Origin of the sequence: Cylindrospermum stagnale PCC 7417 (assembly GCF_000317535.1) — a bacterium.
GTDB lineage: Bacteria > Cyanobacteriota > Cyanobacteriia > Cyanobacteriales > Nostocaceae > Cylindrospermum > Cylindrospermum stagnale.
In genome coordinates this window covers 5532785-5648127 of sequence record NC_019757.1, presented here as the reverse complement: position 1 = coordinate 5648127, position 115343 = coordinate 5532785, and the positions used below count along the sequence as shown (strand labels likewise).

The following is a 115343-nucleotide window of genomic DNA, read 5'->3' as shown; positions in this document are numbered from 1 at the left end:
GTGTAATGTAAAATTGTGGCGTAAAGCTCCTCAGCAGTTATGGCTCAAATATTAGATCCTCTACCACCGGAGCAATCGGGGAAAGTTCTCTGCTGCTACGTCAATGCCACGAGCAAAATACAGGTGGCTCGCATTTCCAATATTCCTAACTGGTACTTTGAAAGGGTTGTTTTTCCTGGGCAACGCTTAGTCTTTGAAGCCCCGAAAGAAGCTCATATGGAGATTCATACGGGTATGATGGCAAGTGCAATTTTATCGGATAATATTCCGTGCGATCGCCTGGCGCTCAACGAACCTAGTACTGATGAGTTTGATACAGACTCATCAGCAGGAATAGACCCTATAAATACCAAGGCTATGATGTCCTCAATTAATACAAAAACCGGAGAAATCACAAAACCCTTACAAGTTGCTGGATTAGCATCTGTTGATTAAAAAACACAATTTTGCTCAATTTGAGGGTTGCTGAATTCAGCAACCTTTTTTATTTAGGAAAGTGGATTAGGCGTGGCTCAATTTGAGGATAAATCGAGATTTTTGACCAAGGCGGTAAATAGATTTACCAAATTTTTTAAGTAAATATCCTTAGATACTAGAGATTCAAACCTTTGTAGAGACAAGTCAGGAAATATCTCTACAGTGTTGTCTACTCAACAATATTGCTAGAGAAATACTTCTATCGTCAGGTATCGAAAAATTTTAGGGTTGGCCTTGGATCAGTACTCTACTCAACCGATTTAGAACTAGTATCAGCCGTACAATAAATATAGTATGCTCGTGTTTATGGAATGACTCAAAACATTCTGCTACGGAACAATGTAACCGTGTTTGGACAAGGCACACAGACCATGCTGTTCGCTCATGGGTTCGGGTGTGATCAGAATATGTGGCGTTTTGTCACCCCGTCCTTCGAGAATGACTACAAGATCGTCCTATTTGACTATGTAGGGTCTGGAAAATCTGATATTAGCGCCTACAGTGCCCAAAGGTACGGCGACCTCAATGGCTATGTCCAGGATATCCTCGATATCTGTGCAACTTTAGCGTTGACGGATGTGATTTTCGTCGGGCATTCTGTCAGCAGTGTTATTGGCATCCTGTCCTGTATCCAAGCTCCTCATCTCTTTCAGAGACTGATTCTCATCTGTCCTTCACCCTGCTACATCAATGATCTACCCGATTACTTGGGAGGGTTTGAGCGAAAGGACATTGAGGATCTGCTGGATATTATGGAGAAAAATTACATTGGTTGGGCGAGCTTTCTGGCTCCTATGGTGATGAAAAACGAGGATCGGCCTGAACTAGCTCATGAGCTTGAGAGCAGCTTTTGCTCAACCGATCCTGTGATCGCCAGCCGCTTCGCCGAGGCCACTTTTTACTCTGACAACCGGAGTGATTTACCCAAGGTGACAGTACCTTCACTCATTTTGCAATGTGCGGAGGATGCGATCGCACCCACGGAGGTGGGACATTACCTGCATCGTCACCTGAGAGAGAGTACGTTGAAACTGATGAAGGCTACTGGACATTGTCCACACATGAGCCATCCAGAAGAGACTATCCATCTGATTAAGGAGTATATTGCCGCTCATATTACTTGAGTTCCATTGCCAACAAGATTTGTGACCAATCAGTGACTTACCAGATAGACGAGCTACTCAACACCGCGCCCTGTGGCTTTCTCTCGTTTACTGACGATGGCACGATTGTGATGGTCAATGCCACGCTGTTAGAATTACTCGGACATGAACTCGATGGACTGCGGGGACGAAAGATCGAATCAATTCTACCAATTGCCAGCCGGATCTTTTATCAAACCCATTTCTTCCCGCTGCTGAAGCTGCATGGTAAGGCGGAGGAGATCTACTTTTCATTGAGGCCAAGGCAGGGGAGTGATATACCCATGCTTGTCAACGCGGTGCGTCGGGAGAATGCAGGCAGCTTTGTCAACAACTGTATCTTCGTACCCATCCGCCAACGTATCCAGTACGAAGACGAAATTCTCAAGGCAAAGAAAGAAGCGGAGGTAGCTATCCTTGCCCAAAAGCAAGCGGAAATAGCTCTGCGGCAGCAGTATGAACGAGCTATATTACTTCGAGACATTACCCAACGGATCAATCAATCCCTCGATTTATCTAACATTTTTGAGATTGCTTCTCAGAAAATCCGCGAGTTAATTCACGCTGATCGGGTAGGGATCTTTAAATTCTATTCTGACGCTCACTATAACGATGGCGAATTTGTCGCCGAATCTGTACTTCAGGGATTTAATTCTCACTTAGCGAGAAAAATTCACGATCATTGCTTTGGCAAACAGTACGCCAGCTACTATCAGCAAGGCAGAATCCAAGCCTTAGATGATATCGACAATGCTGGACTTGCAGACTGCCATCGCCGGATTCTAGCAAAATTGCAGATTCGAGCGAATCTCGTTGTGCCTTTGCTGAATGCTGGAGAAGATTTGTGGGGCTTGTTATGTATTCATCAATGTTCTGCTCCCCGACATTGGCAAGAGCTTGAGATTGACTTTATTAAACAAATTGCTATCCAGTTAACGATCGCCATTCAGCAATCAGATCTTTTTCAAAAGTCACAGAAGGAATTAGCAGAACGGGAACAGGCAGAAGCCAGACTGAGAGAGAGCAACCAACAACTTGCATTCTCTAACGAGGAACTGGCTTGTGCTACTCGCCTCCTAGAAAAGCTAGTTAACATTGATGGGCTGACTCAAATTGCCAATCGCCGCTGCTTTAATGATCGCTTATTGCAAGAATGGCTGCGGCTATGCCGGGAACAGCAACCTCTGTCTCTGCTGTTGTTTGATGTCGATTATTTTAAACGTTATAACGATTTCTACGGTCATCAACTGGGGGATGATTGCCTGACCAAACTTGCTCAAGCCGCGCAACAGGTGGTGTGGCGTCCGGCGGATTTAGTGGCTCGTTACGGTGGGGAAGAATTTGTGATCATTTTGCCCAATACCGATGCTGAAGGGGCAGGAGCGGTTGCGGAAAGAGTTCACGCTGCTATGCAAGCATTAAACATTCCTCACCAAGCCTCTGAAGTGAGCAATACGGTCACCATTAGTCTTGGCATCGCCACTTTGATTCCTAGTTCCGAAATATCACCAGCCATCCTGATTGCTCAAGCAGATCAGGCACTCTACTGTGCCAAGCAACAGGGGCGTAATCAGTCTGTGATCTTCTCCTTCTAGAGATAAAATCAGCAGTGTGATGTTGAAGTTTACAACTAGACAAAACCGACAAAACCACGATTTTTCCTGAGGAAAAACCTGGACAAAATTGGCGGTTCCAACGCTATGCAGGCGGCTTTTAGAACTCGTTTTCACCCCTGTGAGCCGCAAAAGATCACTTTCCTGAACAAAACTGTTTTATGCATCTACCTTCTTTTATTTGGTTATGGAAAATAGCCGCTTGGTCTATGGGGTTGTCGCTGCTGGCATATTTGCTGTTAGCAGTCACAGGTGTTTGGATGTTTCGGATGAGAACTTCGGGACAACCTCCTGTCATCGCCTCACTGACGGGTGTTGATCGGGGAGTGCGATCGCTCCATTATACAATCGGACTGAGCATGGTCAGTTTAGTGCTGCTGCTGTTGGCTATTGGCATCATTGGTACTTTGGGACACTTCGGTTCTTTAGGGCACTCGTCACATTTAGTTGCTGGGTTAATAGTGGTAGTCATGGTTTTGCTGTCTGCTGTCAGTGCAACGCAAATTAGCGCTAGAAGACCCTGGGCCAGACCTTTACACATTGGTACGAATATTCTGCTGTTTATCGGTTTTGCCTGGGTGTCCCTGACTGGTTGGATTGTGGTGCAAAAGTATTTGCCGTAATCAGGCATCAAGCCTGACAAAATAATGCAGCAAAAACCAAGCGAGTTATTTAAAAGTGCGATCAAGTTTTTCTTGCTGGCATCTGTTGATACAGCATGTTTGCTAGTTTTAGCATGTTTGACATTTTTTTAAATAATGGCAATCTTCGATTATTAGCAATTTTTAGCGTCAAAGTATCGATTTTTAGATATGTTGTTGGTGCAAGAATTTTTAAGATGACACAGCATTTATAACCCATCTTTTGGGTATTCATGCTGGTGTTAAAAAGTTTCATTCAACTTTGGGATAAACTTTGTTTAATCCCAAAGCTAGACATTTAAAATTTTAATGTTCTAACTTTAGAAAAATTGAATATCTAGAAAATCTAGTTTAGAAACAAAGTATAGGTTTTCCCATATCAGGGTCAGACCTATTTACCAAAATGAGGGTAATAATTATGTCATTTCAATTGCTGCAACCTGAGTTACTTGAGGATTTAGCGACAGAGCAACAAGAGCTTCTTTCTGGAGGATACTGCTCTAAACGCGACGACGATGATGACGACGATGAAAAGAAGTCCAAAAAATCCAAGGGTAAGTACAAGAAGATTCCATTCTACGTGAAAGGTCTTGTTTACAAGCCTGAGTCTGACGACGACTAAACGGGTGATATTGTGAAGTGAGTGAAACTTAAGACCTGATTAGTCCCGTGGTTCAAACTTTACAATTAGCCAGGGAAGCAGAAGACTCAGATCAATAAACTCTGTCAGGTTCTAGCTCCAAAACTGGCTAAAATCTCAGCAAGACAAGTAAAATGCATGCATCAATAGCTTGAAATTGACACTCCCCCACCTTGAAGGTGGGGGTTTTTTCCAGTTTATTTTGAAGGAGTAACGGGATAGCAAAAAACTATTGACAGAAGGAGCGGGTATTTGAACAAAATTAAACATTACCAGGGGCTACCAATGATGGTAAAGGCTGCCCAATAAAAAGGATGTCCGAGATTACCTTGGATATTGCTTTGCAAATATTCAGCCTGTTCAGGTGTTAGTTGAGTACTACCTTGAGAGCCAATAAACTGATTTTTTTCTATTCGCACTTTGCCCCGAATCATTCCCAATTGTGCCTGTCGCAGTGCTTCGGCTTTAATGCTTGCAGTATTTAAGTTGCTATAAAATTCGGTCATTAGCCCCAAGGTGCCCGCATCTGACACATACCACAAACTGGCGACGGCTGACTTCACACCAGTTTGGATGGCTAATCCAGCAAAACCTAATTCTGCCTCACCATCCCCCAAGGCTGATTTACAAGCACTTAAGACTAGTAACTCCACTTGCGGGTTATCCCATTTCAAGTCGCGGATTTGATCTAACCCCAGTTTGCTGTTGTATAGCTGGATATATGATTTGCTGCGACCGCCACTTTGTTGATTGGGAAAGTCAGCGTGGGTTGCCAGGTGAATTATTTTATAGGATGTTTCAGTTGTTTGTTTCTTCAGATTCTCTAGGGTGAACTTTTCGTCGCGGATAGATGTCACCTTTTGTGATAGTTTTTGGCTAATGTTGGTAATCTCTAAAGGTACAGCCTGTAACTCTGATTGATTTTGGTCTGGGGTAAATTTTTCGGCTCCCATTGCCAAAATTGGCAAGTTTTTAATCCCAACATATGTGGTATCGGTCAGGCTGAAACTGGGGAGTAGTGCCAGGCTGTACTTTTCAATCAGAAATTGTTTACCATCATGGAGGGCGGCTACAGGAAGCGATCGCAAACCTTCATCCATGACGAACATCAGATTATTCACGCCCTGCTTTTGCAGTTCAGCTTCTTGGGGTGCAATTAACCAATCATACAGTTGCTTTGCTGGGGCTAAATAGGTGGTGCTACCGGCTTTACCCGGATCAGAAATTTCACTTCTAAATCGGCGAACTACTTTCAGCACTTCTGCTCTAGTTACACCCAATAGTAGCTGGCGGACGGGTTCTTTATCTGCCGTGACGTAGATCAAATCCAGTAGGTAGTTATCTTTGGCTTTGTCATCTTGATTTGCCGATTCTAGTCCGTTGAGCGGCGTAAATTTGATATAAACAATTGCTGATTTGACGCCTGTTTGTTTCTGAACTTCACCGAGCAAGGAGCGGGACTGGGAGACAGAAGTGATTGAACGGTTGCCTGCCCCAAAGTCTTTAAACTGTCCTGTCGCTTGTGCTTCTGCTTGGTCAACAGAGGCATTAGTTTCCAACCTCAAGGAGCTGTTACCTGCTAGCTGAGATATACTCTGTTGTGTTTGTCGCAGTTCGTCGCTTGCGGTTAAGAACTGTCCTTGAGTAACGATTCTAATTTTGCCTTGGGTGCGGCTATTAGGGAAAGATTCCGTGGGTAAAATGGAATTAGCAATACCAGTGGTGAGAGATCCTGCTGTGCCATTGGTTTCAGCCCGACCGACGATGAAGGGTACGGAACTGTTACCGCCATGATCGATGGTGATCGAACCAGGGGCTGTTTCCCCTTGTCCAGAGATACTGGCTTTGATCACATCGCCGAGGGAAAGACCGGTATCAACTCCCCCTGCGGTAGAGATACTGGCATTGATCCCATTCCGGTCTGTGAAAGTGCCTGTAGAGCGGAAGTAGCGTCTAGTGGTGATGTTTACCTTACCGCCAGTGCCAGTAGTGCCACCCTGGGCATCGATGGATGTCACTACAATATTATTGTTGACATCTCTAATATTGGTGGTGTTTTTTAAGGTCACATCGCCACCATTCTCAGTGCTGGAATTGGAATTGATGACTCCGGCATTGATGCCATTTTCAGCCAGAAGAGTGACTGCACCCCCAACTCCTGCAGTAGTATCAGCGAAGATATTTCCAGATGCGATCGCGCCTTCAGTGCTATTGAGCGAAACATTACCACCGTTGCCAGCATCGGTACGTGCAGAAATATTTCCTGTGGTCACGTTGCCAGGGGCATTAAGTGTAGTGTTGCCAGCATTACCTTGTCCATCAATATTGGAGTTCAAATTACCAGTGGCGATCGCCCCATTTTGACTGATAATCTCAACACTCCCGCCTTCTGTAGTGATATCGCTAGTAGTTATATTCTGATTTGCTCGCAGTGTAATTGAGCTATTATCTGTGCCTGTAATTGCCCCTACGGCACTGATTGCACCAGACCCAAAACTAGACTGAATCGTGACTGGGTCAAAGAAGCTAATAGGATTAATCGTGACTGCCCCACTGCTATCAGCACTGCCAATAGTAATGCTATTGAAGCCATTAGTTAAGGAGGCGATATCTGTTGCCGTCAAGTCTAAGGAATTTTCCCCACTATCACTAGCACCACCAACTACCAGATTTTGTGTTGCTGTTGTTGGCTGTAGCACTAAGTTAGCTGTCCCACTAACGACATTAGCTGTTAATGGCAAGTTAATTTCATTGGCAGTCAAAGTCAGATTGTTACTACCAGCGGCTAAAGTGCCTAAAATGTCAATTGTGGCAGTGCCGACATCCAGCGTCGTGTTCCCTGTGAAAGTGGTATTACCGTCGAGAGTAATGTTTTGATTTTCGGTGGTAATGTCGCCAATGCTGATGTTGTTGGCAGTTAAATTAATTGCTGCATTCCCCGCGCCTGTAATTGTGCCCGTGGCGGTGATACTACCATTGGGTGACTGAATTTTTACAGGATCGTTGAATGTATTGGGATTGATGGCGATCGCACCGCTGCCATCACTCCGCCCAATGGTGATAAAGTTAAAGCCATCTTTCAAGGTAGCTAGTTCACTTATAGTTAAGTCTAAGGAATTGCTGCCGCTGTCAGCATCGCCTGCAAGGTTAATATTTTGTCCTAGGGTTGCAGGTTGCAAAAATAAATTACCAGTACCGCTGACACTTCCTGTAGATAGCAAGTTAATTTCATCTGCGGTGAGTGTCAGGGTGTTACTACCCACTCCTATATTCCCATTGATGTTTAGAGTAGCACTGCCAGTATTTAAGCTGGAGTCAGCAATGAAGTTAACATTGCCGTTGAGGTTGACATCTTGGTTGTTAGTGATGATATTCCCAGAGGTGATATTACCGACATTTAGGGTAATTGTCGCGTTGTCAGTGCCAGTAATCGTGCCAGTTCCTTGTAGAATTCCTTTGGGAGACTGAATGATCAATGGATCTGCGAATGTTGCACCCTCACTAGGAATAGTAATTGTCCCACTGCCATCGGTGCGACCGATAGTAATTGACTGGAAACCATTTTGCAACAATCCGAGTTCTGTGCCTGTGAGATCCACAACTCCAGCAGTGGTATTACTGCTACCACCGAGGATAAATCCAGTAGTTGCTGTTCCCTGAAACAGTTGCAGATTGCCAGTACCTGTGACATTGCCTTGAAAATCAATTTCATCGCCAATTAAGTTCAGGTCGTTACTACCTAAGGTCACAGCATCGTTAAAGGCGATCGCTCCAGTTCCAGCATTAAACACTTTACTACCGCTGCCAGTCAAAGTGAAGGGAATGTTAAAGATAATATTTCCATTAGTAATGATGCTGCCTGGAATAGTTGCGCTGGTAGCGCTGTCGATTACCAAGCTACTCAGCGGTGTGGTACTACCAACATCACCACCAAGGGTAATATTACCTGTACCCGCAGAGAGAATTAAATTCCCACCGCCGTCCACTGTGCTACCCAAGCTAATATCGCCATTACCCGTACTCAGGGGCACATTGGCATCTGTACCCAAGAAGACTTTATTCGGGATGGTCAGGAATTGGTTATCGGTGCTAATGCCAGCTTTGAGGGTGGTTAAAATGGCATCCAGGGTGACTGTAGCGTTGTCTGTAGCTGTAATTAATCCATTAACGCTAATTGCGCCATTAGGAGATTGAATTGTCACCGGGTCACTGAAGGCAGCGGTGTTGATATTAACCGTCCCACTGCCATCGGTGCGACCGATAGTAATCGAATTAAAGCCATCTTCCAACGAGGCTAAATCGGTTGCAGTTAAGTCTAAAGTATTTGCCCCTGTACTGCCGAGAGTGATATTTTGGTCTGGTGTAAAAGTCTGTAGTAGTAGATTGCCGCTACCAGTCACTGAGTTAGCTGTTGCGGGCAAGTTGATGTTGTCGGCTCTCAAGGTTAAATCAAAATTACCTGCTGTTAAACCATTATTAAATGCGATCGTCTCCGACGTGCCGAAGGCAATCGCCCCAGTTCCAGCGTTAAAAATAGTATTGTCAGTCAAGATGACTTGACTAGAAAAACTGATATCACCATTAGCTGTAGTGATGCTGCCGGGAACGGTAGTGGTTTTAGCACTGGCGATATTCAATTTCCCAAATGGTGCGATCGCCCCAATATTATCGCTAAAGCTAATATTCCCCGCACCAGCAAACAAAGTTAAATTCCCAGTTCCATCCAATGTGCTGCCAAAACTAATGTCGTTATCGTTAGTGGTGAAGACTTTGGCACCAGTGCCGATTAAGGTAACCGGGTTATCGAAGTTGAGATTACTTGTGGTGGTGATATTTGACCCGATTTTAGTCTCAGCAGCGTTGCTAATTAAACCACTCAGCACTGTTGTGTCACCCACAGCACCATTTAAAGTAACAATCCCCGTACCCGCAGAGAGAGTTAATTCACTGTTGCCATCAATAGCATTGCTAAAACTGATGTCATTATTGCCAGAGTCGAAGACTTTGGCATTAGTACCAGTGAGAGTAACAGCACCATTGAAATTGATTTTGCCTGTGGTGGTAATGCTTGCCCCCACTTTGGTTTCCGCAGCATTGCTAGTTAAACCACTCAGCGCTGTTTTCCCACCCACAACCTGATCAAAGGTAACAATTCCAGTCCCCGCCGAGAGAGTTAAATTACTCTTTCCATCAACTATGTTGCTAAAGCTGATATTGCCATTGCCAGAATTAAAAGTTTGTTCACCACCACCAGTCAAATTGACAATACTGTTGTTAAAGTTGATGACACCATTGGTAGTGGTGATATCCCCAGCAACAGCAGTACTCTTCGCGCTGTCAATCACCAAGCTACCGAGAGGGGTGGTGCTACCAACATTACCCCCCAAGGTGACGTTACCTGTACCAGCGGAGAGAGTTAAATTACCGCTGCCATTAATTGCATCAAAGAAGCTAATATCGCCATTGCCTGTAGTCAGAGGTATATTAGCACCCGCACCCAAAAAGATTTCTTGATTGAAGGTGATGGGTTTGTTAGCAGTGGTAATACCAGCAAAGAGAGTAGTTAACTTGGCATCAAAGGTAACGGCGGCAGTCTCTGGAACTGTGGCTAAACTAGCATCTGTAGATGTAATTAATTTATTAACGTTAATACTGCCATTTGGCGATCGCAAAATCACTGCATCTTTGAAGGTGACAGCACTGTCATCTGTGACAGCACCGACATCAATCACCCCACTGCTATTTGTCCGACCGATAGTAATCGAACTGAAACCATCTTTTAGGGCGTTTAAGTCAGTTGTAATCAAGTCTAAAGTGCTTACACCAGTGTCGTTAACACCATTAAGTTTAATCGCCAGACTGGGTGTATATGGCTGAAGTACTACCTTACCAGTGCCTGACACCGAGTCGGCTGTTGTGGGTAAGTTAATTTCATCAGCCGTCAAAATTATATTATTAATCAACTGAACGTTAGCGGGACTGTTAAAGGTGATCTCACCAGTAGCGGTAATGTTACCGCCAACAATAATATTGTTGGCGCTCTCTACAATCAGTTTACTTAGTGGAGTCTGACCACCGACATCTCCTTTAAAGCTAACATTACCTGTATCTGCAAGAAGAGATAAAATTCCATTACCATCAAGTGTTTTCTCAAAGGTGATGTTCCCACCACCAGACTCTAGGACTAGATTCGCACCTTCAAGCAAAACAACTTGGTTTCTAAAGGTAATGGGTTTGTTTTTAGTTATAATGCCAGCACTGAGAGTGGTTACGCTAGTATCAACAGAACTGGCGCTAAGGGTAACAGCACCTTCTCCTGTAATTAAGCCATCAACTTTGATACTACCTAGGGGAGATTGAATTAAAACAGGGTCATCAAAGTTGACAGTATTGACTTTAATTTCCCCACTACCATCCTCGTTACCAATAGTAATTAACTTGAAGCCAGGATTTATGGCATCTAAGTCAGTTTTGGTCAGGTCTAAAGTGCCTGTAGTATCGTTATCACCATTAACTATAATCTTTTGACTTTCTGTAAATGGCTGAAGTGTAAGATTCCCAGTACCTATTACTGTGTCAGCCGTTGTTGGCAAGTTAATTTCATTAGCCGTCAAATTTAAATTAAAACCACCCGCTGTCACACCCGAATTAACTGCAATTGTGCCGGTTCCCGCATTCACAACCGCATCACCATTCAAAATGAGTTGATTGAACGTGAGATTACCTGTAGTGGTGATGTCATTAGCCACTTTAGTGTTTGTAGCAGCGAGAGTTAAAGCACCAGTTCCCGTTACTTTGTTACCAAAGGTGATATCTCCTGTAGAGGTAAAAGTTTTGGCCCCACCAGTCAAGTTAACTTGACTATTAAATTCCAGAGTACCTGTGTTGATATTGTTAGCAACATTGGTGTTAACCGCATTTAAAGTTAAACCGCTAGTTCCCGTGACTGTGTTAGTGAAACTGATCTCGCCTGCACTTGAGTTAAAGGCTTGTGTACCACTGCCAGTTAAAGTTAATGGACTATTAAATTGAATATTGTTTGTCGTGCTGATGTCATTAGCCACCTTAGTATTAGTAGCGTTGCTGGTGAAGCTATTTAAACGAGTTGTCCCACCGACTGCACCATTCAAGATGACTTCCTTGCCAGTACCAGCAGTTAAAGTCAAATTACCCGCCCCATCAACTGTGTTACCAAGACTGACATTACCAGCATTCGATTTGAAGGTTTGTGTACCACCATTAGTCAGGGTAACAGGGTTACTTAAGGTGAGATCGTTGGTGGTGGTGATATTGCTAGCAACAGTAATGTTAGATGCGCCAGTGATCTCAAGGTTGTTCAGTGCAGATGTTCCACCCACCGCACCATCAAGACGAACAGTCCCTCCACCCGCAGTCAGAGTTAAATCTTTAGCCCCATCAGCATCAATCGTGTTAGTAAAACGGATAGCTTGGTTGTTGGTAGTGGTGACGCCAGCGCCAGCATTCAGCTTAGTTGCACCATCAAGAGTCACAGAAGCATTATTGCCTGTAATTAAACCATTAAGGTTGATACGCCCAGTAGGAGATTGAATTTTAACTGAGTCTCGGAAGGTGACAGTGTTAACATTTATCACACCACTATTACCACCGATAGTAATTAAGTTGAAGCCATCTTTGATGGCTGCTAAGTCTGTTGTGGTCAGGTCTAAAGTATCTGTAGTATCGCTAGCACCATTAACTATAATCTTTTGATTTGGTGTAAATGGCTGAAGTGTAATATTTCCAGTACCTGTTACCTTGTCAGCCGTTGTCAGCAAGTTAATTTCATCAGCCGTCAAATTTAAATCAAAACCACCCGCCGTCACACCTGAATTAACTGCAATTGTGCCTTTTCCCGCATTCACAACCGCATTACCTGTTAGGGTGAGTTGCTTGAAGGTGAGGTCTCCTGTGGTGGTGATGTCATTAGCTACATTGGTATTGTTGGCAGCGAGATTTAAAGCGCTAGTTCCCGTTACTTTGTTACCAAAGGTGATATCTCCTGTAGAGGTAAAGGTTTTTGCAGCATCACCAGTCAAGTTAACTTGACTATTAAATTCCAGAGTACCTGTGCTGATATTATTAGCAACATTGGTGTTAGCCGCAGTCAAAGTTAAACCGCTAGTTCCCGTTACCTTGTCAGTAAAAGTGATATTGCCTGTACTTGATTTAAAGGCTTGTATATCACTGCCAGTTAAGGTTAATGGACTATTAAATTGAATATCACTTGTCGCGCTGATGTTATTAGCGACCTTAGTATTAGTAGCGTTGCTGGTGAACCTAGTTAAGTTTGTTGTCTCACCAACTGCACCATTCAAGGTGACTTCCTTGCCAGTACCAGCCGTTACAGTGAAATTACTCGCCCCATTAACTGTGTTACCAAGAATGACATTACCAGCATTCGATTTGAATGTTTGTGTACCACCATTAGTCAGGTTAACAGGCTTACTCAAGGTGAGATCATTTGTGGTGGTGATATTTCTAGCAACATTGATATTGAATGCCCCGGTAATGTCAAGTTTGTTCAGTGCAGATGTCCCACCCACATCACCGTTAAAGCTAATATTCCCTGAACCTGAATTCAGCGTTAAATCTTTTGCACCATCCACCGTGTTATCAAAATTAATCTTGCCGCCATTAGAGTTGAGAGTTGCATTCTCGCCTAAGGAGACTTTGTTCAGAAAGTTAATGTTTTGATTAGCGGTAATAATGTTAGCCTTTAAAGCAGTTGATCCATTGAGGGTGACAGAGGCGTTATCTGTTCCTGTAATTGACCCATTAACGTTGATACCAGCAGGAGATTGAATTGTTACTGGGTCTTTGAAGGTGACAGCGTTAACATCAATCACACCGCTGCTATCTGTGCGTCCGATAGTAATGGAATTGAAACCATCGGCTAAAGCAGTTAGGTCTGTTGCTGTCAAGTCTAAAGTGTTGGCATCTGTATTGCTAGCACCGCCAAGGATAATTTTTTGACTGGCTGTAAATGGTCGAAGTGTGAGATTCTTCCCAGCACCTGTGATTGAGTTAGATGTGAGCAAGTCTATTTTATTTGCGGTCAAGATTAAATCAGAATCACCTGCTGCTAAAGTGGAATTAATGGCGATCGCACCCGATAGAGAACTAAATTCTTTTTGACTAGTGCCTGTAAGGGTTACAGGCTTACCCAAGGTGAGATCATTTGTGGTGGTGATGTTGCTGGCAACATTGATATTGGATGCGCCAGTAATATTAAGTTTGTTCAAGGGATTTCCCCCACCACCCACTGCACCACTAAAGGTAATGTTCCCTGCACCGGCATTGAGAGTTAAATCTTTCGCACCATCAACCGTATTCTCAAATTTGATCTCGCCACCACCAGAGTTGAGAGTTGCATTCTCGCCTAAAGAGACTGGTTTCTGGAAGGTAATAGAGTTGGTGTTGGTGATGTCAGCCTTGAGATTGGTTGAATTAGCAAGGATGACTGAGGATTTGAAGGTGACCGGGCCGTTGACATTAATTTTCCCAGTGCCATTGCTACGACCAATATTAATGGCACTGAAGCCATTTTTGAAGGCGGCTAAATCTATTGCGGTCAAGTCTAAAGTGGTTGCATCAGTATCAGCAGCACCGCCAAGTGCAATATTTTGTCCGGGTGTAACCGGCTGAAGTGTCAAGCTTCCCCCAGTACTCGTGACTGAAGAACTGGCGTTGGTCAAGTTAATTTCATTGGCGGTCAAGATTAAATCAGAATCACCTGCGGCTAAACTGGAATTAATGGCGATCGCGCCCAATTGAGAACTAAATTCTTTTTGACCAGTGCCTGTAAGGGTTACAGGCTTACTCAATGTGAGATCGTTTTTGGTGCTGATGTTGCTGGCAACATCAATCTTGGCAGCATCAGTGATATCAAGCTTGTTCAAGGGAGTTCCCCCACCACCCACTGCACCACTAAAGGTAATGTTCCCTGCACCTGCATTGAGAGTTAAATCTTTTGCACCATCTACTGTGTTGTTGAACTTGATATCACCTCCACCAGAGTTGAAGGTGTTCGTACCACTACCTGTCAGGATCAGGGCACTACCGAAAGTGATATCTCCTGTAGTCGTAATCTTGCCTGCAACACTAGTATTTTCAGCGCTTGTGATATTGAAGCTTTTCAGTGCTACGGGACTACCAACATCGCCTTGAAAGCTAATCGTACCTGCACCAGCCTTGAGGTCTAAATTACCACTGCCATCTACATTGCTTTTGAAGTTGATATCACCTCCACCAGAGTCGAAGGTATTTATACCATTATCTTTCAGGATCAGGGCACTACCGAAAGTGATATCTCCTGTAGTCGTAATCTTGCCTGCGACACTGGTATTTGTAGCGCTTGTGATATTGAAGCTTTTCAGCGCTACGGGACTACCAACATCGCCTTGAAAGCTAATCGTACCTGTACCAGCCGCGAGAGTTAAATCTTTGGCTCCATCCACATTGCTGTTGAAGTTAATCTTGCCATTACCAGAGTTGAAGGTGTTTGTACCAGTACCTGTCAGGATCAGGGCACTACCGAAAGTGATATCTCCTGTAGTCGTAATCTTGCCTGCAACACTAGTATTTTCAGCGCTTGTGATGTTGAGGCTGTTGAGAGGTGTGGGATTACCAACATCGCCTTGAAAGCTGATCTTACCTGTACCAACCTTGAGGTCTAAATCACCACTGCCATCTACATTGCTGTTGAAGTTGATATCACCTCCACCAGAGTCGAAGGTGTTTATACCATTCTCTTTCAGGATCAGGGCACTACCGAAAGTGATATTTCCTTTAGTCGTAATCTTGCCGGCGACAGTAGTATTTGTAGCGCTTGTAATGTTGAGGCTGTTGAGAGGTTTGGGATTACCAACATCGCCTTGAAAGCTGATCGTACCGGCACCAGCCTTGAGGTCTAAATCACCACTGCCATCTACATTGCTTTTGAAGTTGATATCACCTCCACCAGAGTCGAAGGTGTTTGCACCACTATCTTTCAGGATCAGGGCACTACCGAAAGTGATATCTCCTTTAGTCGTAATCTTGCCGGCGACAGTAGTATTTTCAGCGCTTGTGATGTTGAGGCTGTTGAGAGGTGTGGGATTACCAACATCGCCTTGAAAGCTGATCTTACCTGTACCAGCCGTAAGAGTTAAATCTTTTGCACCATCTACTGTGTTGTTGAACTTGATATCACCATTACCAGAGTTGAAGGTGTTTGTGCCATTATCTTTTAGGATGACGGGACTATTGAAGGTGATCTCACCTGTGGTAGTAATCTTGCCGACGACACTAGTATCAGTAGCGCTGGTGATGTTGAGGCGCTTGAGAGGTGTGGGACTACCAACGTCGCCTTGAAAGCTGATCTTACCTGTGCCAGCCGTGAGGGTTAAATCACTACTGCCGTCTACTGTGTTGTTGAAGGTGATATCACCTTTCCCAGAACCAGTTGTGATGCTAGTAGCACCACTATTAAGGACAACGGGGCCTGTGAATGTAACGTTGCCGCCGTCAACCTTACCAGAGGTAGTGATATTATTACCTGTGTTAATGTTGCCGCCTGTGGTTGTCAGGGAGATATTACCTCCCTTCGTATTGTTACCAGTGGCTGATGAGTCTAAGTCACCTGTCTTGATACCACCTGTAGCCGATAGGGTTATAGTGCCACCGTTTTCATTATTTTGTGTAGTTGAGGTGGTGATGTTCCCTACCTGAATTCCGCCTTTAGGCAATAACGGGCTTGCTGGATTTGTGAAGCTTGTGCTACCTCCAGAAGTAGGCAAAGTTGAAGGGGAAGTAACTGAACCCAAGCCAGCACGTAATACTAGATTGCGGCCACTACTCAACTCTGGGTCACTAGGATCTGCACCTGTAATTTTGATATCTCCACCCTTAATACTTCCTGTCGCCTCTACTTTCAGCGCTATTCCTTCATATTTGCCAAACTCAACATCACTATTTGCTTTAATAATCGGATCATAGAGACTGACAAAGTTACCTGCACTACCCGATAGCTTGAGAATCGAAAACTGTCCACCGCTGCTAAAGTGAGCATCACCAGAAACAATACCATCGCTGATTAAACTGAGATTTCCGCCACTGACAAAGGGGGTCTGGGGGTGGTTCAGGGCGAGAATATCAATGTTTTGATTACCCTGGATGTAGAGATTTTCCCCAGATTGGGCTAAAAATGGGTTAGCTACACTATCGCGTATCTGTACGGTGTTTTGAGCTAACAGGTTTAAATTGCCTGTTGTTTTCAGTTGACTTTCTGGCAAAGTTAAATTGTTTGCAGATGTCAGGGTTGCTGTTTGTGATGTCAACTCTTTGGCAACTACATCCCCAGGATTTACCTGGATGCCGGAACCTGTTAGTTGCACCTGTCCGTTATTAACTGTTAAGCCGCTGTTATTGCTTGTAGCTGGGCCAGTTAATAGTTTAGCTAAGGTGGGAATGGTGATATTACCGGATGTTGCGGCGCTGGTGGGTATTTCTAAACTCACCAGGTTTCCCGGTTGGCTGATGCGTAATAGATTTTCGCCGGGTACGGAGGCGATGGTGATGTTACCTCCTGGTGCTGTTAGCTTTCCGGTGCTAACTACTGTACCTGCGAGTAAATTTAAATTACCAGTAGTTACTTCTAAGTCGCCAAAGTTGAGAATGCTTCCTGGTTGAGAGGTGTTGAAACTAAAGGTAGTTGGGGTTCCTACTAAAGCTGCATAGTTGTTGTCTCCAATGGCGTTAAACCAATTGCTCCCAATACCAATGCTGTTGGCTGTGGTGGCGGTGAAGTCTGCTGGTATGTTTAAGCTGGCGTTGGGGCCAAATATGAAGCCGGCAGGGTTGATCAAAAATAGGTTGGAGTTCCCACCTGTAACTTGAATTAAACCGTTTACTAATGAGGGGTCGCCGCCAACTACCCGTCCTAAAATATTCTGGGTATTGGGATTGGAGAGAAAATTGGCAATTTGGTCGGCATTTAGACCAAATTTTTGGAAGCTGTGGAAGAGATTCGCGCCATCTCCAGAAAGAGAACCGCCACTAATGTTGAGTTGGTTGCCGTTGGGGGTGACTGTTGTATTTGTGCCGTCAGCCGCTGGGGTGATAGACTGCGCTTGGGCTGGGGCGATCGCGAACAGCACGGCGTAGCCCATCGCGAATGGCGGGGCGAAGGCGATCGCATTACTGGCAACTAATAACAGTAAATTTATTTTTGGCGCTAAAGAGGTCATAAGCGGTTCTAAATCCACAACTTAGGGTAGAAAACTCAGTTTTGGCAAACATCCCGGTAATTCGCCTTACGTCTAGCAAATGTTTGAAAGCCTACAATTTTCCTCATTAGCTGGTAAAGGCAGAGTATTCAAAGACTCTTAAAACTTACTCACAGGAACCGGGTTGCTGGCAGATGTGTGCATAAGTTATGACTCTCAAACCCAGAAAAAGTTCTAGTCTTGAGTGGTATCTAAAATACTCCTAAAAAAGAATAAAGTTTTTCTTTAACTTATACATACAACGGCTGTGAGTAAAAGATAACATACTTAGCATTTTGATAAAAGTATATCATCAAAACTTGTTTACAGAAAAGATTCTGTAGTCAAAAAGATTACCATACAAGGCTTTGTGGATTATATACAGAAAATATACTAGGATAGATTTGTGATTATTTTTGTTAGGTAAAGACCCCTTAAATTAATTAAGGCTTATGTATACTTATTAAGTATTTCTGTGGCTAAAGCTCTTCGCATGATGTATATACTTTGTTTAATCTGATAAATTATGTGCTTTACCTTACAGGGCTATTTCCGAAGGGGTGTATTTTTAATTCCTAGCATTCTCTTAGTTGCTTATACTTCCCCAAGTTATGCTGAAACTAAGTTGCCATCAGATATAGTGTCAGAAACTGTGGAGGAAGGAGAGACGACAAGAAGTTGCTCTCTAGCCCTGTCAATTTTATCTGAGTCACCAATTCGCCGTCCTGTTGATCCTGCTTGCGTCACTCAAGGCACAACTAAACCAAAACTCTTACAATTACAAAATTCTCCCAAGCCATCTACTCCAGTTACACAATCGCAAGATTTTTCTAAGCCATCTACTCCAGTTACACCAGCGCAAGATTCTCCCAAGCCATCTACTCCAGTTACACAATCGCAAGATTTTTCTAAGCCATCTACTCCAGTTACACCAGCGCAAGATTTTTCTAAGCCATCTACTCCAGTTACAGCAGCACAAGATTCACCGAAGCCATCTACTCCAGTTACAGCAGCACAAGATTCACCGAAGCCATCTACTTCAGTTACAGCAGCGCAAGATTCACCGAAGCCATCTACTTCAGTTACAGCAGCGCAAGATTCACCGAAGCCATCTACTCCAGTTACACCAGTACAAGATTCCTCACTAATATTGGTGAAGAAAATTGAGTTGATTAACAGTAGTGTTCCTAACTCTAGGGAACTTGACCCGATTATTAAGAGAGTGGAAGGAAGCACAGTATCTTTGGCAGAACTGAGAAAAGTTGCTGACCAAATTACTGGGTGGTATTTCCAGAAAGGCTACATCACCTCGATCGCGATTGTGGACGAGTCAGCAATTAAAGATGGCATCGTGCCCATTAAGGTGATTGAAGGCAGTGTAGAAGAGATTAAGATTGACCCACCAACGAGAGGTGTCAGGTCTGAATATGTGCGATCGCGGATTGCTTTGGGCATTGGCCAGCCTTTTTCCCAAACTAAACTAGAAGAACAGTTAAGGCTGCTGCAATCAGACCCTTTGTTTACAAAAATAGAAGCCAGCATTCGCCCAGGAAGTATACAGGGTAAAAGTATAGTCGTGGTGAGGGTTACAGAGGCTGACCCACTTGATATAAGACTTAGTATAGATAACTATTCTCCCCCAAGCGTCGGTTCAGAACGATTGGGTATCAATGTTATTAATCGTAACCTCACAGGTCTTGGCGATCAACTGGCAGCATCTTATTACTTTTCCACTAAGGATGGAGGTTCTAAAGTTTACGACTTGAGTTATCAGGTGCCGCTGAATCCGATGAATGGGACTGTACAGTTCAGAGGTGCACTTAGCCAAACCAAAGTTATCCAGCCACCTTTCGACATTTTAGATATTGCCGGAGAGTCACTGCTGTATGAAATTACTTATCGTCAGCCGTTAGTGCGAACTTTGAAAGAAGAATTTGCTTTATCTTTAGGCTTCACCGTCCAAGATGGTCAGACATTTACCTTTGCAGGGCCAACCCCCTTTGGTATTGGCCCTGACTTAGACGGTAACAGCCGCACCCGCACATTCAAATTTGCCCAAGATTATGTGAGACGAGATGCACAGGGGGTTTGGGGACTGCGATCGCAATTTAACTTAGGCGTTGGCTGGTTTGACGCCACCTTTAACCCAGAACCCAAGCCTGATGGACGCTTTTTCAGTTGGTTCTTGCAAGCACAAAGACAGCAACGCTTAGGTCAAGATAATATTTTAATAGTTCAAGCCGATTTACAATTCGCACCAACCGGCTTGCTACCTTCCCAACAATTTGTCACAGGTGGTGGTCAATCAGTCCGTGGCTATCGGCAGAATATCCGGGCTGGTGATAACGGATTACGATTTTCTTTAGAAGACCGCATCGTCGTGCAACGAGACTCCAACGGCAAGGATGTCATGCAAATTGCCCCATTTTTCGATATGGGATATATCTGGAACGCCGAAAGCAATCCCAATATCCTCCAAGAACAGCAGTTTATCGCCGGTCTAGGATTAGGATTTTTATGGAAACCAATACCAGAACTTAACTTGCGCTTGGATTATGCACTGCCGCTAATAGAATTAAAGGATCGGGGGCAAAATGCTCAAGATAGTGGCTTTTACTTTAATGCTAGCTATGGTCTGTGACCAGGATGTCACAATAAAGAAAAGCACTGTAATTGAGCCATGACAGCAAACTCAGCCAATACCTCAGCTTCTGTTTTTCACCTATCTCCGTTGATTCGGCTGACGCTGTTGAGTTTATATCTAGCACTCACAGTCCCATTACCTTTCTTATCCCAGGTAACAGGTGCACCCATCCCACCAACATTATTGTGGATAGGGATTAGCCTTGGCTTAGTTGCCCTTTATGCGGTGTTGACTGAACGAGTAATAGTAGATGACCAGGGAATTCAGGTTACTTACCCTGTCTGGGTGCCTCGCTTTTTTCGTAAAGGTTGGTTTTTACCTTGGTCAGATGTGAAAGAGTTAAAACCCCGCACCACTGGTCAAGGTGGTCTAGTTTATTATTTTCTCAGCCAGGGAGGTCAAGCTTATTTATTACCCATGCGTGTCGCTGGATTTGCCCGTTTGGTGCAATTTGTGCAAGCAAAAACGGGTATTGATACTACAGATGTTCGCCCTTTAGCGCAGCCGTGGATGTATATAATTCTATTGGGATTCACCCTGCTGTTATTGTTGGTGGACGGTTGGACGATCACCACAGCATTAACTATTGGTCATTAGTCATTGGTCATTAGTCATTAGTTATTACTCTCCCCAGTCCCCATTCCCCAAAGTTAGATTTGGATCATTTCACCGCCAAAACCCAACTACGGCTAGAACAAGTTAACCTGTTTACAAAGCTGAAAACTCAGCTTCAGTCTAATCAGCAGGGATACCCAATTTTACAGGATATTTCTTTTGAGGTATTTCAGGGCGATCGCCTAGCCATTGTCGGCCCTGCTGGTGCTGGTAAAACTTCGTTATTACGCCTCCTTAACCGCCTGATTACACCCACTAGCGGCAAAATTTATCTAGAAAATCAGGAATATCAGCAAATCCCTGTGATTCAGATTCGTCAAGCGGTGACACTGGTATTGCAAGAGTCAAAGCTGTTGGGGATGAGCGTCCAAGAAGCTTTAGCTTATCCCTTGGTTTTACGTGGTTTGCCCAAACAGACAATTCAGCAACGAGTCAGTCACTGGATAGAACAACTACACATTCCCAGTGAGTGGTTAGGGCGAACTGAGGTGCAACTTTCTGCTGGAGAGAGACAGCTAGTAGCGATCGCACGTGCCTTAGTCATCCAACCGCAAATTATACTATTAGACGAGCCTACCTCCGCCTTGGACGCTGGTACATCTGCCCGTTTAATGCAAGTTCTGACCCAGCTAACTCAAACCTATCCAACCACAATTCTGATGGTAAATCACCAACTAGAGTTAGCCCAGACATTTTGCACCCGGTTGTTACACCTCCAGCAAGGTCAGTTGTTAGCAAATCAACAAACGAATGAAATCAACTGGGATAGCTTAAGCACAAGCTTAATGCAAGCAGAAACTCAAGCATCTGAAGAATGGAGTTGAACAGTACTGAGTCCTGAGTCAGGAGTAAGAAGTTAAAAATGCCAAATTCATAACTACTAATTTAAAACTCAGGACTCAAAACTATGACCTTTGACTAGTCAGGGTTGAACGATGATTACTAAATCTTTCTTTCGCTAACTTTGTTTGTGATTGCGGAACATGAGCATTCAAAATTTCCATGTTAAAACGGTATCCCACATTGCGGATCGTTTGAATTAAGCTAGGCTGGCGCGGATCAAGTTCAACTTTTTTCCGCAGTGATAAAACATGGGTATCAATGGTGCGCGGGTTGTCGATAGCGTCAGGCCAAGCCCGACGTAACAATTCCGACCTACTCAAAGGCACACCTCCAGCTTGTGCCAAAACGTACAGCAAACTAAATTCCTGGGGTGTTAAGTCGATGAACTCCCCTTGAAAGCGAACGCGGCGCTGTACTAAATCTATTTGTAAAGAACCATAATCTAAATAAGCTGGTGCCGTGGGTGTCCGCTGGCGGCGAATTAACGCCTCAACCCTAGCCAAAAATTCTTGCATCCCAAAAGGTTTGCTCAAGTAGTCATCTGCCCCAGCCTTTAATCCAGCGACAATATCAGCTTCATTACTGCGGGCAGATAGCATTAACATTAAAGGCTGCTGCTGACGATGCAACCAACGGCAAAACTCAATACCATCGCCATCTGGCAAATCCGCGTCCAAAATCACCAGTGTTGGTTGATGGCTTAAAAATACTTCCCTTGCTTGATAAATACTGGCAGCTTGATGCACCCGGTATTCCAGTTGTTGCAAGTGCCAACCCAGCAACGACCTCAGATGGGGATTCCCCTCAATGATTTCAATACAAACCGATCCCACGGTGGCAAGACCCCTTAGCGTTGATAGACTCCCAAATTAACAAGCCCATGTCCAAGGTTTTGTAGCCTTTGTTACTTCAATTGCTATGATCTTTACATTTGCTCAGAGAAATACTTGCAACAAATTTAATTTGTGCTTTTCTCAAAGCCAAGTTAGTAATATTCTTAAATTTTTGTTAGACTGATCGAAACCAAACAAAATAACCATTAGCTGAGAAATATCTCAGCCTTAGGGTACAAGCGGACTCTATTTTGCCTAAAGTGACGTTCGCAGCCACCAATCATAAAATTGGTCTGCTGACAGGCAAAATCATAAAAATGGCTTACCAAATAATCATATTCCAAGTTTTCTGGAATAGCATCTAATCAATTAGATTTTTAGCTGCTGGGGGGTCTTACCCAAGGTAAAAATATTAACTTTTAGTTAATACTTGAGAGGGATGTGATACTTCACATTTCAGCGTGAATCATTTACAATTCTCATTCCGAAGAGATTAATACAGCAGTTATGCTCCAAGACACACAAACCATCCGCTACTACCAAAGACTGACCGACGCCTTCGTCGAGCTATGGAATCGCGGTTATCGCACGGCTGATATGCGGATGTATTTGGATGGATATCTAGCCGCGCTGCGACAGGGTAATGCCATTGAACCTTACCTGATTCATCGCCTAGAGGAGGAAGCCAGCCGCTACTTATACGATGGCTCAAACTTTGTGATGACGCAAACGCAAGTAGAGCCACAACATGATTACTACCGTTAAATACCGTTAACCTAGTTAATGGTAGCTAACCTGGTTAGCCGCAGATGATTATAGCATATTACCTGCATTGGTCAACGGGTAAAGCGGTATGAAATTTGGGAAAAATTTATTGTATTGATCAGACGCATCCCTTCAGTGCTATTTTGGTTTACCAAATCCGACTGAGGGGATTTTTGGTTATTGGTGTCAAGGCTTGAACGGTGATGGAAGCGTCTCCAGCTAAGGATATTTTGTCCGCTGCGTTAAGGACTTCGCGCTGCGTATTTGTGAGATCAGCTTGATTCGTGAAATAAACTTAATATAAACTGCTATGTAAGTGTGAATCCAAGCTAAATTTAAGTTAATTGAGATTATTGGCACTAGAACCCGAATAAGTCAGAAATTTAGCTATATTTTAAGTACAATGCTTTTATTAGCCCATAAATGATAGAAAGGCTAGAATTCGTCTCTAAATTAAGTTTACAATGCTTCTCCAAAAATTAGATTTTTCTTCGGACAAGGTGTCTAAAACATAATTTATGGCATATGTAAAACCAAAAAGAATCTGGGTTTATCACCTAGATTTCTTCTATGATTAATAGTAGATAGTAAGAAACCTTAGCAGTAAAAAGTGCGGCTTATATTAGCAGCGCTCATTTTTCATAGCATCGTTCTAGATGGATAAATATTATGACTTCTACCAACAGTGTAAGCTTGTGTGTCAATAGTGTGATTGCTGACTTGTGCAAACATTTTTATTTGATAAGTTGATTGTATTCATCAATAGTCCGACACAATTGATTACAGAAATTATGAGCTAAAAGTCTTGCCTAGTCAAGAACCAATATGTAATTTATTTTGTCGAATTACTGACCATTAAGTGTCACATAAAATAAATTTTGGGAAAAATACTATTAATTTTTTAGTAGGTTATTAAGCTTTTCTCTCCTAGGGGAATATTCAATAAGCCTTAATTTGAGTATGTCCAGTATTTCAAATAGCGTTTTTACGACTACGAAAGTTGAAAGTAGAAAATTTTATGCGCCACTAACATTTTATCATCTAAAGACCTGCAATTATGTCAGAATTATGGATTAATTTATTTAGCTCAAGTCCGTTTATTCCCCATGGTCACTGCTATTTATGGAAAACAGATTTAGTCTGGTTACACTTAATATCTGATTCGGTCATTGCACTAGCTTATTACTCTATTCCAGCTACACTGTTCTATTTTGTCCGCAAACGGCAGGACTTGCCCTTTAATTGGATTTTTCTACTCTTTAGTGGATTTATCTTAGCTTGCGGCACTACGCACATCATGGAGATTTGGACACTTTGGTATCCAACTTATTGGCTGTCGGGGTTAATTAAAGCAGTAACTGCAATGCTATCTATGCTTACAGCCGTAGAACTTGTGCCCTTGGTTCCCCAAGCTCTTGCACTTAAAAGTCCGGCTCAACTCAAACAAGCAAACGAAGAATTGCAAACACAAATAACAGAGCGCTTACGGGTAGAGGAAGAACTAAGAAAATACCAAAATCATCTGGAAGATTTAGTGGGTTTTCGTACCAGTGAAATTACCCGAACCAACGAGCAATTAAAGCAGGAAATCGCTGAACGCCAGCGCATCTTATCAGTTCTCCGACAAAGTGAGGAGCGCTACCGTTACTTAGCTGAGTCAATTCCCCAACTAGTATGGACTGCTGATGCCGAGGGTTATTCTGATTATTTCAACCGTAATTGGTGCGAGTACACTGGGTTAGCAGTAGAGCAGTCTGTGGGTTCTCGTTGGTTGGCGGCGTTGCATCCAGATGATGTAGAAAGCGCTGATCAAGTGTGGGTAAATGCTGTAAATAATGGCATTTCATATGAAAATGAATACCGCTTCAAACGGGCTGCTGATGGTTCTTATCGCTGGCATTTAGCGCGAGGCTTACCGCTGAAAGATGAGCAAGGCCGTGTAGTAAAGTGGTTTGGGACTTGTACAGACATCGACGAACAAAAACAAATACTACAAGAACGGGTTCACCTGCTGGAATTAGAACAAACCGCACGAGCTAAAGCAGAAACAGCCAATCGAATTAAAGATGAATTTCTTGCCGTACTTTCTCACGAGCTACGCACCCCACTTAACGCAATTCTGGGGTGGTCTCAGTTATTGCAAACCCATAGTTTTGAGCCAGAAAAGACATCACAAGCACTCGCTACAATCGAGCGCAATGCCAAATTACAGGTTCAACTAATTGAGGATTTGTTGGATACTTCCAGAATTTTACAGGGCAAATTGACGCTGAAGATTACGAATATCAATTTGGTGTCTACCGTATTGTCTGCACTAGACACCATGCGGTTAGCATTAGAAACCAAGTCAATTCAAGTGAATACAATATTTGAACCGAATGTGGGAATAATTCTGGGTGATTCTACTCGCTTGCAGCAAGTCGTCTGGAATCTCCTTTCCAATGCTGTCAAATTTACACCCAAGGGGGGAAAGGTAGAAGTGCAGCTAAGGCAGGTTGACGGCTATGCTCAAATCATAGTTAGTGATACAGGTAAGGGGATTAACCCTGAGTTTTTGCCTTATGCGTTTGATTACTTCCAACAGGCAGATAGCAGTTCTGTGAGAAAATTTGGTGGATTAGGCTTGGGGCTAGCAATTGTCCGTAATATCGTGGATATGCATGGCGGCATCGTCACAGCAGAAAGTCCTGGTGAGGGGCAAGGGTCAACATTTACTGCCAGTTTACCGCTTCGCCAAGATCAAAGCCTAAGTATGTCAGATGTAGAAAATCAGCCATTATTATTAGCACCATTATCCTTATCTCTCGCTGGGGTGCAAGTTTTAATTGTTGAGGATGATGCTGATTCGCGAGATTTTGTGGTTTTCGTATTAGAGCAAGAGGGGGCTGTGGCGATCGCAGTATCTTCGGCATTTGAAGCATTACAAGTCTTGATTCAGACCAAGCCAGCGGTTTTGGTCAGCGATATTAGTATGCCCGACATGGATGGCTATATGCTCATCCGTCAAGTGCGAACTTTGACCCCAGAAGCAGGTGGACAAATTCCGGCGATCGCTTTGACTGCCTATGCTAGAGATGATGACCAGCAACAAGCTTTACAAGCAGGGTTTCAGATTCATTTATCTAAGCCGCTGAACGCGGAAAAATTAGTCGCAGCCGTTGTCAGCCTTGTGGCGACTGAAGTGTAAAAAGTTACTTATATGATTGTTATTGTTCTTTTTCAAGCCAGTCTGTATCTGAAAAAAGCCCTTGAAACTGGGGACATCAGCATCCCCCTAGCTTTCAAGGGCAATAAAAACAGGACTTGTTGAAAATATTAAGAAGCTAGAGCAACTTCTACCAACTGCTGCAACTCACCTTTTTGGTAAAGTTCAATCAAGATGTCAGAACCACCAATGAATTGACCATCAATATAGACTTGGGGAATTGTCGGCCATTCGGAATATTCTTTGATTCCTTGGCGAATTTCGGAGTCTGCTAAAACGTCAACTGTCTCAAAAGGAACTCCCAATGTATTGAGAATTTGCACAACGTTGTTAGAGAAACCGCATTGAGGCATTAATTTGTTACCCTTCATGAAAACCATAATCTTGTTTTGTTCTAACAAGTTATCAATTTTCTCTTTGAGTTCTGGTGTCATGGTTTTTTGTTTCCTATGTGGCTGATAGTCAAGGTTCAATAGTTAATAGTCAACAAGCCAACAGTTCAGCGTTTCAATTTTGTACTTGGGACTATTGACATTACGAAGCAGTTGTGGCTTGCCAAGCTTCGGGGGTATATGTTTTTAGAGCCAAGGCATGAATCGCTTCCGTTGACATAGCTTGCCGCACCGCACCATAAACCAACTGATGCTGTTGTACCAATCCCTTACCGGCAAACTGCGATGAAACTACTGTCACCTGATAGTGGTCACCGCCTCCAGTTAGGTCCTGCACCTGAACTTGGGCGTCTGGCAGTCCCGCCTTGATCATTGCTTCAACCTGCTGCGGACTAATCATCGCAATTCCTGAAAAAACTTACTTTTCTATTAATAACAGATATATAGCGGATGACCTTGCCAACTTCAGGTTTTGGCAAGGCTGGTGGAAAATAGGTCTTTGAGAGGTATTTGTGGTTTCGGGCAAAGCGCCCACTAGGTAAACGGCAGATAGCCCCATCTTAACATTGGGCTTTCTGAAGCTGCTGCTCCGAGAAAGGGCCGAAGAACCAGCAGAAATTAATATTGCTTATTTTGGGGATGAGGAAGACGAAGTAGTACCTGTCCTGGGATAGGGAGCATCAACAAAACCTAACTCCAACAACTGTTGGTAGGCTTTCTTACCTAAATCCCGCGTCGGGTTTTGGCTTTTAATAATTTGAACTAACAAGGGTACGGCTAATTCTGGCTGATTTAGTGCCCGATGTACCAGTGCTAACCGATAAGTAGCTTCATCTCGCAGTTGGGCTGTTTCTAGGGCTTTTTTCCGCTGAGAATCGGAAACTCTGTTGTCAATTCCCGAAAAGCTAGAGTTGAGGTCTTGATAAAAATTAGATAACTGATTAAAAACCTGACGTGCTTCTTGGAGCTTCTTAGCGGCTACATCGTATTTTTGGGCAGAAACGGCGTCATCTGACTCTTTGAGGAGACGCTGTCCACCTTCGATGCTCAAAAGGCTGTTATTTTGGGTTATGGGACGGAGGTTATTCGGATCGTTGGGGTCAATAGGTTGTGGCTGGCTAGTACTACCTGGTAGCTGTGACACCTGAGCATTGACGGGTAATAGCAGGCTAAGAACTGCTATGAGTGATAAAGAAGTGAAGCGAATTAAGGGAGCAGCAGCAGCAATGTTCATGGCATCATTTAGTGGACAATTATCTAAAAAAGGTATGGAAACTTCGGGTATCTTAACTCTGTTTGTGTCTTTGACCTAGCAAAGTTACATACTAGGTTTCTCTGGTTTAGACTGAGAATCAGTTTGATAGAGTTCCCATTGACCCTGCATAGTAACTAAAATCTTCACTATGAGCGATCCAGATTTTTTAACCACAGGTGTACCAGCAAGCAGCCAGGGAGTGGTTTTACAACGCGGTGGTGAAGAGTTGATTTTAGAAAAAGCTTTATATCGTTTCACCATCCGCCCGACTTCTGACTTTCTCCTCTCGCAATTATCTCAGGTTACTTGGGGTGTTTGGCGTCGTACTATTGCCCAAGCACAACTGGAACTATTCACTGTTGAACCAGGCCAGTTAGAAGCAGCGATGTCTTTAGCACGCGCTGACAAAAATGTTGCTTTTGCCAGTCATGTTTACAAAATCAAAGATAACCCTGGCTCTTTCGTTTATCTAAGTGACCAAATTACGATTCAATTTGCCTCTGGGGTCGATATTGCCAAAATTAATGCTACGGCGACCACCTTCAGGTTACTCCAAGATAAGCCAGTATTGGGATTGCCTAATACTTTCGTGTTTTTGGTCAGTAAACAAGCAACAGACAATCCGCTGAAAATTGCCAACCAATTGCAAGGACTCCCGTTCGTATTAGCTGCTGAACCTAACATTCTCATCCAACAGGAACCACATTATAAACCCCGCGATCCCCTTTATTCTCAGCAATGGTATCTCAACCACAATGGCGGTAATCAGTTGGCGGTGGGTTCCCATATTGCTGTAGAAAAAGCTTGGGATATTACTCGCGGTGTCCGTTCTGTGGTTGTGGCGGTGGTGGATGATTCTTTCGATTTGAATCACCCAGATTTTCAAGGTTTGGGAAAAGTTGTCGCCCCCAGAGACTTTAAGGAAAAGGACTTTTTACCTTTACCCGATGAAAAGGAAAGCAGTCACGGTACAGCTTGTGCAGGGATAGCGGTTGCTGAAGAAAATGGTACGGGAATTGCTGGGGTGGCCTCTGGTTGTGCGTTGATGCCGATTCGCACTACTGGGTTTTTGGATGATGAGTCAATTGAGGAAATATTCGACTGGGCAATGAGCAAGGGAGCCAGTGTGATTTCTTGCAGTTGGGGAGCATCTGCTGTTTATTTTCCTCTATCGATGCGCCAACGTGCTGCTATTAGCCGTGCTGCTACTAATGGGCGCAATGGTAAAGGTTGTGTGATTTTGTTTGCGGCTGGTAATGCTAACCGCCCGATTGACGGTAGTGTGAATGAGCAAAATTGGCCGAAAAATATTTTACAAGGGAATACGGCTTGGTTGAGTGGTTTTACTATTCACCCAGATGTGATTACTGTGGCTGCTGCTACGAGTTTGAATAAGAAAGCTGCTTATAGCAATTGGGGCACTAACGTTTCAGTGTGCGCTCCTAGTAATAATGCCCCACCGGGCATGTGGTTTCAGGAGACGGGTTTTGTGTACACACAACCGGCGATCGCCACTTCGCTTTCTGGATTGGGAATATTCACCACTGACCAAGTGGGAGCGGCTGGCTACGACCCAAGTAATTTTACCAGTAACTTTGGCGGTACTTCTAGTGCCACTCCCGTAGTTGCAGGTGTGGCTGCGCTAGTTTTATCAGCAAATCCTGATTTGACAGCTCAACAAGTCAAACGCATCTTGCAAGAAACCGCTGATAAGATTGTTGATTCTGAACCTGACCCCCAATTGACTCTGCGTGGGGGTAGTTACGATGGTAGTGGTCATTCCCAATGGTTTGGTTATGGCAAGGTGAATGCCGTGAGGGCAGTGCAAGCAGCCCAGCAGGTGCGTACAGTGGCGTCAAGTGCCAGCAGACAAGTAAGGGCTGCGAATCACAACCAAGTAGGGATTCCTGATAATGATCAACAGGGTGTCAAGAGTACGATCACCGTAGGTGCGCCGGAGGCGAACGCTATTGCTGAGACGATCACCGTCCAAGATATTCAGATTACAGTCGACATCACTCACGATTTTTTAGGTGATTTAGAAATTTATTTAATTTCTCCTAACAATCAGCAAGTGTTGTTGCAAAGTCGCACCTTAGGCCGCAGCACCAATTTGCAAACAACCTATACGATGCGAACGACTTCGTCGCGCTTTGCTCCGCATCCCGCCCTCAAGGAGTTACTGTCCCTGTCAGCTAAAGGACGCTGGCAGTTATGGATCATCGACCACTCACCTCAAGATGTGGGGAAACTGAATACCTGGGAATTAGTCATTAGTTATTAGCTCAGAACAACTGACAACAAAATTACGAATTGGGAATTTCTGCGAAGGCGTGATTGGCGATCGCAGATTCTTGACGGCTTAATGAAAGCAACATATTTGCTAAATCTGCTGTGAGGCGTTTGGCATCACGTTTTACACAGCCATTCATATAATCTTTTGCTATTAGGGCTTCGCCAATGTGAACACTAGCATCTGCACCCCAACTGGGAAAAGGTTGGCTGTAATTGATACCGACAGGTACAATTTTCACCCCCAGTCCTGGGTGAGTCAACTCAGCACTCAAAGCCAGACGAGCAATTCCCGGCTTTAACGGATGAACTGCCCCATCACGATAAATCCCACCTTCCGGAAAAATGACTAACATCTCTTGATCTAGCAGTAATTCCACAGAATGACGCAGAGTAGTGATCGCTGGGTGCTGAGGATCTACAGGAAACCCCCCCATGCGTCGAACAAACCAACCTTGCAGCCCTTGGCATTCAGTAATTGTCACCATAAATCGCAAGTCTCGACCTGTGACGCCACGACCGGCCGCATAGGGCAACAGCAATGAATCCCAACGCGCCCGATGGGTAGGAGCAAAAATCACAGGGCCACTTTTGGGAATATTTTCTTGTCCAGTAATTTTAATTCGTCGAAAGAAAAATGGTAGAACAATGTGACGCCCCAATAAATACAGCAGAGGACTTAACCAAGGCGAAACCTGCGAGGTAGTAGAAGCCACCTGAGCATTTGCTGGCAGATCCGTTGGTGATGCTTGGCAGGTAGTAGAAGCAGAGTAAAGTTCCATCATGACGGTGGCTGCTGATTGTCGAGATAAATAGAACGAAAGCTTGATTATCTACACCGTAGAATTTCTTGCGTCACTTGTGTCCTACCAACTGGACAGTTTCACCTCTGTCCGTTAATTTCGCTGACGCCGTCTAGTAGCAAACCAGGCTTGTAATTGCTGACGACAGGCTGATTCTAGAATACCACCGACTACTTGCAGGCGGTGATTAGAAGCTGGGCTAGCTGGTATGTTGATAACAGTACGAATTGCGCCAGTTTTTGTATCGTCCACCCCATAGACAAGTGTTCCCAAACGTGCTTGGACGATCGCACCAGCACACATCGGGCAAGGTTCTAAAGTTACATAGAGGGTGCATTGATGAAGACGCCAACTTTGCAAGCTTTTAGCAGCAGCCCTGAGAGCGATCACTTCTGCATGGGCCGTGGGGTCTGTGTCGCGTTCTTTTCTATTTTCACCTTCGGCAAGTAAATTTCCGTTTGAGTCAATTATCACAGCCCCCACAGGAACTTCCCCCGCATCACCTGCTATTTTCGCCAATTCTAGGGCATGATGCATCCATTGTCTATGTATCAGATATTTTGGATATTCAGTAAACATCTTCTTATATTTGGGCAAATAAATAACCCTCAGACTATTCGTCTGGGGCTACAAAACAGAGCATACCTGCGTGAGTTATTTTATGCAGCTTGAGCTAGAAGGGGGTCAAGTTGACCTTGTGTATCTAGCTGATAAAGGTCATCGCAGCCGCCAAGGTGCTGATTATTAACGAAAATCTGCGGAACACTACGGCGTCCGTTTGCACGTTCTGCCATTTTTGCTCTAGCTGCTTCATCGCCATCAATTTTGTATTCGGTGAATTTGACACCTTTCCACCACAGCAGCAACTTAGCACGGATGCAATAAGGGCAGGTTTGCCAGGTATAGATTTCTACATTAGCTTGGATGCGTTCTGGATGGCGATTTAAAAGGGGGTTGAGAAAGTCCAGCATATTGTTAATCGGGAGATTTTTGAATTACACGACACGCGCACTAAACAATCAGAAACTTTGATACTTTCAAAATTAAAAGCTTGCCTATCTAATATTTTAACGATTAGTTTTGCATAACAGCTACTTAAAGACCAGATTTTTTTCTGTAACAAATAAGTCGGAGAAGTAAATCTCCGACTTGGTTCATTAGACTCTTTAAATTAAATACATTGCTGTGCTACAAATCCACAACTTACTCAACCCAAGTTATCAAATATTCTTGAGAGAACTAATGCTAGGAGAAAAGAAGTATTCACCACCTTTAAGGTGTACCCAAAGTTGAAAGTTAAAACCTGGTTTGGTTTCTGGTTCTCCCCACTTTATCGGCCAGTTTTGATTTCTCGCATCAGGTGCAGCTTGACCAATAATCGGATCTGTCCCCACATTAACTTGAACAAAATTATTGGGATTAGACCAAGCCCATTGCATAAAATTAAATTGATTTGCAATGTCAGCTTGATAGCACAAAAACAATAATCCTGCTCTATTGCTTAATGCCTTAGTCTGGTCAGTTGCTCCATAACTAATTCCACGGCGAGCAATCCTGTGATCTCTTTCTTTCTGCAAAGCTTGCTCATAAGTTTCACCAGATGAAACTATTCGTCCTGTATCTCCTCTAGGATTAGATTTACGCACGTGAGTATGAAATGGGCATTTAAACGCCTGTTGATCATCACTAAAATCGAAATTATTCGTTTGATCTTTAGCTGCTGTACTTGAAAGCGTTAATGGCGTGCCATCGCGGAAGCGTCCCATTATTAACGCTCCAGCTAATTCTTGATCTATATCCCCTAACTCCTTAGCGAGGAACGCTTGAGCGTCAACGAAGGCGCTCACATCTTGTTCAAGCTTACGATAAACCAAATAACTGCCATAACTATCTTCTAACTTACCGTTAGGATCTTTAGCCAAAACAAGACTGAGAGGAGCGCGAGGATTCCATTTAGAATCCCATTCCTTAATCAACTCCTCAATCGCCTCCTCACTCAAGTTAGGATGAGAATCCCTAATTTTTTGGATTTCGATATTTCTGACTCTTTCGATATCTCTTTTCAGAAACAGAGGTTGACTAATACCATCGATAAAACCAAAGTGTTCGATGATATCTCCGTTGTCATTTCTGAGAATAAAACCATTTTCTCTGTGGACAACTTCAGCCATTAGCTCCAGTTGTCTAGTAAGATCATCAACTGCTAGTTGTAGGTTGTCTAAATTATCATCTGCTATCTGCACTAAAGCATGAATTTCTCCTTGTAGTCCTGTATCCCATTCTTCAATAACTGGATCGCCTAACAAGTTCCTGATAGTATCATTTTTCATGCCAAATCGAAAAGGTTGATCACCAGGGATTCGGAAAGCTGGGAATTCCAAAGCTTCATAACCCTTACGTGAGAGAAAGAAATTGATAAAGATATCCCCGGCGATTTTTGTGGTTCTAAATCTTACGGCATCTTCTGCCTGCTTCTGAGCAGATGTTACTTTTTCAGCAAAAGTTTTAATCCATTCTTTTAATGGCTGGACTTGATTGGGTTTGAACTGTAAAAACAAATGTACAGAATAATCTCGTCCATGTCCTCTGAGAATGTTGCCCTGTAAATCACTGAGCAACTCTGCATATTTACCAGGATTGAGAGTGTCAATACCTTCTTCAGGGAGTACTTGCAAATCTTCTTCTGTTAGTGCCATTGTCTTGAATTCCTATTTGTAAGTTTGTAGTTACACTGTTACTGTGTTTAATCACAGCAACAGTGGATTTAAAGCGTAATCTGCCTATGCACCTAGTTTCACAATTTTGGCTTGGGAAGGTTTGCCAATATCGTTGACGTAAAACAGCATATAATAGCCAGTTGGATACAGATTGGCATTTGTTGGAGCGGTGAAATTGATTGTAGAATTATCTGCTGATATATTCTCAATCTTTAAATCTGCCAACCGTTGTCCATAATCAAAAGAGTGAGTACCTGAACTCAATTTAATCAGAACAAGAGAGCCTGTGCTAGTAGCATTTTTGAGTGAAACTGTGCTTGGTTTTCCGTATTGAAGACTTTCAGAAGCTGTGACAATTTCCGGACGCAGTCCAGATGTGAGTAGATAAGGTGGAGTAAAAATTTCTGCTTGCCAAATTTCTGCGGGGACGAATGGCTCTGGATCACCATCTACAAAGTAAAAATCAGGATCTTGATAATACTTGTCTAGATCGAAGGCTTGAACGTTCCCTAATTTATCTTTCAGTTGGGGTATTGTGTAGTAATTTTGAGGATCTGGTAAAACGTCAACATGAACTGTTCCGTTTTCTTCTCTAGCTGCACGACTAGGATTACCACCAATGACTAATACACGAGCATCAGGTAATAAGACAGCATTGTTATGATAGAGCCTGGGGAATTTGCCAGGATTCAAGGATTCAGATTTATAACCACCTGGTGAAAACTTATCAGCCGTTAGTAACAGTGGCTCTTGAATAGCTTTGTATTCTCCATATTCACCACCATTAATTGCCAAGATTTGTTTAGTTGGGAGAATTACAGCCTGATTCATAGCACGAGGCTTATCAAAAAACTCAGGATATATTTTCCATTCTCCATTTGGCTCACCGCTAATTTTTGGTGAAGACCAACGTTCTAAACTTTGGGAAATTCTTACTCCTTTGGCTTTTAAACCATCATTGTAGCTACCCAAATAAGGACGACCATAATTAATGTCATTGGTACCAATGAGACCTCCCATTAGCAAGACATCTCCTTCGTTATTTGGATCTAGCAGTGCCGTTCCATAAACTTTGGATATCTCTCCTCTGTCGGGGCCAACTTCAAAACTGACACTAAATTTCCCCAGACTATCCTGCTTAATTGACATTAAATAGGTTTTGTTGCTTTCGTGTATTTCCAACGGGAATTTACCTGCACCATCACCTGTAATTAACAACCGACCATCAGTAGTGGGAAAAACACGGGGATACAGGTCGATGCTATCGAAAGCATCTATGGTTCTAGAAACTGGTTGCCCGTTGTAGATGTAATTATCTTGGTAGGTAAATTTGGTGTTGAAGGGGCTATTCTCTACGTAGGTCAGATCAATATATTGAAACTTCTTAGTTGCGGGATCGTAAATTTCAATTGAAGGTGTGATCTGATTTGGTTTGTTAAATTTCAAACCCGAAAAAATTACAAGTTTTCCATCTGCTAAAGTTATTGGGCTAGGATACCAACGTCCTTCTGTTAACGAACCAACAGTAGTCCAGGTTTTGTTTTGCCAGTTATATAAGTTGGTTTGTTTTGAGCCTTCAAACTTTTCTCCTGGGTAGTAGCGATTAGAGCCACTAATAAAAAGAACGTTGCCATCTGATAAATGCACATTTGCTGAACAAAAAGGATCATTACTTTGTCCATTTTGTAGAGCAGGAGGTGATGCGATTCGTTCAAATGTACTGGTTTCAGGGTCAAATAAGGCTGAATGATTGACTACTGCATAATCAGTTCCTTTGACCCCATCTATAAATCTGTTACCAGTTGCGTTTTGCTCTAAAGTGTTACGATTACTGCTGCCATTGACAATTAATACCTTGCCATTAGGTAACAGTGAAGTATGAACACCTTGCATCCAATCTGCTTTATCTGCGGGTAAAGGTACTGTTTGCCATTCCCCTTTGCTTGCACTAACCGTATCAGCACTGACAAAATCTGGATTGATAATTAATCCTAAACAAGCCAGTAGAATTATGACAAATGTAATTTTTTTCTTCATTGACTCTCAAGGTTGAAGTAATTTTGCAAAAAATGATGGCAGATATAATAGAAGTACTAGAAATCAAGCCTTAATACTCTTACAAAGCAGTATTCATGCTTCTCAAATACTCCTCTTATAGCGTTAGATCATCTGCTGTGTATCTAGTTGCCTATCTAGTATGGCAAGAGATGATGCCAGAAATTCAGAAATCCAGTAGTTGGCTTCTATAAGCTAAGCAGATGTGCTTTTCCAGTAGACATGACTAATTAGAAAATGTCTTAACTTGGTGCATATTATTCAATTAATTGATAACTTTGATGCTGACCTCAGTAACTTAATTATTTGCCACTTAATCACTTAAGGTTTTCAGTGACAAGGTAGGCAAGTTTGGATGGGATTAATTCGCTACAAATGCGTCTCTTCTGATTTATTTTACGTAATATTTTTTTATTGGCATTAAATAAATTAGCAAGATGCAACAGTGTTGATCAATCACCGTATTGAGATATACGACACCTTGTCAAACAAAGGTGGTAATTTTATGTTTTTTTAATATTCTCTTCTGGCTGCGACACTGTGCTGTAAATTGTGTTGTTAAAAATGCCACTTTATGAGTTTTTTACAAAAAATAAGTTTATTTTTCTCTAGCCATAAAAAATTTAAAACCCTTGGCTAAAGGCAACTTTAACCTTTTTTGAAAAAATAAAATTTATTTATAATATGCTGTTTTAAGTTTTTAATAAGTATTGCAAAGTTTTTATTATTTTTTCTTGAGAAAAAAATAAAGTGTGCGTAAGAGTAGTTGCTCTATGTAGTAAAGGTATTGCTTGTATATTTAATTATTTTCAAGTTTTGCTAATATCAGAAACAGACTATTATGCGATTGCCAAAGAAAGTTACATTTTTTATAAAAACCATAACCTATGTAATTAATCAATCAATTAATTAGTGCTATAAATCTGAGATTTTAAGCAATCAGAAAATAGTCAGAATTATTTAGTAATTTAGGCTTTAATTTATACATAATTATTGATTGGGGAACTACTTAGTTTCTCAACTTATCTTATATAGTTGAATAGCGTTAAATTATTCTTGTGTGACCATCTTGCCCTTGTTGAAGATGTAATTTATGAATAACGTTATGACCTTACAGCAGATTGCAGGTAAATGAGGTACAGAGATAAATAATAAAACTCTTGTGGGGTGAGCATCTTGCCTCTGTGTAGCGCACTCAGATGAAATGTGCTGTAGTTTCAGTAGTACACTAATACAAAAGTATTAAGCAACGCTGAAAGGAGTGGTTTAGCAGCAAAACTTAACACAGGTGCTAGTCAAGACTTTTTTCCATGTGTATCCGCGCTTTGGTAGACTTGAAAACTGATATGGCCAGAGAAAACGGCGGAAATTCAAGCAGTTGAGAGGGCAGACTCTGTGGAAAATACACTTGGTTTAGAGATTATTGAGGTAGTTGAGCAAGCCGCGATCGCATCCTCAAAGTGGATGGGTAAGGGCGAAAAGAACACTGCTGATGAAGTAGCAGTGGAAGCCATGCGGGAACGGATGAACAAAATCCACATGCGCGGTCGCATCGTGATTGGCGAAGGTGAACGCGACGAAGCCCCCATGCTATATATCGGGGAAGAAGTCGGTATCTGTACCCGTGAAGATGCCAAAGACTTCTGTAACCCTGATGAACTAGTTGAAATTGACATCGCTGTTGACCCCTGCGAAGGCACTAACTTGGTGGCTTACGGTCAAAATGGCTCAATGGCAGTTTTGGCAATTTCCGAAAAAGGCGGTTTATTTGCCGCACCTGACTTCTACATGAAAAAACTGGCAGCACCAGCACCAGCAAGAGGTCATGTAGACATTAACAAGTCTGCGACTGAAAACCTCAAAATCCTCTCTGAGTGTCTAAACCGTGCCATTGAAGAATTGGTAGTTGTGGTGATGGATCGTCCCCGCCACAAAGACCTGATTCAGGAAATTCGCACCGCAGGCGCGAGAGTGCGACTGATCAGTGATGGTGACGTTTCAGCCGCCATCTCTTGTGCTTTTGCTGGTACCAATATCCACGCTTTGATGGGAATTGGTGCAGCACCAGAAGGGGTAATTTCAGCTGCTGCTTTACGTTGCTTGGGTGGGCACTTCCAAGGGCAATTGATCTACGATCCAGAAGTAGTACAAACAGGCTTGATTGGCGAAAGCAGAGAAGGCAATTTGGCACGGCTGAAGGAAATGAACATCACTGACCCAGATCGGGTTTACGCTGCTGAAGAATTAGCCTCTGGTAACACTGTGCTATTTGCTGCTTGCGGTATTACCCCTGGAACCTTGATGGATGGCGTCCGCTTCTTCCACGGCGGTGCTAGAACTCAAAGCTTGGTTATTTCTAGCCAGTCCCGCACGGCGCGATTCGTCGATACAATCCATTTGTTGGACGAACCGAAGAATCTGCAATTGCGGTAGTAATTTAGTCGGTAGTCATTAGTCATTAGTCATTAGTCATTAGTTCAGTTGTGACTAATGACTAATGATCATTAACCATTAACCATTACCAATTTAAGAAATGAATATTGCAGTGGTGGGGTTAAGCCATAAAACAGCCCCAGTAGAAATCAGGGAAAAGCTGAGTATTCCAGAAACACAGACTGAAAGTGCGATCGCACAACTCGTCAGCTGCTCCCATATTGAGGAAGTCGCAGTACTTAGCACTTGTAACCGTTTGGAGATTTACATCGTTACCAGTGAAGCTAACCAAGGTGTGAGAGAAGTAATTCAGTTTCTAGCTGAATACAGCAAATTACCAGTGGTACCTTTGCGACAACACCTGTTTACATTACTCCATGATGATGCCGTGATGCACATGATGCGGGTAGCGGCTGGGTTAGATAGCCTTGTACTCGGCGAAGGTCAAATTTTGGCTCAAGTGAAAAATACTCATAAACTGGGGCAGCAATACAGCGGTATAAAAACAATCCTAAATCGATTATTTAAACAAGCGCTGACAGCTGGTAAGCGGGTTCGCACCGAAACCAGTATTGGCACCGGTGCAGTTTCCATCAGTTCGGCGGCTGTGGAATTAGCCCAGATGAAAGTCAAAAATTTAGCTGCTTACCGTGTGGCAATTCTCGGTGCGGGTAAAATGTCCCGGCTGCTGGTGCAACACCTGATTTCTAAAGGTGCTGGGCAAATTAGCATCGTCAATCGCTCTCGTGAACGAGCGGCAGAATTAACAAAATTGTTTCCAGATCAACCGATTCAAATCCATCTGCTGTCGGAAATGATGACTGTAATTGCCGAAAGTGATTTGGTGTTTACCAGTACTTCAGCTACAGAACCTATACTTGACCGCGCCAAGTTAGAAACTGTTTTAGAACCACAGCAATCTCTAATGTTATTTGATATTTCTGTGCCGCGTAATGTCGATGCAGATGTGAATGATTTGGCAAATGTGCAGGCGTTTAATGTAGATGATTTGAAGGCTGTAGTCGCGCAAAACTACGAAAGTCGTCGGAAAATGGCATTAGAAGCCGAGAAAATTTTAGATGAAGAAGTGGAAGCTTTTGATATTTGGTGGCGTAGTCTAGAAACTGTTTCTACCATCAGCTGTCTGCGAAATAAAGTCGAAACTATCCGCGAACAAGAACTAGAAAAAGCTTTGTCGCGCTTAGGTTCGGAATTTGGCGAGAAACACCAAGAAATTATCGAAGCGCTTACACGGGGTATTGTGAATAAAATTTTACATGATCCGATGGTGCAATTACGAGCGCAACAGGATGTGGAAGCGAGAAGACGCTGTATGCAGACTTTGCAAATGTTGTTTAACTTAGATGCAGAGGAACAGTTTAGCTGACTTAGTTTGAGTTACAAACAGAATTTTGCTGCTGTTAGGGGTGTGGCTATTGTTTGATTTAGCCTCATACCTAGCAGTAGAAATCCTACGGTGTGCTTAAAGTTGTCTTACGCTACAGACCCGTTTGAAAGTATGATTTATGGCTCGGTATTTATTTTTTAACTTTTAATTTTTAATTGTTTAATCAGCTTCGTATTTAACAGCAGATATTTTAGCTTTTGTTTTGATAATACTTATAACGCAAAGAGACCTGATTTCTGAAATAGGGTACGTAAATGATCATCACCTATTCCAGATTTCACTTGCGCTTTTTGTGGGCTGAAAGCCTCACAGCTATGCATATCAACGAGAAAATTAGCTCTCTAACAGCTGATTTATGCCTTATTTGCCTTAATTCAAACTTCATAAACAGCTCGTTTGTAGCAAAATGTCTTAATTAAAACTTTAACCTTAGTAATAATCCTTAGGTTGTCACGCATCGTATTTAGCTGCTAAAGTGTTGTCTAATCAACGAATTCAGATTATTCTTTTGCAGCAATAAAATATATGAAACTTTTAAAGACTGTTGTATTTGTTGGCGTAGCTTCAGTGATTGCTACTTCTATTGGCATCGAAACTAAACCCGCCTTAGCAGAATGTAATCCTTTCGGATGTTCGCAATCTAGTGTTGCAGAATGTAATCCATTTGGTTGCCCTAAAGCACCAATGGGGGCTGCATGTACGCCGTTTGGCTGTCCGCAATCGCCACAGCAACAACAGCCACAACAGGTTCAACCGTACTACCCGCCACAACAGGTTCAACCGTACTACCCGCCACAACAGGTTCAACCGTACTACCCGCCACAACAGGTTCAACCATACTACCCACCACAACAGGTTCAACAGCAACCAGGAACTCAGGTTCCTGTTAACCAGGGTTATAACTTAGTGGGTGGTGTTTGGTTTGGCCCTGATGGCAAGCCTGTTTCTTCGGACCGTCGTCCAGGGGAAGACCAAGCTAGTTGCATTGCCAGAGTAAGCTATTTGACTCTTCAGGCATATTCTCGTTCGGAAACACATGGTAACTATCGCTATCAGCGTCCGGCTGGTGCGACACCAGAGCAAATGGCAGCTGTGGGACTAGAAAATAAAGGAGGTGTGTTTAATGGAGAACAGTGGCGTGGTTTGCAACCACAAGTAACGCTGCGAGTTATGGATTCCCAAGAGGCAACGATTCGTTGTCGGTAAAGATTTATTAGTAGGATGCGTCCCCCGACGCATCAAAGATCATCAAATATGATTAATATTGCTTGAAAAGAATTTATTCATAATTAATAAATATTCGTGCGTTAGGGAACGCACGCTACTTAATGAAGTTTATTGTCCCAAATAGGCTTCTAAAACTTTGGCATTTTTTTGGATTTCTGCGGGAGTACCTACAGCCAAATTTTGTCCTTCGGCCAGGACCCAAACGCGATCGCACAATGACATGATCAAATCCATGTTGTGTTCGATAATCAGAAAGGTCATGCCGTCGCGGCGGTTCCAAGTGATAATGCGATCGCATATATCGTCAATTAATTTGGGATTCACCCCCGCCGCAGGTTCATCTAGCAAAATCAACTTCGGGTTAGTCATCAGCGCCCGCCCCATTTCCAGCAGCTTGCGTTGTCCACCAGACAAGCTACCGGCATAATCTTGGGCTTTTTTCTCCAAACCCACAGACTCCAACAAAAACATCGCCCGTTCTTTTAATTCCCTTTCTTCCTTGGCGACGATGTGTGGTTGCAACTGCACTAACCAAAAATTTTCACCAGTTTGTTTTTGCGCCGCCAGCAGCATATTTTCTAACACCGACAACCGCGACAGCGTCCGGGCTACCTGAAAGGTGCGGATTAATCCCTGCTGGGCGATTTGGTATGGTTGCAACTGGTGAATCGGTTCGCCATCAAAAATCACTCTTCCTTTATCTGGGCGAATGAAATTGGAGAGTAAGTTAAATAAAGTGGTTTTACCGGCACCATTGGGGCCAATCAAGCCGGTAATGCTGCCTTTAGCCACTTCAATGTTAGCGTCATTCACTGCTTTGATGCCACCAAAGCCTTTACAAAGTCCAGTAGCGGCTAATAGGGGAAGTTGGTTATTTACCAAGGGTGAGTTCCTCCTTTTTCCCTAAGATACCTTGAGGACGCCAAATCATCAGTACCATCAAAATCAGACCGATGACCATCACGCGAAATGCACCGAGACGGGCTTCATCAAGGGGGACGATTTTTGGTAACACTTCCCGCGTGATGGCATCATAAGCAAAGTAAATCACTGCACCTAAGAGAGTGCCGATATTATTCCCCGAACCGCCTAAAATCACCATAATCCAAGCGTCGAAGGTGAGTTGCGGTTGAAAATTATCTGGGTAAATGGCGCTGAGTTGCCAAGCAAAGAAAGCACCAGCAACACCAGCGATCGCACCGCCAAGCATCAGCGATTGCACTTTGTACCAAAAAACGTTTTTACCCATAGCCTTGGGGATTTCTTCATCTTCACGGATGGCTTTGAGGACTCGACCCCAAGGCGATCGCACTAAAATTTGCAACCGCCAAAAAACAAAAGCTAATACCAACAGCACCAACAGCATCAAACCTGCTTTGGGGTTGTAGTTATACAGTCCGATTACCCCAGAAACATAAATCGCCGTTGCTAAAATTCCGAAAATCAACCCCACGATCAAGCGTGAAGTAGATTCTATCTTGTAACGGATTTTAGCCTCTGCATTTGGGGATAATCGGCTAGGGCCAACCCAGCGCCACAAACAAAAGCAAGTGATCAGCATCAGCAGCGTTAACAGCCCAATCATCACCAGTCTGACAAATAAATTAGGCGTTGTGGATAGAGGGATAGTATAACTTTGGACGCCAAAAGCCCCAGCTATCCAGGTATCACCCACAGGTAATTCCTGGTTATTCACCACCAAACGAATCAGTTCCCCCACACCAACAGTGACAATTGACAGATAATCTTCTCGTAAGCGCAGAGTTGCCAAACCAATTACCAAGCCCAAAATGGCGGCGACGATCGCTCCAATCATGGCTGAAAGCAATAGGGGGACTCCCTTTAAACTTAACAAGACTGTGGTATAAGCGCCCAAAGTCATGAAAGCAATATGACCAAAGTTAATTAACCCTGTAAAGCCCCACTGGAGATTGAGTCCCAGTCCGAACAAAGCAAAAATTGCTGTAGAAATTGCCAGAAAAATCAGATAATCAACCATACTTAAGTTAGAGCGTATAATTACTTAAAAAATCAACATTTAGGGGGTAGAGACGGGGAAATTACGTAAATAGTTTTTTCTGTCTGATTTAACACCCAACAGGGGGAATAAATTTGTAGTGTAGCTTGGGGATAGTGGGGTCATCCCATGATCTGGCGCTAATTTTTTGGGAAAACTATTGTTGTTGAGTTAGGGATAATCAACTATATGAATTTGCTGCGGATTAGAATGCATCACTTAATCGAGCAGTTAGCCGATGAGGATCTGCAAAGCGTTTGGGGAGTGGTTCAAGGCTTGCATTTTGATTTTTATATGCTGAAAGCTATTGAACAAGTCAGGCGATCGCAACAACCGTGGGACATCTTAACCCATGAAGAGGCGCTACGACTGTTAATGTTTTTATGAATCAGATCCACTGTTGATTTGGCGCTTGTAGCACTTAAGTATTGGTTAAGGTAAGCAAAAGTGAATCTGGAAGTGCGCTATGCAAGGTCTTTTTTGCTAGACCTGAAGAGTTTAGAACCTGCTGCTTATGAGCGGGTGTATCGTTTTGTGTTTGTGGAGTTAGGTGAAAAGTGGCAACCTCATTACCTCCCAGAATTGCGACAGTTAGATCATGAGGGGATTTTTTATCGCTTTACCATCGATAATTATCTTATAGGCATAGAAATTAGGGGTGAAATCGTCAAGTTTTTGCGTGTCATCCCTATGCCAGATGTCTAGGGTGAGGAGTTTTCCAACACTTAAAACTGTATAAGACAAAGCAGGGATCGCCAGAGCCTTACATTAAACTGGTTTTTGACAAACACTTTAGTTGAGATATCCCTATGGATGCTAGGGCACTTTGGCAACGGTACCAAGACTGGTTATATTTTCACGAGGGATTGGGACTGTACCTAGACGTAAGTCGAATGCGGTTTGATGATGCCTTAGTGGAATCGTTGCGGCCGAAGTTTGACAAGGCGTTTGCCGATATGGCGGAACTGGAGAAAGGTGCGATCGCCAATCCGGATGAAAACCGCATGGTAGGACACTACTGGTTACGGAATCCAGATTTAGCCCCCACTCCCGAACTAACACAAGAAATTGTCCAAACCATAGAGCAAATCGAATCCTTTGCCGAAAAAGTCCAAACAGGTGCTATTCATCCACCTAGAGCAAGTCGCTTCACCGATGTCATCTCCATAGGTATTGGTGGTTCCGCCCTCGGCCCCCAATTCGTCGCTGAAGCCCTATCTCCTGACTTCCCGCCCCTGAAAATCCACTTTATCGACAACACCGATCCCGCCGGTATCGATCGGATTCTCACCCACCTGCGAAATAGCCTTTCCAGCACATTGGTATTGGTGATTTCCAAATCTGGGGGGACTCCCGAACCCCGCAACGCCATGATTGAAGTCAAAAAAGCCTATGCTGGACAAAATTTAGACTTTGCCAAATATGCGATCGCTATTACCGGCGTAGATAGCAACCTGGATAAAGTGGCAAAATCTGAAGGCTGGCTAGCCAGGTTCTTCATGTATGACTGGGTGGGAGGACGCACCTCAGAAATGTCCTCTGTGGGGCTAGTACCAGCAGCATTACAAGGCGTTGATATTCGCGCCATGCTAGAAGGTGCAAAAGAAATGGATGACGCCACCCGCATTCCAGATGTGAAAAATAACCCAGCCGCTTTATTAGCCTTAGCTTGGTATTATTCTGGCAATGGTCGAGGCGAAAAAGACATGGTTGTCCTACCTTATAAGGACAGCTTATTGTTATTCAGCCGCTATTTGCAACAGCTGGTCATGGAATCTTTGGGCAAAGAAAAAGACCTAGACGGCAATATTGTCTATCAAGGCATCGCCGTTTATGGCAACAAAGGCTCAACAGATCAACACGCCTACGTCCAGCAACTGCGGGAAGGTGTGCCGAATTTCTTTGCAACCTTAATTGAAGTTTTGGAAGATCGTCAAGGGCCATCCCCAGAAATCGATCCAGGTGTGACAGCAGGTGATTATCTTTCCGGTTTCCTCTTGGGTACCCGCCAAGCGCTGTACGAAAATCACCGCGATTCGATTACAGTCACCATTCCCCAAGTTAATTCCCGCACTGTTGGCGCGTTAATTGCTCTGTATGAGCGGGCTGTTGGTCTATACGCTAGTTTAATCAACGTCAACGCCTACCATCAACCAGGGGTAGAAGCTGGTAAAAAAGCTGCCGCTGTCATTCTCGACTTGCAAAAACGCGTCGTCGATGTGCTGCAAAAAGAAAAATCAGCCCTTTCTCTAGCTGAAGTTGCAGAAAAAGCTGGCTCACCTGATGAAGTTGAGGCAATTTACAAAATTCTGCGACATCTGCATTCCAATCAGCGCGGTGTAGTGCTAAAAGGTGATTTAGCACAACCCAGCAGTTTGACAGTTTCTATTAATTAATAGAGCAATCCTATTTGATTTGTGAAAATCGAAAGGCTTCAGATCCCCGACTTCTTAAACAAGTCGGGGATCTTGTTTTTTACTTGTTTTGTATGTTGGCTTGAGGGCTGAAACCCAACAACTCAAAATGTCGCTATATCCTAATTAATCCCGAAGAACCCCACCCCGGTTTTGCTGGCGCCAAACCTCCCCTCCCCTCATGAGGGGAGGGGATTGAGGGGTGGGGTCAAACGTATGTGGGAAAACAGTTTAAGATTAAGTTGATACTCATGAGCAACGCTGTGCTCCACCGCATATTGTACGCAACCGAGAAGCGCTAAAAGTTAAACTAATAGTTACAGTTAGGTTAATAGTTATGAATCAGCTAACACCAAAGTCACCAAGTCGTAGAGGTCAAATTTTCCCAGAACACACTTTATCACCGGAATAATTGGCTAGACACAAAGCTGAAAATGAAGCACAATATCAACGTTATCGGGCAATTTTTGAGCGTGTACGTCCTGAGTTAATTCAAAAACATTATGGTTGGTATATTGCGATTGAGCTAAATAGTGGTAATTATTTGATTGATGAGGATAAAGAAGTTGCACATAAAAAAGCCCATGAGAAATATCCAAATAGCGATCACTGTGTTTTTTGCTTGAATGAAACTGGAGCCACTGGCAGAATATAAAAGATTATTTTAAGTTAAACTAATAGTTACAGTTAGGTTAATAGTTATGACTCAGCTAACACCAAAGTCACCAAGTCGTAGAGGTCGAATTTTCCCAGAACACACTTTATCACCAGAAGAACTAGCTAGACGCAAAGCGGAAGATGAAGCATTTGATCAGCGTTGTTGGGCAATTTTTGAACGTGTGCGTCCTGAATATATCGAAAATCACTATGGCTGGTATATCGCTATTGAGCCTGATAGTGGTGATTATTTCGTTGATAAAGATAAGGAAGTTGCTAGTAAGAAGGCAAGGGATAAACACCCTAATGTTATACACTTTCTATTTTGCCTAAATGAAACTGGAGCAACAGGCAGAATATGATACAGGGTTATTTTGGTGATGGGGGGCAGCTTTTTTTTGAACTTGAATTAATTACTGCTGATGGCTTAAATCTGTCTGTAGATTGTTTATTCGATACAGGTTTCACAGGCTTTATGGCTATTAATAAACAAGATTTAGAAGGTTTGAGTTGGTCATTTATCCGCAAGGAACGTTTACGAACTGCACAGGGAGAGTCAAGATTTAATCTTTATTTAGGTAAAGTACTATTAAATGAACAAGAGTATGAAATTCCTGTTCATGCTGGGGACGAGTTGACTGAGGTTTTGTTGGGTTCGGAATGGTTGAAGTTTTTGCCTTTGGTGGTGAATTTCCAAGCGGGTATTTTGACTTTGGGGTAGGTTTTGGGTAACGAACCGCAGAGACGCAGAGAACGCAGAGAGAAGAAAAGAAGAGAGAATTAGTTATTTTTAGTTTATTGGTAAGTCTCGCAGGTAGTAAAAGCGATCGCGTCTCCAATCCTCTCCTTTTATTCGTCCGACATAACCTGTCAAGGGTGAGGAAAGTTCTATCAGAATTTCGCGCAGTTCTATAGAGTTTAAGGGTTGCGGGGGATGAGAAGTGAGATATGTTGCATGAAGTGCTTCAACTCCAGCACGTTCACGTTTTGCAAGTTCAAGGTAATTTTTTAAAACTTGGATAATGTGCGATCGCAATTTAATCTGTATCTCTACTTTATCAATATATTCATCAATTTTATGGTCGATTTGTCCAGGTTGTAGATATTTCTGCAATTCAACTAAGTTTATTGCACCTGGATATTTGGCTTTGAGTTCAACTAATTTTTGTAATGTCATTGCGTTAATAATACTTACTTTCCATTGTTGTGCTGCTTTTTGGGTATCTGGAGATGGCTTACCGGGGCCAATTATTAATTTTACTGAGTTGAAAAATAGCTCAGAACCTAAATGCATTCCACCAAGTTTAATTAATTCCTCAACTGTACCGCTGGGAATTAATCTACCGGCTTTACATTCGCAAACAATCGGGTAAGGTTTTGAACAAAATAAATCTAAGCCTCCTGCACCACCTTTATAAGCGGTTTCAACTTTGAATCCTAAAAAATTAAGGCTTTTGCGTGCGATATTTTCAAAGTCTGTACCTGCTTGATAGGTACTTTTTTTCTCTTCTAGTTCTATGCTTCTATCTCCTAAAGTTTCAATTGTTTTAATCCAATCTAAATCAGAATCTAGTCTATTTGCAGTTTGCTCACTACTCCAACCTAAAAATATTTTAATATCATTTTCTAATTGCTGTGCGGCTAAGTTGGTGTTAGCTATTTGCGATAATGCACTTTGCAATTCTTCTAATTCACGATTTTGGGGAGGTTCAAGTTTTTCTAATTGGTGTTTGCGTTGGGAAAATATCTGATCGTCTAATATCGGCTTGGCTTCAAAAGCAGCAATATTAGGTAAACCCACAAATTTACCTAATTTATCTTGAATATTTGCACTAACTGGAACTTCACAGAACTGAGGTAAATGATAAACGCGCAAGTAAGCAAGAAAAATATTTTGTTGTTTCTGTATTATTGCCTCAAATACTTCTGGTGTCCATATTGTTAATTGAGACAAAATATCTAACGGTTTAGATTTATCTAGAATTTGGCAAAGTTCACATTTAGCCCAAGCTTTAATTGAAACCGTCTTAGAATTAACTTGTTTGATAGCAGTTTGAGCATTAGGTAAAAAATTTGAGCGGTAGTATTTCTCAATTGAAAGCTGATTTGCTGAAACATCAACAGGATAAAGTGCAAATCTCTGTCCTGGACGAAGAAACATCCTCGGTAACGCTGCAACTGTTCGTCCCTGTATTAAGGCTTCAATATCAGGGACGGGTAGACACAGCGCTGTTGGAAGTGAAAACTGCTGATTCATTTCTATTTAGTTATTGGTTCACTCATTTGGATGTTATCAGCATTTGCAGCGGTTTGAGGAATTCTCATTGGCAAATCATCATCAGTTAAATTGGTCGGTTCTTGTCCAGAAGGATCACTTAAAATCTCTCGAATCAGAGGGTTGTTAATAGCGATTTGTTTCTGTTTTATAAATTCAAAAATCTGCTCCTCTGTCAATTCATAACTTTCACGGTTATCCCAAACGTAAAAGATAGCTAAAAGAGGTTTAATATCTTGGCTTTGCAAGCTTACCCACTCTCCACCTTTTTCTTGCAAAAGTTTTCTCAAGTTTTTTCTAGCTTCTGTAGCATTAGGAGAAATTATCTTTGAACGCACCAAGCAACCACGAGTTAAATCATACCTTTGATAATCAATTAATCTACTCAATGCTGCCGTGACACCAACACCAACTGACTGTTGTACAACATCCACTCCTATTTTGATCTTTTGTTGATTCCCAATAATTTTAAAATCAATATGTTGTTGATTAGGTACTTCTTCAATTTTTTCAATTGTCACTCCTTCTATGGTTTCACCTATTAACCTATCAAAAGAAAATTTAAGAGCCTTAGCAATTAATACTTCATCATCTAAAAGTAAATTCATAGAAACTCTTAGGTGTACTAATTCACTCTGAAAATACGGCTTAACTAGATGGGGATGGATGTGTTTTTCTGGTGGAATATCTTTCTCTGGTAGGGTTTTACCATTAAAATTATCTGCACACCACTTTAAAATTGACCTAACAGTAGGTTTACGTTTACCACGTTCCCTAAGTTCGTTTTCATCAAATGGGTAGAGAGGGTGAGGAGGGGTTTTTTGATGTTTCTCGTAAAAATCTTGTAGCCTTTTTTGGACGAGAGCAATAATATCGTCGGAATTGAGATATTTTAATTCAATTGGTTGTCTATCGGCTTGCTCACTTACTAATCTATCAATGACTGCTTCAGCTTGTGGCAAAAATCTGATTTGATCATTCCAAGTTTCAGGATACATTGCCAGCAGAAAAACACCTCCTCTGAGATTGTTATATAGATCCTTAACTAAGCTTCCAATAACCTGTGCTGTTGTCAAACCATTTTCTGCAACATCTGCGTTATCTAATTCATCAAAACAAAGCACCGGAATTCTATAATGACTAGTGATATCTAGAATCTGGCGAACATTCCGCAAAGATTCAGTCTCTCTATCTTCCTTTTTTGAATTTGGCAACCCCATTGCTTCAGCTTCTTCTTGTGTTAGTTCTAAACCGGATAGCCAGCGATTTGCATAATTAATATGGGCTGGAGAAAGTGTCCACAAAATTGCCTGAACTATGTAAGGGTTACTAATTTCAGGTTTGCTTAACATAAGCAGTTTTGTCAACTGCTCAATAAACTTATTTGAGTATTGATTTAACCAAATTGGATATTGACTGATATATTGCTGTGGTGTGTAGTTCCATTCCTTTGCTTCGTTAATTAAAGCAGCCGCAATTTCTTGCCACTGCATTACCTTTTTATTACCAAAAGCTCTGAGGCTAGAAGTAACACTTTGCAAAAATTCATATTTGATTTGATTTAAGTTGTCATATTTACTCATGTAAATAAATAAGCTACTATTTTCAGTCTGTAGCCGATGACGAATCCGACTAATAAGATGGCTTTTACCTAACCCTTTTTCAGCGGTAATCGTCATACCTACAGTTGTCCGCTGTCCTTTACGGATTTTTTCAACCGCATCAAATACCGCATCAGAAGCATGAGAATTAATTGAGGGAACATCTGGAAAACTTTTACCCCATATTTGCTGCGGTCTGACGACAATATGTCCCGCAAATGGATTTTCATTTTTTATCAAATCATCAACATTAGATGTGTTAGTACTCATAGTATTGTGAAGTTAAGGTGTGAAGAATCAAAGGGAGTTTAGGGTTTTAGAAGCTTGGCGTAGCAGCGTAGTCCATCTAGTTCTGTAGTCATAGAATCTTCTATTTTGTCGCGTGCATTATCTTCTATAGTTCCCCCTTGCAGTTGCAAAATATCGTCAGCTTGCATTTCTAGCAAAAAATCATTGAATTCTGTACGACTGACGCGATCGCCAATTTCTCTCCTAATGCGGTAAATTGGCACTAGATGATTAAAGTTGTATTCATAGTTCAGCTTGTCGTAGACTTCTAGCGCTACAGACTTAAACTCGTCGTAGGATGCGATCGCACTTTTCACCCCATCCCCAGACGCAACCACCGCAATATCAATCTGACTAATCCACTTCAGCAACGCATTCGCAACCCAAGTACCGACGAGAGTTCCCTCAAACTTCAACTCGCTATCTCGCAAACCCGCACCCAACACCTCTAAACCCTTGGGTGATTTGAGAGTGTATCCTTTTTTGGAAATAGCGATCGCACCCTGATTCTCTAACTCTGCAAAAATCTCCTGAAAATCTGCAACCTTCTTACCCTTCGAGATAATTCGCTTAGTGAGTTGACCTTTAGCTACTTCCTTCTCTATCCCTCCCAAATCCCACAAAGCAAGCAGCAAGCGAGTTGTAGCTTGATTAGCCAGTAAAATATTTTGTTCAGTAACCATACTATGTGCCTTATTTGACGATTAATAATTATAATGGGTTTATTTTTTACCTTAGCCAGAGAAAAAACTTTTGTTATTTTCTATATATTTCATCGATAAATTCAGAAATTTCTGTAAAGCATAAATTACGAAATTACACTTAATCGTTTTGTTTTTAATTTACAAAAACAGCAACTAGAGCGATTCTCCTTTGCAGACAACACACTTTCACCCCACCCCGCAAGCCTAAGGTCTACACACAAGTTATCCAATTACCTAAAAAAACTGACTCAACTCCCTCTCCTTACGAAGGAGAGGGACAGGTTTTGCGATAGCAAAACCAGGGTGAGGTTTATCTTGTGTCTTATTCCCCAAGACTTAAGCAAGCGATGCAAGTTCTATCATCAGCAGGATGGAAAACTTGAGAAATTGATTCATCATCCAAAAAGAAACGCTTTATCTGTGCTGTTGTGAATGAGCGGCAAAGTAAATCTTTATTCAGTTCCCAGAAAAATAACAGGAATTCCAACCCTGTTTTTCCAACAGTACGGTTTTCAGTAAACGCAGGGTGAGGAAGAAACCTGATGAACACAATATACAGAGAACGTAAAACAGTTTCCCGTCTGCTGGCGGTGCTACTTTCGGCATTGCTGATGGTGCCTTTACTAAGTAGCTGCGGCGGCGGAAACCGAACCGCAACACCACCGCCACCTGTTGACGATAGCGTCGGGAGAACAGTCAGTAATAATAACCCCGCAACCCGACCTGAAGCTAAAAAGGGGTTAGGTACTGGGCAAAAAGTAGCGCTTTTGGCGGGTGCAGCAGCACTTTACTACCTCTACAACCAGCATAAGAATTCTCAAGCAGAAGGAGCGCAGGGCAAGTATTACCTCTCCAAAAATGGGCGTGTATATTACCGCGACGATAAAGGGCAAGCTCACTGGGTAACTCCACCACCAGAAGGAATTCAAGTTCCCGAATCTGAAGCGCAAAAGTACCGGGACTTTCAAGGCTATAACAACCGTCCCACCGGTCGCGATCTAACTAACTTAACCTCCAGCGCCGCCCCAGCACTTGAGAAAAGTGTAGCCAGTGTGTAGACCCAAAGTCTGACATTCGCGCAAAGCTGGCGGTCGGCGATCGCACAGATGAAACATGAAACCATACTTCTCGGTTAAAAGGCGATCCCCCCGCCTGTGGCAACCCCCTTAAAAAGGGGGTTGAAGAAATTAAACTTTAGCCCGCCTTTTTAAGGTAGTGGGGAAACTAAAAGGCGATCCCCCCGCCTGTGGCGACCCCCTTAAAAAGGGGGTTGAAGAAATTAAACTTCAGCCCGCCTTTTTAAGGTAGTGGGGAAACTAAGCTTAAGCCTCCCTTTTTAAGGGGGGTTGGGGGAATCAAGCTTAAGCCCCCCTTTTTAAGGGGGGTTGGGGGGATCTTCTTCCGAAAAGTATTGGCATACAGGTAACAAGAATCAGGAGATAAATGATGGTAGATGACTTTTTGCGAAAGGCGAAGGATTTGTTCTTAGGGACAAACAACTCTGAAGCTGACCGAGATGCCGAATATCGGCGTAACGCTCGCCCAGCCAGCGAAGACCCCTATGGCGACCCCGCAGACCCCGCATCTTACGGTGATGCCCGCCCAGCCAGCGAAGACCCTTATGGCGACCCCGCAGACCAAGGGTATTACGGCAACGCAGCAGATTTAACAGCTTACGGTAACGTCCGCCCAGCCAGCGAAGATCCTTACGGCGACCCCGCAGACCCCGCATCCTACGGTGACGTCCGCCCAGCCAGCGAAGACCCCTATGGCGACCCCGCAGATGAGGAATATCGCCGCTAACGCCAAAAGCATTCCCCTCCTCGCCAGCGGGGAGGGGTTAGGGGTAATTCCGGTTAATTGAGGTGACAAAATGCTACCCCTGAACATCAGCCAAAATTTCCTGCGCCCGGTGAATATTTTGACGCACAGATTGCGCCGAAGCCTGCAAAGCCGCTTTTTCCCCGTCGCTGAGAGTCAATTCCAACACCGACTCAATACCGCCGCATCCTAAGCGACAGGGGACACCAATCACAACATTTTCTAAACCATATTCACCTTGCAGATATGTCGCCACTGGCAATAACCGCGACTGATTCAGCAAGATTGATTCGACCATCACAGAAGCGGCTGAAGCCGGCGCAAAAAAAGCACCACCGGTCTGCATTAATTCAACAATTTCCGCGCCACCGTTGCGGGTTCTGGCAAGCATTCGTTCAATGGTCGCCTGATCTAGCAATTCTGTGACGGGAATGCCGTTAACAGTGGCATAACGGGGTAAAGGTACCATCAAATCCCCGTGGCTACCGAGTACGATCGCCTTGACATCAGCAGGTAAAACCCCTAATTCTAAGGCGACGAAGGTTTCAAAGCGGGCGGAATCTAACACCCCAGCCATACCCATGACGCGATCGCGTGGTAAATTTGTAGCTTGTTTCGCTAAATAGGTCATCACATCCAAAGGATTAGTGACGACAATTAAAATAGCATTGGGAGAAAAGGCGATCGCATTCTTCGCCGCTGCCACCACAATCTTGGCATTAACTTTCAGCAAATCATCCCGACTCATCCCCGGTTTGCGGGGAAATCCTGCCGTAATCACCACAATTGCCGAATTAGATGTATCAGCATAGTTATTTGTGCCGATAATCTGCCGATTATGTAATTCAATTCCCCGCGCCTCCATCAAATCCAACGCCAGTCCTTGAGGCATACCCGCAACAATATCCAACAACACCACATCTGCCAGGTTTTTCTCAGCAATACGTTGGGCTAAAGTGCTACCAACTCTACCCGCACCGACAATGGTCACACGGGGGGAATTACATAAAATTGGGGAAGATGGCGAAGAAACCATAATTCACGGCTAAGAGGTGATGGGTGATGGGTGATGGGTAATGGGTGATGGGTGATGGGTGATGGGTAATGGGTAAGAAAATCACCTCTTCCCAATTCCCAATTCCCAATTATTTAAATTCTTCCAGTTGTTCGATATTTAACCAAATATTTGGTGTTGCTACTTTCCCAAACTTAACCAGGGCGTAATCACCTTTGATATCTACAATTTCGCCCTTAGTTTCAAACAAATAAGACGGAAAGCGAGAATCACTTGCTTTTGCTTCTAAACTATTCTCCAACTTCTCGCGAACAGCGCGAACCATATCGCCCTTTTTAACTGCCATGACTTCCCCTCTCAAGTTTATAAACGCTTTTAATCAGGATTTTAACGTAGAACAGGCGTCACGAGAGTTTCATAACCCGGTTATCGTTGAGCATTTTAGACCACGCGGTAGGGGCACAGCATTGCTGTGCCCCTAAGATAGATGTGGTTCAAATAGATGAAAACTGCTGTAATACCAAACGTATTGTTTCATAACCCAAGCCGGGGAAACGCCCATCCTAGAAACTCAAAGTCGATTCCGAGAATCTATTTCTGACATTGGGTGCAAAAGTGGCTAGATCGCCCACCAAGCCTAATCCGCTGAATCAAATTCCCGCAAACTCGACAAGGTTCACCGGCACGGTTGTAAACCCACGCCTCACCGCCATAGTTACCGTTGACACCCTTAACATTAAGAAAATTACTAAAAGTCGTGCCACCAGCCGCAATACTAGCTGATAACACTTGAATAATCGCAGCTTGCAAACGTTGAATTTGTTGGCGCTGCAAATCTGTACAGAGGGTTTGGGGTAGCACACCACTCTTAAACAGCGCTTCATCTGCGTAAATATTACCCAATCCCGCTACCACTGACTGATCTAGTAGGGCTGTTTTGATCGGACGGCGGCGATGAAGCAGTTTATCTGCTAAATAATCTACGGTGAATTCTGGTGAAAATGGGTCAATTGCCAGTTTCGCTAAACCAGTAATAATGCTTTCTACCGCCACATCAGGGGGAACCCACCACATTTGCCCAAAAGTGCGCTGATCTACAAACCGCAATTCTAGGCGATCGCCAAAAAATAATCTTACCCGCGTGTGCTTGTGTAATGGTTCATCTTGGTCTAGCCACAGCAATTGACCAGTCATTCGCAGGTGAACCCCTAACCAAGTGGGGGGAGATGAAGAAAGGGGGGAGAGTTCCGCTAGGAGATATTTGCCGCGACGATGCCAAGTAGCGATCGCACTTCCTGTGATGTTCTCCACAAACTCACCGACAGAAAACGGGTAGGCGATGGTGCGATCGCGCAACACATCTCCACCCGTGATTTTTTGGCTGAGGGTCAATTGATTTAGACCCCGCCGCACTGTTTCAACTTCAGGCAATTCAGGCATTCAAGCTGATTAAGAGAGCAATTTAATGTTTTTGGGAATATAAAATTTAGACATGGGGAAGCATCAAGCATGAAAGCACGGAAAAATTTAGACTTCAGACTTCACGCTTCACCTTTGTTTTATCATCCCATCAAACTAGCCCCTTGTAGCTCAACTGCTTACTTTTTCGCCTTCACTGCTGGAGGTGCAACCTCTACTAATTCATCCAAAGCAAAGTTATTGGTGTTGATACCGGCGTAATTGACCTTGTCAAACCGGACAATTACTGGGTACTTGATGCCGCTTTGGTCAATAGTAGCCACGGTTCCTAAATCCTGAAACCAGTAGGATTCAGGGCGGAGAATACGGACTTTAGAACCACGTTGAACCATGAGTCTCTTCCCTTTTAATAATCAATCGTCAAGGAATAGGGCTAATTGATTTCACTTTACAACCTGTAGGTCGCAGCTAGAAGCTTTATTAAGTTATTTGTCTACTTAGTCAGTGTCAATTGTCCGTTGTCCGTTGTCAGGTTGGATTTCTCACCATAGACCGTCCCTCTTGACAAAGTCCACACTATATAGTGTCATATAACTATTGACAAAGACCACACAATAGAGTAAGGTCGTTCGCAAACACTTCTAAAAATCTTATGCCTTGCTCAAAACAAACACGCTCCCCTCATTACCCCTACCAATACGTAGATTGTTATCTATATAAGTAATGTCTAACCAGCCTTGTTGTTGGTCACTTTTAATCAGAAAATCAATCGCCGTAAATTTTTTACCCAATTCAATTTGTTGGATAAATTCTGCTGGTGAATTGTAGCCGATTAACCGTTGTAAACCAATAATAGAACGCTGAAATTTTACGAGTAGACGACGCTCTGAGACAGGCTCAAATTTAGCAGCAACGCTAACTAATCCTTCTAGAGTTGGTAAGCCATAAATCTCGGCTATGTTGTAAACAGTGCCACTCTGTACCCGGATACATTGGTAAATTTGACCAAGTTTATTCAGGGGTACTCGATCCAGGTTTAATAAAGCTTTACTGGTGGTGTATAGTAGTCGCCAATTACCATCCAGCAAGTTACTCGCTTCGAGTGGACGTGGTGTAGGATTGAAGTCTTCCAAATTGGTGATCGCTGCTAAAATAGCCTGTTTCTGTGGCTCAGTGGCCAACAAACCGCGATTTGTACCAGCGATTACATCTAAGAGAGCCGCTTTTCCCATCATTGCCTGTCACCTCAAAAAGTATTTGCACGAAATCGGCATTAATAAAACATTAATGTCCAATGTATATAGCCGTACAACTGGCTGAGAACGTCTTCCGGTATGCCATACTGCTATTAAATAAAAAAATTTGTTTGATTCGGATTTGGCAATCAAAGACTTGAATGAATAACTAAATTATCTCGTATCAAATGATAGACTCTTAATGTCTAGTTACATAAACCTCTTCCTGTTTTCGTGGATATGTTGAATTCTCCCCTACGTGAAGAACCCCGTAACCAGCGAGCTGCTGTAATTCCCTTAAAGCAAGAGACCTCTCTCTTGGATTGGTTAGAGACTAGCGGTCGTGTCATAGCGCGTAACGTTCACGAACCAGATTTTTCAGATGAGGAAGCAGAAATATCTGAGTTTCTGGGTGGAGATGACGGAATTGCCGACCTTGATTATGATGATGACGACGATATCAAGATCGGTGAAGATTAGGCTTATGCAGTCTTAGGCACTGGGTTTCATCCCTCCTAATAGGCTGCTGTTCAGTTTTGTAAGTGTGGAGTGAAGGGAAGTTTTCTGTGGACGCTAAATTATCTCCTGACCAAGAATTAAACGTTTCTGGGATCGGTCTAGCCTCTTTGTTGGCTTTAGGGCTAAGTGTGGCAGCCTTGATTTTGGATTGGATGGGGAATAGGTTACCCTGGCACACTACGTCGCTAACCATGCCCCTTTTATTGTGTGCTATGGGTTCAGCGGTCGTGGGACACTGGGTAATACCCCTGCTGCAAGCACTCAAAACTGGGCAAATAATCCGCGAAGATGGGCCTCAAGCCCATCTCAAGAAAGCGGGTACACCGACGATGGGTGGTATATTTTTTATCCCTGTTGCCGTATTAGTTGCCTGTATTTGCTCTAATTTTGCAACAAATGTACTAGCAGTTTCCGCCTTAACACTAAGCTACGGTTTGATTGGCTGGATTGACGATTGGCAAATTCTCCGCCGTAAGTCCAACAAAGGTATCTCTCCCCGGATGAAACTGGCTTTGCAGATTATTTTTGCGGCAGTATTTTGTCTGTGGTTGATGTTTAGCCAAGAATCAAGTATAACAAATATCGCCATACCTTGGGTGAGTTTTTCTCTACCTTTAGGATTACTATTTTGGCCTGTGGCTGGCTTTGTCTTAGTGGCTGAAAGTAATGCTACTAATTTAACAGATGGTATTGATGGCTTGGCAGCAGGAACGGTAGCGATCGCAATTTTTGCATTAGGTGCTCTGATTGCACCCACCTCACCAGAATTGATGGTTTTCTGTACGGCTTTAAGTGGCAGTTGCTTAGGCTTTTTAGCCCATAACCGCAACCCAGCCCGTGTTTTTATGGGAGATACTGGTTCCCTAGCGCTGGGAGGAGCTTTAGCTGCTGTAGCACTGCTGGCTAACAGCTTAGTAGCACTGTTCATTCTCAGCGGTATCTTCTTCGTAGAAACACTTTCTGTCATGGCGCAGGTGAGCTATTACAAAGCCACTAAAGGCCCCGATGGTAAAGGCAAACGCCTATTTAAAATGGCTCCCCTACACCATCACCTAGAACTAACTGGTTGGTCTGAATTGCAAGTTGTTGCCGTATTTTATTTAATCGCCGCTATTTTGGCTACCATCTGTTTGACGGGTAGTAAATTCTAAACTTTTGAACAAATAGTCGAAAAACAATGAGCAACCCCCACATCTACAGGGGGTTTTTTTATTAATGTTTGTAGTGAGCAGCTCTCAGTCCTCTATCGGCTTGAGGAAATAAGATTTAGGACTAAAGTCCTGACTACGAGCTAACTTTGTTTTATTTATTCTCGCCTACTTACCGATTGCCTTGGATACGCCGCCAACGGTTCAAGCCATAGATACCAGCAGCCAAAATCAAAAAATATGGACTGTAAACAATTAACCAAATCCCAAATTTGAGCAAACCAAGAGTAAAGGCTGCAAAGGAGTTGGTGGAATTGTTCCAAGTTTCCTGAATTTGCGAACCTAAGTTACGCTGTGGACTGGTGCTAGATACTGCGGCTTCTAACTTCAGTGTGATCGTAGAATAAGCGACTTGATTTTGTAAGTTTTTCAGTTGGGCATTAATTTGCTCTATGGATTGTCGGACATTGCTCAGTTCTTGGGCAACACTTAGCACATCTCTGACAGAACCAGCGCGATCCATAATTTTTTGGAAATTAACTTCAGTTTTTTGAAGGTTGGTTAATCTGGCTTGGAAATCCACTAAGCGATCGCCGACATCTTCCGCAGTGATATTGCGGTTTTCTACTGTGCCCAATTTAGCTAGTTCTTCCAAGGTAGGTTCCAGCAAGTTCTGCGGTACTCGTAACTGTATGGATGCAGTATGCAGCGCGGTTTCCTTTGTGGGCTGTTGTTCATTTAACCCAATCAAATCCCCTTGCTGTTTATTGATAATTTGCGAGACAGCATCGATACTCTGATCCACAGAGTTGACAATCACAGTCATTGCTGCTTTTTTGATTAGTTGGGGAAGCTGACGGGGCGTTGGGGAAGCTGATGCTGCTTGAGAGTCAATCTTAGTAGCTGGTGCTTCTGCTGCTTGATTTGCACCTTGTGTGGCTTCAAGCTGTTTAAATGACTGAGGATTAGTTGCACAACTGGTGAATATTACTCCTCCCAATAATAGACTCGCAAATAAAGTTGATTTGCGTGGTAATTTCGTTAAGGCTTGCATAATCAACCCCTAGATAGATGAAGTTACCTTCAGTATCGCTGGGGGAAAAAATGAAAGCTGACATTGTTGCGAATTATGTAACAGGAACGCTATTCACGATGAATCTTTTCTCATCTGGCTGACTAAGTGCGGGAGTTCTGGCAAAATTAGCTTATTCATGGCTAGTCGCACAGCGTTACTAGAACCAGGAAGGGAGAAAATTAATTTATTTTGATAAACGCCAGCAACAGCGCGAGATGCGATCGCTCTTGAACCAATTTCTTGATAACTTAAAAAGCGAAACAACTCGCCAAATCCCGGCAAAGTCTTTTCTAGTAACTTTTCAATGGCATCATAGGTGGTATCTCTTGGTGCAATTCCTGTACCACCATTGAAAATCACAGCATCTAAATTCGCGCTTTTACCCAAGAGTTCTATTTGCTCTTGAATCTGCGCTGGTTCATCTTTGATAATGGTATAGGTGGCGATGGCGAAACGCCCGCTGTTCGCCATGGGCTGCGCCCCGCCAAAGGCGATGGGCTGCGCCCCGCTGGAAGCGATCGCATGGTTAGCGCCGAGAAGTAATTGCTGAATCAGTTGACCACTTTTATCTGTATCCGGGGAACGGGTATCGCTGACGGTAACAACAGCACAAGTTACCGTCATTCCTGGTGTATCTGGGTGGGGTTGTAGCGTCATAGGCAAGTTATTAAGCTGCTACAGAGAGGTCTTTAGTCTTTAGTCTTTAGCTAATGACTAATGACTAATGACTAATGACTAATGACTAATGACTAATGACGAATTAAGATTTGCTCAATCCGAGACCGTTGTCCTTAGCATACCGCTCCATAAAGCGCATAAAACGCTCCCATTCTTCAGGGGTTTTCATGAGGACAAGTGCTTCTAATGCTTCCGGTTTACCGTTGACAAATTTACCCTTAACTTCGCGGGTGATGATTTCGCCTTCTTCGTCAATCATGTACATCCCGGTAACTTCTTCGGTGCTGCTTTGCCCCAAAATGGTTGGGTTGGTAAAAATGAACGTTGCTGTGCCTTGGTCACCACTGCGCGATCGCGTTAGGCGCACGTCTGGAACTACTTCTTCGTCAATACCTCTTGAAAACTGAATTTTTGCCATGATGAGAAAATTTAAAGTTTTGTAATGGTTAATTTAACATTCTCTCATCAATTAGAACTCCACTGTACTAAAGGCGATGGATATTTATTTTTAAGGGATAATATTTAGCTTGCTTCTCTTTCCAGTATCAAAGTCACTGGACCATCATTTTCAATCATTACTTCCATCATTGCCCCAAATTCGCCCGTTTCTACCAGCAAACCGCGATCGCGTAACTTGGCAACAAAGCGATTGTACAAATCCGCTGCTAATTTGGGTTCGGCTGAACGGTCAAAGGAAGGACGGCGACCTTTGCGACAGTCTCCATAAAGAGTGAACTGACTAATTACTAGTAACTGCCCACCAATTTCTTGCACAGACTTTTGCCAACGCTCACCCCCATCATCATCAGGAAATAGCCGCAATTCCAAACACTTCCGCACCATCCAGTCGAGTTCAGCATCAGTATCAGTATCCGCAATGCCGACGAGCAAGTTTAACCCCCGCCCAATTTTGCCAACAATTTCCCCATTAACGGTAACTTGAGATGATTTAACTCGCTGAATGATCACGCGCATAATCTTTATTAGTCATTAGTCCTTCGCCATTTTAATAACTAATGACCAATGACTAATGACTAATGACCAATGACTAATGACTAATGACCAATGACTAATGACTAATGACTATTTCCCAAAGCCTTTACCGCGACTGACTGAAGGTAAACAAACGCAATTTTCGATCTGCGCTAGTAAAGTCTCACTATCCAGATTTTGGCCAATCAAGACTAGCTGGTTTTTTGGTGTACCTTTCCAATCATCATTATCCATAGTGAAGCGTTTGCCGCACAGGTGAAAAATATGACGATTGGGACTTTCATCAAACCACATAATCCCTTTAGCTCGGAAGATACTAGAGGGTAGCTGATTATCTAAGAAATATTGAAATTTCTTAATAGCAAAAGGCTTGTCACTCTGGAAAGATATCGAGGTAAAACCATCATTTTCTAAATGGTTGGAATGATCATGGTCATGGTGATCATGATGATCGTGAGCATGATCGTGGTGGTCGTGACCGCAGGTAGAATGGTCGTGATCGTCGTGGTCGTGATGATCATGATGGTCATGATGGTCATGATGGTCATGGTCATCCGCCGCCGTCTCAAAATACTTATCAGACTCAAACAGACCCACACTGAGAATTAAAGGTAGTGGCACTTGCGATCGCGTAGAGCGGATAATTCGCGAATCTTCCTTAACTTCGCCAATTTTTCTTTCTATCTCCTTCAGAGTGGCTTCATCAACCAAATCTGCCTTGTTAAGAATAATCACATCACCGTAGGCAATTTGACTGAATGCTGCCTGAGAGTTGAATAAATCCAGGCTGTAATTTGCCGCATCTACCACGGTGATAATCGAATCTAGACGGGTTAAGTCCCGCAATTCTGAGCCAAGAAATGTCATGGCTACTGGTAGGGGATCTGCAAGTCCAGTTGTTTCTACAACTAGATAATCTAGCTTTTCTTCCCGTTCTAAAACTTTGTAAACGGCATCGACCAAATCATTATTAATGGTGCAGCAGATACAACCGTTACTCAGTTCCACCATGTTCTCGCCGGTGGAAACGATTAACTCGTTATCGATGCCTATTTCGCCAAATTCATTCACTAGAACAGCGGTTTTTAGACCTTGCTGATTTGTCAGAATATGATTAAGTAAAGTTGTCTTGCCGCTACCAAGAAAACCAGTAATGATTGTTACTGGTAAGCCTTGTTTTGGCGCGTCCATTGCTTGAGATTCGGAAGTGACTACTGATTGCATAGCGCAGTTATGAAAAAAAGTCAAATAAGATGATAAAACTCTGAGCGGCTGCTGGAACCAAATCAGAAGTGGCAAAATGTAGCGCAGATAGTCCAGAAAACACTAGCACAGCGATTGCGGAAATCAAAATTCTCTCATTCAAAATTCAAAAAGCTGATGACACAAGCTTTGCGGTAAGTTTGAATAATTGGTTTATTTTCGCCCTGCTGTACTAGCATAGGGATGCTGGACTGTCATCCCAGTTGCTTTACCCTATTATTGCGTATCTTCTTCGGCATTACTTCTGTTAAGCTGTTCGATATTTAATTTGCTGACAGTCAAGAGCCAGGATACTTGCCAATACTGGGTTTTTCTTTGTGAATTTTGAATTCGTGAATTTTGAATTGCTATGACCCTAACCCTTTACAATACTCTCACCCGTCGTCAGGAACCGTTTGCAACCGTCGAACCAGGAAAGGTTAAGATGTATTACTGCGGCGTGACGGTGTACGATTACTGCCATTTGGGTCATGCTAGAGCTTGTATTGTCTGGGATGTTGTGCGTCGATATCTCCAGTTTATCGGCTATGAAGTCCGCTATATCCAAAATTTTACCGATATTGATGACAAGATTCTCAACCGCGCCCGCGAAGAACACTCGACGATGGAAGCTGTAGCCGATCGCTATATTCAAGCATATTTTGAGGATATGGGGCGTTTGGGAATTAAAGAAGCTGATGAATATCCCCGCGCTACCCATACGATGAATGGCATTCAGCGGTTAATTCATGAGTTGGAACACAAAGGTTTTGCTTACCCGGCTGACGGCGATGTTTATTATGCAGTGCGGCATTTTGATGGATATGGCAAGCTTTCAGGACGCAAGCTAGATGATTTACAAGCCGGTGCTAGCGATCGCGTCAATGTCCAAGATTTAGAATATCAAAAAAAGAAAGATCCCTTTGATTTTGCCCTGTGGAAGGCAGCAAAACCAGGAGAACCCGCTTGGGAATCCCCTTGGGGAAAAGGCCGTCCCGGATGGCATATCGAATGCTCGGCAATGGTGCGCGATCGCTTGGGTGAGACAATTGACATTCACGCTGGTGGTGCTGACTTAATTTTTCCTCACCATGAAAATGAAATTGCCCAATCGGAAGCGGTGACGGGTAAACCCTTAGCTAATTACTGGCTGCACAACGGCATGGTGAAGGTAGATGGTGAAAAAATGTCCAAGTCTTTGGGCAACTTTATCACTATTCGCGAATTGCTAGATCGGGGTGTTGAACCGATGGCGGTACGGCTGTTTGTGTTGACGGCCCAATATCGCAAGCCGATTGATTTTACCAATGATGCGATCGCCGCCGCAACCAACGGCTGGCATACCCTCAGAGAAGGATTACTCTTCGGCTATCAGCACAGTCAGGTAATAGGAACAGGGAATCAGCCAATTTCTAATTCCTACTTTGAACGCTTTACAGAAGCTGTGAATGATGACTTTAATTTCCCTGGTGGGTTAGCAGTCATATTTGAACTAGCTAAGGAACTCATCCGCGAGGGAAATATCATTGTGCATCAAGGCAAAACCGAAACACCAACAGATGAGTTACTCAAAACGTGGCAAACACTTGTAACTTTGGCTGGAGTTTTAGGTTTAGAAGCCAAGCCAGAAGCCGAAACGCCTGTAAATGATGGTTTAGGTGATGGGGAAATTGAGGATTTGATTCAAAAACGGCAAGCAGCGAGAAAAGCCAAGAATTTTTCAGAAGGCGATCGCATTCGTGACGAACTTTTAGCCAAAGGCGTTACCTTAATTGATAGCCGTGAAGGAACCCGCTGGCACAGGAGTTAATAATTTTGAATTTTGAATTGTAATCATGTTTTCTGAATTAACAAACGCGATCGCTCATTTTAATATTCCCGCTGATTGGATTGGGATTAGAGCCGTCAAAGAAACCAACTCAACCCGTTATGTTCGTGACGGCTTACCCAAAGCTAATGGTAAATCTTCCACAGTGGGAGCGATGCTAGAAGTTTTGGTAAATGGCTGTTTAGGTTATGCCGCTACCAACTCCCTAGAACTTTCAGCCCTGCAAGTTGCTGCTCAAACAGCCTACAACCAAGCATTAGCAGCCAGCGAATGGTGGATTTATCCCTTCAGTGAAAGTACACGTCCGAAAGTCGTCGGGGAATATAACTCGCCATTTCTACAACCATTAGATGCCATCAGTCCAGGGGAAATCAACGATTTACTCGTTCGCATTTGCCAAAAGCTGAAAGTTGACGACAAGATTGTGCAAACCACAGCCAGCGCTAGCACCAGCGAGAAAGAGACTTGGTTTGTCAGCAGCAACGGCTCACAGGTATATCAAAAATTTATCTCCTTGGGAACTCATTATGGTGCGATCGCGCAAGATGGTGCAACAGTCCAGCAACGCACCAACAACGGACCCCATGCAAACTGTTACCAAGGCGGATGGGAACTATTAAAACAAGAGCACTTATGGCATCGGGTGCAGCAAGTAGGCGAACAAGCAATAGAACTATTAACAGCCGACGAATGCCCAACCACCCGCACCAACTTAGTTTTAGCCCCAGACCAAATGATGCTGCAAATTCACGAAAGCATCGGACATCCCCTAGAAATTGACCGGATTTTAGGAGATGAGCGCAACTACGCCGGCGGCAGCTTTGTGAATAAAAGTGATTTTGGCAACCTAGTATATGGCTCTGAAAAACTAAACATTACCTTCGATCCCACCGTATCCGGCGAATTTGCCAGCTACGGATTTGATGATACAGGCGCTGTAGCCACACGGGAGTATGTCATCAAAGCCGGCGTACTCCAAAGAGGTTTAGGGAGCCTTGAAAGTCAAGCCAGAGCAGGTATACCAGGCGTTGCCTGTGCCCGTGCTTCCTCCTGGAATCGACCAGCAATTGATCGCATTGCCAACTTGAATTTAGAGCCAGGAAACGCCACCTTTAACGAAATCATCGCCGACATACAACATGGCGTTTACATGGAATCTAACCGGTCTTGGTCAATTGACGATCGCCGTTATAAATTTCAGTTTGGTTGCGAATACGCCAAATTAATTGAAAACGGTAAACTCACCAAAACCCTCCGCAATCCCAACTATCGCGCCACCACACCAGAATTTTGGCACAGCTTAACCAAAGTCGGAAATGCCTCCAACTGGGAAATGTACGGCACACCTTTCTGTGGCAAAGGAGAACCAAATCAAGCGATTTCTGTAGGACATGGTTCACCCGTTTGTCTATTTGCTAATGTCGAAGTTTTCGGCGGCGGATGAAATCGTAGGACAGGCATCTTGCCTGTCATCAATGTAGAACAGGCATCTTGCCTGTCATTCAGCAGCAGGCGAGACGCCTGCTCTACATTTAACGTTATATTTATCCCACTTTCAATATTTGACACGTAAGATAATCATGAAGATTGAGGAATTATCTGCTTTAGAAATTAGTTTTAATCAACTAATTGAAACTCTACTGATCAAAAAATCAGAAAGCGAACAATTCACCGTCAGACTCAGCAGTGAAAAAAGTCAATTTACCCGGTTCAATCATGCCAAAGTCCGCCAAACTGGTTGCGTCGCTGACGGTTGGATTAAACTGACTTTAATGCAAGATCAGCGCAGCGCTTATCAGGAGTTTCCCTTTACCGGCAATTGGCATCTAGATTGGCAAGCAGCATACACAGCTTTGCAAGAACTACGGGCAGAAATTAGCTTATTACCCGTTGATCCTTATTTAGTTTTACCCACAGGAAACAATACCAGTCGAGAAGTTCATCCAGGGAAATTATTAGCAGCAGAATCAGTAGTTCCCACCTTGCTAGAACTGGTGACAGAATTAGATTTTACTGGCATATATGCAGGCGGAGTAGTAGTTAAAGCTTACGGTGATTCCAGCGGACAAAAACACTGGTTTGCTACCGATTGTTTCACCTTAGATTATTCTCTATTTACCAATTCTGGGCAAGCTGTTAAAGGTACATTTGCCGGCAGTGATTGGAATGAACCTGCTTATATAGCCAAAATCAACGAAGCAAAAAAGCAATTAGAACTGCTTTCTCGTACTCCTAAACAATTGCCAAGAGGTCAATACAAAACCTACTTTGCACCTGCCGCAGTTGCCGATTTATTAACTATGCTTTCTTGGGGTGCTATCAGCCAGGCAGATATCCAACAAGGAAATAGTGCTTTAGCTGCTTTATGGCGTCAAGAAAAACAGCTTTCACCAAAATTCTGTTTAAAAGAAAACTTTCAGCGGGGTTTAGTACCGCGATTTAATGAATTGGGAGAAATGGCTGCACCAGAGTTACCTTTAATAGATCAAGGAATTTTGGTAAATACCTTGGTGAATTCTCGCACCGCTAAGGAATATGGAAAAACGGCTAATGGCGCTAATGGTTCGGAAACTTTACGTGCGCCAGAAGTGAGTTTGGGTAATTTAGCCTTTGAGCAGATTTTGCCAAGTTTAGATACAGGTTTATATCTCTCAAATTTGCATTATTTGAATTGGAGCGATCGCCCCAGTGGTAGAATTACAGGTATGACCCGCTATGCCTGTTTTTGGGTAGAAAATGGCGAAATCATCGCCCCCATCGAAAACCTGCGTTTTGACGAAAGTCTCTACCGCTTCTGGGGTGAAAATCTAATTGATTTAACCAACTTTCAAGAATTTATTCCCGAAGTCGGAACTTACGAAAGTCGCCAATTAGGCGGTTCTTTAGTTCCCGGTATGTTGGTAAACGATTTCACCTACACTTTGTAATCATCTCGCGCAAAGATGCCAATAAGCTTTTTTATCTTTGCGACGGCAGTCGACTCAAGTCGGGCCTTGCCCACCCAACGCGCTGCCTTGCCTTTGAGCGAGATTACAGCAGGTTTCAGCGATCGCGCACCGACTACACCAACTTAATATTTCCCCCAGCCTGAAATACCTGTTGAGCCGTCAAATTCAAATCTGGGAACGTTGGTGATTCAATGCGGTCAGAACCCTTAAAATGGTTAACCTCATACTCACCATCCACCAAAAAGTAGACACAGATAGTCGGTTCTATCGAGTTCCCGATATACCGCCTACCTCCCAAACTGAGATAATCAACAACCCAGTATTCAGGAATGCTAATTTTTTCATAGTCCCTGACCTTATCCAGGTAATCAACTCGCCATTTAATACTGATAACTTCAATTACCAAGGGAATTGATGTCCCTTGAGTCACGGTTGAAGATTTTTCCCATAAATCTTCTGCCGTCAAGGCAGGACGATTTAAGATCATGACATCTGGTGAATAGCCTGTTTCTCTGCTTGGTGGTTTCACCAAAGCTTGCTGGGGGATAAAGTAAGGGAGATTTAGCCGCTCAAACTCTACAGCCAGTTCTGTAGTCAAAAAAAGAGTAATTTTTTCATGTATCTTGTCTGGCTGCATCTCAATAATTTCGCCGTCGTGCAGTTCATAACGTTCACCCTCTGGCTTCCAGTTCAGAAATTTGGCAAACGTGATATTTTTCGGTAAAGCTTGCACCATAAAACCTCATTGTGTAGTTATTTGTTGTGGCGATTCAAAATAAGTAAATTCCCGAACTAAACTCCTGCAAATTAAATTTGCATACATTCATCAGCCAGAAGACTCTGCAATCCTGGCTTGGATGCTGGTCGAATTTTGTGCCTCTTACAGAGGTTCTGCACTAACGCGTAGGAGCGGTTGGCTCTATTTTGAATTTTGAATTTTGAATTTTGAATTTTTTACAGCCTATCTCTTCTTATAATTAGTTGAATTTTTCGGCGGCGGAGTATCTACTTGTCGCAGTTGTTGCCGTCCGTTGGTGATAATTCGTAGCATTTCCTGGAGATCCTGCTCGATATTTTCCAGGACGCCATCAGCATATTCATCAGCACCATCTTCAATTTGTTCAGCTTGTGCGATCGCAGTTTGTCGCATTTCCTCCAATTCTTGCTGACAGGCACGCTGCTTGCGTTCAATTTCCGCCAGGGTGTCTTGCATCATCGCATCACACTCTTGCTTCACCTGTCGCCGCAGTTGTTCAGCTTCCCGTTCTGCCTGTCTGATAATATCGCTTTCAGCCAAAATTTGCGCTCTTTTTGCTTGAGCGGCATCAACCACTTGCTGCCCATACTCTTCTGCTTCTAAGAGAATTTCCTCCTTTTGTTCTACGATCACTGCTGCTTCCTGAAAAACCGATGGCAAAGAAAGCCGGATAAAATCTAGCTGTTCCAACAGCTTTTCTTCATCTACCAATGTGCGTCCTGTCAGCGGAATTCGCAAACTAGAGAGAACAATTTCTTCTAGGCGGTTGAGTTCCTGCTGGATGTCTACGCCTCCCGTTCGCAAAGCTTCTCCGGGGGAGTTGCCATTGGCATAGTCTTCAGGGGGGAGATTGTTTCCGTGATGATTGGATTCGACTTGGGAGAGTTGTGGTCGTAGCATTGGTATATCTCTAGGGCAATGTGTGGGGGAACGAGATGATCGACAGAGCCACCAAACCTTGCAATCTCTCTTACCACACTACTACTTAAAAAACTATACTCATTCGAGGTAGCCAAAAAAACTGTCTCTATTTGAGTTGAAAGTGTTTTATTAGTGTGCGCCATTTGTAGCTCTATTTCAAAGTCAGAAACCGCTCGTAAACCCCTGATTAAAACTTGTGCCTCTCGCATTTGGGCATAATTGACAGTCAGACCGTCAAAGCTGTCTACCTCTACATTTGGTAGATGTTTTGTAGTTAGGCGAATCTGTTCTAGCCGTTGCTGGACTGTAAACAGTGGCATTTTGTGAGGATTTCGCAGTACGGCAACTATCACAAAGTCAAACAGCCGACAGCCGCGCTGAATGATGTCAAGGTGTCCCAAGGTAATGGGGTCGAAGCTACCGGGATAAATAGCAATCACAATTGTATATAGTTCAAAGTTATTTCGGTGATTATATCCAAAGTATTTATTTAACTTACTTAAATTTAACATCTCCTGCTCCTGTGCAAGGCTGCTAAATTCAATTGTTGTGGTGGTATAAGTTATGCTCAACTGGGCATTAGGAACTAGCATTGACATTGGAGATGTCTTATCTCTAATGGGGCGTTGCTTCCTTCAGTTCTTCTAGGTAATTTTGCATGGCACTGGATTTTCCCGCCTTGCCCTTGGCGTTTCAATTTACTTCTCCAGGACCGATTCTGGTGAAAATAGGGCCAATAATTATCCGCTGGTATGGCTTGTTAATTGCCTCAGCCGTGTTAATTGGCGTCAGCCTTTCCCAGTACTTGGCAAAGCGTCGTCACGTTAACCCGGAGTTGCTGAGTGATTTGTCAATTTGGCTGGTGATTGGGGCGATTCCCGCAGCACGGCTATATTACGTTTTGTTTCAGTGGTCAGAATACGCCCAGCATCCAGAGCGGATTATTGCCATTTGGCAAGGAGGCATTGCCATTCACGGAGCGATTATCGGTGGCGTTGTGGCGGCGTTAATCTTTGCCAAACGCCAGCAAATTTCTTTTTGGCAACTCACAGATTTAGTCGCTCCTTCGCTGATTTTAGGACAAGCGATCGGACGTTGGGGGAATTTCTTCAATTCTGAAGCTTTTGGCGGCCCCACCAATTTACCGTGGAAGCTTTATATTCCCTGGGAACGTCGTCCCCCTAACTTGGCTAATTTTGAGTATTTCCATCCCACCTTCCTCTACGAATCTCTGTGGGATTTAATGGTGTTTGCTCTGTTAATCACGTTGTTTTTTCGTGCTTTATCTGGTAACCCACGCCTGAAGGTAGGGACGCTATTTTTGGTGTATTGGGTAGCCTACAGCTTAGGACGCTTTTGGGTCGAAGGCTTTCGCACGGATAGCTTGATGCTGGGGCCACTGCGGATGGCACAAGTAGTGAGTTTAATGGGAATTAGCTTGGGATTAGCTGGGTTGGCTTGGCTGTACTTACTAAGACGCCCTTTGCCTGATGTGGTGTCTCCCTTAAAAGGGGATGGGGCGATGGAGTGATGATGTGATGAGGATTGGGGAAGAGGTGATTAATTTCCATGACCGATTTCCAATTACCGATTACCAATTACCAATTACCAATTACCAATTACCAAAAATAAAAAATGCCCCAGAGTTTTCTCTAGGGCTTAACCAGGGTGCATCTACCATTTCTCTCTACTGGGCAAAGGAGGTAAATCCGGAAAGATACTGAGAAAATGCCAAAAACTTTTTTTTTGCCGAGTTGCTGTATGTGCGTCTAAGAGTAAATATACGATGAAGTTGTGTGATAATAGCCATCTAGATCCCGTCAGTCCAGGGGTGTACATTGTGGGCGCAGGCCCCGGAGATCCAGATTTATTAACAGTCAAGGCGCAGAAACTGCTGGCTGTTGCCGATGTGATTTTGTTTGCTGATTCTTTAGTACCAGAACAGATTTTGGCTCTCTGTCGGCAAGACGCCCAGATCATTCGGACTGCGAATAAGACTTTAGAAGAGATTTTGCCGATGATGATCGAAGGGGTGCGATCGCATAAATCTGTGATTCGTCTCCATTCCGGCGATCCTAGTCTTTACAGCGCCATCCACGAGCAAATGCACCTCTTGGCAGAGGCAAACATCCCCTTTGAAGTCATACCCGGTATTAGTGCCTTTCAAGCTGCCGCAGCAAAACTCAAAATAGAACTGACTGTTCCTGGTTTAGTCCAAACTATTATTTTGACGCGGATCAGTGGCCGCACAGAAGTGCCCCCAGGGGAAGAATTAGCTTCTTTGGCAGCACATCAGGCTAGTCTTTGCTTATATCTGAGTGCGCGTCACGTCGAAGAGGCCCAAGCCAAATTACTAGAACACTATCCAGTCGAAACCCAAGTGGCGATTTGCTTTCGCATCGGTTGGCCTGATGAAAAAATTCGGGTTGTTCCTCTCAACCAAATGGCAGAGTGTACTCATGAAGAACAACTGCATCGGACTACACTTTATGTAATTAGTCCAGCACTCTTGCCAGCAAAAGGGCGATCGCGTTTATATCATCCCGAACATAGTCATCTGTTTCGTTCATCTCCAGGGTAACCCTTGTCGAAGTGGGAGATAAATATTTAATTTTTAAGGCTTCATCTCCCCCACTGTAAGTAGTGCAACGTCAATAATTAAAAGTTTGTAGTAAGGACTTTAGTCCTGTCTTGAGGACTGTAGTCCTCACTACGAGCTAATTGATTTTTATTTATTCTCGCCTACTTACCGCCGTAATTCGATAAACTTAACGAAGTGATTGCCACCATCAAAGTTAGCAATTTTAAATTTTGAACTGTTTATTATGCCATTAATTAAAGTACAAACTTCTGTATCTGCTCCTGAAAAAGCTGATGTTGAGGCTATGCTCAAAAGCCTATCAGCCAAGTTAGCCAAGCATACAGGCAAACCAGAATCCTACGTGATGACAGCTTTTGAACCGGAAATTCCGATGACCTTTGCTGGCACTACTGACCCAGTTTGCTATATAGAAATTAAGAGCGTCGGTACAATGAAGCCAGAGCAAACTGAGGCTATGAGTCAAGAATTTTGCCAGCAAATTAACCAGTCCCTAGGTGTGCCTAAAAATCGTATTTACATCGAGTTTGCAGATGCTAAAGGTGCGATGTGGGGCTGGAACGGCACAACCTTTGGTTAATTTATCTGCAAAAAAGCCTCACACAAAGGCAAGTGTTTCAAATTGTTACACAAATTACTGGCGGCTTAAGAACATGGTAGATAAATGCATCATCTTGGAAAATAACAATCATGTGAAGGTATTGTGATTAATTTATTTCAAAATAATAATTATGTGAAGGTATTGTGATTAATATTTTCATCAGGTGCATATCTGGCTTACAACTTAATTTAAGTAGCCCGATTTTTACTTAGTTGAGTTGTAGTTTAGTTGGCTGAGACATCGCCGATGAATAGGAATACCTCAGAGCATCGTCAGTTTAGTTTGGGTGAGCTTCCTCCTCAGCAGCCATTAAGGCTAGAGCGAACTTTAACAGCGCTGGAGACTGGAGGCTTTAGTTTAAGTGGCTTGCTGTTGTGGTTGGGAGTTGCACCCAGTATCCACCTAGCCCTTGGGCCTCAAGCTATGCTTGTTTGGTTGCCAGCAGCAATAGTGTCTATGCTGCTAAACCTACAGGTATCTCGCTTGGGAAAACATTATCCAGACACGGCTGGAGGTACGCCCAACTATACTACTAAATTACTCAAAGACTATCCATATCTAGCTACTTATGGAGCGGTCGGCTATCTGATGGGTTGGGTCTCTGTTCCACCAATCAACGCGATCATCTTAACCAACTTAATCAAGACTCAGCTAACATCTATAAATATTGCTTGTCCAGAGACTTTACTAAAAATTGGATTTACGTTAATCCCCTTTATTTTAGCTTTTAGCAGTATCCGCGCCTCAAGCATCCTGCACTTATTTTTTGTTCTACCAGCGATCGGCTTTTTAGTTGTTTTTTGCGTTCAAGGTATGGGCTGGTTAGCATTTTCTCCAGCTAGTCCTGGTTTTTTTCCATCCCTAGAAACGTGGCAACCAACATCTCTGCATTTTGTAGATTGGGCGAAATGGTTTTTCATTGCTATCTATTGCACATACGCTGGTGAAAGTGCTTCTTCATTTGTCGCCGACAGCAAACGTCCTGGGGAAACTTTGCGATTTCTGAAGTTGACAGCAAGTCTGATTCCCATCGTTTATTTGGGTGGCTCTTGGGTGCTGATGCGTTTAAATACGGGTTCACATCATGGGAACGATACTTTCTCGAACCTGTTAGCAGCAGCTTTGCCATTTTGGGGTGAGTCGGCTTCAGTTTTGGTGACTTTTCTGATCGTCTGCGGCGCATTTCTGAGTTCAGCGACAGCCGTTTCTAACTGTCCGCGAATATTTTACCAATTGGCGATTGACGGCTACTTGTCCCCTGTGTTTGCAGTGTTGTCTCGCCGTGGTGTACTTGTACCCGGTCTGGTATTTACCCTTTTACTCAGCCTGATCTGTTTAGCTTGGGGCGATGTATCCCGCATAGTGATGGTGGCTGGTACTAGCTATGTGGTAGCAATGATGGCAATCCATTTAGGAATATGGCTGCGCCGCCAGCACCCAGAAGCACTAGCTCCCTGGTGGTCACTGGGTATTTTCTTGATGGAGGCTGTTGTATTAGTTGTGGGTGGCTGGGCTTGGGGTTGGCAAGATTGGACTGTAGGGATGTTTTTGCCGATAGCGATTGTATTTGTGGATGTGGCGATTCGGCGGATTTCCTGGGCGCCATTCCATCGTCATTGGTGGATAGAACGCGATCGCACACAAGCCTATAATCCGAAAAAAGATTTTGTCGCCACTCAGGTAGTAGTCCTACTGCTGTTGGTTTGTGCTGCTGTGACTGTCACTTGGGTAGTCAAGGGTCTGTTAGATGACACCCTCAGTAGTGCCAGCAAGGATCTGTTTGTGGTTTTGCTGATCGCGATCGCTTTTGTGAGTGTGGCGGTTGCTTGCTGGACTAGCTTGCCACAAGTTGCTGCTATTGATGAAGCTCGCCAAAACGCGGAAAATCTCTTTATCACAGCCCTTGACACCGTTTTGGATACTATTTTGGTAGTTGATCAAGATGGAGTAATTAATCAAGCAAATCCAGCAGCAGAGCCACTTCTGGGCATCAACAACTACAATTTACTGGGGCAAAAGCTGAACAATTTTCTGCCAGGACTACCGTCCAATCCTGCTATTTGGCAAAACCGCAGTGAACAAACATTAGAACGGCGTCAAAGCTTACGCGTCATTGAAGCGACAATTTCACAACGCCGCCAGAAGTTTAACAAACAATATATTGTCATTCTGCGAGACGTGACTGAGCGCAAGCAGGCAGAGGCACAACTCCAGCAAGCCTTGCGAAATCAAGAAGAACTCGCTGTCACTGCTACTGCACAAGCACAGCAACTAAAAATCGCTTTGAAGAATTTACAAACTACCCAATTACAATTAATTCAAACTGAAAAAATGTCCTCATTGGGTCAATTAGTCGCTGGTGTTGCTCATGAAATTAATAACCCAGTTAGTTTTATTTATGGTAACCTCAGCCACGTTGATCAGTATACTCAAGATTTACTGACTTTAGTCAACCTGTACCAGCAAAACTATCCCCAGACCAATAGAGAAATTCAAGACTGGATTGAAGATATTCAACTTAACTTTCTCATAGATGATTTACCTAAAACCTTAACATCTATGAAGGTAGGTGCTAATCGGATTCGCGAAATTGTCCTAACTTTGCGAAACTTCTCACGGCTCGATGAAGCAGATATGAAACTTGTTGATATTCATCAGGGCATTGATAGCACACTGTTGATTTTAAATCATCGTCTCCTAAAGAAACCTGATTCATCATCAATTCAAATCATCAAAAAATATGGCAATTTACCCGTGGTCGAATGTTATGTGGGACAACTAAATCAGGTATTTATGAATATCATCGGCAATGCAATTGATGCTTTGCAACAACAATATCAGCACCGCTCACAAGCAGAAATACAAAATAAAATCAGTGCCATTACTATCAGCACCCAAGTAGAAAATGAGCAGTGGGTAAAAATTAGCATTAAAGATCATGGACCCGGAATGACAGAGGAGGTCAGGGCGAGATTGTTTGATCCATTTTTCACCACTAAGCCTGTAGGCAAAGGCACAGGTTTGGGATTATCTATCAGCTATCAGATCGTGGTGAATAAGCATGGCGGAAAAATCAAGTGTGTTTCGAGCCTAGGACAAGGAACAGAGTTTGTGATTGAGATTCCAATTCAGCAAAACCAACCAACAAAAATAAATATGGGTTAAGTGAGTAAGACTTACGCACTGACAGAAAATAATCAAAGTCCATAGTCGAGATTATTAGATATTTCAAACATTTTAGGTTTGATTTTTTAGTGAGGCAAATCTCTCTGTGGGTAGTTGATTTTTATTTTATGGTTAATTTGGCATAATTTATCAAATATAAAGTGTTTATTGAATAGACCGACAGGGTACTATGAAATCAAAGCTACATAAATTATAGGATACACAGATGTACGGCTTAATCAACAAGGCTATTCAGGATATGGTATGCGAACGCTTTGGTAAAGAAGCTTGGCAGGCAATTAAACAAAAGGCTGAAGTGAAAGTAGATTCCTTTTTAAGGATGGAAAAATATCCTGATGACCTGACTCACAGATTAGTAAAGGTCACAAGTGAAATTGTGGGTTTATCGACAGTGGAAGTTATGGAAGCCTTTGGAGAGTATTGGATACAGTATACTGGCAAGGCGGGGTATGGTGAAATCATGGACATGGGCGGTGATACGCTGCCCGAGTTTTTGGACAATTTAGATGATATTCATACTCGTTTGGGTGTAATTTTTCCCCAATATAATCCCCCTTCTTTTGAGTGTGATCAAGTAGAGGATAACTCCTTGAAATTGCACTACCATTCACAGCGTGAAGGACTAGCTCCAATGGTTACGGGACTGATTAAGGGTTTAGGGACAAGGTTTAATACAGCAGTTAATATTACTCAGACTCAATATCGAGAAGAGGGTGCCGAACATGATGCTTTTATGATCGAATATAAACCTAACTGACCACCTCATGACTTCCTCGCAGTTTAATCTTTCACCACAGTCCTTTATCAAAGCCTTTCCATTTCATGTTGTGTTTAATCGAGACAGGAGTATTGTCCAAGTTGGAGAGGTTTTACAACGCATTCACCCATATCCTTTAGTAGGTAGTTTAATTGAGCAACACTTCCAGATTCTCCGTCCCAAGATTCAGATTGAATTTATAGCTATCACTAAACGGATAAACTCTTTGTTTCTGTTTAAATGCCTGCATAATGGGATGATTTTTAAAGGACAAATGATCTATCAACAGGAGCAAGACATGATGTTTTTTCTTTGCTCTGTTTGGCTAAATGATACAAATAGTCTAACTTCCTATGGTTTGAAACTAAACGACTTTGCAATTCACGACCAGACTGTTGACTTAATTTTTTTACAACAAGGCAAAAATACAGCTTTGGAGGATATTCAAAATTTAACAAATGAACTGACTCAGCAACAGGCACAGCTACAAGAGGCCTTAGCCGTTCAAAAAAATCTCGCTCACACTGCTGAAACACAAGCCAAAAAGTTAGAACATACTCTCAAGGAGTTGCAGCATACCCAATCTCAATTAATTCAAACTGAAAAAATGTCTAGTCTAGGTCAATTAGTTGCTGGTGTCGCTCACGAAATTAATAACCCCATTAGCTTCATTTATGGCAACATCAAATATATTAGAGAATACGCTGAGTATTTACTGAGGTTAATCGACTTTTACCAGAAGCATAATTCTCAAGCTCACCCAGAAATTGAAGAACTACTCAAGGAGAATGACCTAGAATTTATCATCAAGGATTTACCAAAAATATTATCTTCGATAGAAGTTGGTTCTAATCGCATTCGTGAAATTGTCCTAACTTTGCAGAGTTTTTCACGCAATGATAAAACAGCAATACAATCTGTTGATATTCATGAAGGCATTGATAGCACACTGTTGATTTTACAGCATCGTCTCCAGGAAAAACTTAATACTCCGTCAATTAAAATTATCAAAGAATATGGCAATTTGCCTTTGATTAAATGTTATATGGGGCAATTGAATCAGGTATTTATGAATATCCTTAGCAATGCAATTGAGGCTTTGCACAAGCATAACAAGGAATTATCGCCAGCCGAAAGAAAAGATTATTTGAGTACAATTATAATTCATACCCAAGTTATCAATAGTGATTGGGTAAGAATTTCTATTAAAGATAATGGTTCGGGGATGACTGAAGCGGTTAAGCAACGAATATTTGATCCTTTTTTTACTACTAAACCTGTGGGAGAAGGCGCTGGGTTAGGATTATCTATCAGCTATCAAATTATTGTGGATAAACATCAAGGTAGGATAGATTGCATTTCTAAACCTGGACAGGGGGCAGAGTTTGTGATCGAAATTCCGATGAAATACAGCCCCACGGCCAAGACAAGTTGATCTGGCGGGTGTAGGATAGAGATCCAGCATCAACTCGTGATTTTTTATGTCTGCTACGCCGCTTGTTTCCCTGGTTAATTCGCCCATCCCCAAAACATCAGAACTCATTCCTCCCCTACTTGGTGCTTCTGTTGCGGAGTTAACCGCTTGGGTGCAGCAGCAGGGACAACCAGCTTATAGAGGTAAGCAGTTGCATGAGTGGATTTATCAAAAGGGGGTGCGATCGCTTGCTGATATTTCTGTTTTCTCTAAAAATTGGCGGGCAGAAGTGGCAGCAGTCCCCATCGGGCGCTCTACTCTACATTACCGCTCTGTTGCCCCCGATGGCACTGTTAAGTATCTCCTGCAACTTGCAGACGGGCTAATTGTGGAAACTGTTGGCATCCCCAGCGATAAGCGTTTAACTGTCTGCGTCTCTACTCAGGTGGGTTGCCCAATGGCGTGTGATTTCTGCGCTACTGGTAAGGGAGGCTACAAGCGCAATCTGACTCGCTCGGAAATTGTCGATCAGGTGTTGACTGTTCAAGAAGATTTTCAGCAACGGGTGAGTCATGTGGTATTTATGGGCATGGGCGAACCGTTGTTAAATACGGAGAATGTCCTGGCAGCTCTGAGATCTTTAAATCAAGATGTGGGCATAGGAGCGCGATCGCTAACTCTTTCTACTGTGGGTATTCCCTCGCGCATTCGTCAGTTAGCACAACACCAATTGCAAGTCACTCTCGCTGTTAGTCTGCACGCACCTAACCAAGCATTACGAGAAAAACTTATCCCCAGCGCTAAACCCTATCCGTTAGAAGATTTGCTGGCTGAATGTCGGGAATATGTGGAAATTACTGGACGTCGCGTTAGCTTTGAGTACGTCCTCCTCGCTGGGGTGAACGATTTGCCAGAACACGCATTACAATTGGCAAAATGTCTGCGGGGATTCCAAAGTCACGTAAATTTGATTCCCTACAATCCCATCCAGGAAGTTGATTATAAACGCCCAAGTCGCGATCGCATTGACGCCTTTGTTAATGTCCTCAAGCAACAAAACACTGCTGTTAGTGTTCGTTACTCTCGCGGTTTAGAAGCTGATGCCGCTTGTGGACAACTAAGAACAAGTAAAAGTAATGGGTAATTGGTAATGGGTAATTGGTAATGGGTAATTGGTAATTGGTAATTGGTAATTGGTAATTGGTAATTGGTAATTGGTAATTGGTAATTGGTAATAAGTATTCAAGCGGCAATGAAATAACTTTTACCTTTTGGCGTAAATACCTGGGGCATAAGCCTCAATCACTTTGCCAGTGCGCGTGCAGGTGATCATTAAGTAGTCACAAGTTGGGCATTGTGTCCGCGTTAATTGACTATCAGAAATATAGTGACGTTCGGCTGCACTGCCGCAGTTTGGACAGCAAACTTTTTGTATTATCTGCATTTTAGAGCACCCAGATTTAATGATTTTTTTGGAAAAAAAACTTTAAATTAAACAAGTGAAAATTCTAGGTTGAAAATTTTAACAACGAGCCACAAGATGAAGAGATTAGGTTCTAAAAAACTTCAGCATTGAAAACACTTTGATATTTATACTTATCATAATAGCTTATAGGGTAAATAAATATCATACTTTAGATATATAAATATAATTTACCCATGAATTCTGCTTAGATTTAGACTGATCCCTGTCAATAACCCTTTGAGATAACCTTGTTTATAGTTATCGACAAAAAAAATACTTGTTTTTTCATTCAATAGCTAAATTTACAGAAAAACTGTAGTCAAAGTCACAAAATATTTTTCTTAAGATTTAATTAATATTCCTAGAGGCTTGATCAGCTAGTTCAGGTTTAATTGACACACAACGGATCAGGGTTGATGGGGATTGAGGAAATACCCTCTTTAGATGGAGGGAAAAAGTTGGGAGAAAAGATAAATTTTCACCAGATAGATATCCCCGTGTGAATAGTGTAATCACACTTCCACTAGGAGATAAATCAGCTAACTAAACCACATTGACTATAAACGCGCCATTCCCAACTCGACACCGAAACCCTAGGCAGAGATAGTAAATTTTTTCTTAGCTAGAAAGTTAGCTATTGCTAGCTTGATGATGAATAATGATTAATTTGCCAGAATTTGTCCCAGAAGTTCCAGAAGTTCCAGAAGTTCCAGAAGATGGTGATATCTATTCAAAACTGATGGCAATTAGCCAAGAGGCTATTGAGAAAGCACATTACGAAACGGCATACCATGCGTTGTGTGCCGCTATGCACTACGCTCAAAATATTGGTGACAAGCATCGTCTAAAAGCTGTGGAAGCAGCGGCGAAACAACAGCGCGATTGGATTGACGCCCACGCCCCAGGACACCGGATGTCAACTCAGTCTGCTATTTTACGCAAAGGTATAAATCTATATGATACATTAGGCAGACAGGCAGCTACGCAGGCGTTGCTCGTCATAAAAAAGCAAGATCAGCTGCTTCCATAGCCCACCGCTGACTCTTTGTGCCTCAAGCGGGATGAAAATAATCATAAATCTCTTGGGCTAAATGTGGACCAATTCCCGCTACTTCAGCTAGCTGTGTGGGTGTGGCTTGGCGAATATAATCGACTGAGCGAAAATGCCCTAAAAGTTGCTTTTGGCGATGGTGTCCCAAACCGGGAATTTCATCTAAACGCGATCGCTTTAACTTGTCACTGCGTTGCTGACGATGAAAACTCACAGCAAATCGGTGTGCTTCATCCCGCAACCGCCGCAGCAACTGCACTCCTGGTTGTTCGGCATCTGTCTCTAGAGGTTGAGATTCTCCTGGTAAAAAAATCTCTTCTCGCTGTTTCGCTAAACTGACAACTCGCAAGTCTTCTAATAAATTCATCTCTTGCAAAACACCAACAACCGAGGATAACTGACCTTTACCGCCATCAATCATAATTAAATCAGGCCAGTCAGAATTACCCACCCTTGTTAATTGTGGATCTTCTGCATACTTGCGAAACCGCCGCCCAATTACTTCAGCCAAGCTAGCAAAATCATCTGAGTGTCCGGCTGTAACTGTGGGATTTTTGATTTTGTAATGACGGTAATATTGTTTAGCGGGTAAACCATCGATAAACACGACTTGAGAAGCGACTGCATTTGCACCTTGAATATGGGAAATGTCGTAACCTTCGATGCGGTGGGGTGAGTCGGGTAAATCGAGAATGGCGGTTAAATCTTGGGTTGCTTGGAGATTGCGATCGCTTAATTTTTGCATTCTCTGCAATTCATACTCGGCATTTCGCTCCACCATCTCAATTAATTCTGCCTTAGTTTGGCGTTGGGGAGCTAAAATCGTCACTTTTTTGCCTTTACGTTGAGTTAAGACATCCGCCAATATTTCCCCATCTGGTAACTCGTGCTGCACCAAAATCTCTGTGGGAATTTCCACCGCGTCGGCGGTTTGGTAATGTTCCTCTAAAACTCGTTGTAAAATAGCACCTTCCTCTTTTCCCCCTGTTGACGGGGGGGATGAAAGGGGGGGTACTTCCGCCACAAATGCCAAGCGTCCAACTAATTGCCCAGCCCGAATCTGGAATAATTGAATATAGGCGTGTTGTTCGTTGGCAGCAAGTGCTACTGTATCCCGTGAAACTGTGTCATCTGGTAGGGAGACTTTTTGATCTGCTGTCAGGGACTTTAACCCAGAAATTTGATCACGAATTCGCGCCGCTGACTCAAAGTTAAGTCCTGCTGCGGCTGTTTGCATTTGTTCTGTCAAAATATCAATTAGTTCCTGAGTCCTGCCTTGGAACACCATCGCCACTTTTTGGACGATTTTTCGGTATTCTGCTGGAGAAATCAGTTTTTGACAGACACCAGGACACCGCCCTAAGTCATAATTTAGGCAAGGACGGTCTTTAAATAGGGGTTGAGGTCTTTGTCGCAGGGGAAAGATGCGTTTGCAAATATGTACTATTTCTCGCAATAGTCCAGAATCGGTATAAGGTCCGTAAAATTTGTCCTTTTCTTTGCCTAATTGGCGTTTACGGGTGATGAAAATTCGCGGATAATCTTCTGACCAACTGATGCAGAGATAGGGATATTTTTTATCATCCTTGAGTAGGACGTTGAAATGTGGCTGGTGCTGTTTGATTAAATTGGCTTCTAGGGCTAAGGCTTCGGCTTCAGTGTCGGTGACGATGAATTCAATCTCACACACCAGCTTGACCATTGTGTTGATGCGTTCGGTTTTATTGTGCGCGTCTCGGAAATAGGAACGAACGCGCGATCGCAATTTTCGCGATTTCCCGATATACATGATGCGATCGCTTTTGTCCCGCATCAAATACACCCCCGGTTCCGGTGGAATTTCGGCGAGGCGATTTTCCAGTCGTTCTGGATCTTTCACCAGTGGTAGCGTTTGAGCAGATAAGGTCACGTCGCTTTGCTCCGAATTAAAAATTCAAAATTTAAAATTAAGAATTTCTCTAAATCTAGGGAATTTTACAAACTTGCCCTTTTCTATTATGAACTATCCACCTGTTAGCCTAGATGAGCTTTCATTTTATTTTGCCAACTGTGCGTATTTCTTTTTCAACACCAAGAAACCACCGACCAAAAGCACCGCACTAGGAATAGTAGACGGTTCGGGCACCTCATCCGGTACGGTTATAGATACATTCGCCAGGTCGATATTAGCTCGTGCAGATGTAGTATCATCTCCCAGAAAAATGAAGTTAGGAGTGTTGTAAACTTGGCTACCCAATCCAGTAGCAGCCGTGTAATCCCTTAGTGAACCAGTTAAAAGACTGTTAGCACCGTTACTCAATGTATAGGAACTGCCAAAAACATTCAAATCATAAGTGGTTAGGCTTCCAAGCAAAGCTGAAACTCCAGTGTTTTGTTCACCACCACCATTAAAAGAGGAATTATTCTGAGCAAAAATATCATCATTTATAAAACCTACATTATTTCTAAAACCTAATTCTATGCCTTGTTTATCACTACTGAGAACTATGACGCTGAAGCCTGCACGATTAGCTCCGTTAGTGCCATCGTTGACTTGGGAGTTAATCCTGACTGTAAAACTGAGTGTGTACCCAGCATTTCTATCCAGTCCAGGAAATAATGGGTTGACTGGGGTAGTAGGGGCATTAACACTGTAGTTACTGTAGCCAGCATATGTAATGTTATTTGTGCTAGTATCCAAATTTGTCACACCCCCACTAGCGCCTTGTGTGCCCCCAAAAAGAGAGGTAAATGTCAGCCATGGCGATGGCGAATTGTATTGATCAGGGGTGACATTTGATGCGCCATCATAAAGAGTGATTGATACAGCTTCGCTGCGGTTGGCTGTCATCAACAGGGTCAATCCAACGGTAAGAGCAGCTATTATTTTTTTCATGTTGATTTGGATATTTTTAGAATTTGGATATTGAAAAGAAAAAGGAGTAAATGTAAGATATCATCTGCACAGATACGCTTTTTCTAATTTAAGACTTGGCATAGCTGATTATACTTTAAATATTGAATTGAATACTTATTGACCAGTATTAAAAACTCGTTCCGCAGTCAAATTTAACTCAGGGAAAGTAGGAGATACAATGCGTTCTCTACCCCGAAACTGACTGACTTGATATTCTTCATCGATGAGTTGATAAACTGAAATAGTGGGTTGTTTAGGATTACCGATAAACTTCCTAGCTCCTAATGCTGCATAGTCAACAATCCAATATTCAGGAATGCCCATCTCTTCATAGTCGGCAAGTTTTAGATAGTAATCATCGCGCCAATTGGTACTAACAACCTCAATAACTAAAGGAATTGATGCACCATTAGTAACAGTAGAAAAATTTTCCCAAAGAGGTTCGTCAGCTAAAGCTGCATCATTGATTATCAATACATCTGGAAAATAACCAGATTCTCTTTCCGGTGGTTTTACTATTGCTTGATTGGGGATAAAGTAAGAAAGATTTAATCGTCTAAACTCTAAAGTCAATTCAGCAGCCGCAAATCCTTTGATCTTTTCATGTTTCCCTTTGGGCTGTGATATTTCGATAATTTCACCATTGTGCAGTTCATAACGTACCCCAGTATTTTCTGGATACCGGGCGATAAATTCCTCAAAGGTGATTATTTTTGGTAAGGCTAGGGTCATATTACTGTTAGTCTGCACTCCAGTAAATAAACATCATACTGACTGACAACACCTTCTAGGCTAAAATCTAGTAAAAGGTGTTGATGATAGTTAACTAAGAAACTCAGCAATTCGCTCTACAGCGGTTTCTAACACAGATGGCTCGTGTACCAAAGCAAAGCGAACATACCCTTCTCCAGATTTACCAAATCCTGCACCGGGGGAAGCGGCTACACCGGTTTTTTTGACTAGCTGTTGACAAAATTCTATAGAGTTTTGGTGCCAAGGTTCGGGCAATTTTGCCCAAATGTACATTGTGGCTTCGGGTTTGGGGACTTTCCAGCCAATGCGGTGTAAAGCGGTAATGAAAACATCGCGGCGTTGGCGGAAGGTAGCGACAGCAGCGGTTACGCCAGCTTGGGGTCCGGTGAGTGCGGCGATCGCACCATTCAAAATTCCCTGATATTGATTAAAATCAACGGCGGCTTTTACTTGACGTAAAGCGTGAATCAATTGAGCATTGCCGATCGCATAACCAATGCGAAAACCGCCCATATTATAAGACTTGGACAGGGTAAAAAATTCAATTGAGACGCTTTTTTCTGGATCAGCTTGCAAAATTGAGGGAACGAGGGTATTGGTAATTGGTAATTGGTAATTGGTAATTGGTAATTGGTCAGAATTTTTCCCCTGCTCCAGCAATGAGTCCCCAGTCGCTGCGAACACTAAATCTACGTAGGGGAAATCGTGAACCAAAACGAGATGATGTTGCTGACAAAAGGCTACGGCTTCTTGGAAGAAAGATAAAGGAGCGATCGCGGATGTGGGATTGTGCGGGTAGCTTAACACCATCAGCCGCGATTGAGCCAAGACAGCGGTTGGAATATCACTTAACACTGGTAAAAAATCATTTTCTGCCAGTATCGGCATTGCGTAGATTTGACCACTAGCTAAATGTACGCCCCCGGCGTGGGAGGGGTAGCCTGGATCTAGCAGCAGGGCAAAATCTCCTGGATTAAGGACTGCTAGGGGTAAATGGGCTGTACCTTCTTGGGAACCAATCAGGGGTAAAACTTCGGTTTCTGGATTGACTTTGATGCCGAATTTTTGCTCGTACCAGTCGGCTGCGGCTTGGCGGAAGCCTTTAGTCCCGTTAAATAACAAATAGCCGTGGGTACTGGGGTCATGGAGAGATTTGGCGATCGCCTCAATTACATGAGCCTCCGCTGGCAAATCAGAAGACCCCAGGGACAAATCAATTAACTGCCTTCCATTGGCCAAAGCCACTGCCTTGGCTCTGTCCATATCAGCAAAGACATTAGATTGCAGGGGTTGTAAACGTTTCGCAAACTGCATATTAGTCATTAGTCATTGGTCATTAGTCATTAGTTAGACTAATTACTGTTTAAGTGTTGATCTAGGAGACTGAGTAATTTGTCTTTGCTAATGACGCCCTCAATGGATTCTAAAATTAAGTTATTTTTAATTAGCCTGAGAGCCGGGACACCTTCCACTTGGTACTGTTTTACAGTCAGTGGGTTAGGGTCGATTTCCATTTTGACGATTTTGAGGCGATCGCTATATTTAGTAGCAGCTAAGTTAATCGCTGGCGACATCAATTGACAAGGGCCACACCAAGAAGCCCAAAAGTAAACCAATACTGGCAGATCGGCTGTCAACACTTCGGTTTCAAACTCAGCATCAGTTATGGTGATTGCACCCTTACTCATTACACTCTCCATGAGGTGGCATCGCTCTTTCTTTGGCACACACAATACTCTATCCCAATCTGGGAGCTAGTGGTCATTAGTCATTGGTCATTAGTCATTGGTCATTGGTCATTGGTCATTAGTCATTGGCAAGAACAGACAAAAGACAAAAAGATGCGAAATCCCACAACCGAGAGGCGTGGGATCAGCAGTTTCTTATTTGTCTGCAAAGGTTAAAGTTGATCCAATTCTCTCTTGAGCTTCTCCAAGTCAGAATCAACTGGTTCAGACGGTTTAGCCGTAGCTGTTGGTGGCGACGGTGGCAGTTGTCCTTGATTTATGGGAGTTGCTGGGGGTAGCATACTTGCCTTTAAAGCTGCCAATTCATCATCTACATCGCTGCCAGATTCCAAACGAGCAAATTGGGTTTCTAAATCTGCACCCGCTAACTCTCCTGCCGCCTGGGCCCGGGATTCTTGGATCAAGACTTTTTCTTCCATCCGCTCAAAAGCAGACATAGCGCTGCTGGTATTCATCCCCTTCACCATGCCTTGGAGTTGCTCTTGAGCTTTGGCAGTAGTAATCCGGGCTTTGAGCATTTCTTTCTTGGTCTTGGCCTCAGAAATCTTGCTCTCCAGCTGGATTAAGTTGCGCTTGAGGGTTTCTACCTGAGTAATTTGCTGATCTAGGCTGGCTTTGAGTGCTGTGCCGGTTTCTGTAAAAGTCTTCTTGCGCTCCAAGGCTTGCCGTGCTAGGTTTTCATCACCTTTTTGGATGGCTAGTTGAGCATTACGTTGCCATTTATTGATTTCGTTTTGGGCATCGTTGTACTGTTTCTCGGTGCGTTTTTGGGCAGCAATGGTCTGGGCAACTCCCTGACGCAGCTGAACCAAGTCTTCCTGCATTTCCAGGACGGCTTGATCTAGCATTTTTTCCGGGTCTTCTGCTTTATTGACCAGGTCGTTGAGGTTAGCACTAACTACACGCTTAATACGATCAAATAATCCCATAACTGTGTTATTCCTTTGGTGGTTTACGCGCTTTGCTGGGCAATTAACTTTTTTACTGTTTAATAACTACCTATTTTTCTGCCATCTTTCCAGTTTAGATCGTTATCTCCTGCTGATTTTGAATTGTGAAGATCTGACCAAGCTACTGTAATTACGCCAACCTCAAAGCTATTGAGTATTGGGTAACTGCTTTTGGCTACTTTGGTTACCTTCTTGGAGAAGACTGTCCTGGTTGATAACTTGAGTCTTCATTGTTGCCAGTTCAGCATCAATATTATTAGTAGATTCTAGGGAGGTAAATCGTTGTTCCAGATCATCGCTCCCAAGTTGAGAAATTGCTTCTGATTTCGCTTCTATTTGCAAAACCTTTTCTTCCATCCGCTCAAAAGCGCCCAAGCTAGTGGTGGCAGAAACGCCACTTAGCATTTCCTGGAGTCGATAAGACGCCTCGGCAGAACGAGCACGAGCGATGTACATATCTTTTTTGGTTCTCACCTCGGTAATTTTCAATTCTAGCGATCGCATATCCTGTTTTAGCTTAACCACCACATCATTTTGCTGTTCTATCTGGTTCGAGAGCGCTGAAGCGGTTTCTTTGTAAGCTTGGCGTTTGGTGAGAGCAACCCGTGCGAGAACCTCGTTACCTTGTTGCAGTGCCAATTGGGCGCGGCGATACCATTCCTCAGCTTGTCCCTGTGCCGCCGCTGCCTGCCGTTCTGTGCGTTTTTGGGTAGCGATCGCCCCGGCTACACCCGAACGCAATTGCAGCAAATTTTCCTGCATTTCCATAAAGGCTTTTTCCAGAATCTTTTCTGGATCTTCTGCACTGGCTACCAAACTATTGAGGTTAGCGCGAATCACCCGCAGGATACGCTTGATCAATTCCATATCTGCTCTCCATTCACTTTGTGCCAGTCAATAGGCAGAGGCTCGTTATCGATATTTACCTCATGGTATCTTAAATTTTTGCCCCTCACGGCTGCTGGATGCGTGCTTTAACTCCCTTTGCCTGTAACTGTTGTAACCTTTGTTCAACTTCCGCTTTAGTCTTCATCGCCGCCAAATAAATATATTTTTGGTTGCGTGATAAATAAGCATCGGGAACTACTTGCCGTGCAGCCGCTAAAGCGCGATCGCCTTGATTATCAATCACTATATGATAAAACCCATCTCCTGCCGGTTTGATTTCTGAATTCACCTGTGGTGGGTTTGCAGTTGGCGTTCCTAAGGATTCTGCTGTGGCATTGGGAACTGGATTTAAAGGCGGTAAAGGTTGGACTGTCGTCTGATTTAGAGGCGGTAAAGGTTGGACTGTCGTTGGATTTAGGGGCAGTAAAGGTTGGACTGCCGTCTGATTGATCGGTTGTGGGACAGTGAGTGATTTGGGCGTTGCTCTGGAGGTTGGTTGGATTTTCGGTTTTAAGCCCACCACATCCGACGGGTCTCTCACTTCTGGAAACTCTTTGGCTGCTAAATTGGGATACTTGGGTATAGAAGTAAGTTCTGGCTGATCTATCGGTTGAGGATTACTGGTAACTCCCTCGGTATTATCCTGAGTGGGAGAAGAACTATTGCTAAAAAAATTGGCTAGTTTCAACTGTGGCAAGTTTTTGGGATTGAACACCACGTAGCCCAGGGTAAGACTTGCCACTAACAGCAGCAATATCGAACCGATACCCAAAGGTGATAGCAGACTGTCACTAGTATTGCTTGGCTTTTTTGTTTCTGGTTGTTCTTCTGTCAAGCTTCGCAGCAGTGCTTCACTAGATTCTAAATAGTCATCTGGCTGGTTGGGGGCGTTATCTGGCTGTAGGAGATTTTCTTTTTCAGGAGTCTTAACCACCGCAGGCACTATGCTGCTGCTAGATTTTGGTCGAGGTGGAGGTGGAGGTGGGGGCGTTTGTGTTTTGGTAGAAGCGTCCAGGGATGGTACTGGGAGATGATCCAGTTTTTCAGTCTTGTTTATAGCTAGGGCAGAGTTGTCAAGACTCGCCGCAGGAGTTTGATTTTCTGCTACTGGTGACAGAATTTTGCCTGCTGTGAAACTCATGTCAGTCAACTGCTGGGGTTGACTATTAATGTAACTATCGCCACGGGATTGGTTTGCTGTCCTGAATCTACTGCGTGTGCGTCGGTATCGGGTTAATTCTTGATCTAGCTGCACTTCTAAACTCGCCAGTGCTGCCCCTAGTGCGGGCTTTAACCCTGGTGTTTTAGACGATTGAGTCCCAGAATCGATTAGGGGATTTTGACTCATTGCTTGTGTGCCTCAAACATAAATTGCTGGAAGTTGCTTTAAAGATATTTTTGGAAAAAAAGGGCGAAAATTGTCTAATAGTATAGATCCTAGAACCAAGCTTATTTTTTGCTCACTTTAGCAAGATGTCGTTTAAATCAGTTAATGATATTTTAGGCGGTCTAGAACAGCAGGCTAAATGGCAGGAGCCACCACTTCAATCTTTGCTCAAGTGTTGGGCGGAAATTGTCGGGGCAGTCGTTGCGGCTCATGCGCGACCAGTGTCGATTCAGCGCGACGTTTTGTCGGTAGCTACTTCTAGCGCTGCTTGGTCGCAAAACCTGACTTTTGGACGCCAATCTTTACTTTTAAAGTTAAATCAAAAGCTACCTACGCCTTTGGTGGATATCCGTTTTTCTACTGCTAATTGGCGACTGCCCCCAGAGACTCAAAAGCTGGAACAAACAATTTTGCCCCGTGAACATCCCAGTTACCTGGGTGATCAGAGTAGCTCTATCCCTGATGTTATCCCCACTCTGAAGAACGTAAATGCTGCATTTGAAGATTGGGCTAGGGCTATGCAAAGGCGATCGCATAATTTACCCCTTTGTCCTGGATGTCAATGTCCCACCCCACCCGGTGAACTCCAGCGCTGGCGCGTCTGTGCGCCCTGTGCAGCTAAACAATTAGCAAATAATTCTTAAGATTCATGTCAAGTCAGCCGATTTGAAATCCTTGCCTTGTCGGTGTTTCAGTACTTAGCAGCAAAAGTCAGATCACAGATCAGGTGTTAACTTCATACTTCTTTGCAATTTTTCGCAAAAGCGTGCAATTTTTTGCCAATATTTCGGATAATTGTCTGCTATATTATTCCACCTCTGCTTGGTGATGTAGATAAATTAACCTACGAGGCAGTGGCTTGAGATACCTTAAGAAGGAATTTAAAAAGTCAGTTAAATCTAAATATGGCCTTTTAACCTTGATCCCTAATAACTTTTGGCTAAGATGAAGTGCGTGAACACTTCAGCCATCATTTACATATATAACAAGAATATAAAAACATCATAAAGTTTATTTGTTACTGGGGATCGCTACAACCCAGTGAAATTAATGGCTTTTTGCCTCTTCTGGCTATTTAGATATAGAAGCAAAATATAAAGGTGAAGATTCAGCCCTCAACACCACTAAAGATCTACCCACATGAAACCCATTAAACCAGTAGCATCTGCCTGTCGTTATTGCCGTCATTATCAGCCAGAGGGTCGTCGTGGTGGAATGTGCCAGAAGTTGGGCGCACAAGTGCAAGCAGGTTGGAAAGCTTGTTCCTTAGCGCTTCCAGCCTTTGCACCTGCTTGGGAAAGTTTAGAAGATGCTTGGAGTCTGCCAGTAGCAACCCCAATTTTAGCTGCTTCTCACTCTTTAGCTTGTGATTCAGATTTAGATCATCTTCAACTGGCCCCTATTGAACAAACAGTTATCTGTAACTCGTAAGCGGAGAAGGTTAAGACCGTTCTAATTTAGCCAAGCATTATTACTGTAATCAACTTTTAGTTTGCTGAATATAAGATTAGCCGTTAATATTTCTAGTCCTGTGAATTTTGACATCTTTAAAAATCGCACCCTTAAACAAGGTGCGATTTTGGCGTTTTTAAGGTAACCAAGGGAAATCACGAAAATTTGGGGGACGCTTTTCGAGAAAGGCTTGTTTGCCTTCAGAACCCTCTTCGGTCATGTAATACAGTAGGGTGGCGTTACCAGCGAGTTCTTGTAAACCGGCTTGTCCGTCACAGTCAGCGTTAAATGCTGATTTAAGACAACGAATCGCGATCGGACTTTTTTCTAAAATTTCTTGTGCCCATTGTATCCCTTCCGCTTCTAGTTGTTCGACTGGAACGACAGTATTAACTAAACCCATTTCTAAAGCTTGTTGGGCATTGTATTGGCGACAGAGAAACCAAATTTCTCGCGCTTTTTTTTGTCCGACAATGCGGGCGAGATAGCTGGCACCAAATCCACCGTCAAAACTGCCTACTTTCGGGCCTGTTTGTCCAAAAATGGCGTTATCGGCGGCAATGGTTAAGTCACAAATCAAGTGCAGCACATGACCACCACCTATTGCATATCCGGCAACTAAAGCAATTACCACTTTAGGTAGAGAACGAATCAGGCGTTGCAAATCCAGCACGTTTAAGCGGGGTGTGCCATCATCGTCAACATAACCGGCGTGTCCCCGCACACTTTGATCACCTCCTGAACAAAAGGCATATTTTCCATCAGTGTGGGGTCCGGCGCCGGTCAGAAGGATGACACCAATTTTAGAATCTTCACGGGCATCACAAAAAGCTGCGTACAGTTCAAAGACGGTTTTGGGACGAAAGGCGTTGCGCTTATGGGGGCGGTTAATGGTGATTTTGGCGATACCGTCGGTTTTTTGATAGAGGATGTCTTCGTAGGTTTTGACGGTTTCCCAGTTGGTTTCCATGAGAATAACTGCGCGGTAGTGCTTGAGAATTTTATCGCGGTCTTGGGGAAAATGCGATCGCTTTCGCGCAAAGGCGGTTATCGCATTTCTCTTTTGTATTCAATACATTTTGACCTCACGAACATTCCTCTCTCCTACTTTTGAGAGAGGCTTTGAATCTTGCTCCCCTTCCCTTATCTACCGTGGAGATCCCCCCAACCCCCCTTTCCAAAGCAGGCAAGAAACTCTTAAAGTCCCCCTTTATAAGGGGGATTTAGGGGGATCTACGACGATTTTGGTTTTGTATAGAGATGTGTGTACACGGTAGCTTCCCTTATAGGGAAGGGGTTGGGGGTTAGGTCTGTATTAGACGCAAACCGCTATATGTGCTATCTCCAGCCTTTAAAATGCGGTAATTGTCTCGCTGTGGAGGAATGACAATGCGACGTGACACCATCTTCTACAAATTGTTCAAGCAGTTTCCGGGATTGCTATTTGAATTGGTAGATGAACCACCCCCAGAAGCAGCAGGATACCAGTTTGAATCGGTTGAAGTGAAAGAAACGGCGTTTCGGATTGATGGGGTGTTTCTACCTCCTGATAATGCAGTTTCTCAGGTGGTATTTTTTGCTGAGGTGCAGTTTCAGAAGGATGAGGATCTGTATCATCGCTTCTTTTCTGAGTTGTTTTTGTTTCTCTACCGCCACTCTATCCGTTACGATGACTGGTTTGGGGTGATAATTTTTGGTTCTCGGAGTCTTGAACCCTCAAATACAAGGATTCATCGGGGTTCGCTGGAAAGTGGACAAGTGCGGCGGGTATATCTGGATGAGTTGGGGGATTTGCGACAACAACCTTTGGGATTGGGTTTGATGTTGCTGACAAATATTACCGCTGAAACTGAAGCAATGGAAGCGGCGCGGTTTTTGCTGGCACAAGCACAGCAACAATCAGAACAAGCAATAATAGATTTAGTGACGACGATTATCTTCTACAAGTTTTCTAATCTGAGTCGAGAGGAGATTGCAGCGATGTTGGGACTGATAACGGAAGAACCACGGGCTATTCGAGAAGCGAAGGAAGAAGGAGAAAGAAAGGTCATTTTACGACTGTTAAGCCGACGAGTGGGTGCAATTCCTGACGCGCTTCTGTCTCAAATTCAGGCTTTGTCGGTGGAACGGTTGGAAGCTTTAGGTGATGCTTTGTTGGATTTCTCTACTCTTGCTGATTTGGAAGGGTGGTTACGAGGGGAAGTAAGGGGGTAAGTTTCGCGCAAAGGCGCAAAGGCGCTGAGGAGAGGAGCGATCGCTTATCTTACTTTTATCTCAGAAGCTTGATCATCTAGTTCTCCTAGTGCAGAAATAATCACAGGAGGTCTATCAGGAAATTCTGCCACAAGTTTTAGCTCTCCTCCCATAGCTTTTACGTAACTACGCAATGTAGAAAGCAGTAAGTCTGCACGTTTTTCCATCCGAGAGACACTATCTTGGCGAATTCCTAATATTTCCGCCATAGACTCCTGAGTTAACTTTTTTGCTTTTCTAATATCTTGAAGCGTCATGTTTTCAGCAATAAGCTCCTGAGTCCGAGCTTCAATTTTTGCTCGACGTGCTGGTGGGAGTTTTGCCATAATATCACTCAGCTTTGTTACCATACCTTCATTTTCCTTTTTCCTTAAATTCCTGAAGATGAGAGTCAAATCATGCATCTGCTAAAAATTTATTTTAGTCGTCTTTAGACGACTTTCGCTATTAGACTCAGAATTCATTCTAAGGCGGGCTAGAAGTCGCGGATACTGGAACAAAGTCCGCCTGCGCGGACTACATACCTAAAAATTATTATAGACTGTAGATCCTTGAACGCGAATAGCGTCTCGCAGATAAAGGAAAGCCCCCTACTTTATAAGGGAAGAGTTAGCTTTGACATTGTTGGATTTTTCTACTCTTGCTGATTTGGAAGGGTAGTTACAAGGTGAACTAAGGGGGTAAGTTTCACGCAGAGGCGCAGATGAGAGGAAAAAAGGATGTTTATGTTTTAAATAAAAACTGCTGTAAATATCTTGTGCAAAGCTTTTTGTGCCGACAATCTAATATTTTTTTTTAAGCGGTAATAAATTTATTAATTAAATATGGAATGATCTATATAGAATTGAAGGAAAATAACTAATGAACAATTCTATTAATATTGGGTCATATGAAGTTTCAGTAAAATTCTTAGGTATAAGGCAACAAATTGGTATTGTAACACAAGCACTAGCTGAAGATATGCCGACAGATTGGACTTTTCCCTGGACAGATTTGTGGAGAACATGTAATTCAGAAAAGATGAATATAGTCAAACTTAGTACAGGGAAAGAACTTTGGGGCTTAGTAAGATTTGCCATACATCCAAATCTTGACAAACCAAGCCTTGTCTTAATTGATACTTTAGAAGCCAATCCAGTTAGCCGTGGTTCAAACGCTGATAGATTACTGGAACCAATTGGCAAATGGTTACTTTGGTACTGTGCTGACCTAGCTTTACAACGTTGCTCAGGAGATGAGGAAAAATTATTATATCTGTTCTCTAAGGCAAAAACTTTTGTATACTATAAGGATAAGGCCCGAATGGAGTACGTTAATACTGTAGAGCTAGGGCCTGGAGAAAAAGTACATGCTTTTAAATTTTCGCGCCAGTCTGCTACAGCATTTTCAAGAAATCTTGAAAATCTTTGGGGAACCCCAAGGCCAATTAACCCATGAAGAAATTAGGGTTGGTACGGGGATAGTTAGAACCTACGAAGATTGGCAAGTTTTGCTGAAAGATCCCAAGGTAGGGGGAGTACTTGGCGTTGACCATCTTTTTACGGAAATTGAGAAAGATTAATTAATCCCTTGTATTAAATATAAAAATAGTCACTGGTATTAACAGTGGCTATTTTAGTTTGCTATATTAGTTTGGATTGTCTCACGATTTTTGGTGTGTCAGCTTGCTAGCATTACTGTGAAAGCCTTTCCTTTTAATGCTTATCAGAGAATACTTAAATCACAATATCCACCGAAAAGTTACCTAAATTCTCCTTTCTCCACTTGGCATCTAACTTGCGATTTGTCCTTATCTCTAAAACCCGAATACCTGTTTTTGGTAGCGGGTTTAATCTTTCCTGTAAATGCTCCCAAGAAATTATCAATTCATGCTGCACATTGTAAGTAGCGCATAACAGAGCAAAATCAATATCTTGGGGAGTGGCAAAAAACTCTTCAAAAGGTGGTTCAAAATTGGCGATGGGTAACATTTCAAAAATTCCCCCGCCATTGTTGTTAATTAAGATAATCGTCAGATGTCCAACAAATTTATTTCTAATTAAAAAACCGTTGGTATCGTGCAATAAAGCTAAATCTCCTGTTAACATAACACTGCTTTGCTGACGATGTGCTATTCCTAAAGCGGTGGATAATGTGCCATCAATGCCATTTGCACCCCGGTTAAAATAAGATTTCACTTTTAAATTATTCGGTTTCCAGAAAAATTCTACATCCCGCACCGGCATACTATTGGAAATAAACAGCGGTGTTTCTGGTGGGAGATTTTGAGAAATTAACCAAGCTGCTTTACATTCAATTAATTTATCTATATTTTCAAAAGTATCATCAATATTTTTTCTGACTTTCGTTTCAGCATCACACCATTTTTGCAAATATTCCCAGTTTCTAGTTATTTCCAGTTTCTCAGTCTCTAGATTTTCTACAGATATCCGTAAATGGGTAGTTCTCCCGTGGAGAGGATCGAGATTTTGATCGCTGTTGTCGATTATCCAGCGTCGGGGTTGTGTGGCATTTATCCAAGTACGCAGTTCTTTACTTGTGGGCATTTCCCCGATTTGAATTACCATTTCTGGTGTTAGCTGTTTTGCAAATTGCTGATTTCGCAAAATTAGATCATAGGTAGAAATTAAGTAGGGGTTGAGTTCTGCATAATTTCTCACTGGGGAAAGTCCCTCGGCTAAAACCGGCCAGTTGAGAGATTGGGAAAGTTTAGCGATCGCACTACAATATTCCTGTGGTCGTTGCGGTTGGGCAACTCCAGCGATAATCAAACCGCGTTTACAATCTTTCCATTCTTTCGGTAATCGGTAATCGGTAATCGGTAATCGGTAATCGGTAATTGGTACACCAGCAAAAAACTCTTCAGGCTGAAACTGTGAAAGCAATAATTGTAGAGACGCTTCATTTACATCAGGTATCGGTGCAAGGGGGTCACGAAAAGGAATATTTAAGTGTACAGCCCCGCCTGTAGGCGCTTGGCAACGCTCCCAGCTATAAATTATCGTTTGTCTCAAATACGCTAAAATTCCCATATCTAGGGATGGCAGAGCTAACTCAGCTTGCCAATTTGGGTAGTTACCATACAATCTCACCTGGTCGATAGTTTGCCCAGAGTGACATTCTCGCAATTCTTGTGGTCTATCGGCGGTTAAAATCAACAAAGGGACACGACTTTCTTTAGCTTCAATTACCGCTGGGTAAAAGTTCGCTCCCGCAGTCCCAGAAGTGCAAACAAGCACCACAGGACGTCCCGTGGCTTTCCCTTGTCCCAAAGCAAAAAAGGCAGCGGAACGTTCATCGAGAATCGAAATCGCCTCAATATCAGGCACAAGTTGGGCAAAAGCGACGGTTAAAGCTGTCGAACGGGAACCGGGACAGATAACGGCGCAAGTCAACCCCAAGCGCTTTAACGTCTGTGTCAAGATATAAGCCCAAACCTGATTAACATTCCTCAAAGCAATCTGCATTGAATCAAAGCGAGAAGACAATTTCTAATTGTAGATTTTGTATAGGAAAATTCGTTAAAACGCAAAATTCGCTCTCAAACTTTTATGGACTGTATTCATGTAACGGGAATTCGCGCCTATGGCTATACTGGGTTCCTACCAGAGGAACAGGTGCTAGGGCAATGGTTTGAGGTAGATGTAAAGTTATGGCTGGATCTCTCCGTCGCCGGTCAGTCAGATGCGATCGCAGATACCCTCGATTATCGCAGCATCATCAGCATGGTTCAGCATCTGATCAAAACCTCCAAATTCTCTCTGGTAGAACGTTTGGTCGCCACCATCGCCGATTCTATCCTCGAAAAATGCGATCGCCTCACCCAAGTCCAAGTCATTTTGAGTAAACCCGCAGCACCCATTCCCGACTTTAGCGGCAAAATTAGCATCGAACTGACTAGAAGCAAATCCAATATTTCGTAATTTTGTCCATTCAAAAGATGACTTGTCATAGTCCTATCTTCATCTAAGCACCATTACCAACAACAAAGATATGAATTAACGAAAATCTGTACTAAGTTCTAGAAAGAATGTAGAGACGTTGCATGCAACGTCTCTACAGGGGTTCTGCATAATACATATATGTCTAATTAGATAAAATTGCCATATATCACCAACCTCAATACTATTTGAGCATTTACTCATGAACATTAAAGATTTAAAAATAGGCAAATACCTCACACTAAATGAATTTTGTACTTGCACACAAACTTATAATAAATATGCTAATCAAATAAATCCGTTTCCACAAAATATCCAAGAAACAGTTCCCGCATTCCAAGACTTAAATAAATTTATCCTCGACCATATCATCGACTTCTTTGGAATTACCAGGTTTCACCTCACCTATGGTTTTTGCTCCCAAGATTTAAAGAAATATCTCGAAAAAACCGACCCAGCTACAGGTAAAAAGAATGGTCGTGTTGCTCCTGAATTAGACCAACACATGGCTTATGAAGTCAAAAGTAACGGTAAATACTACTGCGAAAGATTAGGTGCAGCTTGTGACTTTCTGATTACAGATTTACCCAGCAACCAGCTTGTAGATTGGATTTTGCAAACACAACTCCCCTTTGATTCCCTCTACTTTTACGGAACCCAAAGACCAATTCACATCAGCTATGGCCCACAGCATAAACGAGATATTTGGACATTCGGCAACCTTGGACAACCCACTAAAAAGGGAATTGAACAATGGGTAAAATTAGCCAAGCAGATTTAATTAAAAAAACATCTGTTGAAATTAGCTCGTAGTGAGGGCTTTAGCCCTCAAAGTAGGGCTGAAGCCCTTACTACAAAACTTTAATTATTTATGTTGCTCTACTTATTCAAATTAAGATCGCTCCTGTCTTAAGGACGCTGCCACCAGGGGCAAAGTAATCTACTTAACATTCTTCCAACTCAATATTAGTAGAAGTATCTAGCTCTGACTGCTGATTTTTAATAGCTTTACGCCTTTTGTGTTGCCGACTTTCCACAGCAGAACGCAGCACCTTAAGTTTATAAGGGTCAGCATCCTTGCGCCAATATAAATTATAGTTTTTCAGAATTGCACAATTATCTGCCAAACATTTACGCCAACCAGAACGATGACTAATACTCCGCCAATTATTTAATAATCCCCAATCTTCTTCTTGGCGAGTTAACTTAGCAAACTTCTCATACAGCCAATAGTCAGGAGTAACTAAAGCATCTTTCTGGTGTAACACTGGCGGGTCATCATCAATATCGTAATCTCGATAAGTCACGTGTAAGTCACGTAGATCAATTTCCATTCCAGTATGTAATCCTGGATGGGGGTCAGCATCAAAATCTGGGTAAAAAAGATAGGAAATCTTGGGTGTTTTGGTATGAAATTTAATTACATTAGTTTCCTCTAAACGTCCGATGGTGCGACTAGCACAACCTTCATAAAGGCGCAATAGAGGATCTAGAGATTGTAGGGCGGAAATATGAACCCAGAGAGAATTTGCTAATTTTTTGCCAACAGGGCTATTTTGGCAACGTTCCACAATGATTTCTGTATTCCCCAAGCTGTGTAACATCTGTTCAGCATTTAGCCAAGCTTGTTTGTAAGTCCCAAATAAGCCGAGGATATCGTCTTGCGCTTCTGGGGCTAAGGTTGCTAATTTCGGTCGACGGCTGAATTGACAAAGAGCTAAATAAACCATCAAGTCTTGACGGCGTTTTTCCGAAATTGCCTGCCATTCTTGGGGGTCTGTCGCCTGTAAAATTACTTGGAAAGCACGCCGTAAGCTGCCAAATTCTGCACTGATATCAGCTTCTTGTGGTAATTCGTCTTTACTGGGAAGGCGACCACGTTCAGTCATAAAAGACATCAGCGGGGCTAACAGATCCTGATACTCCTCAAATCGCTTAATGCAAGCCCTCACTCTGGGGGTAGTAGCGCGAGAACGGTAGCGAGAAGCCCGGAATGATTGTGCCTGGGCTTCATCTTTGAATACAAAATACACTCCCAAGGCTACGGGAATCGCATCCACTCCAAGCACTTGGTCGATGTAAATTTTCAGTTCTTCTTGGTCGTAATATTTCTGAAAAGTATTGCGGTTAGTGATGACGCCATCGCCATAAGCTACTACACCTCTGTTAGTGTCAGCTATCAAAACTTGGGCGGCGACTAGCAAAACTTTTTGAGTCAGTTCCCAGGCTTGAACCAAAGCATCTCGGCGTTCGCTTTGGTCTTCGATGACATTAATCACAAAGCCAATGTTAACAATATCCGCCGGCGCTGTCCGAGTATCGGGTGAGTAATAAGGGTCCCATCCACAACTATTATAACCTTGCTGTTCTAAGCGGTTAACGTCGCCGCCGTGTCCGCAACCATAGTCAAAAAAGGTGGTATCTGGGGTGAATAAATTAGCTTCTAGGGCTAAACGTACAGGGCGGGATAAGTCATTACGCACAATCGCCGCTTTATGACGGTCTATCCGGGGTGCTAAAGTTACCCGTGGGATGGTTGCTTGCCTTTGGATGAGCGTATATCCCTGTATTTCCACGCCGTAATCTTGCAGCCGTTGTTGCCATCCCAGTCTTGTACCGATACCTCTAGAATTAGCTAGTAGACCTAAAGCTTCTTGAGCGCGAGTTAGGGCGGCAAATTGTTCGTAAAGGTGATAATCAGGGGTAACGAAAGTTTCTTTACGGTGCAAAACGGGGGGATTTTCGGAGTTGCTGTAGTCCCGGAAATTGACTTCTAGGGTTTCTAAATCAACTTGAATACTGGCTTGTAAAGCTGGATGAGGGTCAGTATCAAAATCAGGATAAAACAAATAGGAAATTTTGGGCTTATTGGTACTAAATTTGACGAGGGTTGCTGCCTGTGCTTGGGGTGCGATACTCCTGGCGCGGCTTTCATATCCCTGGAGCAAGGGGTCCAGGGCTTGTAGTGCCACAACATGGATATAGAAAGCATCTGGCAGTAGTTTGCCAAAGCTGCTATTTTGGCAACAAAATGCGATCGCCTCATAAAGGGCGCTCCCTCTCCATGCTTCGCCGGCACCTCCGGCGTACGCACTCAGTTCAGTAGCCTCTGGAGTTAAGCAGGTTTCTTCAAGTGTGTTAAAGCTGTTGTCAGGCTTAACCATCTCACTGAATTAATAGAGAACTGCTGCTAGCAAGTATGCTAGACGGCTTATTTGCATACTAATGCTCCAATCATAATGAAGATTTGCGAATTTTTGTCGGAAAAAAGAAAATTTAATACTAACTAAGGTACGGGTAGAGGTGGAAGTGTATAGTACATCTCACTTCAAGACCGTTTAGTTAAGAATCATTAAAAGTATCTTGCAATAGACAATCCCCTGATCATAATTTGTTTTCAATAATCTATTTTCTTTCCACATTTACAAATTAGCTATGGAAAACATAACTTAGTATTGGCTAATTGCTAATAACTGTTCTCTAAATCAAGTTAAATTTTGTGAAATTTTGGCTGAGAGTTTCCTTTTCTTAATCTTCATCAAGTTATAAATCTGTTTATTAAGTTTTTGATAATAGTTATCTCATCTTGTACATTTATATCGTCAGCTACTGCTGGAATTGTGTAATCTGAAAACAACTAAGCTAATGATTAAATTGAGGTCTGATGACTCCTACTATTATGCGTCAGCTTTGGTCTGTGGTTGAAGCTGCCCAAGCGATGACCCTATTGCAGCTTGACGATGCTAGCTTGGTGCAGTGGTTGGTCAAACAAACTACAACCCAAGCGTTGTTAGATCCCAAAGACACCGATTTCCTCAGTGACTACATTCAAGCCAGGCTCAGTCTCATACGTGACATTGCTTATGAACGCCAGCAGTCATAATCAAAAAGTTACAATATACCAAGCAAAAGTCAAGGGTGATGAGAATCAAATATTGACTGATGACTATTGACTTTTTTGGCGCAAATAACCTTCCACTAAGCAATCGACACCGATCACTCGCCAACGTACACGTTCTAGGGATAATGCCTCAGTCATGGTAGTGAAACCTAAATCGCCCACAGGTGTAGGAGCATTACTACCACCAATGATTTTTGGGGCAATAAAAGCCAGGACTTTTTGCACTGCGCCTTGAGCGATCGCACTTGCAGCTAAAGTACCACCACACTCCCACAACACGCTACAAAAACCTCGCTTATATAAATAGGTCATTGCCTGATCTGGTGTCAGCAATGGCAATTCCACTACCTCCACCCCAAGTTTCCGCAACAAATCTTGGAAATTAGGATTAGCGCCTACCTCCGTCAACACCAAAGTCGGAGCTTCGGCTGTTTGCCACAGGCGGGCATTTTCTGGCAAGTTTAGACGGCGACTCATCACCACCCGCAAGGGATTATGCCCCCCCGGTTGATGACTGGTTAAGTGAGGATTGTCTTGTCGGACTGTATTACCACCGACAATTACAGCATCACAACTTAACCGCAGTTGATGTACTTCGCTCCGGGCCTCTTGGCTGGTTACCCAAGCACTGTGACCAAAACTCGTAGCAATTTTGCCATCTAAAGTCATGGCATATTTCAAAATGCCCATAGGTCGTTTGTAGAGAATGCGATGAACAAAAGCTTCATTTAGCTGATGACAAGCTGCTTCTTCCACTCCTACCAAAACTTCTATTCCCGCCCTACGTAAACGGTCAATACCACCGCCAGCGACTAGTGGGTTAGGGTCAACCATACCCACCACCACCTTTGCCACCCCAGCGTCTATTAAAGCTTCAGAACAAGGGGGAGTGCGTCCATAGTGATTGCAAGGTTCGAGGCTGACATAGATTGTAGCTCCATGAGCGCGATTGCCTGCTGCTCTCAAAGCAAAAACTTCCGCATGGGGTTCACCTGCACGGGGATGAAACCCTTCACCGACAATTTCCCCATCTTTGACAATCACCGCCCCCACTAGGGGATTTGGCGAAGTACGTCCTAAAGCGCGGCGGGCTAATTCCAAACACCGCTGCATCATTTGGCGGTCATTGTCACTGCCTACCCTTACTTTCTTTGGTGAATCTGAGCTAACTGCCGTCCCCACTAGTAGTGCATTTTCCTGAGTGTCATTGGGTGAGGATGCATCTGCTTGAGCGACCACTGGGGAATTATCCATAATTTTAGGCAATAATGTTGTAAATATTGGGCAAGCTAGCGACGTTTCTGGTGAACATTCAACACTTCTGATCTAATTGTTGGCTGTCTCGATTTAAATTAAACTTCTCGCTAGCTTGAGTCTATATTGCCAGAAGTTGCCCAAATTCTCTTGCATAAATGTAAGTTAGGGATAAAGGCAGATGCCCTGATCCCTGACGAATGTACAGACCCATTTAACTGTTGACTCTGTGGGCGGTTATCATCAAGAAAATTTTGAATTGCCTAAGACTGATCTAACAATTTCATCTGCTGCCACCAACGATTTAAGGGATAGTAAACCACAGGCGCCCACAGGCTACTGAGAATCGAGGAAGCAAGGGCGACGACCTGGTAGTATTTCCAAATGGATTCCACTTGGCGTAGGCTTTGCCCGCCGTAGCCATCGCGCATCAAAGTCAGTTGTAAACCAAAGATAGTCTCTGACAAAACTGCCATCACAAAGACGATTAAAGCAATAGAAATAAAGTCTTCTTGGATAAAGCGCTGCTTCTGAATCAGACTAGTGAGCATCCCCACTATCCCTAGACTTAATGCATGAGTAGGGTCAGGTGATGTAAACCCATCTTGCAGCATTCCTAGCACTATACCTGCTAATGCTCCCACAAACACTGGGCGCTTGACACTCCAAGCCACCACCCAAATTAACAGCCAATTGGGACCAATCCCCAATAATTCCATACCTGGGAGACGGGTTGGTAGCAACCATAAACATAACAGTACAGACCCGACTGTTACCGTCCAATCCAGCAGTTGACGGATGCGGGGATGCCAATGCGCCAGCGGCTGGGTTATGGTTTTGGATTTTCGCTCTGGCGATTTTGACTTTAGAAGCCTGTTACCACCCAATCCAGGAATCTTCATTGTTTTGTGAAATTTTCGCGAATCTAACGAGACTTTTGCAGCTGTTCATTTGCCAAATTTGGATTTTCCGGTTCTGGCATTTCTGGCTTAGGATAGATACTCACCCAATCTAAAGACCGAATCGGCGGGAATAGCTCAATTTTGGCGATTGATGCGGGGAGTTTTTTTAAATCCAGAGACTTAACTCTGCCTACTGCCAAGCCAGAGGGAAACTTCTGACTATAAGTAGATGTAGAAACTAAATCTCCTACTTTCACATTTGGGACTTTTTCATAAAACTCTAGCACTGCTTCATCTGAAGAATCACCCCGCAAAACGCCCTTGGCTGCTGTGCGGCTAATGGTGACACCCACTTGACTCTTGAGGTCGCTGACTAACAACACACGGCTAGTATTAGAAGTAACACTTTCTACCAAACCCACTAGTCCGCCATCTGCCTTGACTATGGAGCCTTCTTGAATACCCGCACTCGTGCCGCGATTTAGGGTTACTTGTTGCCACCAATTATCAGCGCTACGTCCCACCACCCGCGCCGGAATTGGGCGTGATGAAAGGGGTTCTTTCTCTACGTAACCTAATATATCCTGTAGCTTCTTATTTTGAGTTTCCAGATCCACTATGCGGGTTTGTAACTCTAATAAGCGGGCATCCCTCAGACGCTCTTCGGGACTTGGCCCTGACTGCAACATTTGCAAGGGACGGGTAATCCCCTGGTACATCTCCAGCAACAGCGCACCTTGAGTCTGTCGCATTGTCCAGGCGCTACCAAGTATTAGAGCTAAAATCCCAATTTGTAACCCCTTACGATCCCACCAACGACGTGCAGTAAACATTTATGCCTTTTTTATATTTTTTAGCAGTGAAAATACTGGATTCCATAATTATTCATAATCTACAGAACCCAATATCTACTGAGACTATTTTAGCTACATATTGCGAGAACGTCCGCTGAACACCCGTTCCAGCTGCTTGAAATTTTCTAACACGCGACCTGTTCCCAGGACAACACAACTTAAAGGATCGGCGGCAATGTGTGTGACAATGCCCGTTTCATGGCTAATCAGAGTATCAATACCTTTGAGCAAGGCACCACCACCAGCTAGCATAATTCCCCGGTCAATAATGTCAGCTGCCAGTTCCGGAGGTGTGCGTTCCAGTGTCCGTTTCACTGCTTCGATAATTACTGATAATGGTTCCAACATACTTTCACGAATTTCTGGGCCTTTGATCGTCACCGTTCGCGGTAACCCAGAAAGCAGGTGTAAGCCTCGGACTTCCATCATGGCATCACCATCATCGTTAGTGGGATAGGCAGAACCAATCCGAATTTTGATGTCTTCGGCAGTACGTTCCCCAATCACTAAGTTATGAACTTTCTTCATGTAAATGATGATTGCTTCTGTCAGTTCATCTCCGGCAATGCGTACTGACTCACTGATTACCGTACCTTGGAGACTCAGTACTGCCACTTCTGTTGTCCCGCCACCGATATCAATGATCATGTTGCCAGTCGGTTCGGCAACTGGTAGTCCGGCACCAATTGCTGCTGCTACTGGCTCATCAATTAAATACACTTCTCTGGCCCCAGCTTGAGTAGCTGCATCCATCACAGCCCGTCTTTCCACCCCTGTCACACCGCTGGGAATGCCTATGACAATTCGGGGTAGAATGAGAGACCTGCCCTCATTTACTCGCTGAATAAAGCTTTTCAGCATCAACTCGGCTGTATCAAAGTCAGCGATTACGCCATCACGCAAGGGGCGGAGGGCAATCACGTTTCCAGGTGTGCGACCGAGCATTTTTTTGGCTTCTTCTCCCACTGCCAGTGCTACCTTTTCGTTGACATCGATAGCAACTACAGAAGGCTCTTGGAGTACAATGCCTTTACCAGATACGTAAACAAGGGTGTTGGCTGTACCGAGGTCGATACCCATATCCCATGATGAGCGCCAGTTCCTGAAAAAACCCACTCGTCTCTACGCTCCCTATTGGCGATAAATTTGACTATAACGGTAAGAGTTAATCGTGCTGGATTCTATTACGTTTTTTAGCCTGAGTCCAGTAACCCAAACTATTTTTCTATAGTTTTTGGTATTCTTTGGCTATGTTTCAAGCATTCTAATTGCTAATATTCTCAGGCAACATCAGTATAACCGTATAGTTTTCTTTGTGTTGCCAAGGATTTTTTGATCTTTGAATTAATTGTATTGTAAATTATTTAACATATTTTAACCAGTTTCACAATTCGCTATGATCAAAGTCAGGATAAACAAGTACACTTGTACTAAAAGGTAAGGTTCATGAGCATTAATATTGTTACCCTTGTCGGTCGTGTAGGCACTGACCCTGATATGAAGTATTTCGAGTCTGGTAGTGTTAAGTGTAAATTGACACTAGCAGTCAATCGGCGCACTAGAGAAGGGGAACATACCGACTGGTTTAATTTGGAGATGTGGGGAAAAACGGCAGAGGTTGCGGGTAATTATGTACGTAAAGGCAAGCAAATTGCCATCAAAGGTTCCTTAAAGTTTGACACATGGAGCGATCGCCAAACCGGAGCAAACCGTTCCACACCAGTTATCCAAGTAGATCAACTAGATTTATTAGGTTCTAAGCGAGATGGAGACGGCGGTATGGGCGATATGTCTCCAGAAAATTTCTAAGAAAGTCAGTTGTCAGTTGCTTCTTTACCACTGACAACTGACTAATGACTAATGACTAATGACTAATGACTAATGACTAATGACTAATGACTAATGACCATTGACTAATAACTAATTTGCAATGTCACCGATGCTTCGACCTGCTGTTCACCGCCAATTACAGGAGTAGAAGCATCAGCATTAGCTAATTTAGCAGCCTCAGCACGATATAGCATCGGTGGTGGCGGCGGACTTGCACCATTAACTTGAATGCTCACTACCTCTTTTGGCTTTAACCTGAGTGTGCTGAAAACGGCATCGGCTTGCTGTTGGGCTTCTTGGGTAGCTTCTTTGAGCGCTTGTTTTTGTGCAGATGCGATCGCTTCCTCACTGGCTACAAAGCTAATGCCGTTAATTTGTGTCGCCCCAGCTTTAACTGCGTCATCCAACAATGTACCCGCTTTTTCTGTGGCCAAGCGAAAACTCACAGTGTTGCTGGCAGTATAGCCTGTAATCCGCTGTACATTATTGTTGTAGCTATAAACTGGATTGAGGCGAATACCAGTAGTTTGCAATTTTTCCACATTCCGATTTTTCAGCAGAGTAACCACCGCTGATGACCTGCGGGCAGCTTCTTGCTGTACCTCCTCGGCAGTTTTTCCCTGAATCTCCACTCCCAAACTTACTAGCGACAGGGTTGTGGGAATCATTTCCACACCACGACCACTGACAGTGAGAGTACGCCAAAATTTTTCCTTCTCTTGCGCCGAAGCAGGCAGGGCAAAAGTCATACATACTAGCATAAGCATTGGCAGTGTTTTCCACAGGTTCCCAGATAGCAACTGAGAACCAGACAAAGTGATTCTAGGCATCAGATTTGCACTCCTCAAAAAATTTATTCAGATGCTGCCAATCAAGCAGATCTAACAATTATTAGTTGACCGCCAACTATTAACAGTCAACAGCCACTACGAGTTTTTCACAACTCCTATGGGACTCATAGATACGATTGGTATGTTCCTACTTTGACACTGCCACAGTTTAAAGCTGAAGTGGTTACATTTTTAGAAACTGAAAAAATTACCTCAGAACTTGTGGAGACTTTGTTATGGCTTATTGGCTACTGAAAACAGAACCGACAGATTATTCCTACTTTGATCTAGAAAGAGATGGCAGTACAGTTTGGGATGGAGTCAACAATTCCTTGGCGCTAAAATATCTACGTACAATGTTCCAGAATGACTTGGCATTGATTTATCACACAGGAAAAGAACGGCAAGTTATCGGTGTGGCAGAAATCATTAGTCAACCTTATGCCGATCCAGCATTGAATGATAGCAAACGGGTGGTTGTGGATGTGCAGGCAGTGCAAAGAGTTCCCCAGCCCGTAACCCTTGTCCAAATCAAGCAGGATGGTAAGTTTACAGACTTTGACTTGCTGCGACTCCCTAGACTGTCTGTAGTCCCAGTTTCTGAGTTCTACTGGCATTGCCTAATAGAGAAGGCAGAATTAAATCTACTAAAAGTCTCCAAATAGTTGCTTGAACGAAAGCGGTAAAAATAAAGAGAAGGATTTTCACAGAACAAATGCAGTTTTTAGATGCAGTCAACTTTTCTTTCCCTCTGCTGGCAAGCGCCACAAAAGCAGCAGACAGTTCAATGGTAGTAGCCGCAGTGCTGCTGAGTTTAGTGGTAATTTACCTCGCCAGCAAAGTTGGTGGGGAATTATCGAACCGAGTGGGTTTGCCGCCTGTGTTAGGCGAACTCCTTGGTGGCGTAGTGGTAGGCGTATCTGTCCTACATCTGTTGGTGTTTCCTGAAGGTGGCGCAGACAGTTCGAGTTCTCTGATCATGTCCTTCCTCCAAACCACTGCCGGGTTAAGTCCTGAAGCGACTCCAGAGGTGTTTGCAGCGCAGTCCGAGGTGGTTTCGGTTTTGGCAGAACTGGGTGTGATCATCCTGCTATTTGAAATTGGTTTGGAGTCAAACTTAAAAGACTTGATGGCGGTTGGTGTTCAAGCCATCGTCGTCGCAGTAGTGGGGGTGGTAACACCTTTCGCTGCTGGTACTATCGGGTTAATGACTATATTTGGTATCAGTGCTGTCCCAGCAATTTTTGCTGGAGCGGCTTTGACTGCTACTAGTATTGGTATTACTTCCAAGGTGCTATCAGAATTGGGGCGTCTCAATTCTAAAGAAGGGCAGATTATTATCGGTGCTGCTGTAATTGATGATGTACTGGGAATCATCGTCCTCGCGGTAGTTGCCAGCCTGGCTAAAGATGGTGCGGTAGATGTGACCAAAGTCATTTACCTGATTATCAGCGCCACTGGGTTTCTTCTGGGTGCGATCGTCCTGGGCAATGTTTTCAATAAATCTTTTGTCGCGATCGCCGATCAACTCAAAACACGAGGTGAACTGGTGATACCAGCATTCATCTTCGCCTTTGTGATGGCATACTTTGCCGCCGCCATCCACTTAGAGGCAATTCTGGGTGCTTTTGCTGCGGGTTTAGTCTTAGAAGAAAGTGATAAGCGGAAAGAACTGCAAAAGCAAGTGATTCCCATTGCCGATATGCTAGTGCCGATTTTCTTTGTAGCTGTAGGGGCAAAAACCGATTTGGGAGTTTTGAACCCAGGGATTCCCAGTAATCGAGAAGGTCTAATTATGGCAACTTTCCTGATTACAGTAGCCATTATCGGTAAAGTGATCACAGGTTTAACGGTGTTTGGTCAACCCGGAATCAACCGTTTGGCGATTGGTGTGGGAATGATTCCTAGAGGAGAAGTAGGGTTGGTATTTGCTGGTGTCGGCGCAGCTAGTGGTGCTCTCTCAAAACCACTGGGGGCAGCCATTATCATGATGGTGATCCTGACAACCTTTTTAGCTCCTCCCTTGCTACGATTCGTATTTCCAGAACCAAAAACCGTAGCTACAGACTCAGAGGAATTAATTTTAGACGCTTCCTCTGGGACGCCATTGGTAATAGAACCGCCTCAGTTTGTCATACCGACATCAAAAGATTCTCAGGAGAGTTAACCAAACTCTGGGGTAGAGCATGAATCAGTCCTGAGTGCCAATTACTCAGGACTCAGCACTTCCTACTCATCGGAAACTTCTCTTCCCTAAACGCCGTCTCCTGTGATCATGCTTTTTCGTTTGTTTCTGATTCCTACTAGCATTCAGGATGTTATTTATTCCTAGTCTTCCCCTGTGCCCCTGTCATGCTCTGAATATTTGCCCAGTAACTAAGAATTGACACCCGCGAATCTTGTGTGATCAGTTGACATTAGTGAAAATTTTTTCGGCTGTGCATCCAATCAAACCACTCAGCATTAATCCCTGACGTGGTCAAGTATGACCGACTGGGACTGATTCTACACCACTCGCTACACCCAACCATAACTATTTTTCTAAATATTAAAGAGTAGCTGTCACCAGCCTGACCGCACCAGAAGTTCCGATATCTGATGACAAGCCGCTCCGCGACTAGGTTATTCGCTGATCCTCGGACTTATTCACCAGTTGACAGCCGTTGGATTTTTTTACTTGGTGGATTGATTACCAGCAATCAAACAACTTAACACTAATCTGACGAGCTGATTTAAGTTTGATTGACCGGGATTTTCTGAGTACGGTTAATTATAATAGCTCTTTTTTGGTGTAATCTGATGCTTTACAAGTCAAAGTTCTCTGCGCTCGTAGCATGGCTAAATCAGTGGGGTATGCTACGATCTTACGCCATTAGCTGTGTCTTTAATACCAGAGCAAAACTCTTTTGCAGCATCAAAGCGAAAATTTGGGCGGTGACGGTGTGAGGCTTTGCCAATATGTTGAAATGTTGACGGCTCCCATGAATGCGAATCAGGAGAAAGGACTGTGAAACTACACTGGTTACTACCCAGCACTATTGGAACAATTTTCTTGCTATCGTCGCCAGCTTTGGCAGCAAAACTGGAGTCTTGGCGGTTTGATACTAATCAAAACCGACTGGAAATTAACACTTCAGGCACTGTCCAACCCCAGGCGCAACTAATTTTCAACCCCACTCGTCTGGTAATTGATTTGCCAGACACCAAATTTGGACGTCCGCAGTTAACGCAGCAAGTAGGCGGTGCAATTCGCACTATCCGTATCGGGCAGTTTGACGATCAAACAACGCGCATAGTCGTCGAACTCACTCCTGGTTATACACTAGACCCCAAGCTGGTAAAATTTGTTGGTACTACCGGCAGTCGCTGGACAGTGCAATTACCAAAGCCAAAAGTTGAGGCAATAATCTCTTCTAAGGAAAGTGGAGAGCAGCAATCAGAAGTCAGAGAGGCCACAGCACCTGCAAAAACATCTGCGCCAGTGCTACCTTCGAGAAATATTTACAATGTGGTGACAACAGTTCCTGCCCCGTCTACCCAGGAAACGGTGGTCAATACCACAGCAGGGGTGACTCAAATTGAGAATTTCCGAGTCACAGGCGATGGGTTTTTCATTCGTACCAGTGGTGCTAATCCTCAAGTTCAAGTTAATCGTAGCGAAGATAATCGGACAATCAACATTGACATTGCTGGCGCAGCTTTATCATCAAGTCTAGCGCAGCGGGATCTGTCAATTAATCGCTATGGTGTCAGCCGCATTCAATTCTCCCAACTGCAAACCAGACCACCTGGAGTACGGATGACGTTGCAGGTGGACAAAAATAGCCCCGACTGGCGGGCCAGCGCCAGCAGTGTTGGTGGTTTTGTGGTGTTACCCAGTCGTGTTGTCAGATTACCTGGTGGAGATAATATTCAACGTCCCACAACACCTGTTAATAACTCCCCAGCAACTATTCAGGCTGTGGAACTGGCTGGTAATGGCACACAACTTCTGATTCGGTCTGACCAAACTGTGTCGGCCACAGGTGGTTGGGATAGAACCTCTGGTCTATTTCGCATCACGATTCCCAACGCTAAGTTAGCTCGCTCGGTAACAGGCCCTGCTTTCGATGCCAACAGCCCCATTCTTCGAGTACGCCTGCAATCACAAGCATCCAATTCTGTAGTCGTTTTGATCCAACCTGCATCGGGAGTGCAAATTGGTGAACTCAATCAGATCAGCAACCAGCTTTTGGCACTCCAGTTACAACGCTCTCGCCGTGCAATACCCCCGATTAGTTTACCTCCCTTACCATTACCAAACAATGGACAATTGCCGGACATAGGTACGGATAATGCTCAAACGCGACCACAGCCACGTCCCTCGGTTCCCAGGGGCAAACTGCGAGTAGTTATTGACCCCGGACATGGCGGTAAAGACTCTGGTGCTCCTGGTCTCGGTGGTTTGTTAGAAAAAGATGTCGTTCTGCCGATTAGTAGAAGGGTTGCTACGATTTTGGAGCAAAATGGCGTACAAACTGTGCTAACGCGGGATGCTGACTTTTTTGTCGAACTTCAGGGACGGGTAGATATAGCAGAGCGTGTGAATGCAACTTTGTTTGTCAGTATTCACGCTAATTCCGTTGACCGTCGACCTGATGTGAATGGGTTAGAAGTATATTATTACGACAGTGGTTATGGTCTGGCGGAAGCTGTTCGCAAGTCCATTCTCCAGAATATCGGTACTATTAAAGACCGAGGCACCCGCAAAGCCAGATTTTACGTCCTCAGAAAAAGCTCCATGCCCTCGATTCTCGTAGAAACTGGCTATATGAGTGGTCGGGAGGATAATCCGCGATTGGGAACACCAGAGTACCAAAATCGGATGGCAGATGCGATCGCTCGTGGTATTCTCAGGTATTTACAGCAAAGATAAAGATGCAGCTAATGTCAAAATGTAGTACAAATTCTTATTTAAAGAGGTGCTATGTAGACTTCTTTGGCGTGCAGGATTTAAGAGTCATTTAGCCAAATGTCTGCTAAATCCTGTATCTTAAATCCCAAAACCTAAATCAATATCCGCTTGTGTATTCATCTTCCATCTTTGAAGGGAATCTTGACCATTTTTCTGACCAAGAACCCCAACGTGCCCCAATTGGCATCTTTGATAGTGGTGTGGGTGGTTTGACGGTACTGCGACAACTCTATCGGCAACTCCCCAATGAATTAGTAATTTACTTTGGGGATACAGCTCGACTTCCTTATGGCATTCGTTCACAAGCAGAAATTTTAAAGTTTGTGCGCGAAATCATTACCTGGATGCAACAGCAGCGGGTAAAAATGGTGATTATGGCTTGCAATACCAGTTCTGCCCTAGCGCTAGAAGCAGTGCGCCAGGAATTTAGCATCCCGATTCTGGGCGTGATTTTACCCGGGGCAAAGGCAGCAGTGGAGCAAGGAAAGCGTATTGGTGTAATTGCTACCCCAGCCACCGCCAAGAGTAATGCCTATCGTCATGCTATTCTCGAAATAGAACCTGATGTCCAAGTCTGGCAAGTCAGTTGTCCAGAGTTTGTGCCGCTGATTGAGCAAAATCGCATTCACGACCCCTACACCACTGAGGTGGCAAGATCCTATTTAGCATCCCTTATAAAGCAGGAAATTGACACTTTAGTCTACGGCTGTACTCATTATCCCCATCTTGCACCAATTCTGCGATCGCTCCTCCCACCTCAAGTCAAGCTTGTTGACCCTGCTGTACATGTCGTAGCAGCTTGTGCCCAAGACTTAGACCTATTAGGCTTAAGGAATACTCACCCACCACTACCAACTCGCTTCGCCGTTAGCGGTTGTCCCCAACAGTTTGCACAGTCTGGAATGCAGTGGTTGGGCTATACTCCACTAGTGGAACAGGTATGCTTTATGGATGCCGCTGTTTCCCAACTTCAACAAGACTATGTTGGTCATTAGTTATTGGTCATTAGTCATTGGTTAAAATATTTATCAATGATTAATAACTATTGGCTATTGACTACTTCAGTTACCTTTGCCCTAACTGATATTTCCTGCTTGTGTGTGCCTTTGATAGTCAAAGGCGCACTTTTAGAAGCAGTTTTTTTACCTGTACGCTTTGCTAGGGCTAATAATAAGTAGACTGCGAATAAATATCCAGCAGCTAAAATAAATATCATCATAGGCATATTTCCGTAAATCATTGTTCTACCAGATATTCTTTCAAAGGTATATAAAATTGCATACAAAATAAGTAGAACTTCAGACCATCAAGTGCGTTATTAATGGCTGTAGTTTGCCGCTATCAGCTAATCCGTAGAGTCTGAATTCTCTCCGGTCAACAGATTTATTATTTAATTTAATTTTTCGCAGACCATACATCCGACAGCAGTTAAATTGCCAAACAGCAAATTACAACTGCACTCCTCAGCAGTCTACCTAGTCTGCGTTACTGACGCTCACACCACTAAATTGGGAGCTACGCTGGCGCTTTACGTGCGCTGAATACGTGTAGCGGCTTCCCGTCAGGGTAGCACATAGCTCCAAAATAGAAGGTTTATATGTCGCAGAATCAACTCAAGGGTTAATCTCCTTGATGCCATCAGCGACTTGTTATTTTAGACTCACAACCACACTGAGTAAAATCACCTAGCGATGTTTTACTTTTGGGGGGTGAATACCTGAAAAATTTAAAATCCCTAGATTTTAGCGTAACACAACGACCCTGACTTTTAAGCTAACTTCTCGACTAAATTTAAAATTTTTTAGCTGGCTATATACAAGGCTGGGATCAATTAGTCCTACCTGAAAATAGCTCATGTGTAATAGTGACTGGGTAAGGAAGAAGAGGTATTTTCAGGTGTTGTGTTCAAGGTCACGTATCAAGCCTATTGCCATCAATAAATTTCTTACCCAAACAAGAAATATCTCCATGATAGAAGACTAAAGGGAATATGTGTAAGTAAGCTTAAGGACTAGACCTCTGTCTTTATACGGTCAAAAATACAGTATCTTTTATTGCTTACTTCTTGAGAAGACAGATAATACATGCCAGGGGATATTGAAATGACATACAGTGCAAAACTCCTGAAAAGATATTTAGACACAGGAACATATTTGTGATCCTGAGCAAAACTCCATCCTCAGCAAAGCTAGCTTGAGAAACTGCTCCAATTACTGTTTAGTCCGGGTCAAAAAATAAAATGCCCAGCTGGAACAAATATATTTTGGGAAAACCCAAGAATTTAGGCGCTTTCGCTCTTTAGTCCAGAGCGCCGGCTAACAGCATTTTATTATTGGTAAGTGCCTTAGCTCGTCAGCAGCCCACATTTGTCTAAAAGCGAGGCGTTGGAGTGCTAGCACATTGCTCAAAAACATAACCACCGCCTGGATTTTTTGGCTTTGGTAACGCACTTATTCGCTAAAATTAACGGTTACAGCCATTTTCCCTAGTTTTTACAGACAATGAGCATCGGATTCCCTGAGGAAAACTTTCCGCTGGCACTGGGTTATCTTAAAATGGGTATAGGATATGTAAACTTTCGTAACCTAAGCCAGAGTCCGCCCATCCATGACCCCAGCCACCTCCCTGTTTACCCCTGTGGAAGCAGACCTGCGAATACTAGCAGATAACCTGAAACAGCTAGTTGGAAATCGCCACCCCATCCTCTATGCAGCAGCCGAACATTTATTCGGAGCTGGGGGAAAGCGCATCAGACCGGCAATTGTCCTGCTAATATCGCGAGCAAGCATCCTAGACCAAGAAATTACGCCCCGTCATCGACGATTAGCAGAGATTACGGAAATGATCCACACAGCTAGCTTGGTGCATGACGATGTGGTAGACGAGTCAAACGTGCGACGTGGTGTTCCTACAGTGCATAGTTTGTTCGGTAACCGCATTGCCGTACTCGCAGGAGATTTTCTCTTTGCCCAATCGTCCTGGTATTTGGCAAATCTGGATAATTTGGAGGTGGTCAAACTGCTTTCGGAAGTGATTATGGATCTAGCAGCTGGCGAGATCCAGCAAGGACTGAATCGCTTTGATAGCAGCGTCTCAACTGAGACTTACCTCAAAAAAAGCTATTACAAAACAGCTTCGTTAATTGCTAACAGTTCTAAAGCAGCTGGATTACTCAGTGAAGTTTCCCCAGAAACCGCTGATCATTTGTATAACTACGGTCGGCACCTTGGTCTAGCATTCCAGATTGTGGATGATATTTTAGATTTCACCAGCTCTACAGATACCTTGGGTAAACCAGCAGGATCGGATCTCAAAAGTGGCAATCTCACTGCACCAGTGTTATTTGCTTTGGGCGAAAAACCATACTTAGAAGTGCTGATTGAACGGGAGTTTGCCCAAGAAGGAGATTTAGAGCAGGCGCTGGTACTGATTCAAGATAGTCAAGGTATACAACGGGCTAGAGAACTAGCTGCTCACCATGCTAAGTTAGCGGCAGAGCATATTGAGACTTTGCCACCCTCAGAGTCGCAACAAGCATTGATTAACATAGCTGATTATGTACTGAGTCGGCTTTATTAGGGGTTGGGTAATGGGTAATGGGTAATAGTTTTTTCTCTTAGACAATTACCTTTTTCCCGATTACCGTTCGGCTGAGGCTCACGGCGAAGCCTTTTTCCCGATTACCCTCAAGCGATATCAGGAGGTATCTGCTTATGAGGGCGGTGTTTTTGCAAAGTTTGTTGCATCTGGTTTTGTAGGTCAGATCGCCGCACTTCGATGGCGTTGGTAGTCGTACCAGGAGTTTCAAAAAAAACTATACTATCTACTGGTTCTAAAGCCGCCAGTTGAAACAAAATGTGAGTCACAAAAATGGCTGTAGCTACTACTTGAGGATCAAGCCCAGCATTAGAGGAGAGTGAGGCATCTTGTAAGGTAGGAAAAGCGTAAATCACGCGCTTCGCTAATCTGGGATTTTTACGGTGGCTCAATGTCGTTAAAACCCAATCTGACTGCAAGTTTTGAAGGATATAGTACTGCTTGTAACGTAACTTTTGGGCGATCGCGCTCAGAGCAGGTGCGATTGCTGCAATAAGTTGTGGTGTAATACCATCATGGGGTGCATTGTCAATCAACAATTGAATTTGTGTTTCTAAATCCATAATGACTTGTAACCGATTCCTGGGCAATGGACACAATATAAGTACGAACAATCCCACGCCTAGTTGGGAATAACTTTTTTAGCCACATCCTCAACACAGGATCGGCCTGCGTTTAGCTTATATGCAAAACCCATCAATCCCATACCCACGGTACTACAGGTTGTGTTTAAGTATGTTAGGGTCTTTTTAAAATTGAGACTATGAATTCAGCCGCAACCGCAACTATTCAGGGAGAAAATTCTATTGGCGTGGAGGTGATATTTCAACTCATATTTAAGGAGCTTCAGCAATCAACCAAAGCTTCGGAACAGAATTGCCAAGATGTGGCCACAAGAATTGCCGCCGAAGTACACCGGATTTGCAATGAGAGTAAACGTATCCAAGCTTCCGGTGCGATAGAAAGCTCGGCAATCTCCCTAGCCCGGCATCGGCTGCAACAATGTCTCAGATACTATCAGTTGGGTTCAAATCGGGGCAGAGTAGAATTACACAGTACG

Annotated in this window: 98 protein-coding genes and 1 pseudogene (1 of these 99 cut by a window edge); 51 read left to right on the top strand and 48 right to left on the bottom strand. The window is 43.3% G+C overall.

Annotation, left to right across the window (positions count from 1 at the left end):
- Nucleotides 1-39 precede the first annotated feature (39 nt).
- From CYLST_RS23645 to CYLST_RS23620, 5 genes are all read left to right on the top strand, one after another.
- On the top strand, nucleotides 40-435 hold the full coding sequence (locus CYLST_RS23645; protein ID WP_015210268.1) for a DUF1830 domain-containing protein: 396 nt from the start codon (nucleotides 40-42) through the stop codon (nucleotides 433-435).
- Between the two features lie 353 nt (nucleotides 436-788).
- The gene (locus CYLST_RS23640; protein WP_015210267.1) at nucleotides 789-1601 is read left to right on the top strand and encodes an alpha/beta fold hydrolase; all 813 of its coding nucleotides are present in this window, start codon (nucleotides 789-791) and stop codon (nucleotides 1599-1601) included.
- 32 nt (nucleotides 1602-1633) lie between these two features.
- Nucleotides 1634-3214, top strand: coding sequence for a diguanylate cyclase domain-containing protein (locus CYLST_RS23635; protein ID WP_015210266.1), 1581 nt, complete (start codon nucleotides 1634-1636; stop codon nucleotides 3212-3214).
- A 179-nt stretch (nucleotides 3215-3393) separates the two neighbouring features.
- Nucleotides 3394-3855: a DUF4079 domain-containing protein gene (locus CYLST_RS23630; RefSeq protein WP_015210265.1), complete on the top strand. Its 462-nt coding sequence runs from the start codon at nucleotides 3394-3396 to the stop codon at nucleotides 3853-3855.
- A gap of 436 nt (nucleotides 3856-4291) precedes the next feature.
- On the top strand, nucleotides 4292-4495 hold the full coding sequence (locus CYLST_RS23620) for a hypothetical protein (protein ID WP_015210264.1): 204 nt from the start codon (nucleotides 4292-4294) through the stop codon (nucleotides 4493-4495).
- Between the two features lie 287 nt (nucleotides 4496-4782).
- On the opposite strand, the gene CYLST_RS23615 is transcribed toward CYLST_RS23620, so the two are convergent.
- Nucleotides 4783-17760, bottom strand: a complete 12978-nt coding sequence (locus tag CYLST_RS23615) for a CHAT domain-containing protein (RefSeq protein WP_015210263.1) — start codon at nucleotides 17758-17760, stop codon at nucleotides 4783-4785.
- A gap of 544 nt (nucleotides 17761-18304) precedes the next feature.
- On the opposite strand from CYLST_RS23615, the gene CYLST_RS23610 reads away from it, so the two are divergent.
- From CYLST_RS23610 to CYLST_RS23600, 3 genes are read left to right on the top strand one after another with little or no spacing between them, the layout of a single operon-like run.
- Nucleotides 18305-20419 carry a ShlB/FhaC/HecB family hemolysin secretion/activation protein gene (locus tag CYLST_RS23610; RefSeq protein ID WP_015210262.1) on the top strand — a complete coding sequence of 705 codons (2115 nt, stop codon included), beginning with the start codon at nucleotides 18305-18307 and terminating at the stop codon, nucleotides 20417-20419.
- A gap of 39 nt (nucleotides 20420-20458) precedes the next feature.
- A complete protein-coding gene (locus CYLST_RS23605) occupies nucleotides 20459-21019 on the top strand; it encodes a hypothetical protein (RefSeq protein WP_015210261.1) in 561 nt (186 codons plus the stop codon).
- Between the two features lie 59 nt (nucleotides 21020-21078).
- On the top strand, nucleotides 21079-21861 hold the full coding sequence (locus CYLST_RS23600) for an ABC transporter ATP-binding protein (RefSeq protein ID WP_015210260.1): 783 nt from the start codon (nucleotides 21079-21081) through the stop codon (nucleotides 21859-21861).
- An 81-nt stretch (nucleotides 21862-21942) separates the two neighbouring features.
- Here CYLST_RS23600 and CYLST_RS23595 read toward each other — a convergent pair whose 3' ends face one another.
- Complete coding sequence (locus CYLST_RS23595) at nucleotides 21943-22713, bottom strand: response regulator transcription factor (RefSeq protein ID WP_015210259.1); 771 nt, start codon at nucleotides 22711-22713, stop codon at nucleotides 21943-21945.
- Nucleotides 22714-23220: 507 nt separating this feature from the next.
- Here CYLST_RS23595 and CYLST_RS23590 point away from each other — a divergent pair.
- Both CYLST_RS23590 and CYLST_RS23585 read left to right on the top strand, forming a co-directional pair.
- Nucleotides 23221-23478: a DUF6761 family protein gene (locus CYLST_RS23590; protein WP_015210258.1), complete on the top strand. Its 258-nt coding sequence runs from the start codon at nucleotides 23221-23223 to the stop codon at nucleotides 23476-23478.
- Nucleotides 23479-24535: 1057 nt separating this feature from the next.
- Complete coding sequence (locus tag CYLST_RS23585) at nucleotides 24536-26665, top strand: hybrid sensor histidine kinase/response regulator (protein WP_015210257.1); 2130 nt, start codon at nucleotides 24536-24538, stop codon at nucleotides 26663-26665.
- A gap of 128 nt (nucleotides 26666-26793) precedes the next feature.
- On the opposite strand, the gene grxD is transcribed toward CYLST_RS23585, so the two are convergent.
- The 3 genes from grxD to CYLST_RS23570 all read right to left on the bottom strand — a co-directional run bounded on the left by grxD (nucleotide 26794) and on the right by CYLST_RS23570 (nucleotide 28309).
- The gene (gene grxD, locus CYLST_RS23580) at nucleotides 26794-27117 is read right to left on the bottom strand and encodes a Grx4 family monothiol glutaredoxin (protein ID WP_015210256.1); all 324 of its coding nucleotides are present in this window, start codon (nucleotides 27115-27117) and stop codon (nucleotides 26794-26796) included.
- 100 nt (nucleotides 27118-27217) lie between these two features.
- Complete coding sequence (locus CYLST_RS23575) at nucleotides 27218-27475, bottom strand: BolA family protein (protein WP_015210255.1); 258 nt, start codon at nucleotides 27473-27475, stop codon at nucleotides 27218-27220.
- A gap of 228 nt (nucleotides 27476-27703) precedes the next feature.
- A complete protein-coding gene (locus CYLST_RS23570) occupies nucleotides 27704-28309 on the bottom strand; it encodes a hypothetical protein (RefSeq protein ID WP_015210254.1) in 606 nt (201 codons plus the stop codon).
- A 169-nt stretch (nucleotides 28310-28478) separates the two neighbouring features.
- Between CYLST_RS23570 and CYLST_RS23565 the strand changes: the two genes are divergently transcribed.
- Complete coding sequence (locus CYLST_RS23565) at nucleotides 28479-30614, top strand: S8 family serine peptidase (RefSeq protein WP_015210253.1); 2136 nt, start codon at nucleotides 28479-28481, stop codon at nucleotides 30612-30614.
- 22 nt (nucleotides 30615-30636) lie between these two features.
- Here the strand turns inward: CYLST_RS23565 and CYLST_RS23560 are convergent, their stop codons facing one another.
- The 5 genes from CYLST_RS23560 to CYLST_RS23540 all read right to left on the bottom strand — a co-directional run bounded on the left by CYLST_RS23560 (nucleotide 30637) and on the right by CYLST_RS23540 (nucleotide 36179).
- A complete protein-coding gene (locus CYLST_RS23560; protein ID WP_015210252.1) occupies nucleotides 30637-31407 on the bottom strand; it encodes a lysophospholipid acyltransferase family protein in 771 nt (256 codons plus the stop codon).
- 111 nt (nucleotides 31408-31518) lie between these two features.
- Nucleotides 31519-32004, bottom strand: coding sequence for a tRNA adenosine(34) deaminase TadA (gene tadA, locus CYLST_RS23555; RefSeq protein WP_085960684.1), 486 nt, complete (start codon nucleotides 32002-32004; stop codon nucleotides 31519-31521).
- 80 nt (nucleotides 32005-32084) lie between these two features.
- Nucleotides 32085-32396, bottom strand: a complete 312-nt coding sequence (grxC, locus tag CYLST_RS23550; RefSeq protein WP_015210250.1) for a glutaredoxin 3 — start codon at nucleotides 32394-32396, stop codon at nucleotides 32085-32087.
- 249 nt (nucleotides 32397-32645) lie between these two features.
- Nucleotides 32646-34121: a Dyp-type peroxidase gene (locus CYLST_RS23545; RefSeq protein WP_015210249.1), complete on the bottom strand. Its 1476-nt coding sequence runs from the start codon at nucleotides 34119-34121 to the stop codon at nucleotides 32646-32648.
- Nucleotides 34122-34205: 84 nt separating this feature from the next.
- Complete coding sequence (locus CYLST_RS23540; RefSeq protein WP_015210248.1) at nucleotides 34206-36179, bottom strand: galactose oxidase early set domain-containing protein; 1974 nt, start codon at nucleotides 36177-36179, stop codon at nucleotides 34206-34208.
- A gap of 1413 nt (nucleotides 36180-37592) precedes the next feature.
- On the opposite strand from CYLST_RS23540, the gene glpX reads away from it, so the two are divergent.
- The 3 genes from glpX (at nucleotide 37593) to CYLST_RS23525 (ending at nucleotide 41244) form a co-directional block, all read left to right on the top strand.
- Nucleotides 37593-38630: a class II fructose-bisphosphatase gene (gene glpX / locus CYLST_RS23535; protein WP_015210247.1), complete on the top strand. Its 1038-nt coding sequence runs from the start codon at nucleotides 37593-37595 to the stop codon at nucleotides 38628-38630.
- A 100-nt stretch (nucleotides 38631-38730) separates the two neighbouring features.
- A complete protein-coding gene (locus CYLST_RS23530; RefSeq protein WP_015210246.1) occupies nucleotides 38731-40017 on the top strand; it encodes a glutamyl-tRNA reductase in 1287 nt (428 codons plus the stop codon).
- Nucleotides 40018-40563: 546 nt separating this feature from the next.
- A complete protein-coding gene (locus tag CYLST_RS23525) occupies nucleotides 40564-41244 on the top strand; it encodes a hypothetical protein (protein ID WP_015210245.1) in 681 nt (226 codons plus the stop codon).
- Between the two features lie 129 nt (nucleotides 41245-41373).
- Here CYLST_RS23525 and CYLST_RS23520 read toward each other — a convergent pair whose 3' ends face one another.
- The gene (locus CYLST_RS23520; protein ID WP_015210244.1) at nucleotides 41374-42147 is read right to left on the bottom strand and encodes an ABC transporter ATP-binding protein; all 774 of its coding nucleotides are present in this window, start codon (nucleotides 42145-42147) and stop codon (nucleotides 41374-41376) included.
- Nucleotides 42137-43264 carry a branched-chain amino acid ABC transporter permease gene (locus tag CYLST_RS23515; protein ID WP_015210243.1) on the bottom strand — a complete coding sequence of 376 codons (1128 nt, stop codon included), beginning with the start codon at nucleotides 43262-43264 and terminating at the stop codon, nucleotides 42137-42139. The genes CYLST_RS23520 and CYLST_RS23515 overlap by 11 nt, the downstream gene beginning before the upstream one ends.
- A 207-nt stretch (nucleotides 43265-43471) precedes the next feature.
- Between CYLST_RS23515 and CYLST_RS23510 the strand changes: the two genes are divergently transcribed.
- The 6 genes and pseudogenes from CYLST_RS23510 to CYLST_RS23485 all read left to right on the top strand — a co-directional run bounded on the left by CYLST_RS23510 (nucleotide 43472) and on the right by CYLST_RS23485 (nucleotide 47074).
- Nucleotides 43472-43669: a hypothetical protein gene (locus CYLST_RS23510; RefSeq protein ID WP_015210242.1), complete on the top strand. Its 198-nt coding sequence runs from the start codon at nucleotides 43472-43474 to the stop codon at nucleotides 43667-43669.
- Nucleotides 43670-43729: 60 nt separating this feature from the next.
- The gene (locus CYLST_RS23505) at nucleotides 43730-43987 is read left to right on the top strand and encodes a cytotoxic translational repressor of toxin-antitoxin stability system (protein ID WP_015210241.1); all 258 of its coding nucleotides are present in this window, start codon (nucleotides 43730-43732) and stop codon (nucleotides 43985-43987) included.
- 104 nt (nucleotides 43988-44091) lie between these two features.
- The gene (locus CYLST_RS23500; RefSeq protein ID WP_015210240.1) at nucleotides 44092-45678 is read left to right on the top strand and encodes a glucose-6-phosphate isomerase; all 1587 of its coding nucleotides are present in this window, start codon (nucleotides 44092-44094) and stop codon (nucleotides 45676-45678) included.
- A gap of 355 nt (nucleotides 45679-46033) precedes the next feature.
- Nucleotides 46034-46351: pseudogene (locus CYLST_RS23495) on the top strand (hypothetical protein).
- A 46-nt stretch (nucleotides 46352-46397) separates the two neighbouring features.
- Nucleotides 46398-46715, top strand: coding sequence for a hypothetical protein (locus CYLST_RS23490; protein WP_015210239.1), 318 nt, complete (start codon nucleotides 46398-46400; stop codon nucleotides 46713-46715).
- Nucleotides 46712-47074 carry an aspartyl protease gene (locus tag CYLST_RS23485; RefSeq protein ID WP_015210238.1) on the top strand — a complete coding sequence of 121 codons (363 nt, stop codon included), beginning with the start codon at nucleotides 46712-46714 and terminating at the stop codon, nucleotides 47072-47074. Before CYLST_RS23490 ends, CYLST_RS23485 begins: the two co-directional genes overlap by 4 nt.
- Nucleotides 47075-47143: 69 nt before the next feature.
- On the opposite strand, the gene CYLST_RS23480 is transcribed toward CYLST_RS23485, so the two are convergent.
- The 3 genes from CYLST_RS23480 to CYLST_RS23470 are packed head-to-tail and all read right to left on the bottom strand — an operon-like array spanning nucleotide 47144 to nucleotide 51200.
- Nucleotides 47144-48610: a DUF1802 family protein gene (locus CYLST_RS23480; protein WP_015210237.1), complete on the bottom strand. Its 1467-nt coding sequence runs from the start codon at nucleotides 48608-48610 to the stop codon at nucleotides 47144-47146.
- A gap of 2 nt (nucleotides 48611-48612) precedes the next feature.
- Complete coding sequence (locus CYLST_RS23475; RefSeq protein ID WP_015210236.1) at nucleotides 48613-50499, bottom strand: P-loop NTPase family protein; 1887 nt, start codon at nucleotides 50497-50499, stop codon at nucleotides 48613-48615.
- A gap of 38 nt (nucleotides 50500-50537) precedes the next feature.
- The gene (locus CYLST_RS23470) at nucleotides 50538-51200 is read right to left on the bottom strand and encodes a hypothetical protein (protein WP_015210235.1); all 663 of its coding nucleotides are present in this window, start codon (nucleotides 51198-51200) and stop codon (nucleotides 50538-50540) included.
- Nucleotides 51201-51763: 563 nt separating this feature from the next.
- On the opposite strand from CYLST_RS23470, the gene CYLST_RS23465 reads away from it, so the two are divergent.
- Nucleotides 51764-52279: a hypothetical protein gene (locus CYLST_RS23465; RefSeq protein WP_015210234.1), complete on the top strand. Its 516-nt coding sequence runs from the start codon at nucleotides 51764-51766 to the stop codon at nucleotides 52277-52279.
- 385 nt (nucleotides 52280-52664) lie between these two features.
- Nucleotides 52665-53024, top strand: coding sequence for a translation initiation factor (locus tag CYLST_RS23460; protein WP_245587423.1), 360 nt, complete (start codon nucleotides 52665-52667; stop codon nucleotides 53022-53024).
- Between the two features lie 73 nt (nucleotides 53025-53097).
- Here CYLST_RS23460 and mdh read toward each other — a convergent pair whose 3' ends face one another.
- The 5 genes from mdh to CYLST_RS23435 form a co-directional block, all read right to left on the bottom strand.
- A complete protein-coding gene (mdh, locus tag CYLST_RS23455; protein WP_015210232.1) occupies nucleotides 53098-54078 on the bottom strand; it encodes a malate dehydrogenase in 981 nt (326 codons plus the stop codon).
- 109 nt (nucleotides 54079-54187) lie between these two features.
- Complete coding sequence (gene ndhO, locus CYLST_RS23450) at nucleotides 54188-54403, bottom strand: NAD(P)H-quinone oxidoreductase subunit O (RefSeq protein WP_015210231.1); 216 nt, start codon at nucleotides 54401-54403, stop codon at nucleotides 54188-54190.
- A gap of 245 nt (nucleotides 54404-54648) precedes the next feature.
- The gene (locus tag CYLST_RS23445) at nucleotides 54649-55497 is read right to left on the bottom strand and encodes a DNA-formamidopyrimidine glycosylase (RefSeq protein WP_015210230.1); all 849 of its coding nucleotides are present in this window, start codon (nucleotides 55495-55497) and stop codon (nucleotides 54649-54651) included.
- A gap of 158 nt (nucleotides 55498-55655) precedes the next feature.
- Nucleotides 55656-55868 carry a photosystem I reaction center subunit IV gene (locus tag CYLST_RS23440; RefSeq protein WP_015210229.1) on the bottom strand — a complete coding sequence of 71 codons (213 nt, stop codon included), beginning with the start codon at nucleotides 55866-55868 and terminating at the stop codon, nucleotides 55656-55658.
- 258 nt (nucleotides 55869-56126) lie between these two features.
- On the bottom strand, nucleotides 56127-56711 hold the full coding sequence (locus tag CYLST_RS23435) for a PAP/fibrillin family protein (protein WP_015210228.1): 585 nt from the start codon (nucleotides 56709-56711) through the stop codon (nucleotides 56127-56129).
- Nucleotides 56712-56951: 240 nt separating this feature from the next.
- Between CYLST_RS23435 and CYLST_RS23430 the strand changes: the two genes are divergently transcribed.
- Nucleotides 56952-57191, top strand: coding sequence for a DUF3134 domain-containing protein (locus tag CYLST_RS23430; protein WP_015210227.1), 240 nt, complete (start codon nucleotides 56952-56954; stop codon nucleotides 57189-57191).
- Nucleotides 57192-57277: 86 nt separating this feature from the next.
- The gene (gene mraY / locus CYLST_RS23425) at nucleotides 57278-58381 is read left to right on the top strand and encodes a phospho-N-acetylmuramoyl-pentapeptide-transferase (protein WP_041233232.1); all 1104 of its coding nucleotides are present in this window, start codon (nucleotides 57278-57280) and stop codon (nucleotides 58379-58381) included.
- A 169-nt stretch (nucleotides 58382-58550) separates the two neighbouring features.
- On the opposite strand, the gene CYLST_RS23420 is transcribed toward mraY, so the two are convergent.
- From CYLST_RS23420 to CYLST_RS23400, 5 genes are all read right to left on the bottom strand, one after another.
- Nucleotides 58551-59432, bottom strand: coding sequence for a DUF4349 domain-containing protein (locus CYLST_RS23420; protein WP_015210225.1), 882 nt, complete (start codon nucleotides 59430-59432; stop codon nucleotides 58551-58553).
- 93 nt (nucleotides 59433-59525) lie between these two features.
- Nucleotides 59526-60110: a MogA/MoaB family molybdenum cofactor biosynthesis protein gene (locus CYLST_RS23415; protein ID WP_015210224.1), complete on the bottom strand. Its 585-nt coding sequence runs from the start codon at nucleotides 60108-60110 to the stop codon at nucleotides 59526-59528.
- 103 nt (nucleotides 60111-60213) lie between these two features.
- On the bottom strand, nucleotides 60214-60549 hold the full coding sequence (psb28, locus tag CYLST_RS23410) for a photosystem II reaction center protein Psb28 (protein WP_015210223.1): 336 nt from the start codon (nucleotides 60547-60549) through the stop codon (nucleotides 60214-60216).
- A 104-nt stretch (nucleotides 60550-60653) separates the two neighbouring features.
- The gene (gene dtd, locus CYLST_RS23405; protein WP_015210222.1) at nucleotides 60654-61106 is read right to left on the bottom strand and encodes a D-aminoacyl-tRNA deacylase; all 453 of its coding nucleotides are present in this window, start codon (nucleotides 61104-61106) and stop codon (nucleotides 60654-60656) included.
- Nucleotides 61107-61214: 108 nt separating this feature from the next.
- On the bottom strand, nucleotides 61215-62348 hold the full coding sequence (locus tag CYLST_RS23400; RefSeq protein WP_015210221.1) for a CobW family GTP-binding protein: 1134 nt from the start codon (nucleotides 62346-62348) through the stop codon (nucleotides 61215-61217).
- A 388-nt stretch (nucleotides 62349-62736) separates the two neighbouring features.
- On the opposite strand from CYLST_RS23400, the gene cysS reads away from it, so the two are divergent.
- The 4 genes from cysS (at nucleotide 62737) to CYLST_RS36400 (ending at nucleotide 67268) form a co-directional block, all read left to right on the top strand.
- On the top strand, nucleotides 62737-64176 hold the full coding sequence (gene cysS / locus CYLST_RS23395) for a cysteine--tRNA ligase (RefSeq protein ID WP_015210220.1): 1440 nt from the start codon (nucleotides 62737-62739) through the stop codon (nucleotides 64174-64176).
- Between the two features lie 25 nt (nucleotides 64177-64201).
- The gene (locus CYLST_RS23390; RefSeq protein ID WP_015210219.1) at nucleotides 64202-65638 is read left to right on the top strand and encodes a TldD/PmbA family protein; all 1437 of its coding nucleotides are present in this window, start codon (nucleotides 64202-64204) and stop codon (nucleotides 65636-65638) included.
- Between the two features lie 136 nt (nucleotides 65639-65774).
- Complete coding sequence (locus tag CYLST_RS23385; RefSeq protein WP_015210218.1) at nucleotides 65775-67121, top strand: TldD/PmbA family protein; 1347 nt, start codon at nucleotides 65775-65777, stop codon at nucleotides 67119-67121.
- A gap of 15 nt (nucleotides 67122-67136) precedes the next feature.
- Complete coding sequence (locus CYLST_RS36400; RefSeq protein WP_281172793.1) at nucleotides 67137-67268, top strand: hypothetical protein; 132 nt, start codon at nucleotides 67137-67139, stop codon at nucleotides 67266-67268.
- Here the strand turns inward: CYLST_RS36400 and CYLST_RS23380 are convergent.
- The 3 genes from CYLST_RS23380 to coaD form a co-directional block, all read right to left on the bottom strand.
- Entirely contained in the window at nucleotides 67255-67878 is a 624-nt protein-coding gene (locus tag CYLST_RS23380) for a Uma2 family endonuclease (RefSeq protein ID WP_015210217.1), read from the bottom strand. The two genes, CYLST_RS36400 and CYLST_RS23380, sit on opposite strands and share 14 nt — an antisense overlap.
- 225 nt (nucleotides 67879-68103) lie before the next feature.
- Nucleotides 68104-68799: a DivIVA domain-containing protein gene (locus tag CYLST_RS23375; protein ID WP_157162634.1), complete on the bottom strand. Its 696-nt coding sequence runs from the start codon at nucleotides 68797-68799 to the stop codon at nucleotides 68104-68106.
- Nucleotides 68685-69260 carry a pantetheine-phosphate adenylyltransferase gene (coaD, locus tag CYLST_RS23370; protein ID WP_041233853.1) on the bottom strand — a complete coding sequence of 192 codons (576 nt, stop codon included), beginning with the start codon at nucleotides 69258-69260 and terminating at the stop codon, nucleotides 68685-68687. The genes CYLST_RS23375 and coaD overlap by 115 nt, the downstream gene beginning before the upstream one ends.
- 218 nt (nucleotides 69261-69478) lie before the next feature.
- On the opposite strand from coaD, the gene lgt reads away from it, so the two are divergent.
- The 8 genes from lgt to rlmN all read left to right on the top strand — a co-directional run bounded on the left by lgt (nucleotide 69479) and on the right by rlmN (nucleotide 78521).
- Entirely contained in the window at nucleotides 69479-70351 is an 873-nt protein-coding gene (lgt, locus tag CYLST_RS23365) for a prolipoprotein diacylglyceryl transferase (protein ID WP_015210214.1), read from the top strand.
- 7 nt (nucleotides 70352-70358) lie between these two features.
- On the top strand, nucleotides 70359-70544 hold the full coding sequence (locus CYLST_RS23360; RefSeq protein WP_015210213.1) for a hypothetical protein: 186 nt from the start codon (nucleotides 70359-70361) through the stop codon (nucleotides 70542-70544).
- A 62-nt stretch (nucleotides 70545-70606) separates the two neighbouring features.
- The gene (gene cobM, locus CYLST_RS23355; RefSeq protein WP_015210212.1) at nucleotides 70607-71401 is read left to right on the top strand and encodes a precorrin-4 C(11)-methyltransferase; all 795 of its coding nucleotides are present in this window, start codon (nucleotides 70607-70609) and stop codon (nucleotides 71399-71401) included.
- Between the two features lie 244 nt (nucleotides 71402-71645).
- Entirely contained in the window at nucleotides 71646-71999 is a 354-nt protein-coding gene (locus tag CYLST_RS23350) for a phenylpyruvate tautomerase MIF-related protein (protein WP_015210211.1), read from the top strand.
- A gap of 267 nt (nucleotides 72000-72266) precedes the next feature.
- Complete coding sequence (locus CYLST_RS23345) at nucleotides 72267-75185, top strand: ATP-binding protein (protein WP_015210210.1); 2919 nt, start codon at nucleotides 72267-72269, stop codon at nucleotides 75183-75185.
- Nucleotides 75186-75411: 226 nt separating this feature from the next.
- Nucleotides 75412-75963: a heme NO-binding domain-containing protein gene (locus CYLST_RS23340; protein WP_015210209.1), complete on the top strand. Its 552-nt coding sequence runs from the start codon at nucleotides 75412-75414 to the stop codon at nucleotides 75961-75963.
- Between the two features lie 7 nt (nucleotides 75964-75970).
- Nucleotides 75971-77398 (top strand): ATP-binding protein, encoded by a 1428-nt coding sequence (locus CYLST_RS23335; RefSeq protein ID WP_015210208.1) that lies wholly within the window; start codon nucleotides 75971-75973, stop codon nucleotides 77396-77398.
- Nucleotides 77399-77444: 46 nt separating this feature from the next.
- Entirely contained in the window at nucleotides 77445-78521 is a 1077-nt protein-coding gene (gene rlmN / locus CYLST_RS23330) for a dual-specificity RNA methyltransferase RlmN (RefSeq protein ID WP_015210207.1), read from the top strand.
- Nucleotides 78522-78641: 120 nt separating this feature from the next.
- Here the strand turns inward: rlmN and CYLST_RS33670 are convergent, their stop codons facing one another.
- Nucleotides 78642-78821, bottom strand: a complete 180-nt coding sequence (locus CYLST_RS33670; RefSeq protein ID WP_015210206.1) for a hypothetical protein — start codon at nucleotides 78819-78821, stop codon at nucleotides 78642-78644.
- 679 nt (nucleotides 78822-79500) lie between these two features.
- Here CYLST_RS33670 and CYLST_RS23325 point away from each other — a divergent pair.
- On the top strand, nucleotides 79501-79872 hold the full coding sequence (locus tag CYLST_RS23325; RefSeq protein ID WP_015210205.1) for a hypothetical protein: 372 nt from the start codon (nucleotides 79501-79503) through the stop codon (nucleotides 79870-79872).
- A gap of 22 nt (nucleotides 79873-79894) precedes the next feature.
- Here CYLST_RS23325 and uvrC read toward each other — a convergent pair whose 3' ends face one another.
- From uvrC to CYLST_RS23285, 8 genes are all read right to left on the bottom strand, one after another.
- Nucleotides 79895-81802, bottom strand: a complete 1908-nt coding sequence (uvrC, locus tag CYLST_RS23320) for an excinuclease ABC subunit UvrC (RefSeq protein ID WP_015210204.1) — start codon at nucleotides 81800-81802, stop codon at nucleotides 79895-79897.
- 126 nt (nucleotides 81803-81928) lie between these two features.
- A complete protein-coding gene (locus CYLST_RS23315; RefSeq protein WP_015210203.1) occupies nucleotides 81929-82768 on the bottom strand; it encodes a PEP-CTERM sorting domain-containing protein in 840 nt (279 codons plus the stop codon).
- 135 nt (nucleotides 82769-82903) lie between these two features.
- On the bottom strand, nucleotides 82904-83521 hold the full coding sequence (locus tag CYLST_RS23310) for a Uma2 family endonuclease (protein WP_015210202.1): 618 nt from the start codon (nucleotides 83519-83521) through the stop codon (nucleotides 82904-82906).
- Nucleotides 83522-83611: 90 nt separating this feature from the next.
- Nucleotides 83612-84856, bottom strand: coding sequence for an LL-diaminopimelate aminotransferase (locus tag CYLST_RS23305; protein ID WP_041233852.1), 1245 nt, complete (start codon nucleotides 84854-84856; stop codon nucleotides 83612-83614).
- Between the two features lie 38 nt (nucleotides 84857-84894).
- Nucleotides 84895-85230: a thioredoxin family protein gene (locus CYLST_RS23300; protein WP_015210200.1), complete on the bottom strand. Its 336-nt coding sequence runs from the start codon at nucleotides 85228-85230 to the stop codon at nucleotides 84895-84897.
- 212 nt (nucleotides 85231-85442) lie between these two features.
- Nucleotides 85443-86219: a PspA/IM30 family protein gene (locus CYLST_RS23295; RefSeq protein WP_015210199.1), complete on the bottom strand. Its 777-nt coding sequence runs from the start codon at nucleotides 86217-86219 to the stop codon at nucleotides 85443-85445.
- 168 nt (nucleotides 86220-86387) lie between these two features.
- Entirely contained in the window at nucleotides 86388-87107 is a 720-nt protein-coding gene (locus CYLST_RS23290) for a PspA/IM30 family protein (RefSeq protein WP_015210198.1), read from the bottom strand.
- Nucleotides 87108-87192: 85 nt separating this feature from the next.
- The gene (locus CYLST_RS23285) at nucleotides 87193-88476 is read right to left on the bottom strand and encodes a hypothetical protein (protein ID WP_015210197.1); all 1284 of its coding nucleotides are present in this window, start codon (nucleotides 88474-88476) and stop codon (nucleotides 87193-87195) included.
- A 125-nt stretch (nucleotides 88477-88601) separates the two neighbouring features.
- On the opposite strand from CYLST_RS23285, the gene CYLST_RS23280 reads away from it, so the two are divergent.
- Entirely contained in the window at nucleotides 88602-89159 is a 558-nt protein-coding gene (locus CYLST_RS23280) for a DciA family protein (RefSeq protein WP_015210196.1), read from the top strand.
- 496 nt (nucleotides 89160-89655) lie between these two features.
- Complete coding sequence (locus tag CYLST_RS23275) at nucleotides 89656-89946, top strand: hypothetical protein (protein ID WP_015210195.1); 291 nt, start codon at nucleotides 89656-89658, stop codon at nucleotides 89944-89946.
- Between the two features lie 157 nt (nucleotides 89947-90103).
- Here the strand turns inward: CYLST_RS23275 and menB are convergent, their stop codons facing one another.
- Entirely contained in the window at nucleotides 90104-90937 is an 834-nt protein-coding gene (gene menB / locus CYLST_RS23270; RefSeq protein WP_015210194.1) for a 1,4-dihydroxy-2-naphthoyl-CoA synthase, read from the bottom strand.
- Nucleotides 90938-91356: 419 nt separating this feature from the next.
- On the opposite strand from menB, the gene CYLST_RS23265 reads away from it, so the two are divergent.
- Nucleotides 91357-92181 (top strand): DUF2887 domain-containing protein, encoded by an 825-nt coding sequence (locus tag CYLST_RS23265; RefSeq protein ID WP_015210193.1) that lies wholly within the window; start codon nucleotides 91357-91359, stop codon nucleotides 92179-92181.
- 44 nt (nucleotides 92182-92225) lie between these two features.
- Here CYLST_RS23265 and CYLST_RS23260 read toward each other — a convergent pair whose 3' ends face one another.
- Nucleotides 92226-92570 (bottom strand): XRE family transcriptional regulator, encoded by a 345-nt coding sequence (locus CYLST_RS23260; RefSeq protein ID WP_015210192.1) that lies wholly within the window; start codon nucleotides 92568-92570, stop codon nucleotides 92226-92228.
- Nucleotides 92571-93081: 511 nt separating this feature from the next.
- On the opposite strand from CYLST_RS23260, the gene CYLST_RS23255 reads away from it, so the two are divergent.
- Nucleotides 93082-93657 (top strand): hypothetical protein, encoded by a 576-nt coding sequence (locus tag CYLST_RS23255; RefSeq protein WP_015210191.1) that lies wholly within the window; start codon nucleotides 93082-93084, stop codon nucleotides 93655-93657.
- Between the two features lie 278 nt (nucleotides 93658-93935).
- Here the strand turns inward: CYLST_RS23255 and menD are convergent, their stop codons facing one another.
- Nucleotides 93936-95687 carry a 2-succinyl-5-enolpyruvyl-6-hydroxy-3-cyclohexene-1-carboxylic-acid synthase gene (gene menD / locus CYLST_RS23250; protein ID WP_015210190.1) on the bottom strand — a complete coding sequence of 584 codons (1752 nt, stop codon included), beginning with the start codon at nucleotides 95685-95687 and terminating at the stop codon, nucleotides 93936-93938.
- Nucleotides 95688-95771: 84 nt separating this feature from the next.
- Between menD and folB the strand changes: the two genes are divergently transcribed.
- Together folB and CYLST_RS23240 are read left to right on the top strand one after the other, a co-directional pair.
- Nucleotides 95772-96143, top strand: a complete 372-nt coding sequence (gene folB / locus CYLST_RS23245; protein WP_015210189.1) for a dihydroneopterin aldolase — start codon at nucleotides 95772-95774, stop codon at nucleotides 96141-96143.
- 220 nt (nucleotides 96144-96363) lie between these two features.
- Nucleotides 96364-96942 carry a hypothetical protein gene (locus CYLST_RS23240; protein WP_015210188.1) on the top strand — a complete coding sequence of 193 codons (579 nt, stop codon included), beginning with the start codon at nucleotides 96364-96366 and terminating at the stop codon, nucleotides 96940-96942.
- A 163-nt stretch (nucleotides 96943-97105) separates the two neighbouring features.
- Here the strand turns inward: CYLST_RS23240 and CYLST_RS23235 are convergent, their stop codons facing one another.
- Nucleotides 97106-99325, bottom strand: coding sequence for a DNA phosphorothioation-associated putative methyltransferase (locus CYLST_RS23235; RefSeq protein WP_015210187.1), 2220 nt, complete (start codon nucleotides 99323-99325; stop codon nucleotides 97106-97108).
- A 500-nt stretch (nucleotides 99326-99825) separates the two neighbouring features.
- Here CYLST_RS23235 and CYLST_RS23230 point away from each other — a divergent pair, with 500 nt between their 5' ends.
- Nucleotides 99826-100044 (top strand): hypothetical protein, encoded by a 219-nt coding sequence (locus CYLST_RS23230; protein WP_015210186.1) that lies wholly within the window; start codon nucleotides 99826-99828, stop codon nucleotides 100042-100044.
- A gap of 63 nt (nucleotides 100045-100107) precedes the next feature.
- Here CYLST_RS23230 and ribD read toward each other — a convergent pair whose 3' ends face one another.
- From ribD to CYLST_RS23210, 4 genes are all read right to left on the bottom strand, one after another.
- Nucleotides 100108-101316: a bifunctional diaminohydroxyphosphoribosylaminopyrimidine deaminase/5-amino-6-(5-phosphoribosylamino)uracil reductase RibD gene (ribD, locus tag CYLST_RS23225; protein WP_015210185.1), complete on the bottom strand. Its 1209-nt coding sequence runs from the start codon at nucleotides 101314-101316 to the stop codon at nucleotides 100108-100110.
- A 263-nt stretch (nucleotides 101317-101579) separates the two neighbouring features.
- On the bottom strand, nucleotides 101580-102218 hold the full coding sequence (gene mreD / locus CYLST_RS23220; protein ID WP_015210184.1) for a rod shape-determining protein MreD: 639 nt from the start codon (nucleotides 102216-102218) through the stop codon (nucleotides 101580-101582).
- A gap of 23 nt (nucleotides 102219-102241) precedes the next feature.
- Nucleotides 102242-103051 (bottom strand): rod shape-determining protein MreC, encoded by an 810-nt coding sequence (gene mreC / locus CYLST_RS23215; protein ID WP_015210183.1) that lies wholly within the window; start codon nucleotides 103049-103051, stop codon nucleotides 102242-102244.
- A gap of 93 nt (nucleotides 103052-103144) precedes the next feature.
- Nucleotides 103145-104152: a rod shape-determining protein gene (locus CYLST_RS23210; protein WP_015210182.1), complete on the bottom strand. Its 1008-nt coding sequence runs from the start codon at nucleotides 104150-104152 to the stop codon at nucleotides 103145-103147.
- 366 nt (nucleotides 104153-104518) lie between these two features.
- On the opposite strand from CYLST_RS23210, the gene CYLST_RS23205 reads away from it, so the two are divergent.
- A complete protein-coding gene (locus tag CYLST_RS23205) occupies nucleotides 104519-104881 on the top strand; it encodes a single-stranded DNA-binding protein (protein ID WP_015210181.1) in 363 nt (120 codons plus the stop codon).
- Nucleotides 104882-104985: 104 nt separating this feature from the next.
- On the opposite strand, the gene CYLST_RS23200 is transcribed toward CYLST_RS23205, so the two are convergent.
- A complete protein-coding gene (locus tag CYLST_RS23200; protein ID WP_015210180.1) occupies nucleotides 104986-105732 on the bottom strand; it encodes an SIMPL domain-containing protein in 747 nt (248 codons plus the stop codon).
- A 236-nt stretch (nucleotides 105733-105968) separates the two neighbouring features.
- Between CYLST_RS23200 and CYLST_RS23195 the strand changes: the two genes are divergently transcribed.
- The 4 genes from CYLST_RS23195 to murI all read left to right on the top strand — a co-directional run bounded on the left by CYLST_RS23195 (nucleotide 105969) and on the right by murI (nucleotide 111681).
- A complete protein-coding gene (locus CYLST_RS23195; protein ID WP_015210179.1) occupies nucleotides 105969-106397 on the top strand; it encodes an EVE domain-containing protein in 429 nt (142 codons plus the stop codon).
- 50 nt (nucleotides 106398-106447) lie between these two features.
- Complete coding sequence (locus CYLST_RS23190; protein WP_015210178.1) at nucleotides 106448-107899, top strand: cation:proton antiporter; 1452 nt, start codon at nucleotides 106448-106450, stop codon at nucleotides 107897-107899.
- Nucleotides 107900-108739: 840 nt separating this feature from the next.
- Complete coding sequence (locus CYLST_RS23185) at nucleotides 108740-110647, top strand: N-acetylmuramoyl-L-alanine amidase (RefSeq protein WP_015210177.1); 1908 nt, start codon at nucleotides 108740-108742, stop codon at nucleotides 110645-110647.
- Between the two features lie 149 nt (nucleotides 110648-110796).
- Nucleotides 110797-111681, top strand: a complete 885-nt coding sequence (murI, locus tag CYLST_RS23180) for a glutamate racemase (RefSeq protein WP_015210176.1) — start codon at nucleotides 110797-110799, stop codon at nucleotides 111679-111681.
- Nucleotides 111682-111728: 47 nt separating this feature from the next.
- On the opposite strand, the gene CYLST_RS33660 is transcribed toward murI, so the two are convergent.
- Nucleotides 111729-111926 (bottom strand): hypothetical protein, encoded by a 198-nt coding sequence (locus CYLST_RS33660; protein WP_015210175.1) that lies wholly within the window; start codon nucleotides 111924-111926, stop codon nucleotides 111729-111731.
- Nucleotides 111927-113293: 1367 nt separating this feature from the next.
- Between CYLST_RS33660 and sds the strand changes: the two genes are divergently transcribed.
- A complete protein-coding gene (gene sds / locus CYLST_RS23175; RefSeq protein WP_015210174.1) occupies nucleotides 113294-114265 on the top strand; it encodes a solanesyl diphosphate synthase in 972 nt (323 codons plus the stop codon).
- 107 nt (nucleotides 114266-114372) lie between these two features.
- Here sds and CYLST_RS23170 read toward each other — a convergent pair whose 3' ends face one another.
- The gene (locus tag CYLST_RS23170; protein ID WP_015210173.1) at nucleotides 114373-114846 is read right to left on the bottom strand and encodes a hypothetical protein; all 474 of its coding nucleotides are present in this window, start codon (nucleotides 114844-114846) and stop codon (nucleotides 114373-114375) included.
- Between the two features lie 200 nt (nucleotides 114847-115046).
- Between CYLST_RS23170 and hetZ the strand changes: the two genes are divergently transcribed.
- Nucleotides 115047-115343, top strand: partial view of a heterocyst differentiation protein HetZ gene (hetZ, locus tag CYLST_RS23165; protein ID WP_015210172.1) — the beginning only. 894 nt of this gene lie beyond the right edge of the window; 297 of the gene's 1191 nt are visible here — the first part of the coding sequence; the start codon lies at nucleotides 115047-115049; its stop codon lies off the right edge, out of view.

Coding starts and splice junctions, on each gene's coding strand:
- CYLST_RS23230 (WP_015210186.1), top strand. CDS start 99,826: ATGACTCCTACTATTATGCGTCAGCTTTGGTCTGTGGTTGAAGCTGCC.
- CYLST_RS23235 (WP_015210187.1), bottom strand. CDS start 99,325: ATGGTTAAGCCTGACAACAGCTTTAACACACTTGAAGAAACCTGCTTA.
- grxD (WP_015210256.1), bottom strand. CDS start 27,117: ATGACACCAGAACTCAAAGAGAAAATTGATAACTTGTTAGAACAAAAC.
- CYLST_RS23310 (WP_015210202.1), bottom strand. CDS start 83,521: ATGACCCTAGCCTTACCAAAAATAATCACCTTTGAGGAATTTATCGCC.
- CYLST_RS23255 (WP_015210191.1), top strand. CDS start 93,082: ATGAACAATTCTATTAATATTGGGTCATATGAAGTTTCAGTAAAATTC.
- CYLST_RS23375 (WP_157162634.1), bottom strand. CDS start 68,799: ATGCTACGACCACAACTCTCCCAAGTCGAATCCAATCATCACGGAAAC.
- CYLST_RS23325 (WP_015210205.1), top strand. CDS start 79,501: ATGATTAATTTGCCAGAATTTGTCCCAGAAGTTCCAGAAGTTCCAGAA.
- CYLST_RS23360 (WP_015210213.1), top strand. CDS start 70,359: ATGAGGATTGGGGAAGAGGTGATTAATTTCCATGACCGATTTCCAATT.
- mreC (WP_015210183.1), bottom strand. CDS start 103,051: ATGTTTACTGCACGTCGTTGGTGGGATCGTAAGGGGTTACAAATTGGG.
- CYLST_RS23545 (WP_015210249.1), bottom strand. CDS start 34,121: ATGGCACTAACAGAAGAAGATTTGCAAGTACTCCCTGAAGAAGGTATT.
- CYLST_RS23170 (WP_015210173.1), bottom strand. CDS start 114,846: ATGGATTTAGAAACACAAATTCAATTGTTGATTGACAATGCACCCCAT.
- CYLST_RS23620 (WP_015210264.1), top strand. CDS start 4,292: ATGTCATTTCAATTGCTGCAACCTGAGTTACTTGAGGATTTAGCGACA.
- CYLST_RS23465 (WP_015210234.1), top strand. CDS start 51,764: ATGAACACAATATACAGAGAACGTAAAACAGTTTCCCGTCTGCTGGCG.
- CYLST_RS23285 (WP_015210197.1), bottom strand. CDS start 88,476: ATGAGTCAAAATCCCCTAATCGATTCTGGGACTCAATCGTCTAAAACA.
- CYLST_RS23615 (WP_015210263.1), bottom strand. CDS start 17,760: ATGACCTCTTTAGCGCCAAAAATAAATTTACTGTTATTAGTTGCCAGT.
- CYLST_RS23500 (WP_015210240.1), top strand. CDS start 44,092: ATGGATGCTAGGGCACTTTGGCAACGGTACCAAGACTGGTTATATTTT.
- CYLST_RS23585 (WP_015210257.1), top strand. CDS start 24,536: ATGTCAGAATTATGGATTAATTTATTTAGCTCAAGTCCGTTTATTCCC.
- CYLST_RS33670 (WP_015210206.1), bottom strand. CDS start 78,821: ATGCAGATAATACAAAAAGTTTGCTGTCCAAACTGCGGCAGTGCAGCC.
- CYLST_RS23590 (WP_015210258.1), top strand. CDS start 23,221: ATGCTCCAAGACACACAAACCATCCGCTACTACCAAAGACTGACCGAC.
- dtd (WP_015210222.1), bottom strand. CDS start 61,106: ATGCGCGTGATCATTCAGCGAGTTAAATCATCTCAAGTTACCGTTAAT.
- CYLST_RS23605 (WP_015210261.1), top strand. CDS start 20,459: ATGACAGCAAACTCAGCCAATACCTCAGCTTCTGTTTTTCACCTATCT.
- CYLST_RS23300 (WP_015210200.1), bottom strand. CDS start 85,230: ATGAGTAAGGGTGCAATCACCATAACTGATGCTGAGTTTGAAACCGAA.
- CYLST_RS23415 (WP_015210224.1), bottom strand. CDS start 60,110: ATGACGCTACAACCCCACCCAGATACACCAGGAATGACGGTAACTTGT.
- CYLST_RS23195 (WP_015210179.1), top strand. CDS start 105,969: ATGGCTTATTGGCTACTGAAAACAGAACCGACAGATTATTCCTACTTT.
- CYLST_RS23345 (WP_015210210.1), top strand. CDS start 72,267: ATGAATAGGAATACCTCAGAGCATCGTCAGTTTAGTTTGGGTGAGCTT.
- mdh (WP_015210232.1), bottom strand. CDS start 54,078: ATGGTTTCTTCGCCATCTTCCCCAATTTTATGTAATTCCCCCCGTGTG.
- CYLST_RS23575 (WP_015210255.1), bottom strand. CDS start 27,475: ATGATTAGTCCGCAGCAGGTTGAAGCAATGATCAAGGCGGGACTGCCA.
- rlmN (WP_015210207.1), top strand. CDS start 77,445: ATGTCTGCTACGCCGCTTGTTTCCCTGGTTAATTCGCCCATCCCCAAA.
- CYLST_RS23205 (WP_015210181.1), top strand. CDS start 104,519: ATGAGCATTAATATTGTTACCCTTGTCGGTCGTGTAGGCACTGACCCT.
- CYLST_RS23350 (WP_015210211.1), top strand. CDS start 71,646: ATGCCATTAATTAAAGTACAAACTTCTGTATCTGCTCCTGAAAAAGCT.
- CYLST_RS23200 (WP_015210180.1), bottom strand. CDS start 105,732: ATGCCTAGAATCACTTTGTCTGGTTCTCAGTTGCTATCTGGGAACCTG.
- CYLST_RS23530 (WP_015210246.1), top strand. CDS start 38,731: ATGAATATTGCAGTGGTGGGGTTAAGCCATAAAACAGCCCCAGTAGAA.
- ribD (WP_015210185.1), bottom strand. CDS start 101,316: ATGGATAATTCCCCAGTGGTCGCTCAAGCAGATGCATCCTCACCCAAT.
- menD (WP_015210190.1), bottom strand. CDS start 95,687: ATGCAGATTGCTTTGAGGAATGTTAATCAGGTTTGGGCTTATATCTTG.
- CYLST_RS23335 (WP_015210208.1), top strand. CDS start 75,971: ATGACTTCCTCGCAGTTTAATCTTTCACCACAGTCCTTTATCAAAGCC.
- ndhO (WP_015210231.1), bottom strand. CDS start 54,403: ATGGCAGTTAAAAAGGGCGATATGGTTCGCGCTGTTCGCGAGAAGTTG.
- CYLST_RS33660 (WP_015210175.1), bottom strand. CDS start 111,926: ATGATTTACGGAAATATGCCTATGATGATATTTATTTTAGCTGCTGGA.
- CYLST_RS23400 (WP_015210221.1), bottom strand. CDS start 62,348: ATGCAATCAGTAGTCACTTCCGAATCTCAAGCAATGGACGCGCCAAAA.
- CYLST_RS23420 (WP_015210225.1), bottom strand. CDS start 59,432: ATGCAAGCCTTAACGAAATTACCACGCAAATCAACTTTATTTGCGAGT.
- CYLST_RS23525 (WP_015210245.1), top strand. CDS start 40,564: ATGAAACTTTTAAAGACTGTTGTATTTGTTGGCGTAGCTTCAGTGATT.
- CYLST_RS23570 (WP_015210254.1), bottom strand. CDS start 28,309: ATGAACATTGCTGCTGCTGCTCCCTTAATTCGCTTCACTTCTTTATCA.
- CYLST_RS23210 (WP_015210182.1), bottom strand. CDS start 104,152: ATGGGTATCGACCTCGGTACAGCCAACACCCTTGTTTACGTATCTGGT.
- CYLST_RS23290 (WP_015210198.1), bottom strand. CDS start 87,107: ATGGAATTGATCAAGCGTATCCTGCGGGTGATTCGCGCTAACCTCAAT.
- cobM (WP_015210212.1), top strand. CDS start 70,607: ATGAAGTTGTGTGATAATAGCCATCTAGATCCCGTCAGTCCAGGGGTG.
- CYLST_RS23515 (WP_015210243.1), bottom strand. CDS start 43,264: ATGGTTGATTATCTGATTTTTCTGGCAATTTCTACAGCAATTTTTGCT.
- CYLST_RS23280 (WP_015210196.1), top strand. CDS start 88,602: ATGTCGTTTAAATCAGTTAATGATATTTTAGGCGGTCTAGAACAGCAG.
- CYLST_RS23640 (WP_015210267.1), top strand. CDS start 789: ATGACTCAAAACATTCTGCTACGGAACAATGTAACCGTGTTTGGACAA.
- CYLST_RS23315 (WP_015210203.1), bottom strand. CDS start 82,768: ATGAAAAAAATAATAGCTGCTCTTACCGTTGGATTGACCCTGTTGATG.
- CYLST_RS23510 (WP_015210242.1), top strand. CDS start 43,472: ATGAATTTGCTGCGGATTAGAATGCATCACTTAATCGAGCAGTTAGCC.
- CYLST_RS23440 (WP_015210229.1), bottom strand. CDS start 55,868: ATGGTTCAACGTGGTTCTAAAGTCCGTATTCTCCGCCCTGAATCCTAC.
- CYLST_RS23565 (WP_015210253.1), top strand. CDS start 28,479: ATGAGCGATCCAGATTTTTTAACCACAGGTGTACCAGCAAGCAGCCAG.
- CYLST_RS23240 (WP_015210188.1), top strand. CDS start 96,364: ATGAACATTAAAGATTTAAAAATAGGCAAATACCTCACACTAAATGAA.
- CYLST_RS23560 (WP_015210252.1), bottom strand. CDS start 31,407: ATGATGGAACTTTACTCTGCTTCTACTACCTGCCAAGCATCACCAACG.
- CYLST_RS23485 (WP_015210238.1), top strand. CDS start 46,712: ATGATACAGGGTTATTTTGGTGATGGGGGGCAGCTTTTTTTTGAACTT.
- CYLST_RS23445 (WP_015210230.1), bottom strand. CDS start 55,497: ATGCCTGAATTGCCTGAAGTTGAAACAGTGCGGCGGGGTCTAAATCAA.
- CYLST_RS23645 (WP_015210268.1), top strand. CDS start 40: ATGGCTCAAATATTAGATCCTCTACCACCGGAGCAATCGGGGAAAGTT.
- tadA (WP_085960684.1), bottom strand. CDS start 32,004: ATGTTTACTGAATATCCAAAATATCTGATACATAGACAATGGATGCAT.
- CYLST_RS23475 (WP_015210236.1), bottom strand. CDS start 50,499: ATGAGTACTAACACATCTAATGTTGATGATTTGATAAAAAATGAAAAT.
- CYLST_RS23385 (WP_015210218.1), top strand. CDS start 65,775: ATGAAGATTGAGGAATTATCTGCTTTAGAAATTAGTTTTAATCAACTA.
- psb28 (WP_015210223.1), bottom strand. CDS start 60,549: ATGGCAAAAATTCAGTTTTCAAGAGGTATTGACGAAGAAGTAGTTCCA.
- CYLST_RS23490 (WP_015210239.1), top strand. CDS start 46,398: ATGACTCAGCTAACACCAAAGTCACCAAGTCGTAGAGGTCGAATTTTC.
- CYLST_RS23540 (WP_015210248.1), bottom strand. CDS start 36,179: ATGAAGAAAAAAATTACATTTGTCATAATTCTACTGGCTTGTTTAGGA.
- CYLST_RS23275 (WP_015210195.1), top strand. CDS start 89,656: ATGAAACCCATTAAACCAGTAGCATCTGCCTGTCGTTATTGCCGTCAT.
- CYLST_RS23610 (WP_015210262.1), top strand. CDS start 18,305: ATGTGCTTTACCTTACAGGGCTATTTCCGAAGGGGTGTATTTTTAATT.
- CYLST_RS23470 (WP_015210235.1), bottom strand. CDS start 51,200: ATGGTTACTGAACAAAATATTTTACTGGCTAATCAAGCTACAACTCGC.
- CYLST_RS23295 (WP_015210199.1), bottom strand. CDS start 86,219: ATGGGATTATTTGATCGTATTAAGCGTGTAGTTAGTGCTAACCTCAAC.
- CYLST_RS23340 (WP_015210209.1), top strand. CDS start 75,412: ATGTACGGCTTAATCAACAAGGCTATTCAGGATATGGTATGCGAACGC.
- CYLST_RS36400 (WP_281172793.1), top strand. CDS start 67,137: ATGCCAATAAGCTTTTTTATCTTTGCGACGGCAGTCGACTCAAGTCGG.
- CYLST_RS23630 (WP_015210265.1), top strand. CDS start 3,394: ATGCATCTACCTTCTTTTATTTGGTTATGGAAAATAGCCGCTTGGTCT.
- CYLST_RS23380 (WP_015210217.1), bottom strand. CDS start 67,878: ATGGTGCAAGCTTTACCGAAAAATATCACGTTTGCCAAATTTCTGAAC.
- CYLST_RS23480 (WP_015210237.1), bottom strand. CDS start 48,610: ATGAATCAGCAGTTTTCACTTCCAACAGCGCTGTGTCTACCCGTCCCT.
- CYLST_RS23305 (WP_041233852.1), bottom strand. CDS start 84,856: ATGCAGTTTGCGAAACGTTTACAACCCCTGCAATCTAATGTCTTTGCT.
- lgt (WP_015210214.1), top strand. CDS start 69,479: ATGGCACTGGATTTTCCCGCCTTGCCCTTGGCGTTTCAATTTACTTCT.
- folB (WP_015210189.1), top strand. CDS start 95,772: ATGGACTGTATTCATGTAACGGGAATTCGCGCCTATGGCTATACTGGG.
- CYLST_RS23265 (WP_015210193.1), top strand. CDS start 91,357: ATGCGACGTGACACCATCTTCTACAAATTGTTCAAGCAGTTTCCGGGA.
- CYLST_RS23460 (WP_245587423.1), top strand. CDS start 52,665: ATGATGGTAGATGACTTTTTGCGAAAGGCGAAGGATTTGTTCTTAGGG.
- CYLST_RS23390 (WP_015210219.1), top strand. CDS start 64,202: ATGTTTTCTGAATTAACAAACGCGATCGCTCATTTTAATATTCCCGCT.
- CYLST_RS23435 (WP_015210228.1), bottom strand. CDS start 56,711: ATGATGGGAAAAGCGGCTCTCTTAGATGTAATCGCTGGTACAAATCGC.
- CYLST_RS23190 (WP_015210178.1), top strand. CDS start 106,448: ATGCAGTTTTTAGATGCAGTCAACTTTTCTTTCCCTCTGCTGGCAAGC.
- menB (WP_015210194.1), bottom strand. CDS start 90,937: ATGGAAACCAACTGGGAAACCGTCAAAACCTACGAAGACATCCTCTAT.
- cysS (WP_015210220.1), top strand. CDS start 62,737: ATGACCCTAACCCTTTACAATACTCTCACCCGTCGTCAGGAACCGTTT.
- CYLST_RS23430 (WP_015210227.1), top strand. CDS start 56,952: ATGTTGAATTCTCCCCTACGTGAAGAACCCCGTAACCAGCGAGCTGCT.
- sds (WP_015210174.1), top strand. CDS start 113,294: ATGACCCCAGCCACCTCCCTGTTTACCCCTGTGGAAGCAGACCTGCGA.
- CYLST_RS23260 (WP_015210192.1), bottom strand. CDS start 92,570: ATGGTAACAAAGCTGAGTGATATTATGGCAAAACTCCCACCAGCACGT.
- mreD (WP_015210184.1), bottom strand. CDS start 102,218: ATGAAGATTCCTGGATTGGGTGGTAACAGGCTTCTAAAGTCAAAATCG.
- grxC (WP_015210250.1), bottom strand. CDS start 32,396: ATGCTGGACTTTCTCAACCCCCTTTTAAATCGCCATCCAGAACGCATC.